Origin of the sequence: Thiorhodococcus fuscus (assembly GCF_042682685.1) — a bacterium.
GTDB classification, from domain to species: Bacteria; Pseudomonadota; Gammaproteobacteria; order Chromatiales; family Chromatiaceae; genus Imhoffiella; species Imhoffiella fuscus.
The window spans coordinates 113,095-227,838 of sequence record NZ_JBHUHX010000052.1 but is presented as its reverse complement, the minus strand read 5'-3'; the positions used below and the strand labels follow the sequence as shown (position 1 = coordinate 227,838).

The window sequence follows — 114,744 nt, the reverse complement described above, 5'->3', positions numbered from 1 at the left end:
TCGAGGCCATCTACCTTTCCGGTTGGCAGGTGGCCGCCGATGGTAACACCTCGGAAACCATGTATCCGGACCAGTCGCTCTACGCCTACGACTCGGTGCCCACCATGGTGCGGCGTATCAACAACAGCTTCAAGCGCGCCGACGAGATCCAGTGGGCCAAGGGGATCGAGCCCGGCGAGGACGGCTTCGTCGACTATTTCCTGCCGATCGTGGCGGATGCCGAGGCCGGTTTCGGCGGTGTGCTCAACGCCTTCGAGCTGATGAAGAACATGATCGCGGCCGGCGCGGCCGGCGTTCATTTCGAAGACCAGCTCGCCGCCGTCAAGAAGTGCGGACACATGGGCGGCAAGGTGCTGGTGCCGACCCGCGAGGCGGTTCAGAAGCTGATCGCGGCGCGTCTGGCGTCCGATGTCATGGGCGTGCCGACCCTGCTGCTGGCGCGGACCGATGCCGAGGCCGCGACCCTGTTGACCAGCGATGTGGACGACAACGACCGTCCCTTCGTGATCGGTACCCGCTCCGATGAGGGCTTCTACCGTGTCAAGAACGGCCTGGAGCAGGCCATCAGTCGTGGTGTCGCCTACGCCCCCTATGCCGATCTGGTCTGGTGCGAGACCGGCACCCCGGACCTCGGTTTCGCCCGCGAGTTCGCCCAGGCGGTGCTCGAAAAGAACCCCAACAAGCTGTTGGCCTACAACTGCTCCCCGTCCTTCAACTGGAAGAAGAATCTGGACGATGCCACCATCGCCCGCTTCCAGGACGAGCTGGCCGACATGGGTTACAAGTATCAGTTCATCACCTTGGCCGGCATCCATAACATGTGGTTCAACATGTTCGATCTCGCCTACGACTACGCCCGTGGCGAGGGCATGCGTCACTATGTCGAGAAGGTGCAGGGTCCAGAGTTCGCCGCGCGCGAGAAAGGCTACACCTTCGTTTCGCACCAGCAAGAGGTGGGCGCCGGCTACTTCGACGACATCACCACCGTGATTCAGGGTGGCGCCTCCTCCGTCACCGCGCTGACCGGCTCGACCGAGGAAGAGCAGTTCTGACCCAGAGTAGGGCGCAATAGCGACAGCGTATTGCGCCGCATGATGGGGAGGGCGGTGAGGTTTCGATCGAACTCACCGCCGTCCCGCATCCGGCGCAATACGGTCGCCTCAAACGTTCGGGCGGCGCAGATCATGAAGCACGTCACCGGTGGTCGAGTGATGCCGCCGTCAATGGACGGCGGCCTATTGCGCCCTACCCGGAGTTGGAATCAGTGAGAGTCAGCGAGGGTGCGATGGACTTCAAGACGGCCGATCTCTACGACAGCCACGGCGAGTCGCTCCGTGTCTGCGAACCCATTTTTCGCGATTTCGGCGGCCGGGTCCGCTTCTGCGGCCCGATCGTCACGGTCAAATGCTTCGAGGACAATTCGTTCGTTAAATCGACCCTGGCCGAGCCCGGCGAGGGTCGGGTTCTGGTCGTGGATGCCGGCGGATCGCTGCGCTGTGCGATGCTCGGCGACCTCATCGCCGCCAGCGCCGTGGAGCAGGGTTGGGCGGGTGTCATCCTCTTCGGCTGCGTGCGCGACAGCGCTGAGATCGCCGGCATGCCGCTCGGCGTCAAGGCGCTCGCCACCAATCCGCGCAAGAGTCAGCGTCGAGGCGAGGGTCAGCGCGACATCCCGGTGACCTTCGCCGGTGTGCGTTTCGCGCCGGGCGATCAGGTCTATTGCGACGAAGACGGTATCCTGGTCGCCGAACAACCGCTGCTCGACTGACGTCACCCCATTCGAGCGTTGAAGGAGAGACATGGCCTGGACCGAAGCCAAGCTCATCGCCGAGGCCATCCTCGAAGGATTTGAGCGTCACTATCGATTGTTTCGAGAAATCAGCGAAGGCGCGCAGGCCCGGTTCGAGGTCGCCGACTGGCCGGCGGTTCAGCGTGCAGCGCGCGAGCGCATCGGCTTCTACGACACGCGGGTCGGCGAGACGGTGGCCCTGCTGCGGCGCGAGTTTCATCTGCGCGATCCGGGCGACATCCTGTGGCGCCGGATCAAGGTCGAGTATCTGCGTCTGCTGCCCCAGCTCAATCAGCCCGAGCTGGCCGAGACCTTCTACAACTCGGTCTTCTGTCGTCTGTTCGACCGGCACTATTACAACAACAGCTATATCTTCGTCTGGCCCCTGATCTCGACCGAGCATCTGGAGGCCCAGGTCCCCATCTTTCGGCCCTATTATCCGGCGCGCGACGGATTCACCCGGGTCATCTTCCGCATCCTGCGCGACATGGGCTTCAAGCGACCCTTCCGCGATCTGAGATGCGACATCCGCTGTCTGCTGCTCGCCATCCGCACGCGCTTCCCGACCAATCGCGCCATCCATCAGAATTTCCAGCTTGCGGTGCTCTGTTCGCCCTTCTACCGCAACAAGGGCGCCTACATCATCGGCAAGGCCATCAATGGCGCCGACCAGCTCCCGTTCGCCATTCCCATCCTCAACGATGAGCGCAACGGGCTCTATATCGACAGCCTACTCACCGGGTCGGATGAGATCTCGGACGTCTTCAGCTTCTCGCGCGCCTATTTCATGGTCGACACCGAGGCGCCGGCGGCCGTCGTGGACTTCCTGCGCCCCCTGATGCCGCGCAAGGGCAAGGCCGAGCTCTATACCGCCATCGGTCTGCAGAAGTTCGGCAAGGCCGAGTTCTATCGCGACTTCCTCAAGCACCTGCGCTATTCGTCCGACGATTTCGTGGTGGCGCCCGGCATCCGCGGCATGGTGATGTGCGTCTTCACCCAGCCTTCGTTTCCCTTCGTCTTCAAGGTGATCAAGGACCGCTTCCCGCCGCCCAAGGACATGACTCCGGAGGGCGTGAAGGAGAAGTATCAGTTGGTGAAGATGCACGACCGCGTCGGGCGCATGGCCGACTCCTGGGAGTACTCGCACGTCGCCTTTCCGCTCGAGCGCTTCTCGCCCGATCTGCGCGACCTGCTGGAGAGCGAGTGTGCCGGAAGTATCGAGCTGATCGGCGATCAGCTCATCATCAAGCATCTTTACATCGAACGGCGCATGTCGCCGCTCAACCTCTATCTGCACGGTGCCGACGACGAGGACGTTCGTCACGCCATCCGCGAATACGGGGATGCCATCAAGCAGCTCGCCGCAGCCAATATCTTCCCGGGCGATTTTCTGTTCAAGAACTTCGGCGTGACCCGTCGCGGTCGTGTCGTCTTCTACGACTACGACGAGCTCTGCTATCTGACCGAGTGCAACTTCCGCGATATCCCGGAGGCGCCCTATCCGGAGATGGAAATGAGCGACGAACCCTGGTACACGCCGGGACCGAACGACGTCTTTCCGGAGGAGTTCGAGACCTTTCTGCTCACGGACCCGCGTATTCGCAAGGTCTTCCTTGAGCTGCACAGCGAACTGCTCGATCCGGCCTGGTGGCGCGAGCGCCAGGAGCACATCCGTGCCGGTCATCTGGAGGATGTCTTTCCCTATCCGGCGGAACTCAGGTTCCGCGAGGAGCGGACGGACTGTCCGAAGTCGATGGAGATGGTTGGTGCGGGGTGAGACGGTGTAGGTGCGAATGAATTCGCACCTACGAAAGTCGGGAATCTGTCGTTGGACGATTCCTTAGGGGGCGATCAGGGTAGCGACACGGGTGTCGGCGCCTGCCAGCCGCTGGCGCGATGCTCGGCGACGACCGTGGTGTAGATGCCGCCACGCACGTTGAAGTCCGCCGTCAGACGCATGAAGCGAGGCTGAGTGGCCTGAACCAGATCGTCCAGGATGCGGTTGGTGACCGCCTCGTGGAAGGCGCCCTCGTCGCGGTAGGACCAGACATAGGTCTTGAGCGATTTGAGCTCGACGCAGTGTTGCTCGGCGATGTACTCCAGGGTCAGCTCGGCGAAATCGGGCTGGCCGGTCTTGGGGCACAGGCAAGTGAACTCGGGCACCCGGATGCGGATGGTGTAGTCGCGCTCCGGTTGCGGATTGGGGAAGATCTCGAGCGATTTGCTCGGGACGCTTGGCATTGGGGTGTCTCCTTGGTGGGTTGATCGCACGCGCGGTGCGAATGGTGGAATGGATTCTCGTGCTGAGCTGCACAGGCATGCAGCTCGGGGTCGGGAGTCCGCCAGCGTTAAGTCATGCGTGCGATACTGAACCGTCTTGATCTGTGCGTCTTCGCGGTCCCGGTCAATCCTGCTTGGCGTCGGTGAACCCGTATTCGACCGGCACACGCAGGTAGAAGAGGTTCAGTCCCTGCTGGCCGATATGGGCGACGAAGCGGTCGGCCTCGTCGTCGGTCAGTACGAAGCCGACCTCGATCGGGGTATCTCCGGCGAGCTCGAAAAAATGTTCTTCGCGCAACCGTCCGTGCCGACCGAATCCGGCTAGGGCGCGGAAGGCGGAGCCTCCGCTCAGGCCGAACGTCTGCGCCTCTTCCAGCAGCCATTCATAGGCCAGCTTGTGCTGGTGGCGCCGGTTTTCGGCCACGTAGAATTTGAGAAAACAGCCAGACATGGTTGAGGCCCTCTCGGTCATTGCGACAATGGCGGTCCTTCGGTTCGTCCAGGTTTCGCGTCATCCCGTCACTGGGGTGAAGCTCTGCGAAACCCGGGGAGGACCGCAGTCTCTCAGGCTCGCATCAGCAGCTGGGCCAGCCCGACGCCCACGGCGGTCATGGCCAGCGATCCGGTAAGATGCGCGGCGATGGCGCCGAATCCCCAAAGATACTCGCCTCGCATCAGCAGGTTGACCACCTCGGCCGAGAAGGTCGAGAAGGTGGTCAGCCCGCCCAGGAATCCGGTGACGACCATCAGGCGCAGTTCCGGGGGTACGGTCGGGTGACGCGTGAACCAGGTGATCGCCAAGCCGATCAGGAAGCCGCCGAGCAGGTTGGCCGTCAGGGTGCCGATCGGCAGGGTCGGGAAAACGGGGTTCAGCCGCGCCCCCAGATACCAGCGCAGCAGCGCGCCCAGTCCGGCGCCTGAAAAGATGGATACGAGGGAAAGCAACTTGGGGTACCTCCGGTCGATCGGTGGCAGCGGAGGCTGTGCGGGAAGAGGGCGCGGATGTCGTCCCAGGCTTTCCGACCGCAGGCCATCGGGCTCCGCCATCGTCAGGCTCAACGATCCTGTTGGGATCGATCAGGCTGCCCTATTTACCTCGAAAGTATCTCATAAGCGAATGAGCTGAAAAACCCGCCGTGCGACTGGGATGCGGCTCCACTTACTGTTCGAAAAGCCAGGAGATACGGATGCTGTACGCCTTGTTGAAGTCGCTTCATCTATTCGGTGTGATTCTGTTGCTCGGCAACGCCATCGTTACGATGATCTGGAAGATGGCCGCCGATCGGACCGACGACCCGAGGCTCGTCGCCTTTGGTCAACGTCTGGTCACGCTCACCGACTGGTGGTTCACCGTCGGTGGCGCTGCGTTCCTCATGATTGGCGGTTACGGGGCCGCTGCGGTCGGTGGGCTCGACCTCTTCGGCAGCACCTGGCTGATCTGGGGGCAGGCGATGCTTTTCCTCTCCGGTGGACTCTGGCTCGGCATACTGGTTCCCGCACAGATTCGGCAGGCGCGTCAGGCCCGTGTCTTCGCGGTCGATGGCGATATCCCCGCAAGCTACAAGCGCGACGCGCTAAGTTGGGTGGTTTGGGGCATCATCGCGAGCATTCCGCTCATCATCGCGATCTGGATGATGAACGCCAAGCCGGTCTGATCGCCGGCTCGACGTGTGTCGCGAGCGAGGTTAGTCGCGCGGCTTCAGCTCCGTGATGCGGTAGACGTTGTCGTCACCCAGAAGGATGCCGAAGTCGACCTTGTCGCCTGGATTCACACCCGTTAGATCGACCTGCTCTGTGACCGGAAGGTCCATGGTCATGGCCGGCCAGCTCAGGGCCGGAATCGGGTCGTGGCTGATGTTGACCTCGCCCTTGGCTGCGTCCACCGAGTTGATCACCCCTTTCCCCATGGTCACGCCATTTTGCTCGGACTGCCCCATGGATCCCATGGCCTCGTGCCCCATCGTCTGATGGTCCATGGTCTGGGCTCCAGCCGGAAAGGCGCTCAGGGTCATTACCGTTGTCAATGCGATCAGCGTTTTCATCCGTTTCCTCGTTTGGTCGTGTCGATGGTGTCGTCGGCCTCGGGCGATCGGCCGTCGGCCGTCTTGCTCAGGTCCCTTCGCCGCCAGACCAGATAGATGGCCGGGATGACGAAGAGGCTGAGTAGGGGGGCGGTCAGCATTCCGCCGACCATGGGGGCGGCGATGCGGCGCATCACCTCCGATCCGGTTCCATGTCCGATCATGATGGGCAGCAGGCCGGCGATGATGACCGCGACCGTCATCGCCTTGGGCCGTACCCTTAGCACCGCGCCTTCCATGATGGCGGCCTTGAGATCGTCCGGGTTGCGCAGTGCATTCCGCTCGCGTCGCTCCTTGATAGCGTTGTCCAGATAGACCAGCATCACCACGCCGAATTCGGTCGCCACGCCGGCCAGCGCGATGAATCCGACCGCCACCGCGACCGAGAGGTGATAGCCCAGCACGGCGATCAGCCAGAAGCCGCCGACCAGGGCGAAGGGCAGCGAGAGCATCACCAGCCACACCTCGCCGAGCCGGCGGAAGATCAGATAGAGCAGGACGAAGATGATGATCAGGGTGAAGGGTACGACCTGTGTCAGTCGTTCCTTCACCCGCAGCATGTACTCGTATTGTCCCGACCAGGTGATGGAATAGCCTGGCGGCAGCTTGACCTGATCGCGGACCCTGATCTGTGCGGCGGCGACATAACTGCCGATATCCACGCCCCGGATGTCTACGAAGGTCCAGCCGTTGAGCCGCCCGTTCTCGCTCTTGAGCATGGGGGGGCCGTCGACGATTTCGACCCGGGCGATCTGGCCGAGCGGGACCTGCGCGCCGGTCGGGGTCACGATGGGCAGCTCGCGGAGCTTGTGCGGGTCGTCGCGCTCCTCGCGCGGAAAGCGCAGATTGACGGGGTAGCGTTCCAGTCCCTCGACGGTCTGGGTGATGTTGACGCCGCCGACGGCGGCGGCCACCACCGCGTTGATGTCCGAGATGTTGAGTCCGACCCGTGCCGCCGCGACCCGATCTGGCTGGATCTCGATATAGCGACCGCCGGCGACCCGCTCCGAAAAGGCCGATGCCGTGCCCGGAACCTCACGCAGCGCACGCTCGATCTCCTCGCCGATGCGCTCGATCTCGTCCAGCTCCGGTCCCGCGACCTTGATTCCGACCGGGGTCTTGATGCCGGTGGCGAGCATGTCGATGCGCGTCTTGATCGGCATCACCCAGGCGTTGGTCACGCCGGGGATATCCAGGGTCGCGTCCAGTTCCTCGATCAGCCTGTCCAGCGTCATGCCGGGGCGCCATTCATCGCGCGGCTTGAGCTGGATCAGGGTCTCGATCATGGTCAGGGGCGCCGGATCTGTGGCCGTGTCGGCGCGGCCAATCTTGCCGAAGACCCGCTTGACCTCGGGCAGCGAGGCGATCATGCGGTCGGTCTGCTGCAGCAGCTGCTGGGCCTTGCCGATGGAGAGCCCCGGTAAGGTGGTCGGCATGTACATGAGATCGCCCTCGTCGAGTTCGGGCATGAACTCGGAGCCGAGCCCCGTCCCCAGCCGCTGGAGCCAAGGCAGACCGGCGGTCAGGCCGCGCCAGCTGTTCGACAGCTCCTTCTGCCAGTCGTCGAGACGTTCCAACGCCGAGGCTCCGGCATCCTGGCGGACCAGTTCGGCCGCTTGGAGCGGCCATTTCAGGGGAGCAAGCAGACCGCCGACGCCATGGAGCGGCACCAGCAGGCTCGCCACGATCAGGATCGAGATCAGGATGGTCGTGCGCGGCGCCGCCAGCACAGCCCGCAGCAGCGGGCGGTAGATCCAGATCAGCGCCCGGTTCAGCGGGTTACCGTCCTCGCTCGGGATGCGTCCCCGGATGAAATAGCCCATGAGCACCGGCACCAGGGTCACAGAGAGTCCGGCCGCTGCCGCCATCGCGTAGGTCTTGGTGAAGGCGAGCGGCGCGAACATGCGTCCTTCCTGAGCCTCCAGGGCGAAGACCGGCAGGAAGCTCAGTGTGATGATCAGCAGCGAGAAGAAGAGCGCCGGCCCCACCTCAGTCGCCGCCGCGCCGATGACCCGCCAGTGCGCCTCGCCGCGCGGCGCCTCGCCATGGGTATGGCGATAGCGTTCCAGGTGCTTGTGGGCGTTCTCGATCATGACGATGGCCGCGTCCACCATGGCCCCGATGGCGATGGCGATCCCGCCGAGCGACATGATGTTGGCGTTGATCCCCTGGTGCTGCATGAGGATGAAGGCGGCCAGGACCCCGAGTGGCAGGCTGACGATGGCGACGAAGGCCGACCTCAGATGGAAGAGGAAGACCAGGCACACCAGTGCCACGACGGCGAATTCCTCCAGCAGCTTGTCCTTGAGGTTGTCCACCGCTCGAAGGATCAGCTCGGAACGGTCGTAGGTCGGGACGATCTCGACGCCCTCGGGCAGGCCCTGTGCGAGCGCGTCCAACTTGCTCTTGACCGCCGCGATGGTGCTGAGCGCGTTCTCGCCGTAGCGCATCACGACGATGCCGCCAGCGATCTCGCCCTCGCCGTCCAAGTCGGCGACCGCGCGGCGCATCTCGGGACCGATCTGCACCCGCGCCAGGTCGCGCAGCAGCAGGGGCGTGCCCTCGGGCGTGACCTCGATCGGGATGGTCTCGATATCGGCGACCGATTGCAGATAGCCGCGACTGCGGATCATGTATTCGGCCTCCGCCAGCTCCACGACCGAGCCGCCGACCTCCTGGTTGGCGTTGCGGATGGCGCTCGACAGCTTGGCGAGCGGAATGCCATAGGCGCGCAGCTTCTCAGGATCGGCGACGACCTGATATTGGCGCACCATGCCGCCGACCGAGGCGACCTCGGCGACGCCGGAGACGGTCTGTAGCTCGAACTTGAGGAACCAGTCCTGGAGACTGCGCAGCTCGGCCAGATCGTGTCGGCCGGTGCGGTCGACCAGTGCATAGCTGAACACCCAGCCGACCCCGGTGGCGTCCGGTCCCAGTCGTGGGCTCACGCCCTCGGGCAGGCGCGAGGCCGCCTGATTCAGATATTCCAGCACCCGCGAGCGCGCCCAGTAGAGGTCGGTGCCGTCCTCGAAGATGACATAGACGTAGGAGTCGCCGAAGAAGGAATAGCCCCGGACCGTCTGCGCCCCCGGCACCGCCAGCATGGTGGTGGTGATGGGATAGGTGACCTGATCCTCGACCACCCGTGGCGATTGGCCCGGGAAGCTGGTGCGGATGATGACCTGCACGTCCGAGAGATCCGGGATGGCGTCCAAAGGGGTCTGTTTGACCGCCAGGATTCCCCACAGCGTCAGGATCAGGGTGGCGAGCAGGACCAGAAAGCGGTTGCGGATCGACCAGTCGATGACCTTATCCATGGGCTCACCGCATCCGCCGGAAGCTGGCCTGGAGACTCGATTCGGAGTCGATCAGGAACTGGCCGGAGACGACGATCTCATCGCCCGCCGCGAGACCCGAAATCACCTCGACCTGGTCCTCGGACTCCATCCCGCTCACCACGTCGACCGGCTGGAAGCGACCCTCGCCGAGCGACTTGATGACAGTCTCGCGCTCGCCGGTGACGATGAGCGCATCGCGCGGGATCTTGAGCGCGTTCGGCTTGGGTTCGCCCGCGATGAGCAGGTCGGCGAACATATTCGGCTTGAGTTCGCGCCCTGGGTTGGCGAAGACCAGCCGTACCCGTAGCGTGCGGGTCTCGGGGTCCAGATCCGGATAGAGATAGTCGACCTTGCCCGTCCAGGTCCGGCCGGGATAGGCCGGTACTCGCATCTCTGCGCTCATGCCTGGCTGGATCCAGGCCAGTTGGTGCTCGAAGACGTCGACCAGGACCCAGACGTCCGACAGGGCGGCGATGGTGAACATCTCGCTCGACGGGGTCACGTACATGCCGTCGCGGGCCGTCATGCGGGTGACGATACCGTCCGATGGGGCCAGAACCGGGATGGTGTTGCGGGTCTGGCGGGTCCGCTCGATGTCGCGGATCACCGGCTCCGGCACCCCCAGCAGACGCAGGATATTGCGTGCCTTGTCCGGTTTGATTTTGGGTGCGTTGCCGCCTTGTCGTTCCAGTGCGATCAGGAAGTCGACCTGTGCCGAGAGGATGTCCGGGGCATAGAGCTCTGCGAGCGTCTGGCCCTGTGTGACCGGCTCGCCCTCGGCGCGCAGGTTCAGCTTCTCGATCCAGCCCGTCGCGCGTGGATGCAGATGCTCCAGACGGGTCTCGTCGTAGGCGACACGGCCGACGGCCCGTATCTGGCGGGCGAGCGTTCCGCGCTCCACCCTGGCGGTGCGCACCGCCAGGCGTTGTTGCATGGCGCCGCTGAGCGCGACTTCGGGATGCGGATCGGCCTTGGGCGTTGCGGCCTTCGGCGTGACGCGCTTCTCGATCAGATCCATGCCGCAGATGGGACAGGTTCCGGGGTGGTCCTGCTGGATCTGCGGATGCATGGGGCAGATGTAGGTGGGGTCCAGATGCTTGGCGGCGTGCTCCAGCGCCGTTTCCTGGGCCGAGTGTTCTCTGTCGGTCGAGCCGACATCGGATGCCGGTCCGTCGCAGCCGGAGAGGGTCGTACAGATGAGCGCCAGGGCAGCAACCCTGGCGAGGCCCGCGCCAATGCGGGTCTTCGAATGGGTGGACATGGGTGTCTCCCGCAGACAAACGTCAAGGGCGGTGGCGGCTCGGAGCCACTACCGCATCGGTTTTTCGCAAGGACGTCAGGCGCGTGGAGGTCGTTCGGGGGGTCTTGGGATGAAGCGATAGAAATGCCGCTCCGCCCCAACGACAGGCGTCGGCGGATCGAAGCGGTCGGGAATCGCAAGTGCGAAGGCCACTGGCACGGCGACCGTGACCAGGCTGTGCAGGGCGCACTTTTGGCAGTCGAAGAGCGAGGAATGCGCCGGCTCCGACGGCATGCTATTCGGGAGATGATGCTGGCAGAGCGTCATCGTCTGCGCGGTCATCTGCCCCTCATGCCGACAGCCCAGCATTGCCGCCGCCCACACCTGCGCCTGCAGCACGAGCAGGGTCAGCATCAGGATGAGCGTGGCTGAGCGGCGGGGGATTCGCATGGGCTCAACTATAGGGGCGGGAGGCGAGGGCGACAAGGTCGGTGCATTCCCGTACCGGGCTTCAGTGCTGGTCCTGGCCCCCAAGGGTAACGATCGGCGAGAACGACGGACAACAAAAAACCCGCATCGGCGGGTTTTTCGATACTTCGAAGGGTATTTGGTGGAGCCGAGGGGGATCGAACCCCTGACCTCCGCATTGCGAACGCGGCGCTCTCCCAGCTGAGCTACGGCCCCTTAGATGGGTCTCCGAACCTTAGGGGTAGGCCATTACTGGCGTCCCGGTCGGGTAGGTGGGCCATTCTGCACCTAGAGAGTCGTTGGAAACAAGGGGCAGGGTGAGAAATAGGGGGGGGGCGGGCGAGGCCCGCGCCTGGGTCGAGGCGCGGGACGAGTGGACGCTTTAGCGCTGCAGGACGAACTGCAGGACGGCCTTGCTTCCGAAGTAGGCGAGGATGAGGATCACGAATCCGCCGAGGGTCCAGGCGATGGCGGTGCGCCCGCGCCAGCCCTTGCGGAAGCGTCCGATCAGCAATCCGCCGAAGACCAGCCAGGCGAGGACCGAGAGCACGGTCTTGTGCACCAGATGCTGGGCGAACATGTTCTCCAAGAAGGCGAATCCGCTGATCAGGGCGAGCGTGAGCAGGACGAATCCGGCGGAGATCATCTCGAACAGCAGGCTTTCCATCGTCTGCAACGGGGGCAGGGTGCGCACGAATCCGCCGGGGTGGCGGTGACGCAGATGGTAGTCCTGGACGGAGAGCAGTATCGCCTGGACGGCGGCCAGGGTCAGCAGGCTGTAGGCCAGCATCGACAGCAGGACGTGGATCTTCAGCGGCCAGGAGGCCGAGGCGCGCATGAAGCCGACTTCCGCGAAGTGGGTTTCGAGCAGGAGGCTCAACGCGGCGGCGGGCAGCAGAATCAGGCCCAGGTTGTCGACCGGTTTGCTCAGGCTAGAGACCAGTAGGAGTGCGATGATGGTCCAGGACGTGAGCGCCAGGGCGTGATAGAAGCCGAGGTTGATGCCTGCGCGGCTGAAGATGCTGTCCCAAAGAACCCAGCTATGGAGCGCTAGGCCGAGGAAGGCGACGGCGATTGCCAGCGAGCGAGGGGGAATCCAACCCTCCTTGCGGAACAGGCGCATGCCGATGAGCACGGCGGCGGCTATGTAGCTGGCGGTGGCGATGTAGGCGAGGAGGGTATGAGTCATGTTCTCGACGTCATCTTAATAAAAACGGTGGAACGGGGAACGTATTGTGGTCGTATCGTCCAACATTGACCCTGCATTATACTCACAAGTCATGTCGTAAGCCGATGGCAATGGTTTTTTCTTGAAATTGCGCCGATTAGGCGCCGATTCGAGGTCGTAGCATGTTCCAAAATCTGCAGGATCGCTTCGAGCGTGTCCTGACCAACCTCCGTGGTCAGGGTCGTTTGACCGACGAAAACATCAAAGAGACCCTGCGTGAGGTCCGCATGGCGTTGCTGGAGGCGGACGTGGCGCTGCCGGTGGTGCGCCAGTTCGTCGAGGACGTCCGCGAGAAGGCGCTCGGCGAGGAGGTGACCAAGAGTCTGACGCCGGGTCAGGTGCTGATCAAGATCGTCAACGACGAGTTGGTCATGCTGATGGGGCAGGCCAACGAGCAGCTCGACCTCATCGCCCAGCCGCCTGCGGTCATCCTCATGGCCGGCCTGCAGGGCTCGGGCAAGACGACCAGCGTCGCCAAGCTCGCCCGCTGGCTGCAGGAGAAGCAGAAGAAATCGGTCATGGTGGTGAGCTGCGACGTCTATCGTCCTGCGGCCATCGAGCAGTTGAAGACGGTTGCGGCCGAGGTCGGCGCGGAGTTCTGTCCCAGCCAGGGCGACGAGGATCCGGTGGCGATCGCCACGCGCGCGCTCGACAGCGCGCGCAAGCATTTCAAGGACGTGCTGATCGTCGATACCGCCGGTCGTCTGCACGTCGACACCGAGATGATGGACGAAATCAAGTCCATCCACGCGTCTCTTAAGCCGGTCGAGACTCTGTTCGTGGTCGATTCCATGACCGGTCAGGACGCGGCCAACACGGCCAAGGCGTTCGACGAGGCGTTGCCGCTGACCGGTGTCATTCTGACCAAGACGGATGGCGATGCCCGTGGCGGTGCGGCGCTCTCGATTCGCCAAATCACCGGCAAGCCGATCAAGTTCCTCGGCACTGGCGAGAAGACCACGGCGCTGGAGCCGTTCCATCCCGACCGTATCGCTTCGCGCATCCTCGGCATGGGCGACGTGGTGTCGCTGGTCGAGGAGGTGCAGTCCAAGGTCGACAGGGATCAGGCCGAGAAGCTGGTCAAGAAGCTCAAAAAGGGCAAGGACTTCGATCTCTCCGACTTCAAGGAGCAATTGGAGCAGATGAACAAGATGGGCGGCATGCTCGGGCTGATGGAGAAGCTGCCCGGTATGAACCAGCTCCCCGAGCACGTCAAGAACAAGGCGAGCGACAAGGAGATGGGCAAGCTGGTCGCCATCATCAACTCCATGACCCTCAAGGAACGTCAGTTTCCGGCCATTATCAAGGGGGCCAGGAAGCGTCGCATCGCCGCCGGTTCCGGCACTCAGGTCCAGGACGTGAATCAGCTGCTGAAGCAGTTCGCCCAGATGCAGAAGATGCTCAAGAAGATGAAGGGTGGCGGTATGGCCAAGATGATGCGTTCGATGCAGGGCCGTCTGCCGCCAGGCTTCATGCCGGGCGGCGGCGGTTTCCCTCCGGGTGGCATGCCGCCTGGCGGTGGCGGTTTCCCCATGTGAGGCGGGTGTGTTGCGTCTTGTCGGGCCGTTTGGGAGAGCCGGCGGCGCCTGTTTGCGATCCTCCCATGGCCGTAGGTGCGAATGCGTTCGCACGACATGCGGTTCGTCCCTCAGTCCGATAGCTCCTTCTCTCCAGCAATCTTAGAAATCGGGATGCACATCGATGGTTACCCACTCACGTTGGCTGAGCGCGCGCCTTCTGTCTGGATTGTTGCTTCTTCTGCTCCCGGCGGCGGGAGCCGTCGCCTCGCCTTGGGGTGACGTGGCTCGGCCCAACTCCGGGCCGGCGCGTGCGATCGGCGGCTATTCCAACGGCTGCATCGGCGGTGCCGATGCGCTGCCCGAGACGGGGGCTGGCTATGTCAGCGTGCGGCGTTATCGCAATCGCTACTATGGCCATCCCGAGCTGCTCGGCTTTATCCGTGATTTAGGCCGCGCCCAGCAGCGTCACGGCGATCGGCTCATGATGGTCGGCGATCTGAGTCAGCCGCGTGGCGGGCTCATGTCCTCGTCGCACCGCAGCCATCAGATCGGCCTGGACGTCGACATCTGGTTCACCCTGGCCGATTCGCCTGCGGATGCGCGGGACCGTATGGACAATCGCAGCGATCCAAACAGCATGGTGACCCCGGATGGTCTTGGCGTCAGTCGCTATTGGACTGACGCGCAGCGATTTCTGATCGAGACCGCCGCGCGCCATCCGTCGGTCGATCGCATCTTCGTCAATCCGCCGATCAAGCGGGCGCTGTGCGAGAGCGCTCACGGCGACCGCAGCTGGCTGCGCAAGATCCGTCCCTGGTGGGGGCATGACGCCCATTTCCACGTGCGTCTCGTCTGCCCGGACGACAGCCCGCTGTGCCAGAATCAGGCACCGGTTCCGCCGGGTGACGGCTGTGGTCGGGATTTGGCTTGGTGGTTCAGTCCAGAGGCCCGCAGCAAGCCGAGCAAGAAGGGCGGGGGGCGACGCGTGGAGCCGACCCCGCCTGCGGCTTGCCGTGCCGTGCTGAAGGCGCCTTGAGGCGGGTTTCGGTAACGGATTGATCCGTGCGGCGGACGGCTATGCCAGGGGGCGCTGCGCTGGCGTCGCCGGATGGCTTCCTGGGTGTCGTTGCGCCGCATCCAGGCTACGGGAGCTACGGGGCATCGCCCGGATGGGTCGCTGATCCATTCGGTTCGGTCGGGGGGCGTGTCGTTTCCTGTTCCTGCGCGCCCAGTAGCCGGCTCAGATTGTCTTCGTAGAGTTCGATGCGCGCTCGGGTGGCGGCGAGCCGGGTTTCCGTCTCGCGCAGCTCGGTGGCATTGGCTTGGCGGCGGCTTTCCTGGGTGCGCCGTTCCTCGCTCAGTTTGGCGAGTCGTTCGCTGTTCGCCCGTTCGGTCTTTTCGAGTGCCTTGATGTCGCGTTTGATGTCGCGCGGGATGCTGTTCTCGCCGCGTGTCCAGAATCCGCGTCTACGTCCGCTTTCGGCGGCCTCGGTTTCGGCGGCCTGATTGAGTGTGCTCAACTGGGTTCGCTCTGTTTCGAGATCCTCTCTCAGGATGAGGGCGGTTTGCTCGATGCTGGCGATCTGGTCGTTCAGTTTGCGCTCGGTCTCGCGTAGCGTCTGGAGTTCGCTGCCCTGCCGTCCCTCCAGTGCACGCAGTCGACCGAGTTCCTCTCGCATGGCCTTGAGACGCGTCTGATCGCGTTCGCGCTCGCGTTTCAGCTCCAGTTCGGCGAGCTTCTCGGCGTGGGCAAGCTGTTTGGCGAGTTCGGACTGCCGCGCTTCGGCCTCTCCGCGCGCATGCAGGTCGGCGATTTCGCGCTCGCGCAGACGCAATGCCTCGCGGGCGGTTTCCTGCTCCAGGGCGAGCGCCTCCTCCTGCTGGCGCAGCTCGGCCTCTTGTTGGGCTCTGCTGCGATTCCAGCTCTCGCGCGCCTCCTGCAGTTGGGTTGCCAGCTCGATCCGGCGATGGTTGTGTAGCGATTTGGTCTCGTCGGCGAGCTGTGCCTGGAGCTGATCGGTTCGGATCGCGAGTTCGCGGTCGAGCGCGGCCAGCTCATGATCGCGGCGGCGTTGCAGATGCGTCCGTTCCCCGCGCAGATTCTCCATGCGCTGGAGCAACGCCTCCTGTTCGAGCGCCTGCTCGGTCAGAAAACGGCGCAGCGGCGCCCGAGCCTCGATGAGCGATTGGCGCTCCTGGTAGAAGGAGGCCGGGTCGCGCTCGAAGGCGTTCCAGAGCCGCACGAATTCGGCGCTGTTGAGCCGCCGGCTGGGGTCCTCGGGCAGCTCGAATCCGGGGATCTCGGCCAGCCCGCCGTCCAGATATTTTCGGTACTGCATCTGGATGGTCTCGCTGAAATAGGCACGCACCGAGGGCGGCTCGAACAGCTTGATGGCGATCAGCGAGAAGAAGAGCACTCCGAGCGCGGCCTGAGCGAAGCCCTCGACCGTCTCGAAATGGGGCACGCCATGCTCCTCGGGACGGTCGCGGAGCGCCTGCAGCGCGAGCGAGCGCGCGGCGAAGGTGAGCTGTGGCGGTGCGGCTTCGGTCTGACGCGCGGCGACCTCGGCGGCGATGCGGTCGAGCCGGCGTTGTTGCTCCTGGCGCAGCCGTTCCAGCTCTTCGGCACGTCCGCGTAGGGTCTGTTCGAGTTGGTCGATGCGTTGTGCGATGGGCGCGCTCTGCTGGTCGAGCTCGGCCTGCTTGGCCTCCAGTTGCTGGGCGAGCCGTTCGGCATTGGCCTCCCATTTGCGCGCCTCCCGGCCGTGACCGGCGGGGCGACCGTCGCGGCCCAGGATCTCGTCTCCGACACGTTTTTGGGTGCCGGCTAGGTCTTGGCGCAGGATCTCCATGACCGGTGCGAATTCCTGCTCGATCTGGGATCGGCGCTCGCGCTCGGCGGCGAGTGAGCGGTTCAGACGCGCGATTTCGGCCTCCAACGGAGCGGTGCGCTCGGTGTAGAGCGTCTTGGTGTCGCGCGTCTCCCGGGCGATCTCGGATTGCAGCCGCGCCTCGCGTTCCGTCTGGTAGCGCTCGACCTGGCGCTGGTGATAGGTCGCGATGTCGTCGGCACGGATCAGCTTGCCCAGGAATGGGGCGGTGACATAGAGCGAGACGGCGACGATGGCGAGCCGCGCCAGGATGCCGAGCCACCAGCGCAGCAGCGCGCCGAGACCGCGCTCGGCGTTCGGATTCCAGCGCCGTGCCCGGATCATGGGGCGCTCCGACATGATGAGCGAGGCGTCGACGATCCAGATGACCGAGAACATGAGCGCGAACATGAAGAGCCCGGCCAAGGGGCGCATCCAGGGCGCGTCGTGCGGCACGATCGAGGCCCCGATCAGTCCCCAGACGACGCCTTCGAGGCTCGCCATCAGCAGGATCAGGACCCAGGCGAAACCGAGCCAGACGGCGACGGCGGGCGTGAGCAGTCGGTCTCCGTAGGGGCGCAGGCGCAGATAGGCGGTGAATGCAATGCTGGGATGAGGATCCGAGCGAGATCTGTTGTCCATCGTGGGATCTCATGGGAAGGGGCGAGACTCGGCCCTATTCTATGCCCTCGGCGCGAGTCGGGCATCCGCTCCAGGGTTGCACCGGGTCCACCTGTCCAAGCATGATGCGCCGTTGACATCCGCCGCCCCGACGGCGGTCATTGTGGACAGTTTTTCGAGGTCTTCGACACATGGATCGCCTGACGCGAAACTCCATCATCATCTCCGCCGGTTTGTTTCTGTTTCTCATCGCGACACTGGCCTGGGATCGCTACGGGGCGGCCCCGCGCGTGTGGCAGCTCAATACGCTGCTGAAAGAGGATCCGGTGTTGGCGCAGTCGCCCTATCGTTTCCGGGCCACCGTCTTTCTCAACGGCATCGTGACGCTCACCAGCCCGCTCGCCGATATGGTCTCGATCGAGACCTATGTGAAGACCGTCGATCCGTCCCTGGCCGACAAGCCGGCGGACGACGGCGCGCTCCAGGCCGCCGAGCATGCCTTCCGCGAAACCGAACTGCGCGCCATCGCCGTCATGCTGGCCGAGCCAGACGTGGATTCGGTCGTCTGGGCGCTCGACCGGGCCTGGTACCACAAGCACGGCGTGCGTCTGGATATGGCTCCCGGCACGGGTACCTGACGATGGGGTACTTCTATTTCCTGCTTGGGGCTGCCGCCATTCTGGTGCTCTCCATGCTGTTGAGCCTGAGGAAGTCCCTGAAACGGCAGTTCGCGTTGCCCTACGTGGCGGATCGGACCTTCTTCACGCCCGAGCAGCGGGCCTTCGTGTCGGTGCTGGAGCGCGCGCTCGGGACGGATTACCGGGTTTACGCCAAGGTGCGGGTGGCCGACGTGGTGGGGCTGCGCGGGCGTCTGTCGCGCGACGATCGGGATCGCGCCTATCTGCGGCTCGGTGACCGGCGGTTCGATTATCTGGTCTGCGCCGCCGATACCTCGTCCATCGTCTGCGCGGTGAATCTGGCCCCGCGTTCGCGTCGCGGCAAGCCGCCGCCAAAGGACGTCTTGGACCGTATCTGCGCGGCGGCCGGTCTGCCCTTCGTGCGTATCCGCGAGAGCGACGACTATGCGCTCGATGAGGTTGCCGCGATCGTTTCGGATGTGATGCATCCGCGCAAGGCGAGCGAGGGCGACGGGGTCCTGCCGCATGCGGAGGCGGAAGAGACGCTGCTGGGGCTGTCGAAATCGATTCTCGGCGAAGAGCGCCCTGCGCGTCCCGCGCGAGCGCCCGCGAGGTCTGTTCGCGAGGCCGGAGCGCCCAGACGTCGAGAGCCGGAGGTCGGTGTCTCCAAGCGCCGGGATCCGCTCATCCTGGGGCGGGAGGATATCGAGGACGGGCCCAGTTTCACGATCCAGGGCGATCTGGACGATGTGGCTCCGAGCCGTGGCCGCCGGCGCTGAACCGGCGGCGTCGACGTTCGGGCTAATCGCGCGGTCGGGCTCGGTTGGCCGGGCTGCTCGGGTCGATCCAGATCTGCCCGTCTTCGACCTCTAGTCGATAGGTCGCGATGGGATCCTCCGCCGGTTCCTCCAGCGGCTCGCCCGAGCCGAGGTCGAAACGGCTTCCGTGCAGTGAACACTTGATTCGATCCCCATCGATACAGCCGAACGAGAGCGGATAGTCCTCGTGGCTGCAGTTGTCCTCGACCGCATAATAGTGTCCGTCGGCGTTGGCGACGATGTAGGGGCGATTCTCGATCAGCACCTTGACGAAGGTGCCGGGTGGAATCGCCTCCGTCCGGGCGACGGCGACATAGGGCGCATCCATTTCAGCCCATCCTCCGCGCGGCCTTGCCCGAATCCAGTAGGGTTCGGATGCGATCGGCCGCCTCGCCGAGCGACGCCGCGCGTCCCAGATGATGGAGGATGATCGCCCCGGTGAAGACCAGGCTGTCATAGGTCGGGCCCTTGGCGCCCTCCAGTGCGGCGACGCCGGCCTTGGCTGCGGCGATGGCGGTGGCCTGGATGTCGACCGCGACGGCAATCTCGTCGCCCGGTCGGGTGGTCTGGGGGAGATCCTCCGGAAGCGGCACGGCCTTCAGCGACTGATCGATGCCCAGTTCGACGGGGTCGATCTCGAAGGGCTGTTCCTCGCCCAGATCGTGATAGCTGACACAGGTTCCCTTTTGGCGCAACGAAGGGATGATGCCGCCCTCGCTGCCCCGGATCATCAGTGCCGAGTCGAAACCGGCGTGACGGGCGAGCAGGGCGTAGATGCGCGGATAGGGCTTGTGGACGTAGCCGGTCACCAAATGGGTGTGCTTGCGCCCGTGGATGGGGCGAGCCATCACCTCGACCGTGGTGATCGCCTGACGCTTGACCATGGCGGCGCGCAGATCGACCAGGTTGTGCAGCGGCGCGCAGAAGGATCGCTGATCGACATAGCTCCAGCCTAGCGCGGGATTGGACAGCCGATCGGCGGCCTCGACTGGACTCAGATCGACAGGTACCCCGGCGGCGTCGAGGATATGGCGATGGGTGACGCCGAATTTGGGGCCGACGGCATGGGCACCATGGCTGATGGCCGGCACGCCGCATGCGGCGAGCAGAGGCAGCAGGAAGGGCGATGCCGGCAGGCAGCGGTTGTAGCCGTCGTAGGGATCGGCGATGTCGACGACGTCGTCGACGTCCGCGACGACATGGCCGGTCGCCTCGCGGATGGCGTCGAGGATGCCCTTGAACTCCTCGTCGCTCTCGCGCTTCATGCGCAGGGCGATGAAGAAGATGCCGGCCTGAACCGGGTCCACCTTGTTGTCGAGGATGGCCCGCATTCCGGCGCAGGCCTCATCGGCTGAGATGTTCTTGGATAGCTCGGGGCCGGTGGCGATGCGCTGAATGATGGATCGCATCTGCAGCTTGGTGTCGTCCGACGTGGTCGTGGTGTTGCTCATCGTGCGTCCTCCAGAAGAAGCCTCGGGGCATGGTTCGCGCGGGCCGTTCGATCGATAGCGCCCGCGTCTTTCGATTCGGGGCTGGCGCTCAGTCGCGGTAACGCAGGGTCAGGTCGTCATAGGCGTCGATTCGGCGGTCGCGCAGGAAGGGCTGGATGCGCCGAGTCTGCTCGGTACGCTTGAGGTCGATCTCGGTCACCAGCAGCTTGGGCGACTGATCGTCGGCCTGGGCCAGGATCTCGCCCTGGGTCCCGCAAACGAACGAGTTGCCCCAGAATCGCGCGCCCGATGTCGCTGCGTCGGGGGCGGGCTCGAAGCCGACCCGGTTGCAGGCGGCGAGGTGGAGGCCATTGGCGATGGCGTGCCCGCGCTGGATCGTCAGCCAGGCGTCGAGCTGACGTGCCTGCTCCTCGGGCGAATCGCTCGGATTCCAGCCGATCGCGCTGGGATAGAGCAGGATCTGCGCCCCGGCGAGCGCCAGGGATCGCGCCGCCTCGGGGAACCACTGGTCCCAGCCGATCAATATGCCGATCCGTCCGACGGCCGTGTCGACCGGATTGAAGTCGAGATCGCCCGGTGTGAAGTAGAACTTCTCGTAATAGCCGGGTGCGTCGGGGACGTGCATCTTGCGATAGATGCCGGCGAGCGATCCGTCGGTGTCGATGACCACGGCCGTGTTGTGGTAGAGACCGGCGGCGCGGCGCTCGAACAGCGAGCCGACGATCACCAGCTCCAGCTCGCGCGCCAGGGCGCTGAGCCGCTCCGTGGTGGGGCCGGGGATGGGCTCGGCCATGTCGAAGAGGTCGTGGTCCTCGGTCTGGCAGAAGTAGGGGTCGTTGTGCAGCTCCTGCAGCAGAACCAGATTGGCTCCGCGAATGGAGGCGGCTCGGATGGCGGCCTCGCAGTCGTCCAGGTTGGCCTCCGGGCTTCCCTGGTCCGACTGCTGGACGAGCGCGAGAGTCAATGATGAGCTGGGCATGCTGAACCTCGGGGTGACGATCGGGCGGCCATTATCCTATGTTACCTTTCCAATTCGAGCCCCATGGCTGGCGATGCGCCCGAATGGCGTGACTGGGCATCGTCATCGAAACCGAATTCTTGCATACATGGCCAACTTTCAGACGCATCTCAATGTAGGCATCCTCGCGAGCGCGGGGGCGACGCTGGGTCTTCATGTGGCCGGTCTGGTACCGGGAAGCGATACCCTGGCGCTGTTCGCCCTGGGTGTGATCGGCAGCCTGCTGCCGGACATCGACTCGGACACCTCCAAGCCGGTCAACGGACTCTTCAGTGTGCTGGGTGCCGGTTTGGCGTTCGCCATGACGCTGCCGCTGACGGATCGCTTCCTGCCGCTTGAGCTGACCCTCATTTGGGTCGGGGTCTTTCTGTGCGTGCGTTACGGATTCTTCGAGATTTTCACCCGCTTCACGGTTCATCGGGGGGTTTGGCATTCCTGGTTGGGCATCGCCGCGACCTCTCTGGCGGCGACCAATATCGCCTATTGGATGTGGGGCCAGCCGCCCGAGTCGGCCTGGACCGCCGGGCTGATGGTCGGCATCGGCTATTTCACCCATCTCTGTCTCGACGAACTCTTCAGCGTCGATCTCTTCAACAGCCGATTGAAGCGTTCCTTCGGAACGGCCCTCAAGCCCTTCAGCTTCGACGATCGCTGGAGCAGCCTCTCCATGCTGGCCGTGTGCGTCGCTTTGGCCTGGGTGGCGCCGGATGCCCATAGCTGGATGGATCGGCTGGATCTCGACGGCGTCCAGTTCGACCGCTTGGCCGAGGGCGTGCGGGAGCAGGTCTCGGCGGCCAAACTCGTGTTCGGCGACTGGTTCTCGCGCCTGCGCGACCTGCTTCCGCTCGGCTGAGTGCATGCGCTGGATTGCGCTTCGTTTTAGCCGGGCTTGGGTGTCGGGATTCGGGTGTGCTGTACTCGCGGGCTCGGCTGCGCTAGATTGGCGCGTCGCCGAATGACAACGACTACGATCTGGGGCTATGGACCTAAATTTTCTCGATTTTGAACAACCCATCGCGGAGCTCGAGGCGAAGATCGAAGAGCTGCGTCTGGTCGGCCATGATAACGAGCTCAACATCCAGGAGGAGATCGAGCGCCTGCAGTCCAAATGCGTGGCGCTGACCGAATCCATCTTCTCCTCGCTGACGCCCTGGCAGATCTCCCAGTTGTCGCGTCATCCGCAGCGTCCCTATCTGCTCGACTACATCCGCCGCATCTTCGACGAATTTCATGAGCTTCACGGCGACCGCGCCTATGCCGACGATCGCGCCATCGTCGGTGGTTTGGCCCGCATCGACGGTCGCCCGGTCATGGTGATCGGTCATCAGAAGGGGCGCGACACCAAGGAGAAGATCCAGCGCAACTTCGGCATGCCTCGGCCCGAGGGCTATCGCAAGGCGCTACGCCTGATGGAGATGGCCGAACGCTTCGGTCTGCCTATCCTGACCTTCATCGACACCCCCGGCGCCTATCCCGGCGTCGGCGCCGAGGAGCGCGGTCAGAGCGAGGCCATCGCCCGCAATCTGCGCGAGATGTCGCGTCTGCGTACCCCCATCCTCTGCACCGTGGTGGGCGAGGGCGGATCGGGCGGCGCGCTGGCCATCGGTGTCGGCGACTGGGTGGGCATGCTGCAGTTCAGCACCTATTCGGTCATCTCGCCGGAGGGCTGTGCCTCCATTCTCTGGAAGAGCGCGGACAAGGCCCAGCTCGCGGCCGAGGCCATGGCCATCACCTCCGACAAACTGCTGGAGCAGGGGCTGGTCGATGAGGTCGTGAAGGAGCCGTCGGGCGGTGCCCACCGCGACCCCGATCTGACCGCCAAGAATCTGAAGACGGCCCTGCTCGCGCAGCTGGACGCGCTCGGCACCGTTTCATTGGACGATTTGATCGCCGCCCGCTACAAGCGTCTGATGGGGAGTGGGCGCTTCAAGGAGGGCTGATCGATCGGTCGGGCGGCTCTTGTGCGCCCGGCTGGCTCGACGCATTCGGTCCGCTACCATCCTCGGGGTCGTGGCAGATGTTCCTGATTTCATCCCGAGATCGGCATGTCCCACCTCGATCCCGCGCGTCTTGCCGTATCGCTCGCTGACCTGGCGCCGGTCTCGCGGTATTGGATCGCCTACAGCGGCGGTCTGGACTCCGAGGTGCTCTTATGCGCCTTGAGCGAGGCGCGCGATCGGCTCGCGGGTGAACTCGCTGTCGTTCATGTCGATCACGGGCTGCATCCGGAGTCCTCGCGTTGGGCCGACCGATGCCGGGCGCGTTGCGCCGAGCTGGGCGTGACCTGCGAGGTTCGGCGATTCCAGCTCGCGCCCATGCGTGGCGAGAGCCTGGAGGCGCTGGCGCGCGACGCGCGCTATGGCGCCTTTGCCGACGTGCTCGACTCCGGCGATCTGTTGCTCACCGCCCACCATCGGGACGATCAGGCCGAAACCCTGCTGCTGGCGCTGTTGCGCGGCAGTGGTGTTCAGGGGTTGGCGGCCATGCCGCGTTGCATGCCGCTCGGCGCCGGTCGACTGGTGCGTCCGTTGCTCGACCTGCCGCGTTCGGTCTTGATCGACTTCGCTGCGTCACGCGGGCTCGATTGGATCGAGGATCCGAGCAACGCGGCTCGGACGTTCGATCGCAACTATCTGCGTCATGAGGTGCTGCCGCTGCTGCGCGCGCGCTGGCCGTCCTGCTCGGCGACTCTGGCGCGCAGCGCCGGCCATTGCGCCGAGGCTGCGGATCTGCTCGATACGCTGGCGGACCGGACGCTCGCCGAACTGGGTGGCCAACGTCCCGGGACGCTCTCCGTGCGGGGGCTGATGGGGCTCGACCGCGCCCAGTCCGCCAATCTGCTGCGCCGCTGGCTGCGGCTGCGCGGATTTCGTCCGCCGGACAGCCGCCATCTCGCGCGCATCCTCGACGAGGTGCTGGTTGCGCGTCCCGATGCGAATCCTTGGGTCGCTTGGTCGGGGTGCGAGGTCAGGCGGTATCGCGACGACCTGTTCGCCCTGAATCCCCTGCCAGAGCGTCCCGCGTCGTGCCAGGTCCTTTCGTGGTCGATTGGTTCGGGGGCGGCTTCGCTCGATCTCCCCACTCCGCTCGGTAGGCTGGAGTGGCATCCAGAGGACGGCGATCGGATGCCTCGCAATCTGGAGGTCAGATTCGGCCGGACCGCGTCGCGCTGTCGTCGAGCCGCCGGGCGGCCGAGTCGGACGCTGAAGGCGCTGTTTCAGGAGACCGGTCTCCCGGCGTGGCTGCGTTCCTATGTGCCGCTGATCTTCGACGGCGAGACGCTGGTCGCGGTCGCCGGACTCTGTGTCTGCCAGACTGTCGAGGGTGCGCCCCTGGGCGGACAGGTGTGTTGGATCGGACATCCCTGGGAGGACTGGCTGCGGGGGGCGTAGGGTATCCCCGATGCCACGTGGAGAGGGGCGGGTGACGGCTGGCGGGGGTGTCGACAGCAGGGATGCTGTCGTCAAGCCTCCAGGGATGGATTGGCGGCGTCCCCCGGCAGTCTTCGCCCGGCCCGGAGCCTCCCGGCGACCGATTTGGGCTGCCACGATCCGACGCTCGGTCAGTAGAGCGCGTTCATCATCTTGGCGCGGTAGTTGGCCACCAGATCGCCATTGCCGCCGAGCAGATCGAAGACAGCCAGCATGCCTTTACGGCCTGCATCCTCGCCGTAGGCGCGGTCGCGCTTCATGAGTTCCAGCAGCAGGTCGAGTGCGCCGGCGTGATCCCCGCGCAGCACGCGATGTGCGGCGAGCAGATAGCGCGCCTCGCTGTCCTTGGCATTGGTTTGGAGTCGGTCCGTCAGCGCATTTTCGGGCGGGGCATCGGTCAAAGCCGAAGCGAAACGCAGTCGGCCGCGCAGTGTGGCAACCTCGGGATCGTTGATGAGTTCGATCGGCAGGGCGTCGATCGATTCCAGTGCGGTCGTGACATCGCCTTCGGCGGCCATCAGCTGGAGTTCGGCCAGCGGAAGTCGGACGTTGTCGGGATCCTCGGTTCTGGTCTGCTCGATCAGCTTGCGTGCGCCATCGAGGTCGCTGGCGGCCAGCAGACGTTGCGCCTGGGCCAGCAATCCATCGGATGCGCGTGGGATGTGGCGGTCGAGGAATTCGCGGATCTGGGGTTCGGGCAGGGCCCCCATGAACTGGTCGACTGCGCGTCCCTCCCTGAAGAGCTGGACCGTTGGCAGACTGCGGATGCCGAATTGGGCCGCCAGCGCCTGTTCCTCCTCGGTGTTGACCTTGGCCAGCAGGAAACGGCCGCCGTATTCGTCAGCCAGCTTGGCGAGCAGGGGCATGAGCATGCGGCAGGGCGCACACCACTCGGCCCAGAAGTCGACCAGCACTGGACGGTCGAAGGAGCCGTCGAGAACGATGGACTGAAAATTTTCAGCAGTAACGATTACAACATTTGGGGAGTGGGTCATAGTTAAAGATGTCGAACTAGCTTGGAAACGAGACATAGCGGCCGAAAATAGCCATGCATCCGGATGGATTCAAGTCTCGGCGCCACCGGTTTGTGGTGTGTGCCGAGCATTCGGGCCGGTGCGACTCATGGACAGCATGGCGCCGCTTATTTAGAATTCGCCCGGGTCAGTGCGCAACCAGTGACCCAACCCTTTATACGTGCTGATGTCGCCGCCCGCGCTTCCCGCCGCCGCCGTCGCACGCCCTCGCTCGGATTCGGAGATACCCTTGAGAAAACCCGCAGTTCTGGTTCTGGAAGACGGCTCGGTCTTCCACGGAACGTCGATTGGCGCCGATGGGACTCGCGTCGGTGAAGTCGTTTTCAATACAGCGATGTCAGGCTATCAGGAGATCCTCACCGATCCCTCTTACCTGCGACAGCTCGTCACGCTCACCTATCCCCATATCGGCAATGTCGGAGTCAACCCCGAGGATGAGGAGTCTGGTGCCATCCAGGCGGCCGGCCTCATCATCCGCGACCTGCCGATCCTGCCGAGCAACTTCCGCATGCAGGAGACGCTGGACGCCTATCTGAGGCGGCAGAATGTCGTCGGGATCGCCGATATCGATACGCGCCGACTGACGCGCATCCTGCGCGAGAAGGGCGCGCAGAGCGGCTGTATTCTGGCGGGCGAGACGATCGACGTGGAGGTGGCGCTCGCCGAGGCGCGCGGCTTCCCCGGACTCAAGGGCATGGATCTGGCGCAGCACGCCTCGACTCAGGAGGCCTATTCCTGGACCCAGGGCGTGTGGCAGCTCTCGACCGGGTTGCCGGAGCCGGTGAAACCGATTGGCGACCAATTGCCCTACCACGTCGTCGCCTACGACTACGGCATCAAGCGCAATATCCTGCGCATGCTGGTCGAGCGCGGCTGTCATGTCACCGTGGTTCCGGCCCATATGCCGGCGGCGACCGTTCTGGCCCTGGAGCCGGACGGCGTCTTCCTGTCCAATGGACCGGGCGACCCCGAGCCCTGCGATTATGCGATCGCGGCCATCCGCGAGCTGTTGGAGACCGACATCCCGCTGTTCGGAATCTGTCTCGGGCACCAGTTGCTGGGTCTGGCCTGCGGCGCGCGCACGCTCAAGATGAAGTTCGGGCATCACGGCGCCAACCACCCGGTCCAGGACCTCAAGACCGGAGTCGTCATGATCAGCAGTCAGAACCATGGTTTCACGGTGGACGAGGAGAGCCTGCCGTCGACGGTCGAGGCGACGCACCGCTCGCTGTTCGATGGGTCGCTCCAGGGCATTCATCACCGCGAGCGTCCGGCCTTCAGTTTTCAGGGGCATCCCGAGGCCAGTCCTGGCCCCCATGATGTGGCACCCGTCTTCGACCATTTCATCGATCTGATGCGGGAACGTAAGGCCAATCTCGCCTGACCCGGCGTTTCCCACTCTTCGATAACCGGCGTGATTCGACAACCGCGTGACACACAATGCCCAAGCGTACTGATATAAAAAGCATTCTCATTATCGGCTCCGGACCCATCGTCATCGGTCAGGCGTGCGAGTTCGACTATTCCGGGGCGCAGGCCTGCAAGGCGCTGCGGGAGGAGGGGTACCGGGTCATTCTGGTCAACTCGAATCCGGCCACCATCATGACCGACCCCGAGATGGCCGATGCGACCTACATCGAGCCGGTCACCTGGCGTGCGCTTGCCGCCATCATCGAGAAGGAGCGCCCGGAGGCTCTGCTGCCCACCATGGGTGGCCAGACTGCCCTCAACTGCGCGCTCGATCTGGTACGCGAGGGCGTGCTCGAACAGTTCGGCGTGGAGCTGATCGGCGCCTCGCGCGAGGCGATCGACAAGGCCGAGGATCGCGATCTCTTCCGTCAGGCGATGCGCAAGATCGGGCTCGACATGCCGCGTTCGGCCGTCGCTCACAGCCTTGAGGAGGCCAATCAGGTTCAGGCCTCGATCGGTTTTCCCTCCATCATCCGCCCCTCCTTCACCATGGGCGGCAGTGGCGGCGGCATCGCCTACAACCAGGAGGAGTTCGAGGAGATCTGTCGGCGCGGCCTGGATCTCTCGCCGACCCGCGAGCTGCTGATCGAGGAATCGGTCCTCGGCTGGAAGGAGTACGAGATGGAGGTGGTCCGCGACAGTGCGGACAACTGCATCATCATCTGCTCGATCGAAAACCTCGATCCCATGGGCGTGCACACGGGCGATTCCATCACGGTCGCGCCGGCCCAGACCCTGACCGACAAGGAATATCAGATCATGCGTAACGCCGCGCTCGCGGTGTTGCGCGAGATCGGCGTCGATACCGGCGGATCGAACGTCCAGTTCGCCATCGATCCCGAAACGGGGCGGATGATCATCATCGAGATGAATCCGCGCGTGTCGCGCTCCTCGGCCCTGGCCTCCAAGGCGACCGGTTTTCCCATCGCCAAGGTCGCGGCCAAGCTGGCCGTGGGCTATACCCTCGACGAGTTGCGCAACGACATCACCGGTGGCTCGACTCCGGCCTCCTTCGAGCCGACCATCGACTATGTGGTCACCAAGATCCCGCGTTTCGCCTTCGAAAAATTCCCCCTGGCGGACGCCCGGCTGACCACCCAGATGAAATCGGTGGGCGAGGTCATGGCCATCGGCCGGACCTTCCAGGAATCGCTGCAGAAGGCCCTGCGCGGTCTGGAGATCGACCGTTACGGTCTGGACGAGATCGTCGATCTCGCCGATCCCGAGGCGCAGGAAAAGATTCGACTGGAGGTGCGCCAGACCGGCGCCGAGCGTCTCTTCTACGTCGCCGATGCATTCCGTGCCGGCATGACGCTCGATGAGATCCACGAACTCAGCCGCATCGATCCCTGGTTCCTGGCTCAGATCGAGGATCTGGTCGCCTCGGAGGGCGCGCTGCGCGCGGGAGGACGCGCCGGGCTGACCGTCGAGAGTCTGCGTGCGCTCAAGCGCAAGGGTTTCTCCGATCGGCGCATCGCCGGTCTGCTCGACGTCAAAGAGGCGGAGGTCCGCGAGCTGCGCCACGAATGGGGTCTGCATCCGGTCTACAAACGGGTCGACACCTGCGCGGCCGAGTTCGCCTCCAGTACCGCCTACATGTACTCTACCTATGAGGAGGAGTGCGAGGCCGAGCCCTCCGACCGGCGCAAGATCATGGTCCTGGGCGGTGGTCCCAACCGTATCGGTCAGGGTATCGAGTTCGACTATTGCTGCGTCCATGCCGCCTTCGCCATGCGCGACGACGGCTTCGAGACCATCATGGTCAACTGCAACCCCGAGACGGTTTCGACCGACTACGACACCTCCGATCGTCTCTATTTCGAACCGCTGACCCTGGAGGACGTGCTGGAGATCGTCGCCAAGGAGAAGCCCTTCGGCGTCATCGTGCAGTACGGCGGTCAGACCCCGCTGAAGCTGGCGCGTGCGCTGGAGGCGGCCGGCGTGCCCATCATCGGCACCACCCCGGACAGCATCGACCTGGCCGAGGACCGCGAGCGCTTCCAGCAGCTGATCCAAGAGCTGGGCCTGCGTCAGCCGCCCAACGCCACAGCGCGCAGCGAGGCCGAGGCGATCGAGCGCGCCGCGCAGATCGGTTATCCGCTGGTGGTGCGGCCCTCCTACGTGCTGGGCGGGCGGGCGATGGAGATCGTCTACGAGGAGGCCGAGCTCAACCGTTATATGCGCGAGGCAGTGCGGGTCTCGAACGAGTCGCCCGTGCTGCTGGACCGCTTCCTCGACGATGCCATCGAGATCGACGTGGACGCCATCTGCGACGGCCACGACGTGCTGATCGGCGGGATCATGGAGCACATCGAGCAGGCTGGCGTGCATTCGGGCGACTCGGCCTGCTCGCTGCCGCCCTACACTCTGCCGCCGCTGATCCAGGATCGGATGCGCGAGCAGATGACCAAGCTCGCCCGTGCGTTGAACGTGGTGGGCCTGATGAACGCCCAGTTCGCGGTCAAGAGCGACGCCGTCTTCATTCTCGAAGTGAATCCGCGCGCCTCGCGGACCGTGCCCTTCGTCTCCAAGGCCATCGGCATTCCCCTGGCCAAGGTCGCTGCGCGTTGCATGGCCGGCAAATCGCTGGAGGAGCAGGGGCTGACGCGCGAGGTTCGGCCCAAGCACTATTTCGTCAAGGAGGCCGTCTTCCCCTTCGTCAAATTCCCGGGCGTCGATTCGGTGCTGGGTCCCGAGATGAAGTCGACCGGCGAGGTCATGGGTGTGGGCGAGAGCTTCGGCGAGGCCTATGCCAAGTCTCAGGAGGGGGCTGGCACGATGCTGCCTCGCAAGGGCGGCAGGGCTCTGCTCAGCGTGCGCGAGGCCGACAAGGTGCGGCTGATCCATGTGGCGCGCGATCTGCTCGATTTCGGCTTCACGCTCTATGCGACCCACGGGACGGCCGCTGCGGTGCGTGCGGCAGGCTTGGAGTGTACCGGTGTCAACAAGGTGGCCGAGGGCCGACCGCACATCGTCGACATGATCAAGAACAACGAGGTCGGCTTCATCGTGAACACGACCGAGGGGGCCAAGGCGATCGCCGATTCGGCCGCGATTCGTCGTGCCGCGCTGCAGAACAAGGTCACCTACACGACCACGATCTCGGGTGCCGAGGCGACCTGTTTGGCGTTGAAGCAACTGGACATCGTCAGCGTCAATCGGTTACAAGATCTGAACTGATTCGAACCATAGCGGGCGCCGACGAGCGCCCGTGCTCTTTTGTATATGGCCTGCAAGGGGCCTGTTTCGCGGCGCATTGCGTGCGCCGCGATAAATTCATACGAGGGAATCACCATGACCAAGGTACCTCTGACCGCCAGGGGCGCTGAGCAGTTGCGCGAAGAGTTGGATCGGTTGAAGCGGGTTGAACGTCCACGCATCATCGAGGCGATCGCCGAGGCGCGTGCCCATGGCGATCTCAAGGAGAACGCCGAGTATCACGCGGCACGCGAGCAGCAGGGCTTCGTCGAGGGACGGATCAAGGATATCGAGGGCAAGCTGTCGAACGCCCAGATCATCGACGTCACCACGCTTGCGGCGAACGGCAAGGTGGTCTTCGGTGCGACCGTCAAGGTGCTGGAGCTCGACAAGGACGAGGAGCTCTGCTACCAGATCGTCGGCGACGACGAGGCCGACCTCAAGAAGGGCATGATCTCGGTCAGCTCGCCCATCGCGCGTTGTCTGATCGGCAAGTCGGAAGGCGATGTCGCCTCGCTCGACGCGCCCGGTGGTGTCAGAGAGTTCGAGATCCTCGAGGTCCTCTACATCTGAGGCCTTCGTCTTTCGTCGCTCGTCCCGGGCAGGCTCGACGGGCCTGATCCGGGGCGGTGCGGCGAGGGTCGTCTCTGCAGTCCAGCCGCCCCTGTCGTCCCGTCCCGTTCGCCTGAATGGCGCGTCCTAGTGTCCGATCAGTTTGCGCAGGAAGCGTCCCAGGCTGCTCTTGAGGTTCTTGTCATGCTTGATCAGGCGCATGGCGGCCTCGTTGATACGCTGTGCGCTGGCCGATCTGGGGTTGAGCATGAGATGCGGCTTCTGCGCCAGGATGCTCTTCTCGATCAGCGGATCGACCGGGACGTAACCGATGCATTCGAGCGAGCCGTGCATGAACTTGTCCGTGACGCCGGTCAGGCGTGATGCGATTCGGCGTGCGTCATTGGCCGAGGTGGCGCAGTTCACGAGCAGTTTGAGCGGCTTGGCCTCCTCGGCCAGCACGGTCTTGATGATGCCGTAGGCGTCGGTCAGGGAGGTTGGGTGCGGCGTGGTGACGATGAGGGCGTCGTCGGCCGCGAGCACGAAGCGGACGACGTTGTCTCCGATTCCCGCTCCCGTGTCGATGATGAGGACGTCGTAGCCGCCCAGTCCTTCCAGGTCGCGCATGACGTTTTGGCGTTCGGTCTCGCCCAGGTTGGCGAGTTCGGCGATACCGCTGGCCCCGGCGATGAGATCGATCCCGTAGTCCGTCTTCATGACGATCTCGGACAGGGTCTTGTGTCCACGGACCACGTCGTGGATCGTGAGCTTGGGAATGATGCCGAGCATCACGTTGAGATTTGCCAGGCCCAGATCGCCATCGAGCATGAGGACTCGGCGCCCGGTGCGGGCGATGGCGATACCCAGATTGATGGAGAGGGTGGTTTTGCCGACTCCGCCTTTTCCTGATGTGACGCAAAGGGTATGCATGGGTTGGGTCGCTATCTCGGCAGCCTGTTTGGTTGGATCATTCCGGCGTCCCGCGCGCGGGCGCGTCGGGGCGCGTCACTCGGGTCACCAGGCACTGATGCCCCTGCGCGCGCAGCTGCGCGCACCAGCGTCTGGCCTCTGCTTCGTCGGTCCATTCCTCCGCGCGCAGTCGATGAAACGCGTCGCGCGCGTCGCCGTAGCTCGATTGGCTGATTGTCAGTGTCAGCCCTTTCAGCATGGCCCCGTAGTGCCGGATGAAGAGCGCGCGGTCGATCTCGACCTTTTCGAGCGAGCGCCCGGCGAGCAATTGTACGTGCCAGCGATAACGTGGTGGAGTTTCGGCGCGCGTTTCCGAACCCGTTTCGACACTGGATTCGGTCTGTTCTGCGAGCGGTTCGGTTTCCGTGGGCACCGTTTGGGTCGCGACTTCGGGTGCCGTCTGGGTGGGCGGCGCCGGTACGCTTTCGATCTCCGCAGCTTCGGGCGGCGAGGTCGTTTTCGCAACGCGGGGCTCTTGTACGCCTGGCTCCGATTCTTCGGCCGGCGCGTTCGGCGTCTCCGTTGCCGTCGACGCCATGTCTTTGGGTTCGGTCTGGTCTTGGGGGCTTGGCTCCGTTGCTGATTGGCTTGCTGGCTCGGCGGGCGTCTCCGTGACGGGTTCGCTCGATGCCAGCTTCCGGGATTCGGTTTGGTCTTGGGAGAGGGGCTCCGACGCAGGTTCGGTTGCGGGCTCGATCGGCGGTTCCTGCGTCGGTGCCGCTGTAGCGATCTCCTGGCTGTTCGGTTCGGCGATTGGGGGCGACTTCGAGCTTGCGGCTGGTTCCTGGGCCTGTGACAGTCGGGTATCGGGGGTTGGCGCGGGGGCGATCTCCTGCAACTTGGGTAGCGGCAGCGACACCGGCGGCAATTGCTCCAGCCAGCGCGGGTCCGGTGAACCATGGGGCTCCAGAGGGAGCGGCTGGAGCGGATCGGCCAATGCGACGGCCACGGGCAAGAGCAGTGCGAGGCCCCAGCAACTCTTGTGTCTCGTCGTTCTGACGAGGGATCGGTTCGTTGCCGTCATTGTTCGTTCCCGCTCGGCAGATCGATGGTGCAGCTGGTGGTGCCGTCGCGACTTGCCTGCTCGCCGCAGAGCATCAGCTGCTCCCGATTCTCCGCGACCAGGCGCGCCGCCAGGAGAAGTTCGCGATAGGCGGTCTCGTCGGACTGTGCCAGGAGCCAACTTCCAGCCTGCCAGTATTGCTCGGAACCGATCAGGCGCGCGCCCATCTCTATGCGGTGCTGCGGGTCTGCTATCCAGGCGCGCAACAGCAGGACGGCCGGTACGGCAAGGACGATCAGTGCCAGGATCGCAAGGGCCTTTGGCGTCGGTCGCAGGAGTCGGGCGAGGACATTCGGTCGCTGCGTGGCCGCGAAGAGCGTTTCGAGTGCCTCGGCGTCCTGGTGGCGCATCGCCTTATCGGGATCGTAGAGACGCGATAGCGGGTCGATCCTCCACCCCTCGATTCCCTTGAGCATCGTCTCCCGGTAATACCCCATGCGCTCCTGGCGCGTTCGGAACAACCAGGTGCCGTCCGGCTGGTCACCCAGCTCGCCCAGCGTGAGCCACTCGGTCGCCAGCTCAAGGTAGGCCTGACTGATTGGGGTCGTCGTGCTCTGCATGAGAACGGGTTGCTCGGGGAGAGGCTCTCCGGCCAGGCTGTCGTCGAACGGGATCTCGGTCATCAGCGTCATGCGACCGAAATCCTGGCGCACATGGGTGAGCAGCTTCTGGTCGGATTCGGTCGAGCTGTGGGCGCCGATCAGCAGATAGAGTCCATAGAGCGGCTGCGGCAGCCCGGCGCGCAGTCGCGTGACGGCCTTGAGCAGATCCGGCAGGTTGTCCAGGAGCTTGCGCTCGCAGGCCAGCGGAAGCAGTACCCGATGCGCCGCGACCAGGGCGTTGCGGGTGAATGGATTGAATGATGGTGGGCAGTCGAGCACCACATGGTCGAAGTCGATCGAGAGGGAGGGCAGGGAGGCGAGGGCCTGAAGGAGCCGGGTGTGGCCGTCCTCCATCGTGGCCAGCGAATCCTCGAGCGCGCCCATTGCCTCGCCGGCCGGGGCTAGGTAGATCTCGGTGATCTTGGTCGCTCCGATCATTTCTCGGGTCAGCTTGGCCTCGGTGATGGCGCTCTCGCTGCCGCCGCGGTCTTGGCCCTCGTACCCCATGGCCCGGCTGGCGCTGCGTTTGGGGTCGAGGTCCACCAGCAACACCGAATGGCCCGCTGCGGCCAGGCCCAGCGAGAGGTTGATCGCTGTCGTGGTGGCGCCGACGCCTTCCCGCTGGCCGAAGACGGCGATGATTTCCGGTGAAAGCCTTGGCTGTTGCTGTGTCTTGCGTGTCATGAGGCCACCGCTTTGGAAGTGAGAGGAGCTGGAATCGATCGGGCGGTGCATGCGCCCCGCGCTTTCCTGTCAGGGCTCGGCGGCGGCGCCGTATCGGCGGCTGGCGTTCCCTGCGATCGATCCTTGGACGTCATCTTCTGGTCCGTTCCCGCGATTCGCTCAGCCTCGTCCACCCCGCGATACCCGAGCGAGAAACCAGTCCATTCCACTGGTCGGAAGCAAGCGTTTGAGCGTACCGAGCAGGTATGTCGGAAAGGTGACATAATAACGCGCCTTCGGTCTCGGGTTCTCCAGCGCGTGGACAAGCCTTTTCAGTACCGCCTCGGGTGGCAGGGTGAAGGGCTGCGCGGCTCCCTGCTTGGTCAGGCGCGCCTCGGCCAGCAGGTAGGCTTCGCGGTGCGGGCTGCGCTCGATGTCGATTCGGTCCCTGAAGGCGCGGTGCGCGTTCTCGCGAAAGCGGCTCAGAATGGGGCCTGGCTCGATCAACGAGACCTGAATCCCGGTTCCGCGCAGCTCAAGGCGCAGGGCGTCGGTCAGACCTTCCAGGGCGAACTTGCTGGCCACATAGGCCCCGCGAAAGGGGAGTGCGGCCAGTCCCAGTACCGAGCTGTTATGGACGATCCGCCCATGTCCCTGGCGACGCATGATGGGAACGACCCGGCAGGTCAGATCGTGCCATCCGAGCAGATTCGTTTCCAGTTGCGCGCGCAAGGTGTCGCGGCTGAGGTCCTCGACCGCGCCGGGTTGTCCGTAGGCGCCGTTGTTGAAGAGCGCGTCCAGACGGCCGCCGGTGAGCGACAATGCCTCATCGAGACCTCGACGGATACTCTCGGGATCGTCCAGGTCCAACTGGACGGCGTTCAAGCCCTCGGAGGCGAGTCGGGCGACGTCCTCGGGGTGGCGCGCCGAGGCGATGACCGTCCAACCGCGTGCGGCCATGCCCTTGGCGCACTGATAGCCGATTCCGCTGGAACAGCCGGTGACGAGCAGCGAGGGCGCATCGGTTTGGTGCATGAGGGTCAGAGTTGATCGATGGCGTCAGAAAGCATGTATCCATTAAGGCGGATCTCGCCGTCGGCTGCAACCGTTTCGACCTCTGTCGGCCAACGGCCGAGAGGCTAGATTTTCGATGCGCGAAACCCGATTGGTTTCGCGTCTTGGTCCACTGATGTTTGATTGAGGAATGACAGATGCCGTTCTACGAGTATCGTTGCGAGAGCTGTGGTCATGAGCTGGAGAAGATGCAGAAGATCAGCGATCCACCGCTGACCGACTGCCCCGCCTGTGGTCAGCCCGCCCTGAAGAAGCTCATCTCGGCCGCCGGGTTCCGTCTCAAAGGCGGCGGCTGGTACGAGACCGACTTCAAGAAGGGCGGAACCAAGAAGAACCTGCATGATGGCGGGGAGAAAACGGCCGCCTCCAAGCCGGAAAGCTCCTCGTCCACAAAATCCTCCAAAAAGGACGCCGCCTGAGGGTTTTCCGGGTTTCGCAAGACCCCGTCCGGATCCTGCAGGCGCGTCCCGAGGTCCGGATGGGGCGATTGCGGAATCCGTGAGGCATCGAACCCCTTCTCCGCAGCGCGTCGATCTTGGGTGCCGTGTTCAGGTGTCCGACGTGGATCCTGGGTCGCCCAGATCGTCGCGTGTCGCTTCGTACTTGCGCTAACCAATTGCGAACAGTACTCTTCCCTGCTTTTTCATGATGGTCCCAGGCCGTTTCCGAGCCGGGCCGTACACCGTTAACAGATGGGGCGATAGACCGATGCGCACGCATTATTGTGGAGACTTGAACAGCAGTCATGATGGCCAGGAGGTCGTGCTCTGCGGCTGGGTTCAACGTCGGCGCGACCATGGCGGCGTCATCTTCATCGATCTGCGTGACCGCGAGGGCTTGGTCCAGGTGGTGTTCGATCCGGACCGCGCCGAGATTTTCTCGCGCGCCGAGCAGGTCCGCAGCGAATTCGTGCTCAGGATCACCGGTCGGGTGCGTCCGCGCCCCGAGGGGACCATCAATCCGGACCTGTCGACCGGCGAGATCGAGGTTTTGGGTCTGGATCTGGAGATCCTGAGCGCCTCCGAGACCCCGCCGATCCAGCTCGACACCCATTCGGCCGACGCCTCGGAAGAACTCCGGCTGCGCTATCGTTACCTCGACCTGCGTCGCCCCGAGATGCAGACGCGTTTGCGTACCCGCAGCCGCGTCACCCAGGTGATGCGCAATTTCCTCGATGCCAATGGCTTCCTGGACATCGAGACGCCCATCCTCACCAAGTCCACCCCCGAGGGCGCGCGCGATTATCTGGTGCCCAGCCGCACCCATCCGGGCGAGTTCTTCGCGCTGCCCCAGTCGCCGCAGCTGTTCAAGCAGCTGCTGATGATGTCGGGCATGGACCGCTACTATCAGGTCGCCCGCTGCTTCCGCGACGAGGACCTGCGCGCCGATCGTCAGCCCGAGTTCACCCAGCTCGACATCGAGGTCTCCTTCATGACCGAGGATGAGCTGATGGGGATGATGGAGGGGATGATCCGCACCCTCTTCCGCGAGGTGAACGGGGTCGAGCTGCCCGATCCCTTCCCGCGTCTGACCTATGCCGAGTCCATGAACCGCTTCGGTTCGGACCGGCCCGACCTGCGCGTGCCGCTGGAGCTGATCGACGTCGCCGACCTCATGGACGGCGTCGATTTCAAGGTCTTCTCCGGTCCGGCCAAGGATCCCGACGGCCGCGTGGTCGCCCTGCGTCTGCCCAAGGGCGGCGAGCTGAGCCGCAAGGAGATCGACGGCTACACCAACTTCGTCGGCATCTACGGCGCCAAGGGTCTGGCCTACATCAAGGTCAACGATTGGGCCGCCAAGGGTCGCGAGGGTCTGCAGTCGCCCATCCTCAAGTTCCTGCCGGACGAGGCGGTCCAGGGCATCATGGAGCGCACGGGTGCCGAGGACGGCGATCTGATCTTCTTCGGCGCCGACAAGGCCAAGGTGGTCAACGAGTCGATCGGCGCGCTGCGCGTCAAGCTCGGCCAGGATCGCGGTCTGATGGCGGACGAGTGGCGTCCGCTGTGGGTGGTCGACTTCCCCATGTTCGAGCACGACGCCAACAACAACCGCTGGGCGGCCCTGCATCACCCCTTCACCGCGCCGAAGGAGGAGCAGCTCGATAGCCTCGAACAGGATCCGGGCGCCTGTCTCTCGCGCGCCTACGACATGGTCCTCAATGGCACCGAGGTTGGCGGCGGCTCCATCCGTATCCATCGCGATAGCGTCCAGCGCCGTGTCTTCAAGCTGCTCAACATCAGCGACGAGCAGGCCGAGGACCGCTTCGGCTTCCTGTTGCGGGCGCTCAAGTTCGGCTGCCCGCCCCACGGCGGTATCGCGTTCGGCCTGGATCGACTGGTGATGCTCATGACCGGCGCCGGCTCCATTCGTGACGTCATGGCCTTCCCCAAGACCCAGACTGCGGCCTGTCTCCTGACCGACGCGCCCTCGGCGGTGGACGAGGCGCAGCTCAAGGAACTCGCTCTACGCCTCAGAGCCAAGGCTTGAACTCTGGAATGCGGCGTTTCGTGATCGGCGGAACGTCGGATCCCGAAGCGGGATCCGACGCGAAGCCGGCGTCGGACGCCGGTCTGGAGGGCGCGGGCGTTGCGGAGACGCTGGAGCGCAAGCGCCCTCAGTCGGTGCTGGTCGTCATCTGTACCCGAGGCGGCGAGTATCTGCTGCTGCGGCGGACCCGCCCGGCGGGATTCTGGCAGTCGGTGACCGGTAGCCTGTCGCCGGGCGAGACTCCCAGACACGCCGCCGCGCGCGAGTTGAGGGAGGAGACCGGGCTGCTCGCGGGTGGCGCGCTCATCGACATGCGCCAGTCCGTGCTCTTTCCCATCATCCGTCCCTGGTGTAAGCGCTATGGCCCGAACATTTGCTTCAACCGCGAGTATTGGTTCGCCATCGTCCTGGATGGGCGTCGGTGCGTGCGTCTGAATCCGCGCGAACATCAGGAATACCGCTGGCTGCCGGCGCGCGAGGCGTCGCGGCTCACAGGCTCCTGGACCAATCGAGACGCCATTTTGGCCCTGGACGGCGCGCTCGGAGCGATCCCGGTCTCGCGCGGGCGCTGAAGGTCTCGCCGAACGGTTAGCCGGTCATGGCAGCAGAATGCGCTCCAGCTGTTCGACGGAAAAGCGGCGGCCCTCATTGAGCGATTTGACGATGTCCCCTATCGAGACGATGCCCAGGATCATCCCGTCGTCGAGCACCGGCAGGTGACGCACGCAGCGCTCGGTCATGACCGCCATTGCCTGGTCGAGTGTCAGGTCTGGGGGCGCGCAGACCACATGCCGGGTCATGATGTCCCGCACTGGGGTCTCCTTGGGCGAGCGTGAGTTGTGCACGGCGTCTCGGGCGTAATCCCGCTCGGAGAGCAGACCGATCGGTCCGGTGTCGTCGATCACCACCACTGCGCCGATCCGACGCTCGGCCATGAGCGAGAGTGCCTCGTGGACGCTGGCGTCGGGGGCGATCGACCAGAGACGACTGCCTTTCTGGTCGAGCAGTTCCAGGACTGTCTTCATGATTGCTCCGGACGGGGGGCTGTCTGGTATTCCGCCGTCGATTGCCGTTGCACGCTGGGCCGCGAAGGTCCTGGGATGCGAACGACCTTGCGCTAAAAGATAGACATGTGATTCCAAACCCCGAGGTTTCAACGGGGTTTCCTGGGTTTCGGTCCTGCTGGTACGCTCGGTGCCTGGCATTTCATCGCCTTTCCCCTTATGTGTGAGGGCTCTGTATCGCACCTCGTCGTCGACGGGGATGTCCGTTCGTATTCGTTCGAGAGACGTTCATGCGCCATCAAGCGACCGCCACTATCAACCGCCCAGGCACCCGTGATCTGGGTGCGCTGAGACATCTGATCCGCTTCACCCGTCCCTATGCCAGACGCATGGCGCTGGCCCTGGTGGCGCTCGTGCTCGCCGCCGGGTCCGTGCTGGCCTTCGGGCAGGTGATCCGCGTCGTGGTCGATTCGGGACTTGGGACGGGCTCGGTCGAGGCGCTGAACAGCTCGCTGGCGCTCTTCCTCGGCGTCGTCGTGCTCACCGCCGGTGCCATGATGGCGCGCAGCTATCTGCTCAACTGGATCGGCGAGCGGGTGGTGGCCGACATCCGCAGGGCCGTTTTCGAGCGGGTGCTGGAGCTCGATGTGGGATTCTTCGAGACCACCCGTGCGGGCGAGGTCATCTCGCGTCTGACCAGCGATACGGCGCTGCTGCAGGTGGTGGTGGGCTCGACGCTCGCCATGTCGCTGCGTACCTCGCTGCTGGTCGTGGGCGGTGTGGTCATGCTGGCCGTGACCAGCCCCGCGTTGACGGGGCTGGTGCTGATCGGTTTGCCGTTGGTGATCGGGCCGGCCTGGTTCCTGGGGCGGCGGGTGCGTCGGCTGTCGCGTACCAGTCAGGACCGCATCGCCGATGTCGGGGCCTATGTCGACGAGGTCATCCACGGCATCCGCACCGTGCAGGCCTGCTGTCACGAGCCGGTCGACCGGCGTCATTACGCCGAGCAGGTGGAGGCGGCATTCGACGTCGCCATGGACCGCTCGGCCAACAGTGCGATCCTGTCCGGAACCGCGACCCTGCTCACCTTCGGCGCCATCGGCGTGGTGCTCTGGGTCGGCGGGCACCGGGTGCTGGATGGCACCCTGAGCGGCGGCGAACTCTCGGCCTTTCTCTTCTATGCCATCGTGGTGGCCGGGGCCGTGGGCTCGCTCAGCGATCTGGTCGGTCAACTGCTGCGCGGCGCCGGCGCCAGCGAGCGTCTGATGGAACTGCTGGCGATACGCCCCGCGATCGAGCCGCCGGCCGAGCCGCTCGCCCTGCCGACGCCGTCGCGTGGGGAGATCGCCTTCGAGTCGGTACGTTTCGTCTATCCGGCGCGTCCAGAGGCGGCGGCACTGGACGATCTGACCCTGACCATCGCGACGGGCGAACGCGTGGCGCTGGTCGGTCCCTCGGGTGCCGGCAAGAGCACGCTCATTCAGCTTCTGCTCCGTTTCTACGATCCGGCACAGGGCACGATCCGCTTCGATGGGGTCGATATCCGTCAGGTGGATCCGAGCGATCTGCGCAGCCGTATCTCGCTGGTGCCGCAGGATCCCGTCATCTTCGGTGCCAACGCCTGGGACAACATCCGTTACGGTCTGGAGGCGAGCGACGCCGCCGTGCTGCGCGCCGCAGAGGCTGCCCATGCGCTCGACTTCATCGAGCGTCTGCCCGATGGATTCGACACCTATCTCGGCGAGCGTGGCGTCCGGCTGTCCGGGGGCGAGCGCCAGCGTATCGCTATCGCCCGCACCATCCTGCGCGATCCGGCCCTGCTGCTGCTCGACGAGGCGACCAGCGCCCTCGATGCCGAGAGCGAGCGTCTGGTCCAAGATGCCTTGGAGCGCCTCATGCACGCACGCACCAGCATCGTGATCGCCCATCGGCTGGCCACCGTGCGCAATGCCGATCGCATCCTGGTCCTGGACCAGGGCCGGATCGTCGCCTCCGGTCGGCACGATGAGCTGATGGCCGAGGGCGGGCTCTACGCCCGACTCGCGACACTCCAGTTCCAGGACGGTTGAGGGCGCGCGCAGGTTCACTAGGACACGAAGTTTCGCCAGCGGTCAGACTGCTCTGGCGGCTGAATCAAGCCGCTTCGTCCGCCGTCTCGTCTCCATCGACCGTCTTGGCCATGCGCTTGGCGAAATAGAAGATGCGCTTGAGCTTTTCGAGGATGTCGATCTCCAGCGTGTAGGCGGGGATGCGGTTTGGCTCCTCGGCGACCAGGCGGCGTGCCTGGTGGGCGGCCGCCGACTCGGCAATTCGGGCGATCTCCTGTTTCATCGAGGTGACGGTGCGTGCGGCGATCTCATTGTTCTGCGCGACCGCCTGTAGCGCAGCGGCCAGCGAGCGACTGACCGCGCGGTGCAGTCCGAGCAAGACCTCGCGGGTTGGTTCGCTGATGGAGACGTCGGCGTCGATCCGCTCGCGTCCGCGGTCCACCAGATCGGTCTCGATCAGGTCGCCGATGTTCTCCAGATCGTTGGCTGCATCCAGCAGGCGCAGCAGTTCGCGGGTCTGTCGCTCGGTCAGGGTGCTGCGGCTGATTTGGCCGAGATAGGCGATGATCTGCGCGTGCAGTGTGTCGACGTCGTTGTCCAACAGCTCGATCTCGCGCAACGCCTGGCGGTCTCCGCTCAGGATGGCCGGCATGATGCGTCTCATCATGGTCTGAACGCTTTCGCCCATGTGCAGGATTTCGAGCCGTACCCGATCGAGCGCGAGCGACGGCGTCGTGAGCAGTTCCTCGTCGAGATACTTGGCCTGGACGATGAAGGTTTGTTCGCCGAGCGGTTTGTCCGGGATCAGCCATTCGGCCAGGCGCGCGAACTGTCCGGTCAGTCCGATGAAGATCAGGGTGTTGGCCAGGTTGAAGATGCTGTGCGCGTTGGCGATCTGGCGTGGAACCTCGGCGGCCAGTCGCGCGCTGCCCGAGAGTTCTGGGTACGCGGGCGAGACCCACTGGACCAAGAGCGCGAGCTGGTCGATCAGCCCGAACCAGATGATCACCCCGGCGACGTTGAAGATGACGTGAACCAGCGCGGCCCGCACGGCCTCGCGCGGCTTGCCGATGGAGGCCAGCATGGCGGTGACGCAGGTGCCGATGTTGGCGCCGAAGGCGAGCGCGATTCCCGCCGGGAGGGTCAGAAAGCCCTGGCTGGCCATGACGATCGCGATGCCGGTGGTGGCGGCCGAGGACTGGATCAGTCCGGTGAAGACGGCGGCGACCAGGATGCCGACCACCGGTCGTTCGAGCGTGGTCATGAAATCCAGGAACGGCTGGTAGGTCCGCAGTGGTGCCATGGCGTCGCTCATGACCGTCATCCCGAAGAAGATGAGCCCCAGTCCCATGATCATGCTGCCGTAGTGCCGGGCCGATTCGCGCTTGCTCGCGAAGGGCATGGCGAAACCGATGCCGATCATCAGCAGGGCCGCCTGATCGATGCGAAAGGCGATGAGTTGGGCGGTGACAGTGGAGCCGATGTTGGCCCCCATGATGACGCCGACCGATTGGGCGAGCGACATGAGCCCGGCGCTGATGAAGCCGACGACCAGCACGGTCGTGACCGATGACGAGTTGATGATGGCGGTCACGAAGGCGCCGGTCAGCGCCCCCATGAAGCGGTTGGTGGTGAGCTTGGCCAGGATGCCCTTCATGCGCTCGCCAGCGACCGCCGTGAGCGCGGTCGCCATCTGGTCCATGCCGGACAGGAACAGGGCCAGACCGCCGAACAGACCCATCCCCATGAATGTCCAGTCGATGCTGTCCGTCCCCGAGAGGCCGTCGGCGGCACTCGCCGCGCCCATGATCGCGACCATCGACAGGCCGAGCACGAGGCGCCATCGACCTAGCGACGCATGGCCTGGGCTGATGCTGACTGTCGCTCGCCTCATGGTGAATCGGTTCTCGTCTGGGTGTGCACGGACTTGACGATGGTGACCGGGATCCGGGCGCGATGCGTGACGCGTTCGGCCACCGAGCCGATAAACAGATGTTTGAGCCCGGTCAGCCCCTTGCTGCCCATGACGATCATGCTGGCCGAGCGCTGGACGGCGATCTCCAGAATGCGGGAGCTGGGAAGGCCCTTGACCAGAAGCGACTCAAGCTCGTTCGGCTTGCCGAGCTCGGGGTGCCGTTTGCCGAGGGTGCGTAGAAAGTCGCTCAGCATGTCCGCTGCACCGTCCTCGATCCGGTGCAGCTGCTTCTTCTTGAGCGCGCGGCTGTAATAGCCCTGCATGGTTCCCGGGTCATGGACCACGTGCAGGATGAGCAGGGGGCTCTTGTGGCACTTGGAGAGCTCGACCGCCCACAACAGGGCCGCCTCGGAATGGCTGGAAAAGTCGACAGGGACCAGGATGGGGCGGATGTCCGTCTCGTTGCTCATGGGTGTTCCGGTGCGGTTCGTCTTGCGTGATGCACACGGCGTGCATCGACCGTCCGTGAGTGTACAATTTGCGCTCCGTATCGAGTGCCCACTCGGTGGACCCCGTCAGCGCGAGGAAATGGAGTGTCAACCGCTAGCGATCGATCACGCCCCATGCGAGGACTCTCCTTCTGGGTCGTCGTCTTCATTCTCGTCTTCAGCCCCCTGCCGTTCGCAAGCGTTCGTCCGGTCTGGTCGCATCTCTATGCGGTGCTGGTCGCGGTCGGGCTGCTCGCCTATGTCTTCGACCGCTGGCGTGCCGGGCGGGCCATGCCTGGCGTTCCCTGGCCGCTCGGCATCGCGGGCACCTTGATGGCCCTGGTGGCCTTCTGGGGCTATCTCCAGGCCGTGCCCGGGCTCTTTCCCGCATGGCAGCATCCAGTTTGGGCAGAGACGGCCGGCGTTCTAGGCGATCCTGATCTGAAAGGCTATCTGTCCCTGACGCCCGAGCGCACGTTGACGGTTGCCACCAATTATCTGAGCTATATCGGCTTCGGTTTGCTGGTGGTCTGGCACGCCCGGCGTCAGCGCAATGTCGAGCTTCTGCTCAAGATCTTCGTCGCCGCCCAGGCAGGTTATGCGCTCTACGGTCTTAGCGTCTATTTCTCCGGGCTGGAGACCATCCTCTGGTTCGACAAGACCGCCTATCAGGGCGTCTTGACCAGCACCTTCGTCAATCGCAACAGCTACGCGACCTATGCGGGGCTTGGCGTCCTGGCCTCATTGGTGCTGGTGCTGCGCTATCTGAGACAGACCCTGGTCGCCGAAAAGAGTCATCGCACCAGGTTGCGCGAGTTCATCGAAACCCTGACCTCGCGGGGCTGGTTGCCGCCGATGGTCATGCTCATGTGCTTCGTTGCGGTTCTTCTGACCGGGTCGCGCATGGGCCTGACGGCCATGCTGGTGGCGTCCAGTCTGCTGCTGGCCGCCTGGACGGCGCGGCTCCAGCACGGTCAGGCGCGCACCCTCGGATCGCTGCTGCTTGGGGTCCTGCTCGGATTGCTCGTCTTCAATTTCGTCTTGAGCGGGGCCTTGACGACCGAGCGCTTCTCGCGTCTGTTCGAGGATGGCGACGGTCGCTTTCTGGTCTATCCACTCATGCTGGACGCCATCTCCGAGCGGCCCTGGACCGGCTATGGCTTGGGGTCGTTCGAGAGTGCCTTCCGGTTGTTCCGCGACGGATCCGTCACCGCCTTTTTCGATCGCGGTCACAACGACTATCTGGAGTTGGTCATGGATGTCGGCTGGCCGGCGGCCCTGATGGTCTTCCTCGCCGTCGCCTTGCTGTTCTTCTTCGCCTGGTATCTGAGCCGACGACGTGCCGACTACGAATACGCCCTGCTGTCCGTCGCCGCGACGACACAGATCGCCATCCACTCTTCGGTCGATTTCAGCATGCAGATGCCGGCCGTGGTTTTCGCCTATCTCTGCATCGCCTTGCTTGGCCTCGCGCACTGGAGTCGAGGGGACGTATCCTCGGTCCGGATCGCCGAAATGGATCGCGCCCCCCGTCGACCCGCATTGGCGTGATGGGGGCGCGAGACCGAGGCTCAGTCCTTGAACAGCAGCGGCGCCACGTCATCGAAGCGCGAGGCGAAGTGGACATGGAGTCCCTTGCTGACGTGCTCGGGCACCTCCTCGAAATCGCCCTGATTGTCGGCGGGCAGGATGAGTTCCTTGATCCCGGCGCGGCGTGCGGCGATCAGCTTCTCGCGGATGCCGCCGACCGGGAAGACCTCGCCGGTCAGCGTGATCTCGCCGGTCATGGCGATTCGGCGCACCGGCTTGTCGCGGGCGAGCGAGAGCAGTGCCGAGGCGATGGTGATGCCCGCCGAGGGGCCATCCTTTGGCGTCGCGCCAGCAGGCACGTGCAGATGGATGAAGGACTTCTCGAAGAAGGCCGAATCGGCGCCGAATTGGGCGGCGTGGCTGACCAGATAGCCGTAGGCGATCTCGGCGGATTCCTTCATGACATCGCCCAGTTGCCCGGTCAGCTTGAAACCGCGATTGAATGAGTGCGTGCGGGCCGCCTCGATCGATAGGGTTGCGCCTCCCATCGAGGTCCAGGCCAGCCCGGTGACCACGCCCGGCCCCGAGAGCTTGCGTTCGTCGCGGAAGACCGGACTGCCGAGATAGTCCTTGAGATCGTCGCGGCTGACCTGAATCGGCGTCTCCTCGCCTTCCAACATGCGCACGGCGACCTTGCGCACGATCTTTCCGAGCTGTTTCTCCAGACGGCGCACTCCTGCGTCGCGCGCATAGCCCTCGATCAGGGCGCGCAGTGTCTTGACGTCCAGCTTGACCGATTTCTTGTCCAGTCCGGCCCGCTCGATCTGGCGTGGCAGCAGGTACTTCTTGGCGATTTCGAGCTTCTCCTCGGCGATGTAACCGGAGAGCTTGATGACCTCCATGCGATCCAGCAGCGGTCCGGGGATGGTGTCGAGCTGGTTGGCGGTGCAGACGAAGAGCACCTTGGAGAGGTCGAAGCGCAGATCGAGATAGTGATCCAGGAAGTCGCTGTTCTGCTCGGGATCCAGCACCTCCAGCAGCGCGGAGGCCGGATCGCCATGGTAGGAGTTGCCGATCTTGTCGATTTCGTCGAGCAGGATCACCGGGTTGGCGGTGTCGGCGTCCTTCATCGCCTGGAGGAACTTGCCCGGCATGGCGCCGACGTAGGTGCGGCGATGGCCCTTGATCTCGGCCTCGTCGCGGATGCCGCCGACCGAGAAGCGATAGAAGCGCCGTCCCAGCGTATCGGCGATTGAGCGGCCGATCGAGGTCTTGCCGACGCCCGGCGGGCCGACCAGCAGGATGATGGACCCGGCGATCTCCCCCTTGTGGATGCCGACCGCCAGGAACTCCAGGATGCGCTTCTTGACGTCCTCAAGACCGTAATGGTCGCGATCGAGCACGCGGCGCGCGCGTTTGAGGTCGAGCTTGTCCTTGGAGTGCTTGCCCCAGGGCAGCAGGGTGATCCAGTCCAGATAGTTGCGGGTGACCGAGTATTCGGGCGAGCCGGTTTCCAGCATGCCCATCTTGGTCAGCTCCTCGTCGACCCGCTTCTGGGCCTGCTCGGTCAGGGTGAGCCCTTCGAGACGCTCCTTGAATTTGTCGATCTCGGCGGTGCGGTCGTCCTTGGCGATGCCCAGCTCCTTCTGGATCGCCTTGAGCTGCTCGCGCAGGAAGAACTCGCGCTGCTGCTTGTGCATCTTCTCCTCGACCGTGCGCCGGATCTTCTGCTGGGCACGGGCGAGTTCGAGTTCGTTGTTGAGCAGCACCAGCACCTTCTCCATGCGCTGGAGCAGCGGCACGATCTCCAACACCTCTTGGAGCTGGTCCTTGGAGGAGGTGGTCAGGCTGGCGGCGAAGTCGGCGAGATGGGACGGATCCTCCGGACCGAAACGGTCCAGAAACATCCGCAGCTCCTCGACATAGAGCGGATTGAGCGGCAGCAACTCCTTGATGGTGTTGATGACCGCCACGGCGTAGGCCTTGGTCTCGCTGCTCGGTGGCCCCTCCGGCTCGGGCAGATAGGCGACGCGGGCGACGAAGGGCGTGGTGCGGTTGGCCCAGTCGGTGAGTCGGAAGCGTTGCAGACACTCGACCAGGACCTGCAGATGACCGTCCTGCTTGTGGATGCGATGGACCCGACAGGCGGTTCCGATACGGCGAAAGTTATGGGGTTCGGCTGTCTCGGAGGTCTCGCTGTCGACCAGCACCACGCCGAGGATCTTGTGATCGGTCTCGGCAACCGCCTTCATGGTCGGCTCCCAGTGCTCGGCGGTCATCATCAAGGGGACGGCCTGGCCTGGGAAGAAGGGACGCGAGGCGACCGGAAGCAGATGGATATCGGTCGGCAGCACGTCGTTGGCGCGCGCAAGCTGAACCGGCGCCTGCGCCACCCCGTTCTCTTCTGGTTCCTGTGGGTCGGTATCCTGGATCTCTTCCGCGTATTCCTCGTCCACCATTACAACACTGTCCTCGTTCAAAAATGTCTTGACGATCGATGGTCGATTATCGATCGGTAAATTTCATGTCTTCGACAGGGAATTGCAAGCGACGTTCGCCAGTCTGGCGAAGCTGGCCACGTCGAGCTTCTCCGCCCGCAGCGTCGGGTCGATGTCTGCCGCCTCGAATGTCGCGGCGTCGATCAGTGCCGAGAGGCTGTTGCGCAGGGTCTTGCGTCGCTGGCCGAAGGCGGCGGCGACGATACGGGCGTGCAGCGCCGGGTCCTCGATCGGATGAGGCCGGGGGTGCAGCGGTCGCAGACGCAGGAAGGCGGAATCGACCTTGGGGGCTGGCGTGAAGGCGCCCGGTCCGATGCGGAACAGACTGCTGGCGCTACAGGTACTCTGAACCATGACCGAGAGTCGGCCGTAGGTCTTGTCCCCGGGATCCGCGACGATGCGGTCCACCACCTCCTTCTGCAGCATCAGGTGGAGGTCCAGGATGCAGTCGCTCTGATCGAGGAAGTGGAACAGGAGCGGGGTCGAGATGTTGTAGGGCAGGTTGCCGATGACCCGCAGCCCGCCGGTCTCTCCGGCGAGGTCGCGGAGCGAGAATTTGAGTGCGTCGACGTTGTGGATGCGCAGATCGCCCAGCGGACCGAGTCGCGCGCGCAGCGGCTCGATGAGGTCGCGATCCAGCTCGACCACGTCGAGCGTGCCGGTTGCGGTCAGGAGTCCCTGGGTGATGGCCCCTTGTCCCGGGCCGATTTCGACCAGCCGATCGCCTGGTTTGGCGCCGATCGCTGTGTGGATGCGTTGGATGACCGATGGGTCATGGAGGAAATTTTGGCCGAAGCGCTTGCGGGGTTGGTGTTCCATCGGCCAAGAGTACCCGAAAGGTCCGTCCGCGCGTAGACCCTGAGGTCGCGGTGCGGGCGGCGCGGTCGACGTGGCGATCGAACGTTCGAGTCCCACGTCCGGTTCGATCGGCGTTCTCAGCAGCTTTGGCAGACCTCGTGGGTGAATTGCTCCAGCTTGCGGGTGTCTGCGGCGAACAGCCGGATGCCTTCGGCGAGCTTCTCGGTCGCCATGGCGTCCTCGTTGAGTTCCCAGCGGAAGCTAGGCTCGTCGTAGTCGACCTTGGGGATGTCCATGGCGAGCGCCTTCTCGGGGTCGAGCTTGCGGGGAACCTCGCCATCGGTGGAGGCGAGTTCGCCCAACAGCGTGGGTGCGATGGTGAGATAATCGCAGCCTGCGAGTTCGAGGATCTCGTCGAGATTGCGGAAGCTCGCACCCATGACCACCGTCTGGTAGCCGTGACGCTTGTAGTAATTGAAGATACGGGTCACGGACTGGACGCCGGGATCCTCGTCGGCCGGATAGCCGGCGACCTTCTCGGCGTTCTTGTACCAGTCGAGGATGCGTCCGACGAAGGGCGAGATGAGGGTCACGCCGGCATCGGCGCAGGCCACCGCCTGGGCGAAGCTGAACAAGAGGGTCATGTTGCAATGAAAACCCTGGCGTTCGAGGATCTCCGCCGCGCGGATGCCCTCCCAGGTCGAGGCGATCTTGAACAGCACCCGTTCGCTCGGGTCGATGCCTGCGTCGCGATAGAGCGTCACCAGTTCCTCGGCGCGGCGCACCGTGGCCTCGGTGTTGAAGGAGAGTCGGGCGTCGATCTCCGTCGAGACGCGTCCCGGAACGATCTTGAGGATCTCGGCGCCGAAATTGACCGCCAGCTTGTCCATGGTGGAGCGCGCCTGGGCGATGCGGTTGTCCTTGCCGCGCTCCTTGCCGAACAGCACCGCGTCCTCGACCAGTTCACGATATTGCGGCATCTGGGCGGCCTTGAAGAGCAGCGACGGATTGGTGGTCGCGTCCTGCGGCTGGTAGTCCGCGATGGCCTCGAAGTCGCCCGTGTCGGCGACCACCGTGGTGATGTTCTTGAGTTGCGCCAGTCGGCTCATGGGTTGGTACCTCCGGTGTGGCTGTGGTTGTCATTCGCTCGCGGGTCTTGTCGAGCACTCTTCCTCGAACATAGTCCATCTCTATGACAGTTACGACAGGTTGAATCGCGATGGGTTTGATCTCCCGAATGACTCGCGTACCCTTCGATCATCTCCGCTCGCTGAGGGAAAGGCCAGAAGATGAGTAATTCCAGTAGGTTCGGGCCGATGTTCGGGTATGGGGAGCGCGCCGATGCCGCCACCAAGCGGATTCTCGCGGGTCAGTTCGAGATCCTGATCGAGCATCTCGATGGGGCGCGTGATAACCAGGATCCAGAATGTCTGCACGATCTGAGAGTGGCGACCCGCCGCACGCGCTCGGCGCTCGGTCAGATCAAAGGGGTCTTTGACGAAGCGACCACGGCGGACTTCAAGTCGCGTTTCGCCTGGTTGCAACAGGTGACCGGGCCGACCCGCGACCTCGACGTCTATCTGCATGGATTCGAGGATTACGAGGCGAGTCTGCCACCTGAAATGCGGGCCGCGTTGGAGCCTCTGCGTCGCTATCTGATGAACCGCTACGAGGCCGAGCGCAGCCGTTTGGTCGCGGCATTCGATTCGGATGCCTTTCAGCGTTTGATGCTTGATTGGCGCGCCTTTCTGGCCGAAGCGAGCCCGGATTCGGTCGAGGCGCCGAACGCCGATCGCGAGATCGGCGCTCTGGCTGGCGAGCGGATCCGGCGCTTGGTCAAGCGTGTGCGCCGCGAGGCGCGCGGCATCCGAGACGACTCGCCGCCCGAACAGCTGCATGAGCTGCGCAAGAGCTGCAAGAAGCTGCGCTATCTGATCGAGTTCTTCGCGCCCCTCTTCCCGGAGAGCGAGACCCGTCGGCTGATCAAGTCGCTCAAACGGCTGCTCGACGGGCTCGGTGTCTACCAGGACCTGTCCGTACAGGTCGGATTCCTGACAGATACGGCCAGGCGTATGCGAGACGAGGGTGCCGCAGACACCGAGACCCTGTTGGCCATGGGCGCCTTGGTCGGGCATCTGTTCACGCGCCGACAGGAGATGCGGACCGCCTGCGAGGCGCTCTTGGCGGAATATCTGGACGCAGGGCATCAGGCTCTGTTCCGTTCGTTGTCAGGCGCCGGGCGCTGACTGGCCGCTCCCTGCATACACAGGAGGATTTATGGACCGAGCCGACTTTAGTCGCGTGGCCGAGGCGCTGAGCTTCGCTGCGCACAAGCATCGCGATCAGAGACGCAAGGATCGGGAGGCCTCACCCTATATCAATCACCCCATCGGGCTCATGCGTCTGCTGTCGGCGGAGGCGGGGGTTCAGGATCCGGTCGTGCTCTGCGCGGCGCTGTTGCATGACACGGTCGAGGATACCCTGACGACCCCGGAGGAGCTGGACGCCTGTTTCGGGGTCGAGATCCGCTCCGTCGTCATGGAGGTCACCGACGATCGATCGCTCCCCAAGGCCGAGCGCAAGCAACGACAGATCGAACACGCCAAGGGACTGAGCGAAGCGGCCCGGTTGGTGAAGTTGGCCGACAAGATCTGCAACCTGTGGGATATGGCCAATAGCCCACCGCACGACTGGGACCTGGAGCGCCGACGTGTCTATTTCGACTGGGCGCGCGACGTGGTGGATCAACTGCGCGGAACCCATGCGGGGCTGGAGGCCATCTTCGACACGGCCTATGCGGCCAAGCCTTGACGGAACCAACCGCTCGCCGATCTTGTCTTTTCCCGCCGATTACCCGAAAGTCGCTTGCCTGGCGCCCAGGGGGCGATCTTTCCCTTATTCAAGCTCAGTCAGGAGCCTCTCATGCAGCACTTCGGGTTTCCCTTGGAAGCCATCGTGATCTTCCTGGCAGCCATCGGGCTGTCCATCTATCTCGACCTTTTCGCCCATAAAAAGGTCAAGGAGATTAGCGTCGCCGACGCCGCCAAGTGGTCGGTCTTCTGGATCTGTCTCGCCCTGAGTTTCTACGGCTATCTGTGGCTGCGCTTCAGCAAGGAATGGGCGGATCTCTATCTTGCCGGTTATGCGCTCGAAAAGAGCCTCTCGGTGGATAATCTGATGGTCTTCATGGCCATCTTCGCCTCGTTCGGCATCAAGTCGGGCCTGCAGCACCGCATCCTCTATTGGGGCATCATTGGTGCACTGGTCTTCCGCGCCATCTTCGTGATGGTCGGGACCAGTCTGTTCATGGCGAGCCCCTGGGTCGGCTTTCTCTTCGCCGCGCTGGTCGCCTGGAGCGCGGTACAGATGCTCAAGGCCCGTGGCGGAGACGAGGAGATCGAGGACTATTCGGACCACTGGAGCGTGCGTCTGACCGGCCGGCTCATGCCCATCTACACCAAGCTTCATTTCGACCGCTTCTTTGTCAAACACCGCGAACTGTCGGTCAACGGCGACGCCAGCGATTCGGTCACCCGCAACGGCCTGGTCTATGCGACGCCGGCCTTCCTCTGCCTGGCCGCCATCGAGACCTCGGACCTGGCCTTCTCGTTCGATTCGGTGCCCGCCGTCATCGCCGTGACCCAGGAGCCCTTGCTGGTCTACGCGGCCATGATCTTCGCCATCCTGGGCCTGCGAAGTCTCTACTTCGTGCTGGCGGCTTTGACGCGCTATCTGGTCCATCTGGAGAAGGCGGTCATCGCGCTGCTCTTCTTCATCGCCGGCAAGATGGTGATCCAGTCTTGGAATCACGCGATCGGCGACACCGGCATCCATATCAGCCCGGCCGTCAGCCTATTGATCGTGCTTGGAACGCTGGGTGTCGGCGTGGCGGCCTCGCTGCTCTTCCCCGGTAAGGAGGAAGAGGCCGCATAGACCGCCCGTGTCCGGGGTTTCGCCGGGGCGGTTCAATGCCCGGCGAAACCCGGCTCGGAGAAAGCCGCCAGCGTCCAGCGGCCAACCCACGGTTGCTCAGCGGGCGGCTGGCCGCCGATTTCAATCCCAAGAGACTCGATTTGACACCATGGCCGATTCAGCCAAGCCCGTGGTCGCCGCCTTCGATTTCGATGGCACCATCACGACCCGGGATACCTTCGTTCCCTTTCTCTCTCTGGCCTTCGGAAGGCGTCGTGTCGCTCTGGCCTTCGCGTCCCTCGCCGTCGAAGGACTTAAAGTCTGGCTGCGGCTCTCGACCCGCGATCGTTTCAAGGAGCTGATCGTCGCCAAGCTGTTTCGGGATGCCTCCGTGCCGAGGCTGAGTGAGGTGGGGCGCGAGCATGCGCGCCGCATCGAGTCGCTGATGCGCCCGCAGGCGCTGGAGCGCATTCGCTGGCATCGCGGGCAGGGGCACCATCTGGTGATGGTCAGCGCCTCGCTCGATCTCTATCTGGATGGGGTCGCCGAGCATCTGGGCTTTCAGGACCTGCTCTGTACCGCCCCCTCGCGCAATCGCTCTTCGTTCGACGGCGGCCTGCAAGGCCCCAACTGTCGCGGCCCGGAGAAGGTGCGCCGACTTGAGGCGCTGCTCGGCGATCTATCCGCCGTCGAGCTCTACGCCTACGGCGACTCGGCCGGCGACCGCGAGATGCTGGCCGCCGCCGATCATCCCTATTACCGGCCCTTCGAGTCGGCCTGATCCACCGCCGGGGCGACCTTCACCGACTCGCGGCACCGGCCAAACCGCCGCTGGTCTTGGGCTCTTCCAGCGACGGCTTGAGGACGAGCAACGCGACGGTGGTGATGAGCGTGCCGGTCAGGATGGCCACCGCGTACCAGCCGAGATGGCTCACGGCATTGGGGATGGCGAGCACGAAGACCCCGCCGTGCGGTGCGTGCAGTTCGACGCCGAAGTACATGGAGATGGCGCCGGTGGCGGCCGAGCCGAGGATCGCGGCGGGGATGACCCGCAGCGGATCCTTGGCCGCGAAGGGGATGGCGCCCTCGGTGATGAAGGAAAGCCCCAGCACCCCGGCGGCCTTTCCTGCCTCCCGCTCCGCCTGCGTGAAGCGGCTGCCGCCGACCAGTGTGGCGATGGCGATGCCGAGCGGCGGGGTCATGCCGGCCGCCATGACGGCGGCCATAGGCATGTAGGTGTCGCTGGTGAGCAGTCCGACCGCGAAGGTATAGGCCGCCTTGTTGACCGGCCCGCCCATGTCGACCGCCATCATGCCGCCCAGGATCAGCCCCAGGATGACCGCGTTGGTCGAGCCCATGCCCTGCAGGAAGGCGGTCATGGTATCCATGATCAACTTCACCGGGCCACCGACCACATAGATCATCAGCAGACCGACCGTGAGGGTTGAGAGCAGCGGGATCACCAGCACCGGCTTGAGACCCTCGAAATTCTTGGGCAGGTTGATCCGGTCGCGGATGACCAGGGCGATATATCCGGCGAGGAAGCCGGAGATGATGCCGCCAAGGAAGCCGGCCTCCAGGTTGACGGCGAGCATGCCGCCGATCAGACCGGGCGTGAGTCCGGGCCGGTCCGCGATCGAGTAGGCGATATAGCCTGAGAGGATCGGGATCATCAGCTTGAAGGCCGCGCCGCCGCCGATCTCCATCAGCGCCGCCGCCAGGGTGCCTTCCTCCTTGAATGCCTCGATGCCGAAGACGAAGGAGAGGGCGATGCAGAGTCCGCCCGCGACCACGATCGGCAGCATGTAGGAGACACCGGTCAGCAGGTGCTTGTAGGGGCCTTCGATCTTGCTCTTGGACGGCTTCTCGCCGCCGCCAGCCGTTGCCTGGCCTGCGGCGACGGTCGCCTCGCTCTTGGCCTTGGCGATGACGTCCGATGCGCCCTTGACCGCCGCGCCGACCGAGGTCGAGTAGAGCGGCTTGCCGGCGAAGCGCGAGGGGTCGACGTGCGTGTCGGCGGCGATGATGACCAGGTCGGCCGCCGCGATGTCCTCGTCCGTCAGTTGGTTCTTGGCGCCGACCGACCCCTGAGTCTCGACGCTGATGGTATCGCCGACGTTCGCGGCGGCCTTCTTGAGCGCGTCGGCGGCCATGAAGGTATGCGCGATGCCGGTCGGACAGGCGGTGATGGCGACGATGCGCCGACCGCCAGCCTCGGCGGCGGGCGAGGGTGCCGCCCGAGCCGGTTTGGCGGGCGCCAGTCCGGGCACCAGGGCGAGCAGCTCTTCGAGCACCGTCTGGGTCTCGCGGATGGCGCGTCCGGTCGAGACCGTGAGCATCGGTTTGCCCTCGAAGGGCTCGGTCTCGACGTGAATGTCCGCCGCCAGGAGCACGGCGTCGGCGGCGGCGATGGTCTCTGGATCCAGACGATTGGTCGTCCCCTCGGCGCCGTGGACCTCCACCTGAATCTCGTGTCCCATGAGATCGGCGGTGCGCTTGATCGCCTCTGCAGCCATGAGGCTGTGGGCGATGCCCGTTGGGCAGGATGTCACTGCAATGAGCTTGGCCATGCTGTTTTCCTCAGTGGGTTTGAGCCGCCAAAACGCAAAGGTTGGTGGGGTCGCTCATTCCCCGTAGGGTGCAATAGCGAAGCGTATTGCACCGAATGGGACGTGGGAGCGGGCATCCATGCGGCGCAATACGCTGTCGCTATTGCGCCCTACCCATGCGTCTGGGGGTCTCAACTCGGTTTCTTGATCTGGACTCGGCTCGCGAAGTCGTCGATGACGCTCATGGGTGGCAGGTGCGGACCGAGCTCGCCGAGCGCGCCGAGCGAGAAGGCCGTCGCCAGCCGGGCGCGGTCCGCGAGGCTCAAGCCGCGTGCGGTGCCGGTCAGGATGCCGGCGACCATGGCATCTCCCGCGCCGACGGTGCTCTTGACCTGGATCGACGGCGGAATGGCATGAACCGCCTGATCGCCTTCGACGAAGACCGCGCCATCTGGCCCCATCGACACCACCACCAGCCGGATACCCGAGTCGATCAGTGACATCGCCGCGTCCAACACCTCAGCCGGACCCGCCAGCGGCCGCCCGACCAGCTCGGCCAACTCGTCAATGTTGGGCTTGATGATGTCCGGTCCGTGCGTGACGGCCTCGGCGAAGGGGGCGCCGCTTGCATCCAGCAGCACCTGTTTTCCGCGCGCCTGGAGCTGATCGATCAGCTCGCCATAGATGCCGTTCGGCACCCCCGCCGGAACGCTGCCGCAGAGCACCAGCCAGTCGATCTTGGCGAGTAGCTGGTCGAGCGTCTCGGTCAGACGGGCGAGGTCGGCCGCCGTCGGCGTAAGCCCTGGGAAGTTGATGTCCGTGACCTGATCGAGCGCAGGGTCGGTGATCTTGACGTTGACTCGCGTTCGACCCTCCAGACGGACGCAGCGGTCGTCGATGCCTTTACGGGCGAACAGCTCGATAAAGGGCTCGATGTTGCCGCTGCCGAAGAGTCCGGTGGCGGCGACCTGGATGCCGGCGTCGGCCAGGAAGGAGGCGACATTGACCCCCTTTCCGCCGGCATCGGACTGCTCCCATTCGACTCGATTGACCCGTCCGGCGGCGAAGTTGGCGATGCGGGCGGTCTGGTCGATGGCCGGATTGAGGCTCAGCGTGGCGATACGGATCGGATGGCTCATGATCCTCACCTCCTCAGCGCAGCCGCCGCACGGCGGCGGCACTGGGACAGGCGAGCGCCCGCTTGGCCAGGTCGCGCGCCTGTTCCATCGAGAGTCCGCGAATCTGTGCCTTGACCGCCGCGATGCTGGGGATGCTGACCGACAGCTCCTTGACCCCGAGCCCGGTGAGGATGACGACGCCGCGCGGGTCGCCCGCGATGCCGCCGCAGACCCCGACCCACTTCCCGGCCTTCTCGGCGGCCTTCACGGTCTGGTCGATCATGCGCAGCACCGCCGGGTGTAGCCCGTCCGCCTGGCGCGAGAGCATGGGGTGCATGCGGTCGATGGCGAGACAGTATTGGGTCAGGTCGTTCGAGCCGACCGAGAAGAAGTCCGCCTCGGCCGCCAGCTCCTCGGCCATCATGACTGCGGAGGGCACCTCGATCATGATGCCGATCTCGACCGGATCGGCGCCGACCTCCTGGCGCACCTCCTCGGTCAGCGCCTTGGCGCGCTTGAGCTCCTTCAGGGTCGAGATCATGGGGAACATGATGCGGATCGGCCCCTTCCCGGAGGCACGGAAGATGGCGCGCAGCTGGGTGCGGAACAGTTCGGGTCGATTGAGACAGAGCCGGATGCCACGCTCGCCGAGGAAGGGGTTCTCCTCGACCGGCATCGACAGATAGGGCACCGATTTGTCGCCGCCGATGTCCAGGGTGCGGATGATGATCGGCAGGCCGTTCAGGGCCTCGACCATAGTCGTGTAGGCGTCCGTCTGCTCCTCCTCGGTCGGCGCCTGATCGCGGCCGAGGAAGAGGAATTCGGTGCGCAGCAGGCCCACGCCCTCGCCACCGGCCTCGACCGCCCTGGCCGCCTCCTCGGGCGCGGCGATGTTGGCGACGACCTCGACCCGCGCCCCATCGGTCATGATGGCGGGCTGATAGCAGGCGCGGCGCTCTTCCTCGCGCTGGTCGGCCATGTCGGCCTGGACGCGCTCGGCAGTGGCCCGATCGGCATCCGTTGGCGTGAGCACCAGCGTCCCGCTGTTGCCGTCGAGCACGATGTCGGTGCCGTCGGCGATGTCGAGCACCGAGTCGCCCGCGCCGACCAGGGCCGGGATGCCGAGCGAGCGGGCGATGATGGCGGTGTGCGAGGTCGGTCCGCCCGAGGCGGTGCAGATGCCGAGCGCCAGAGCCGGATCCAGCTTTGCCGTATCCGAGGGACTGAGGTCGTCCGCGACCAGGATCACCGGGGTGTCGGGCAGCTTGGGATCGTCCTCGATCCGCTCGGCCAGCAGACGCAGAACGCGGCGTCCGACGTCGCGCAGATCGACCGCGCGGGCGGCGAGCAGGGCGTCCTTCTGGGCGGCCAGTTCCTTGGCCTGCTGGCCATAGCTCTGTTCCCAGGCATACCCGGCGCTGCGTGACTCGTCCCGAATGCGCGTCCTGGCGGCCTCGATGACCCCTTGATCCTCCAGGAACTCGGCATGCGCCCGGAAGATGGCGGCCTTGCCCGCGCCGTAGCGTGACTTGACCTCTTCGTACAGCTCGGCCAGCTCCCGCTTGGCGCCTTCGATGGCGCGCTCCAATCGCGTCAGCTCGGCGGACGGATCGCGTGCCGTCGCCGCGACCACGATCTTGCCGCGCTGGTACTGCCAGACGGGACCGGCAGCGAGGCCGGGCGAGGCCGCGACACCGGCGATGCTCCGACCCTCCCAGTCGATCTGTTGCCTCTCGCTGTCTGCGGCCGGTGCGTCTTCCTCATCCTCCAGTCCGGCCTCGATGGCCTCGCGCAGCGCCGCCAGTGCCGCGTCGGCATCCGGACCCTCGGCCATGACACGGATGGTCGCGCCCGACCCGATCCCGAGATTCAGCAGCGCGATCAGGCTTTTGGCATCGCCCGCCCGATCGCCGTGACGCACCCGGATGGTGGCGTCGAAGCCCTTGGCGATGTCGACCAAAGCGGTCGCCGGACGCGCATGCAGACCGTGCGGGCTGTCGATGCGGATGTCGAAGTGGTTGGGCAGATCGTCGGGGAGTGGCTTCGGGGCCGTCGGCGACGCCGGCTCGGCGCCCGAGGAGAGTCGGCGCTCGATGTCGGCCGGATCGTGCGTATGGGCCAGACGTTCGGCCTCGGCCGGATCGCCGAGCACGTCGGTGAGGTTGGTCAGGATCTGCAGGTGCTCGTCCGACTTGGCGGCGATACCGACCACCAGATAGACCCGATCGCCGGGGTTCCAGTCCACACCGTCCGGCACCTGGAGCACCGCGACGCCGGTGCGCCTGATCAGCCCTCGGTCCTTGGGCACCCCGTGCGGGATGGCGATGCCATTGCCGAGGAAGGTGTTGGCGACCTTCTCTCGCGCGAGCAGGCTGTCGACATAGCCGGGTTCGATATAGCCGGAATCGATCAGGATCTGGCCGACCTGACGGATGGCGTCCGTCTTGTTCGCGGCACTCGCCCCGAGGCGAACGGCCGATGCGTCCAATGAGAGCATGTTGAGCCTCCTCTAGTTATTGAGCGGCCAGCTTCCAGCCGCCAGCCTCCAGCACTTCTGTCTGGTCGCTGGAAGCTGGCGGCTGGTGGCTTTCTAAAGCGACACGCCGAACTGCATGCCGATCACGGTCGCGTCCGGGATGTCGCCGGTGCCGCCGGGCTGGACGACGTATTGGATATCCGGCTGGACGTAGGCGAACTTGGTGAGCTGGATGCGATAGCCGAGCTCGAACATCCACTCGTAATCCGGCCGCCCCTTGCCGAGCGCCTCCTGCGCGTCGGCGTAGTCGTCGCTCAGCGTGCCGTAGGTGGTGCCGAAGATGAGACGGTCCTGATTGCGCCTTTCGAAGGGGCCGAGGTACTGAGCGCCGAAGCTGGTTTGGAAGGGCACCAGCGCGGGCTCCTGCTGGTTGGTGTAGGCGAGTGTGCCGAAGAGGTAGAGCCCCTGGTCGGAGCCCTCGCGCTCCTGGGTCACCTGCTGGTCGATCTGAGCGTAGTAGCGGATGAAGGTGTCGGTGGTGTCGTCGGCGTTGAAGTTGGGCATGTCGAAGGAGACGTTGTTGAGCCCGAGGCCGAAGTGGCCGGGCTTGGCGCCCATCCGCCAGTCCCATTCCAGCTGAACCATGACGGAGATGCCGTCGCTGTCGCGGAAGGTGAAGTCGGTGCCGTGCAGATCCGGGTCCCACATGCGCTCGGTGAGCTGATAGGCGCCGATCTTGAGGCGGAAGTCGTCGGTCGGCGCGTATTTGTAGCGCGCGCCCCAGACGCCGTAGGGGTAGGAGGTCATGACCCCGTCGAAGAGCACGGCGCGGATCTGGCCGTCGATGCTGTTGGACAGGTAGTAGCCGTAGAAGGGCGATCCGGCGAAGTCGTCGGTCGCGGTGATGCGACCGAACTTGAGCGCATGGCGACCCGCGTCCCAGGTCTTCTCCAGGCTGAGGTTGTAGAGGAACCAGGTCTGGCCGCCGACCAGCTGCATGACGCTGTAGATGCCCCCGACCTCGGGGTCGATGCTCTCGCCGTGACGGTCGATGCCGCTCAGGTTGAAGGTCCAGCCGTCCGCACCGAACAGCTTGCCCAGATCCAGCGTCACGCCGGCGAAGAGGTCTCCCGCGTAGGCGTTCGCGTCCTCGTTGCCGCCGCTGACGTTGGCGGAGACGATGGCGTTGTAGTAGGCGAAGACGTCGATGCCCTCGGCCTTGAGCTGGGTGCGCGTGCCGCCCCAGTCGCCGGTCAGCGTGTCGCCAGAGCGCCAATCGCTCGCGAGGGCGGTGGTGGAGAGGGGCAGCATCGCCGCCGCGAGGGCGGTGAGTCCGATCCTAATGTGATTCATCGTGATCCTCGTTCGTTATCGTTGTCGTCAAGGACGTCATGCGGCGGCCCTGTGCGCGCTCTGCGGCGCGATCTTTCCGGGCGCCTCGCCACCGTGGACAGGCCGCTCACTGGCCCGCTAGGCTGGGTGCCAACTCCAGACGCCAACTCCAGACGGGGTTGGCGCCGCGCTTGCTTGGGGGTATCTGAAACCCGCCAGATGAATGGACGATGAACAGATTCACGACTCTGTGTGTAACAATTGTCATATTAGGCGCTGTGGTGCCGGCCGCAGGCGCCCCCTTGACGGTGCTCACGCGGGATACCAGCGCCATCGGCGGTCCGGCGGCCCGTCATGCCGCGAGCTTTCAGGCGTCGACCGGCGTTTCGGTCCGGCTCTCGCGCATTCCCTTCTCCGAGCTCTACGAGCGCATCATGCTGGGCTTCGTCACGGCCCAGATGCCTTACGACGTGCTGCTCATCCCCTCGGCCTGGCTGCCGGACTTCGCGCCCTATCTGGCTCCGGTGCCCGACCGCATCCTCGAAGGTTCGGTCGTCCAGGACATCTATCCGGTCTACCGCGATGCCCTGATGCGCTGGCGTAGTCGCGTCATGGCGCTGACCATCGACGGCGACCTGCACCTGGGCGCCTATCGGCGCGATCTCTTCGCGGATCCCGAGACCCGCGTCGCCTTTGCGGCCGCCTACGGTCGCGATCTGGCGCCGCCGAGCACCTGGTCCCAGTACCGGGAGATCGCCGCCTTCTTCAGCGGCCGTCCCGGCCCGAACGGCCAGCCGCTGGCCGGAACGCTGGAGGCCTACGCCCGAGGCGGACAGCGCATCTGGTACCTTTTCAGCCACGCCGCCGCCTACACCAATCACCCCGACCATCCGGGCGCCATGTTCTTCGATCCCGAGACCATGACGCCGGCCATCGACAACCCCGGCTGGGTCAGGGCACTGACCGAATTCATCGCGCTACGTCACGCCGGACCGGCGGATGCTGGGTTGCTTGACAGCGAGGCCGTGCGCACCCGCTTCGCGGCTGGGCGGGCGGCGATGGACATCGACTGGGCGGACACCGGTGTTCTGGCGGGGGCGCTGCAGGGTGTCGCGGCATCTCCGGTCGCCGGCCAGGTCGATTTCTTTGCGCTTCCAGGCAGCGACGAGGTCTGGAATCCGGCGACGCAAACCTGGGACGACCTGCCGACGCTGCGCTCCGTCACCTTTCTCGCCTTCGGCGGTTGGATCGGCGTCGTCCCGGCCTCCAGCACAAACATAGACCAAGCCTGGGACTACCTCGCCTGGCTCGCCAGCCCCGAGCACAGCGCCGAGGACGTACTCGACGGCACCTCCGGAATCAACCCCTACCGTCCCTCGCAGCTCGCCGACCCGCAACCTTGGCGCACACTGCTGGGCCAGCAGCAGGCGGACGATTATCTGCGGGTACTGCGAATGAGCCTGACCGCCGATACCATCGCCAGGGATCTGCGTCTGCCCGGCTATCGCGCCTACATCGCCGCGCTCGAAGACCAGCTCGACCGGGTGATGGCCGGAGCGATCTCGCCGGAGGCTGGTCTGCGGGCGGCGGCGGAAGACTGGGAGTCGCTCACCGACCGGCTCGGACGCCAGGCGCAACGCAGGTATTACCGTCAGGCGATGGGACTGGAGGACGCCCTCGCGACTGGATCGCCCCCATGAGGCCGGATACCGCCCCGAGTCATCGCCGCTCCGGCATCAAGGCGCGCCTGCTGCTCATCCTCGGTTTGGCGATGCTGGCCATCGCGATCGCGAGCGCCGTCGCGTTGGTTGCCCTGACGCAGATCCGCAGCCAGGTCGCCACCGTTGCCGAGCGGGAGCTGCCGGCCTCCGAGGCCGCCCTGCTGCTCGCGCGCATCGGCGAACGGCTGCAGGACCGCACGCCCGCACTCATGGTGCTCAAGGATGCGGACGCGCGGCGACGCCAGATGGACCTGATCGAGCAGGATCTGCAATCCCTCGCCAGCGAGGCCGAGCATCTGAACCGGCTCCATCCGGGTAAGGATTCGGATGCGGCGAATTTCTCCCGGCTGACCCAGGCGCTGGCCGACAACTTGCGCCAGATCGCGGCCCTGATCGAACGTCAGGCGGATCTGGGGCGCGCGGCGATCGGTCAGCGCGACCGTCTGATCCAGTTGCGCGAGCGTGTGCAGCAGATCCTCGGTCCCTCGATCCTGGCGGTCACGGATGTCGTCGACCGCGAGCCGAGCGCGCCGGAGCCGCTGTTTCGGCGCGCTGCGCTCGCCCAAGGCGTCTTGCTGGATGCGGAGCGTTTGGCCGGCTTCGCCTTCGGCGAACTGCTGATCGCGACCGAGGCGTCGAGTCTGGATCAGGTTCGCCAGTCCCGGCACACCTTCGAGCGTATTCGCGACCGGCTCGCTGGCCTGGTGCCCAGGATTCCCTCCGGCCTTCGCGACGAGCTGAGTGCCGCGATCGCCGATCTCGCGGGACAGTTGGAGCCGACGGGCGTCTTTGCGCTGCGCTCGGGCGAATTGGCGGCGATCGCCGAGGCCGAGCGGTTGGAGGTCGTGAATCGACGGATCGCCAGCCAGCTCAAATCGCGGGTGGATGCCTTGGTCCGTTCGGCCAACGCGAACATCGCACAGGTCGCGGCGGTGATGGGCGAGACCGTGCTCGCCAACACCCTGCTGTTCGTCGCGGTCAGCGTCGCCGCCATTCTGATCGCGACCCTGCTCTCTTATCGTCTGGTGGTGCGCGATATCAGCCTCAACCTGCGCGCGGTGACCCAGGCCATGCAGCGGCTGGCCCAGGGGGAGCGTCAGGCCCGTGTCCCGGCGATGGATCGGGACGACGAGATCGGCGACCTGGCGCGCGTCTTCAACGTCTTCAAGGAACAGTCTTTCCGCATGGAGACGCTGGATCGCCAGCTCACCGAGAAGTCGAACCTGCTGCTCGCGACCTTCGACAACATGAACGACGGTTTCACCGTCTTCGATGCCCAGGAGCACCTGATCGCCTGGAATCCGCGTTATCTCGAACTCTATGGGCTGTCGGATGCCGCGCTGGAGTATGGTGTCTCGCTCGCGCACATCCACGTGCGGTTGGCCGAGCGTGGCACGCGCGCCTTCACCCCGCTGGGCGAGGAGGTCGCGTTGGCCGAGCTCGTCAGCGAGCGCCGCTCGCTCACCCGCGAATACGAGGTTCGCTGTCCGGACGGACGTCTGGTCGAGCTGCGCAGCAATCCGGTGCCGACCGGCGGTTTCGTCACCATCCATCTCGATGTCAGCGAGCGGCGCGCCATGGAGCGCCAGTTGCGCCAGGCTCAGAAGATGGAGGCGGTCGGCCAGCTCACCGGCGGTATCGCGCACGACTTCAATAACATTCTCGCCGCGCTTCAGGGCAACCTGACCTACCTCGAAGAGGGCCTCAAGGATCGCCCGGACCTGTATGCGCGCTGGAAAAAGGCGATGGGCGCGTCGGATCGCGCAGCCCGGCAGGTCGAGCGACTGCTCGCCTTTTCGCGCCGCCAGCGTCTGGATCCGCAGTTGGTCGACGTCAACGCGCTGGTGACCGGCATGCTGGACCTGCTCGAATACAGCCTCGGCGACGGGGTCGTGCTGCAAAGCGAACTGGCGGTCGCGCTGCCGCTGGTTCGCATCGACCCCGGCCAGCTTGAAAACGCCCTGATGAACCTGGCGATCAACGCCCGTGACGCGATGGACGGGCAGGGCCGCATCCGCATCGAGACGGTGCGGCTCAGTGATGCCGAGGTCGAGATCCGTGTCGAAGACACCGGTTGCGGCATCCCGCAAGCGCTCATCGACCGGGTCTTCGAGCCCTTCTTCACCACCAAATCCGGCGGCAAGGGCAGCGGTCTGGGGCTCAGCATGGTCTATGGATTCGTCAGTCAGTCGGGCGGTGGCGTCACGATCGAGAGCGAGCCGGGGCAGGGCGCTCGCGTGGGTATCCGGCTGCCGGTTTGCGCCGAATCGGCAGTAGCGGACTCGGGCGAGTTGCAGGAAGATGGCGCAGTTGCGCTCTGCCCCCAGGGCAACGGCGAGACACTGCTCGTCGTCGATGACGACCCCGCATTGCTCGACCTGACCGCCACTCAGCTCGAATCGCTGGGCTACCCTGTGCGGATTGCACGGGATGGCACCGAGGCGTTGGACGTGCTGGAGGGCGATTCATCCATCCGTCTGCTCTACACGGATATCGGTCTGCCGGCGCCGTGGGACGGTTTCGCGCTTGCGGACAAGGCGCGGGAACGGAGGCCGGGGCTGAGGGTGCTCTATACCTCGGGTCAGGATCATGGGCGCCTGCAGATCGCCGAGGTGCTGCTGAAAAAGCCAGTGCCGCTCGATCTGCTGGCGAGAACGGTTGCGCGTCTGCTCTCCGCTTGAGGGTGGCCAGGCGTTTCGAAGCCTCCGCTTTTGGGGCTGCGGAGGGTACGCCGAAAGGGCATTGCGCTGCGTTTTTGTGTCATGTCCACGCCCGATGTCCCATGTTTCGCCCTGTTTGGCTGTGTTTCTCCGGCCCAGGATGGTTGGATCAGTATGGTGATATGACTTCCGTCGTGGGACCATAGTGTGCATAAGCCGTCCATGTCGTTCACGTGCTGTATCGCGTCCGCCGTGATCCGCGTTGGATGATTCCCGGTCCGGCGACCCGCGCGCCCTCCTTCCAAATAAGGTAGCCATGAAAGTCCCCAAACGTCTCGAGCCCTTGATCCAGGAAGGCCTGGTCGACGAAGTCCTCTATGCGCTCAAGAGCGGCAAGGAGGCGGCGGTTTATGTGGTGCGATCCGAAGGGGTCGTGCGTTGCGCCAAGGTCTATAAAGAAGCGAAACAGCGCGGTTTTCACAAGCAGGCGTTGTATCGGGAAGGGCGTCAGGTGCGCAATAGCCGCCAGGCGCGGGCGATGGCAAAGGGCTCAAGGTACGGACGCCAGGAGCAGGAAGACGTGTGGCAGAACACCGAGGTCGACGCGCTCTATCGTCTGGCTGCGGCCGAGGTGCGCGTGCCTCAGCCTTACCACTTCGTCGACGGCGTATTGCTGATGCAGCTGATCACCGATGACGAGGGCGACGCGGCGCCCCGTCTGGACGACGTGGATTTGAGCCCCGATCAGGCCCGCGTCTATCACGCCTCGCTGATCGCCGACGTGGTGAGGATGCTCTGTATTGGACTGGTGCATGGCGACCTGTCCGAATTCAATGTGCTCGTCGATCCGCAAGGTCCGGTGATCATCGACCTTCCTCAGGCGGTGGACGCGGCGGCGAACAACCATGCCTCCTGGATGTTGGCGCGCGATGTCAACAATCTGGCCGCCTATTTCGGACAGTTTGCGCCCGAGCTGCTCACGACCAGCTACGCCCAGGAAATTTGGCACCTGTATGAACATGGCCATCTGACGCCGGATGTGACGCTCACGGGGCATTTCAAAGGCCAGCATCGGACGGTCGATCTCGACGCGATCCTGAACGAAATCCACGAGGCCGAGGTGGAGGCGATGCGGCGCAAGCTGGCCTTCGCCCAGGGTGAAAAAGGCGACGTCTCGTAAAATCGAGGCGACGGGGCATCGCCGCCCCGTCACCGGTCGCTCGGTCGGGGTTTCCTGTCGTCTTGAGTCCAGTCTCGCTGTTTTCAGCGTTTTTCGACGACGGCGTCGAAGACATATCCGGCGCCGCGTTCGGTGCGGATGAGTCTGGGGGTGTGGGGGTTGGGTTCGATCTTGCGTCGGAGTCTGAGGATGAGCACGTCGATCGTTCGGTCGAAGACATCCGCATCGTCGTTGTGGGTGCGCTCCAGCAGTTGCTCTCGGCTGAGCACGCGCTTGGGAGATTCGACCAGTGCTTCGAGCAGGAGGTATTCGGCGTTGGTCAGCGAGACGGGATTGCCGCTGGCATCGGTGAGGATTCGCGCGGAGAGGTCCAGTGTCCAGCCGGCGAAGCGGCGGTAGTCGTGGTTTGGGGCGGGGCTGTGAGGCGTACTGGCCAGCGCGCCGGAGGTGCGCCGCAGGACGGCCTTGATGCGGGCGGTGAGTTCGCGCGGGTTGAAGGGTTTCACGACATAGTCGTCGGCGCCCATTTCGAGGCCGAGAATGCGGTCGACGTCCGAGCCCATTCCAGTGAGCATGATGATGGGAATCGCCGAGGTTGCGCGGAGCTGGCGGGCGATGGTGAGGCCGTCCTGGTCCGGGAGGCGGATGTCGAGCAGGATGATGTCGGGCGTGACCGATTCCAGGCTGGAGCGTAACTCGGCCTCGCTGCCCGCCTCGATCAGGCTCCAGCCTTGCTGTCGCGCTTCTTCTGAGACGATCTCCCGGATGTCTGGGTCGTCATCGACGATCAGCACCTGGATCATGGGAGGCTGCTGTCGGCCGCTCAGGAGTCGATCGAGGTGCGTGCCACGATGTGCTGGGCCCAGGAGCTGTGGGTCGCCACCTCGCACATGGATCCGCCGAATTTGAAGACGGCGCGATCTCCCGTCAGGATGCGCTGGGCGGCCTCCAGGTCGTTGGGCGAGATGCGGAAGGCGGCCTCGATCACCGGGATCTGGACCGGATGGATGGCCGTCTTGCCGCACAGACCGTGGGCGATGTCCTCGCTCAACTCCTCGCTCAACAGCTCGGGGTGATCGATATGCTCGAAGACCGGCGCGGTGAGCTGGAATCCATAGGGTTTGAAGATGGTCACCAACTGGGCGATGGTGTGGCCGAGCGGGGTGCGGTAGATGGTGCGGTCGCGCGGACGGCGGATGCCGAGAATGGACAGCAGGTCGTTGCCACCGATGCGTAGCGCCAAGATGCGGCTCTGATAGTCCTGCTCCAGCATGTGATCGCGCAACGCGGTCATGCGTCCGGCATCGAAGACGTCGCGCGTTTCCAGGGTCGGCATGCAGCGATGCCGGGTATCGGCGAGCAGACCCATGTAGTCGTCGATGTTCCCGAGTTCGACCTTGGGAAAGACGAAGCCGTCCAGCTTCTCCACGCCCGGCAGTGCCAGTAGCCTGGCGAGAATCTCGGGGTTGCGGGCGCGCACGAAGCGCAGTGCCTTGGAGTCGGCCGACATTTGGTCCAGACAGGTCTGCAGATTGTTGAGGCCAAGCTCCAGATCCTCTTCGGAGACGGCATCCTCGGTGCAGAAGATGACCGAGCGCAGTTCGGACCAGCGCGCTCCGCTCGCGATATTCAGCAGGTCCTTGTGGGTAACCGGGACGTAGAGCGATCCGCGCAGACGGTATGCCTCAAGCATGTGAAAGACCTCGTATGAGCGAGACGGTCTGATCGGGGGGCGACGGATCCAGCTTGCCTGGGATGCTGAGCTCGCGTCCGGGGTGCGGATCGAGTGCGGGCGGGCGTGGAGCATCGTCCTGCGCAGGTCGTTTCTCGATCGGTGGGCGGCTAGTCTGGGTCAGGCCCGAGATGGTTGCATTCAGGCGCGTCATGGGAAGGTCATGTGAAGCGGATCAGCGGGCGAAGCGGCCGAGCGTTGCGTCGAAGATCTGCGAGCCGCGCGGGGTGATGGCGTAGTCGCACGCGGCCATGAAGGCCCCGTCGATCAGACTGTCTCCGACACCGATGCTCATGATCGCCTCTCCCGACTCGCGCAGACGCTCGATCAGATAGCGGACCGCGTGCTCCTTGCCGAGCCTGGCGGGCAGCACGGCCAGATTGTTGGCGTTGCGGTGCAGATGATAGCGGTCCTGGCGCGCGCTCACCCAGGGCTGTATGACCTCATGCTGAAGCCGGTCCAGGTCGGCGCTCCGGCCAGATCGGTATTTGGCCACCAGATAGAAGGGTAGCCCGTAATCCTCGATGATGCGGATGCGGACCGACAGGTCCAGACGGGCGACTAAGGACTCTGCCGTATCGAGCAGTCCGCTCAGCGCGTCGATGGCCTCCCCCGAGACCGAGTGCATCCGCTCCATCCAGCGGGCATCCGGGTCGCCCTGGGGATCCAGGATGACCCCGCCATAGTCGATGATGCTCCAGCTTCTGAACGGTAGATCCACGCGGCGCAACGCGCCCTGATCCCGCGCGGTGGTTGGGATCAGGGTCGCGTTGCCGTCCAGCAGCCGCCAGAACGCCCGCTGCCCCTCGGTCATGAAGGAATGGGCCGAGCCGTCCTTCAGATAGGCGACCGGGTAGGGGTCTTCGTCAGGAGGGCATTTCGGGCGGCTCTGGAACAGTGTGTCGTCCAGGTCGAGGAAGACCAGTGTCCGCACGCTCAGGCCAGTTCGAACTCGGCCGGATCGAGGCTCAGCTCCATGGCGATCTTGCGTGCGACGCGCTTCTCGTCGTCGTCGAAATTGCCGTCGGCGCCGGCGATCGAGATGATCAGACGCAGGATGAGACGCGAGGCGGCATCGTTGCTTTTCATCTTGCGGATGGCGTCGTAGGCCTTGGCCTCGCCCAGATCCTTGTCGAACTCGATCTGCGTGACCGCGTTCTGGAACGCCTCGATCAGCTCCTTGCCGGAGAAGACCGACAGCGGCTCGTAGTTCTCGATGAAGCGCATCATCTTCTGCTTCTCTTCCGAGGAGATGTTGCCGTCGGCCATCGAGATGAGCACGGATCCGCTCACGGCGGCGTTGAGGAAATCCTTGTTCTTGAACTTCATCGCCTCGTTCTTGAGGTCGTTCGCTTTCTGTTTCAGGTTGTTCAGGAAGTCTTGAAAGGCCATGGTGGCACCTGTGTGATGATTCTCAGTGGATTGAAAGCGGCGTTTGGGCCGGTTCGTGCATCGGACGTGGATCGTCCGCACCCAACTTGGTCCAGCCGCGCTCGAATTCGTTCGTTTTGGCGTGTCGGAGTTCCCTATCCGGTATCTTTTGATCCGCTTCCCTGTCTCTAAGGGGCGGGCGCCCCGTGGGTCTCGCTCGGTGCCTGGATTCTAGCAGAGTCCCCCGGCCACACGGGCCTGATGCGCCCCGTTGTTCAGTCCTTGCGCCCGCGTGCCCATTCGAGGTCCCAGCGGTGGGCCAGGTCCATGTCGACATGGCCGCGATAATAGTCGACCAGCTTGGTGACCTTGACAGCGCCGCCCTGATTCTCCAGTAGCGCGATGGCGCACATGGGGCGGTCGTTGCGGTGCGAGTCGAGTTGGATCTCGATCTCGGGCTGTCCTGGGGTCTTGAGCGTGATGCGCGCGTCCGACTCGGCCCAGTTGGGCGCGCCCTCGTAGATGAAGGCATAGACCAGGACCCGGCGGATCCGGTCCCATTGCTGCCCGTTGATGCGGAGGTTCTCACCCTCCGATCGGGTGCCGGTGCGGTCGTCGGCGTCCAGAGCGATGTAGGGCGGGGTGTTGTAGCTGCCGAAGGTGTTGCCCAATGCCTGAACGGCACTCTTGTCGCCGTCGGCCAGTTCGTAGAGGCAGCCGATATCCAGGTCGGTCCGCTTGGGGCCGAATCCGCCGAACAGGCCCTTCTTCTTGGGCTGTGGCAGGCTGCGCCATTTGAGATTGATGAGGATCTCGCCATGGCTCGCATTGGCGGCCTTCTCCAGCGCCACCGAGTTGCCGCGCTTTTCGAGTGTGATCTTGCTCAAATCCACTGGCGGTGCCTGCGGTTTGGGCGGCTCCGGTGGAGGCGGTGGCGGGGTCTCGGCGACGGTGCCGCCGAAGTGGGTGACCAGCGCATCCAGACCGCCGTTGAAGCCTTGGCCGAGCGCGCAGGTGCGCCAGACGCCGTCCTTGCGATAGATCTCCAGCAGCATGAGTGCGCGCTCCTGGGCGAAGTCGCTGCCGCTGAAGGCGAAGCGTCCGGCCTCGCTGCCCCCGTCGATGAAACGCACCTGTCCGCTGGCGATTTGCGACATGGTACCAGCGCCGTCGATGGCGGCGGTGAGGGTCAGGCGCTCGATGCTCGGCGGCAATCGGCCGAGGTCGATCGAGAATCCGGCTGCGTCTCCGGGTGGCGTGGCGAGCGAGACGCCCCCGCAGGGCGTGGTCGGTTGATTGAAGAAGGTCATGTAACGCTCGTCGGCCAGCTTGCCGTTGGCGTCCAGACCGAAACAGGCGATGTCGACGCTCATGCCTGGTGCGTTCACCGTGACCCCGAGCGTGAAGCGTTGGCCGTTCGGTACCAGATCGGCGACCTTCGCCCGTTGTCCGTGTGTCAAGTTCATCCGCTCATTACCTCGGTGGATGATTTCAATGGGGAGTCGAACCGCAAAGACGCAAAGGGCGCAAAGGGTTGAATCTTGTAGGGTGCAATAGCGAAGCGTATTGCGCCCTACCCACGAATCGAGTCCTTTGCGTTCTTCGCGCCTTTGCGGTTTATCTGAGGGCAGGGATCAGCCGACGTTGACGCCGTGCTGGAGCGCCAGCGCGCGCAGACCGCCGGCATAGCCCTGGCCGACGGCGCGGAATTTCCAGTCGCCGCTGTGGCGATAGAGTTCGCCGAAGATCATGGCGGTTTCGGTGGAGTAGTCCTCGGAGAGGTCGAAGCGGACCACCTCCTGGTTGGTGTCGTCGTTGACGACCCGCACGAAGGCGTTGCTGACCTGCCCGAAGTTTTGGTGGCGGGCCTCGGCCTCGTGGATGGTGACCACGATCACCAGACGCTGGATCTCGGGCGGGACCTTGGGCAGATTGACCTTGATGGATTCGTCATCGCCCTCACCGGCGCCGGTCAGGTTGTCGCCCGTATGGTTGACCGAGCCGTCCGGGGAGGTCTTCTGGTTGTAGAAGATGAAATGGGCGTCGCTCGGGACCTTGCCGTCTTCCTTCACCATGAAGAGGCTGGCGTCCAGGTCGAACGGCTGTCCGTCGGTCGCGCGCGCGTCCCAGCCCAGGCCCACCAGGGCGTTTACCAGGTTGGGCGCCTCCTTGCTCAGATTGACGTTGCCGCCTTTGTTCAAGCTGATGGCCATTGAGAGTCTCCGTTCGCTATCGAAAAATACAGTGCTGTCTATTCTGCCCGTGCCCGGTGACCGCTGGGTGAAGCGTCACGCCAAGCGGGCGGGGAGGGCGACCATCCCGGATGTCCTGCGTCAGCCGAGGGCGTCCGGGTAACGGTAGGTCATGCAGTTGGACCGCATTCGTCCGTCTGGATTCAGGGCCTCCATAAGTCCATCGAGTCCCGCTCGCGGCGTCTCGTGACAGACGAGGATGCGCGCATAGTCGGCGGGATCGACGTTGTAGAGATAGTTGGCGATGCCCTCGTCGTAATTGTCCCCGAAGATCAGGCTGCGGTGCACGTCGGCCCCGACGAGGATGGGCGAGCGGGTGGTCGCCTGTACCGAAACGGCGAAACCGCGCGCCTCCAATTCCAGTCCGATGCGAAAGGCCGCATGCATGAACTCTCCGGTTCCAAGGACCAGAATGGGGGCGCTCGGTTCCAGTCCCTCGGTCGCGTGTGACAGGACCTCGGCCGGAACCTGGATGGCTCGGTCGATACCGAAGCGTCCCAGTGTCTCGGCGATCTGTCCCGGCTCGCGCCGATTGGCGCCGACTGCTGTTGGCGGGATGTCGGCGGCCAGCTGCGGTCCGTGCTGGAAGTCGAAGTCGGCGTGCAGCGCGGCGAGACAGGACACCGGCAAGCCGAGACGCTCGCTGAAACGCTCGGCGCTGTCCGCTCCGCTGAAATCGGTGATGCAGACGAACTGAACCCGCTCGATCGCCGGATTGAAGGAACGATAGGCCTCGACCAGATTGCACAGGGTGGTCCCGGTGCTGATCTCGTCGTCGATCAGGATCAGTTCGCGTGCCTGAGCGAAGGTGTCGAGATGCTCGGGGCGCAGGGGCAGATAGAGCGTCTGGTCCGGCGCGTGGCAGTGGGGTTCCTGGAATTCCAGGAAGCGGCGTCCCTCGACCCGGTAGCGGGTGGAGTGGACGAAGAGGCCGGGCGTGTGCGGATCATGCTCCAGGGCGGCCTCGAACACGCCCTGGCCGAGCCCGGTCGCGGTTTCTGCCATGGCGATGAAGGCCCTGGGACCGGTAGCGGGCGCGAGTTGGGCGGCCAGATGTCGGTGGATGCGGCGCATCTGGCTCGGGCGGGCCGGCCAGTGTTTGCCGAGCACCTTGCTCAGAAAGAGGAAGCCGCGCTTGCGATTGTTGCGTGCGGCGAAACCGCAGAGTTCGTCGAGCGCAAAGGCGGATTCGCGGATCTGGACGGAGAGCCGTCCGGTGTCCAGTTGGATATGGCGTGTCGTCACGAATGAACCTCGACGCGGTGGTGGCCGGGTGTTTTCAGGATGCGTCCCTCGGCCGTGACCATCGGCGCCTTGCACCGTTGAAAACGATGCGTCTGGCCGTGCAGTGCCAGATAATGTGGATTGCATTCGGCGGTGGCGCCCTGTCGAGTCGGATCGAGCAGGGCGCGCACATTGGAGACCGTTCAGTTGAAACCGTCTCGGGTCATGCGAGGTGTGTCGCCGCCCTTTAGAGATGCGGCTTGATCTGGGGCAGCATCTGCTCGAAGGTGCGACCCTGGCCGACCTCGCCGATGGCGTGCATCTTCCACTCGCCGTTATGGCGATAGACCTTGGCCATGATCATGGCGTTGTGGGTGCCTTGGCAGCTGAGGTCGTAGCGGGCGACCTCGGCGTTGTTGGTGCCGTTGACGATGCGGCAGAAGGCGTTGGCGACCTGCGAGAAATCCTGCCCGGTATAGTTGTTGACGGTGAAGACCAGGCTCTTGACCCCGGCCGGAACCTTGGACAGATCGACGATGATCTGCTCGTCGTCGCCCTCGCCCTCGCCGGTGCGGTTGTCGCCCGTGTGGGTGATGCTGCCGTCCTTGCTGTGCAACTGACGGAACCAGACGGCGTCGAGCAGGTTGCCCTGCTCGTCGAACATGAGGCAGGAGGCGTCGAGATCGATGCTGTCATCGCCACCGCCGCCGAACATGCCGCCGAGGAAGCCCGACTTCTTGGCCTGGGCGGCATCCCAGCCGAGTCCCATGACGATGCGGGTCAGACCGCCGCCGGCCTCCTTGTCGAGCGAGATCTTTTGACCCTTCTGAAGACTGATGCCCATCGCTGAAATACCTCGTGTCGTCGAAATGTGGTGTCGTCGGCGTCGTGTTTCTGTTGTACGCCGTCAGTGTGTCTGGGGATTGAAAATGGACCGGTTGCGCGAGCAGACCACGACCTTTCCCTGGCCGCGAAAACGGATGACCAGCCCTTCGCCCGAGGTCACCGAATTGACCACGTTGCCGAAGAAGCCGCCTCCGGTGCGGGGCATACCGACCTCGAACTGGAGGTTGGACGACCAGGCGACCGCGTGGCTGTTGTCGATCACGGTGTCGCGATCGGGCGAGATGTCGAGCGTGAAGAGTGCGCCGAATCCGGATACGGCCAGGGTGCCCTGTCCGACCGCTTCCATGATGACGAAGCCGCCGGTGCCGCCGAACAGACCGCCGCCGAGGCTGTTCATCCGCGAGCGCACGTCCACGCCATGGTCGGCGGCGAGGAAGCTGCCGTCGGATAGGGTGAAGGGTGAGCCTGGAGTGATCTGAATCAGCTCGATTCCCCCCGGCAGGGTGGGCGAGAGCAGACAGTCGCCGTTACCGCCGACGGCCTCGATTTCTTGCTGGAACAGCGATTCGTCGGTGGCGAGCCGGCGCATCAGCGCGCGTCCCAGGCCGCCGCGCATCTGGCCCTTGACCTGAAGCGCCTCTTCCATCATGACCATGGCGCCGGATTCGCAATAGATCTTCTCGCCTTTCTGCATGCTTACGTGCAGAAAGGGATCGATTTCTCCCGTGATCGTGAAGTTCGGCATGGCATTCACCTCTCGGCTAAATGGGGGCGATCAGCGACCAGCTACCAGCCTCTTGCTGGAGGCCGGAAGCTGACGGCTGGACGCTAAAATTAGCCGATGTTGACCCCGTGATCCTTTGCCAGTGCGCCGAGACCGCCGGCGAAGCCTTGGCCCACGGCCTTGAACTTCCATTCGCTGCCGTGACGGTAGATCTCGCCGAACACCATGGCGGTCTCGGTGGAGTAATCCTCCGAGAGGTCGAAGCGGGCCAGCTCGGTGTTGGAGTCCTTGTTCAGGACGCGCATGAAGGCATTGCGGACCATGCCGAAGTTCTGTTTGCGGGACTCGGCTTCATGGATGGTGACGGCGAAGACGACGCGCTGCACGCCGGCTTCGACGCCCGGCAGGTTGATGCTCACGGTCTCGTCGTCGCCCTCGCCCTCGCCGGTGGTGTTGTCGCCGGCATGGACCACGGCGCCGTCGGGCGAGGTCTTCTGGTTGTAGAAGACGAAGTGCCCGTCCGACAGCACCTTGCCGTCTTCGCCGACTAGGAAGACGCTTGCATCCAGGTCGAATGCGGCGCCGTCGGTGGAGCGTGCGTCCCAACCCAGTCCGACGAGGACGTTGGTCAAACCGGGATCGGTCTTGGTCAGGCTGACGTTGCCGCCTTTCTGCAGGCTGATGGCCATGTGCTTCTCCTCATTAGAGTGATGAATTCAAATCAAGCGGTTGAGCTTGATGGGTGGCTGAACGCTCGGGAATTTTGAATCGACCGTCCGGCGCTCGCCGCCGCTCGGTGGGTGCTGTCGCATCTGCTCAATGTGCGCGTTCGCTGGATCGCCCGTTCTCGCTCTGTTGCTCTTGTGTTTTTGGCGTGGGACCCGACTAGTTTAGTCGAGTCGTACCCGGCGCGGTACAGCCTTCGCGCTCTCGCTCGGTCCCCGTCGGTCGTCCCGGTTCGGGGGTGAGGCGAGCAGGTTGTCGCCCACCAGGAGACAGCACATCTGGGCTGATGTTCCGGCGGCGGAGTGTGCTCAGTGCAGGCGTATTGCGATGGATCCGAACACGCCTGCACAATAGGTGTAGAGACGCCTCGTTGCGGCATGTGCCTCGGGCGCCTCCTGTTCGCCGTGTGAGGATGTCTCGATGGCCTTTTCGACGGCTTGCGCGACTCGTGGTCACAAGCGCAAGGTCTGGGTTTCCGCTCTCTCCTGTAACGGTTTACGGCCGTTGACGACGGCGATGCATCCCAGCGTTGCGCGGGGTATTTCGGTGGCAAGGACGGGGTGGTCAATGGGGGATCCCAATCGAATCGGTGGTGTCGCGGTCGCTCTCGATGAGGTCGGCGACGATCTACGCTCGACCCGGTTGCCACCTGCTGATGGAGGGCAGAGCTGCCCTCGTGCCCCCGGATCCAGTGCGGCTGCCGCCGAGCAGTTGCATTCGGCGTTGATCGACGAGGCCTTTCGTCAGGGGTGGGCTGGCATCCCCATGACGGCCGTCTCCATGCTCGGGATGGCTGGCATTCACTGGCTTCACACCCATGCATTGATCGAACCGTTCTGGCTCGTCTCGGGATTCGTCGTCTTCGTGCTGCGCATGCTGCTGCTTTTCGTCCATGACGCATACCGGGAGACTTTGAGCACCCTTACCCGCGCTCGCATGTTCGAGTGGCCGTTGGTGCTGAACTGCTTGGTTTGGGCGGCGCTGCCGATCCTGGTCTTTCCGTCTGCCGAGCCGGTCGAGCGGCTCGCCATGATCGCCATCATCGCCGGTCTCGCGGGTGGCGGTGCGGCGGTGCTCGCGCCCGTGCTCTGGTCGGCGCGTCTCTACATCCTCTGTCTGATGCTGCCGGCCTCCATCATGATCCTGGATACGCCGGGCTCGGGTCCGGTCGTCTTCGTGCTCGGCATCGGTTTCATGGCCCTGTCGTTTTTCAGCCATGCACGCACGCGTGACGTTCTGGTCATGGCGCAGCAGCGTCTGATCGAGAATCAGGCGTTGCTCGCCGAGATGCGGGAGCAACGCTCGGTCGTCGATCGACTCAATCAGGAGCTGCTCTCCGCCCAGCAGCGGCTTCTGGAGCACAGCTTGGCGTTGGAGGTCGAGGTCGAGGAGCGGACGGCGCGCATGCGGCTCGCCTTTTCTGTGATCGAGAATACCGCCGAGGGCATCATGGTCATGTCGATCGATGGCCGCATTCTCGAAGTCAATCCAGGCTTCACGCGCATCACCGGTTACGCGTCCGAGGAGGTCATCGGGCGATCCTTCAAGCTGCTGCGCTCGGATCGGCACGGCGAGGATTTCTTCGACCAGCTCTGGCGATGCTTGCACGCGACCGGGCGCTGGGATGGCGAGATGTGGAGCCGTCGCAAGGATGGCGAGGTCTTCCTGGAGCGGCGTGTCGTCGATGTCGTGTGCGACCCCGAGGGGCAGCCGACGCACTACGTCTCCGTCTTCAGCGATGTCACCTCGGATTATCACAAGGACCAGCAGCTGCTGCATCAGGCGCTACATGATCCGCTCACCGGATTGGGCAACCGTAAGCTGTTGCTGGATCGGCTTGAGCACGGCATCGCGCAGTCGCGCCGTAATGGCTGCCGATTCGGCGTGCTCATCTTTGATCTGGATCAATTCAAGGCCGTCAACGATAGTCTCGGGCACCACGTTGGCGATCAGCTATTGTGCGAGGTCGCCGGTCGTCTAAAGGCCCGTCTGCGTGCCAGCGATACCCTGGTTCGTCTCGGCGGCGACGAATTCGTGGCGCTGATGTCCGACCTTCGTCAGCCGGACGATGCCGTGGTGTTGGCGCACGAACTGCTGGACGCCTTTGCGCGGCCCTTCGAGCTTCCGAATAACCGTATGCATGTACGCTCCTCGCTCGGCATCGCCATCTACCCGGACGACGGTACGGATCCCGATGTTCTCATGAAGAACGCCGATATGGCGCTCTATGCCGCCAAGGCGGCCGGCCGCAACACCTATCATTTTTTCAAGCCGATCTTCGCCGATCAGGCCAGTGAACGTTTGGAGCTGGAGTTGGCGTTGCGCGAGGCGATGGAGCGCCAGGAGCTGTCGCTCTATTACCAGCCCAAGGTTGCCGCCTCGGATCATGGCTTTTTGGGGTTCGAGGCATTGCTGCGCTGGAATCGTGGCGAACTGGGCTTTGTGCCGCCGGATCGTTTTGTGCCGGTCGCCGAGGACTGCGGACTCATCGGTCAGATCGGGAGCTGGGTGCTGGCCGAGGCCTGTGGTCAGATCGCGCGCTGGTATCGCGCCGGCTATGGCTGGAGGAAGGTGGCCATCAATGTCTCGGCGCGTCAGCTTGTGCATGACGATCTGGTCGGCATGATCGGGCGCGAGTGCGAGCGGCAGGGCATTTCGCCGACTCTCTTGGAGGTGGAGGTCACCGAGAGCTGCGTGATGTCGAATCCAAGCCAGACTTCGCCCATCCTGGCGGCGCTCCGGGCGATGGGTGTCTCGGTGGCCATCGACGATTTCGGGACCGGCCATTCGAGCTTGTCCTATCTGCGGCGCCTGCCAGTGGACGTCATCAAGATCGATCGATCGTTCGTTCACGAGGCGGCCAGGGACACGGGTGCCGAGGCTATCGTCAAGACCATCGTGAATCTGAGCAAGACGCTCGGGATGGACGTGGTGGCCGAGGGGGTCGAGACGCTGGAGCAGGCCGAAATGCTGGCGCGGATGGAGTGCGATGTCCTCCAGGGGTATTGCTTTGCCCAACCGATGCCGGTCGATGAGATCGAGCGCCGGTGGCGGGAGAGCGATGCCACGCCTTCGGCGCTCGGTTTGGCCGAGATTTAGAGGATCGGTACGGTGGCCCCCTGCACCGGTTCGTCCGGTGGGCTGAACCAGTTGAGCTTGTCGCGCAGCTTCACCACCTCGCCCACGATCACCAGGGTCGGTGGTTGCGGCTGCGCGGCGGTGACGATGTCGCCGATGGTCGCGAGCGTCCCCGTGTAAACCCGCTGCATGTGGGTGGTGCCTTGTTCGACCAGCGCGATCGGCATCTCGGCGGGGACGCCGTGGGCCATGAGCCGCTCGACGATGATGGGCAATCCGACCAGTCCCATGTAGAAGACCACCGTCTGGTTCGGCTGGGCGAGCGCCGGCCAGTTGAGGTCGATGCTGCCGTCCTTGAGGTGGCCGGTGACGAAGGTGACCGACTGGGCATGATCGCGGTGAGTCAGCGGGATACCGGCGTAGGCGGCGCAGCCCGAGGCGGCGGTGATGCCGGGGATGACCTGGAAGGGGATGCCCTCGGCGGCCAGGGTGTCGATCTCCTCGCCGCCGCGCCCGAAGATGAAGGGGTCGCCGCCCTTGAGCCGCAGCACGCGGAACCCGTCCTTGGCTAGGTCGGCGAGCAGCCGGTTGATCTCCTCCTGACGCATCGCATGATGGTTGCGCTGCTTGCCGACATAGATGCGGCGGGCGTCGCGGCGGGTCATCTCCAGAATTGGCGCGGCGACCAGACGGTCGTAGACCACGACGTCGGCCTGCTGCATCAGGCGCAGGGCGCGGAAGGTCAGCAGGTCCGGATCGCCTGGGCCGGCGCCGACCAGATAGACCTCGCCCATGTCCTGGTCCAGGGCGTCCGGCGCCAGCTCCTGCTCGATGATGGCCTCGGCCTCCTCGAACTGGCCGGCGAAGACGCGTTCGGCGACCGCCCCCTGCAACACGCGATCCCAGAAGCGGCGACGGTCGCGTTGGTCGGTGAAGCGCGTCTTCACGCGGTGGCGATAGCGTCCGCTGAACTCGGCGAGTCGGCCATAGCCGGCGGGGATCAGCGACTCCAGCCGGGTGCGCAGCAGGCGGGCCAGGACGGGAGAGGCCTTGCCGGTCGAGATGGCGACCGTGACCGGCGAGCGGTCGACGATGGATGGCAGCAGAAAGGTGCAGGCCTCCGGGTCGTCGACCACATTGACGGGGATGTCGAGCGCGTTGGCGAGTTGGGCGATGTGGCGGTTGGTTTCGCCCTCGTCGGTTGCGGCGATGATGAGTCGGTTGCCCGGCAGATCCTGCGGCTCGAAGCAGCGCGCGACATAGCGGAACTCGCCCACCTCGGCCTTGCGCTCAAGCGTTTCGCAGAGCGTCGGGGAGACCAGGGTGACGGCCGCCCCCGAGCGTAGCAGGCTGCCCACCTTGCGGGCTGCGGTGGTGCCGCCACCGATCACCAGACAGGGCTTGCCATTGAGGTCGAGAAAGATCGGGAGGAGTTCCATGGTCATCTCAGTGGTCTCGGTGGTGTTGCGCCCACAGGGTCGTTGAGTTGGTATTCAAAAGTCCTTAATATACTTAATTGCTTAGTTTTATGGTAGGACGGCAGCGTGGTCAACGAAATCGAATCAGAGCCGCTGCGCCAGCGGCTTCTGGAGGGTGAGGATGTGCTCCTGGTGGACATCCGCACTCCGGCGGAGATGGCGCAGGGCGTCATACCCGACGCCCTACAGGTGCCGATGCATCTGATTCCAGTACGGATGAACGAATTGCCGAAGGATCGGGATGTGGTGCTCTATTGCCGCAGTGGTGCCCGCTCATATCAGGCGTGCTCCTTCATGATGCAACAGGGCTACGATCGGGTTCTGAACCTGCGTGGCGGCATCATTGCCTGGGCGCGTCATGGATATCCGATCGTGGATGCCTCCTGATGCGGAGCTGTGCGAGATCGCTTTAGGATTGCCCGGGGTATAGCTTGTTTTTTTCTATGGTTTTACCCTATATATCAATTATTGTGTCTACTGATATTCTAAAACAACAGACCTAGACCGGAGGTATTTCATGGCAGATTTCGACCAAGAACTCGACGCGAGCGGCCTCAACTGTCCGCTGCCGATCCTGCGCGCCAAGAAGACCCTGAACGCCATGGCGAGCAGTCAGGTGCTGCATGTGATCGCGACCGATCCAGGTTCGGTCAAGGATTTCGACGCCTTCGCCAAGCAGACCGGCAACGAACTCGTCGAGTCCAAAGAGGAAGGCGGCAAGTTCCACTTCCTCATCAAAAAGTCCTGATCGTCCAGAGTCCTCGCGCAATCGATCTTTCTCTTTCCGATCACACATGACTTCGCGAGCTCGGCAGGCCCGCGAGGAGGACTCGATGGAACAGAAAAAACTGGCGATCATCGCCACCAAGGGCTCTTTGGACTGGGCCTACCCCCCGTTCATTCTGGCTTCGACCGCAGCCGCGTTGGGTTACGAGGTGCAGATTTTCTTCACCTTCTACGGTCTGCAACTGCTTAAGAAGAAGCTGGCCCTGGAGGTGACCCCGCTTGGCAACCCGGGCATGCCCATGCCGATGGGGATGGATAAGTGGTTCCCCGTGCTGGGGCTGACCCTGCCAGGCATGCAGGGCATGATGACCTCCATGATGAAGAAGAAGATGCAGAGCAAGGGCGTGGCCAGTGTCGATGAGCTGCGCGATCTGTGTCAGGAAGCGGAGGTCAAGCTCATCGCTTGCCAGATGACGGTCGATCTGTTCGACCTGAATACGGCCGAGTTCATCGATGGTGTGGAGTACGCGGGGGCTGCGGCCTTCTTCGAGTTCGCCGGCGAGAGCGATATCTGCCTCTATATCTAACCCTCTGGCCCGATCAGGCGTGATCGGACTGAAATCCGCGCCGCCGTTTCGGCGGCGTTTTCGTTTAAGGGAACTGGATCTTCAAACGATCGATCGAGCACGCAAAGCGTGCCAAAAGCACTGGTGATTTCAAGGTCTTGCCCCAATGCAGAGTCCCGTCGTCTGGGTGAGGCAGTCGTTGTTTTCCGCGTGCTCGTTGCGGTTTTACGTGCCGAATCCAGGTCGGTCGATTGCGGCTTCCGCTCGGGCATGGAGGGTTCGTCTCCTTAGCCCCCCTGTCTGCGCGCTATGATGGGGTCCGATTCAACATGACAGTTCGCCGTTCATCATCACTACTATGACAAGCCCGACCCTAACCGGGGCTGCCCTCTTTCTCGATGTGCTCACCGACCTCGGCGTCGACTACCTGTTTGGGCACACCGGTGGGGCTGTGATCCCCATCCACGTCGAAATCAACAAGCGTCTGCGTCGCGGCGAACGCGTTCCTACCTTCGTGTTCTGTCGGCAGGAAGGCGGCGCGGGGCACGCGGCCGAAGGCTATGCCAGGGTGAGCGGTCGGGTTGGTGTCGTTCTGGTCACCTCCGGCCCGGGCGCGACCAACCTGGCGACGCCCATCGCTGACGCCCACAAGGATTCGCTGCCAACCCTCTTCATTACCGGCCAGGTTCCGAGCGCGGCCATCGGCTCCGATGCCTTCCAGGAGGTGGATACGGTCGGAATGACGCGGCCCATCTCCAAGCACAATTATCTGGTCAAGGACGTGGGCGACCTGGAATGGGTGTTGCGCGAGGCCTATGCGCTGGCGAGCCACGGACGTCCGGGACCCGTGGTGGTGGACATCTGCAAAGACGTCCAATTGGCGCTCGCCGGGCACAGGAACGCGCCGCGCACCCGTCATTGCGAGGAGGTGCCGTTCGATTCGGAGCGCGCCAACGCCATCTTGGAGGCGATCGCACGCGCCGAGCGTCCGGTCGTCAAGGCGGGTGGCGGCGTGATCCATGCCAATGCGACCGAGGCTCTGCGGCGTTTCGCGGAGCGTTTAGACGTTCCCGTCACCACGACTTTCAACGCGCTCGGCGCCATGGCGTTCGAGGCGCCGCATAACCTTGGGATGCCGGGCATGCACGGCACCATCCCGGCCAACTATGCACTGCGCGATGCGGATCTCATCCTCTCGCTCGGCGGTCGCTTCGACGACCGGGTGGCGGTGCGCGGGTTCGCCGACGGCAAGCGTATCGCGCACGTCGATATCGATCCGTCCGAGATCGACAAGACCATCTCGACCGATCTCTATCTGGTGGCGGGGCTCGATGCCTTCCTGGCGCATGCCCTGGCCTCGCAACGTACCGCGACCCATTCGGACTGGATGGCCCGTATCGCGGCCTGGCGCCAGCAGATGCCCAAGCCCTACGTTCGCTCGGAGTTCATCAAGCCGCAGGAGGCGATCGAGGTCATCTCCGAGTTGACGCAGGGTGACGCCGTCGTGGCCACGGGGGTCGGACAGCATCAGATGTGGTCCGCCCAGTATTACCGCTTTCGGCGTCCCCGCCAGTGGGTCAGTTCGGGTGGACTCGGCACCATGGGGTTCGGGCTGCCGGCCGCCGTTGGTGCTTGGTACGCCGATCCGACCCGTCCGGTGGTGTTGATCGACGGCGACGGCAGCTTCCAGATGAATATCCAGGAGCTGGGCACGGTCGTTGCCAATCGCATCCCGCTCAAGATGTTCGTCCTCAACAACAGCTTCCTCGGCATGGTGCGTCAGTGGGAGGACATGATGGACGGCGGCCATCATTACGAGACCTGTCTGGCCCGCAACATCGACTGCGATCCGGACTGCATCGATCTGGATCAGGGCTGTAGGCGTCAAATCCCCAATCTCACTGGGCTCAAATACGTTTATCCTCGTCTCAAAACCCTGCGCATCAAGGATCCGGCCGAACTGCGCGAGGGGATCGCCAGGGCGCTTGCCGAGCCAGGTCCCGTGCTGGTCGATATCTGGATCGACAAGGCCGAGAACGTCGTTCCCATGGTGCGCCCCGGTCACGGCCTGGATCAGATGGTCGAGTCCTGATCCAACTCGGGACATCGCCCCGCTCAGGTCTTTGAGACACCTCGCCCCGCACCTTTTCCGCCTCCATCAATGGATGCGGGAGTGCTGAAGGGCGGGATCCTACCGATCTGGTTGTCGAGTCGAGTCGCTATGCGGATCAAGACCAAGCTGATACTGATCGGATTGTTGCCCTGGGGGATGGCGGTTGCCTTCGGCTTGGTGTTCTCCCAGGGCCATACGCAGCTTGGCGCGTTGCGCGATCGGGTGGGGCAGACCGACGAATGGCTGTCTCGGCTCGAAGGTTTCGAGCGTGCCGCGTCATTCTCGACGTTTGGTCATCGCATATAGCGATGATCTTTGGCGCATCGCCCTTACGTTCATCGCCATCACCGCGATTCTCGTGATGGCCCTCATGTATCCGGCTCTCTTCCGTATCGTCGCGTCGGTGCAGGCACTCACCTGTGGCGTGCGTGCGATCGGCGAGGGCTCGGGTTCGCCAGGGCTCATCCTCACGGGCGATGACGAGTTTGGGTGGTTGGCGCGCGAGTTCGACATCATGTCTCGCCGACGCCGAAGCGGCGCACGAGGCGCGCACTCGCGAGCTGGAACTGGCTGTCGCGGATCTGGAGAATTTCAGTTATTCCGTCTCTCACGATCTGCGTGCCCCCTTCAGTTTTACCCTACCTGCCCGGCCAGAGGCCGGATCGGGAGATCCTCATGGTTGCGAATGACTCGGTCGTTGACGTCCTCCTGTTGGAGGACAACCCAAACGATGCGGAACTGGCCATCCGTGCCCTGAAAAAGAACAATCTGGCCAATCATCTGGAGTGGGTGAAGTACGGCGCCGCCGCGTTGGATTTCCTGTTCCAGCGCGGCGATTATGCCGATCGCCCGGACTGCTCGCCCAAGATGGACGGGATCGAGGTGCTGGGGCTGCGGCGCGCCAATCCGCAGACCAGAGAGCTTCCCGTGGTGATTCTGACCTCCTCGAAGGAGGAGCGGGATCTGGTCGCGACCTATCGGCTTGGCGCCAATCGCTTTGTCGCCAAGCCGGTCGCCTTTGACGCGTTCGCCAAGACAGTGGCCGATCTGGGAATGTATTGGGTTCTGGTCAATCGGCTCCCGCCGGAGATCCGCTCCACTTGATCGCGAGTCAGATACGCCTCCTCCTGTTGGAGGACAGCAGCACGGATGCCGAGCTGACCGAGCGCGCACTGCGCCGTGCTGGGTTGATCTTCGAGGCGAGACGGGTTCAGGACCGCTCGGGCTTCGTCTCGGCGCTCGAAACCTTTCGTCCAGATGCTGTGCTTGCCGATTGCAGCCTTCCTCGGTTCGACGGGGCCGACGCCCTGCATCTGGTCCGCGCGGCGTATGCGGATCTGCCGTTCATCTTCGTCACCCGGGCCATCGGCGAGGAAAAGGCGGTCGAGCTGCTGCGCAGCGGGGCCAGCGACTATGTCCTCAAGGATCGTCTGACCCGCTTGCCGGCGGCTCTCGACAGGGCCTTGGACGCGGTACGCCAGAGGCAGGCATTGAGCGCCGCGCAGCAGGCTCTTCGGGAGAGCGAAGCGCGCTTTCGTGCCATCGTCGAAACCACGCAGGATTGGATCTGGGAGGTCGACGCCCAGTGCGTCTACACCTATGTGAGCCCGGCATCGCGGCCCCTGCTCGGTTATGACCCCGAAGAGGTGTTGGGGCGTCGTCCGTTCGACCTGATGGACCCGGAGGAAGGCGAGCGTGCCGCCGCGCGCTTCGCCGAGTTTTCCGAGGCCCGCCGGCCCTTCTTGCTGCTGGAGAGCCGCTGTCTGAGCAAGGACGGTCGCGAGGTCGTGCTCGAAACCAGCGGGACACCCTTCTTCAATTCCGATGGCGCCTTCCTCGGCTATCGCGGTGTCGATCGCGACATCACCGAGCGCAGACGCCTGGGAAGCCTGTCCAGGTTTCGGGCCGAACGCGCGGCGTTGCTGCTCGAATTGCCGCGCGAGGCCCAACGGCTGAAGCGCAATGAGCTGGAGTTGGCGCTGGAGGAGAGCCGCGAGCGTCTGGCGCTGGCCCTGGATGGTTCGGATCTGGCCCTCTGGGACTGGATGGTTCAGACCGGCGAGATCCGTTTCAACGAACGTTGGGCGCAGATGCTCGGTTACTCGTTGGGTGAGCTTCTGCCCACCAGTGTCGAGACCATCGGTGCTCTCTGTCACCCGGAGGATCTGGAGAAGGTCCGGGTGGCTCTGGGGCGGCACTTCGCGGGTGCCGATTCCCATTTCGAGTGCGAGGTTCGTTTCCGTCACCGGGACGGGGACTGGGTGTGGGGGTTGGATTGCGGCAAGGTGGTGGATTGGGATGCGAAGGGGCGGCCGCTGCGGATGGCGGGGACCCGTCTCGATATCACGGCCCGCAAGTCGGCCGAGGAGGCGCTGCTGAAGTTGTCTCTCGCCGTCGAGCAGAGCCCGAGCAGCATTGTCATCACGGATCTGAATGCGCGTATCGAGTACGTGAACCCGGCCTTTACCCAAGTGTCGGGATACAGCTTCGAGGAGGTGCGCGAACAGAATCCACGCATTCTCGCCTCCGGGCAGACCCCGAAGACGGTCCATGCCGAACTTTGGCAGACGCTCGCTCGTGGCGAGGTGTGGCGCGGCGAGTTCCTCAACAGGCGCAAGGACGGGGTCGAGTATGTGGAACGCGCGTCCATCTCGCCGGTGCGCCAGCCGGATGGACGCATCACCCACTATCTGGCGGTCAAGGAAGACATCACCGAGCGCAAGCGGTTCGAGGAGGAGCGGGCGCACTACCGTCAGCATCTCGAAGAGCTGGTCGAGACCCGCACGCTGGAGCTGAGACTGGCCGAGGAGCGCAGCCGGCTCATTCTCGAATCGAGCGCCGACGGCATCTATGGCGAGGACACGGAGGGACGGGTCACCTTCATCAATCCAGCCGCCTGCGCCATGTTGGGCTATGCGCCCGATCAGGTGTTGGGACGCTGCATGCACGATTTGGTACACCATCATTATCCGGACGGCCGGGTCTTTCCTCGCGCTGAATGTCCCATGAGCGGCTCGCTCGGCGATGTGCGGGTGGTGCACCAGGAGCCCCTGGTGTTCTGGCGCGCGGACGGCTCGTCCTTGCCCGTCGCCTATTCGGCCCACCCCATGCTTAGGGACGGTGTCGTTGTGGGGCGTGTCGTCAGCTTCTTCGACACCTCGGCCCATCAGCAGACCGAAAGGGCGCGCGAGGCGGCGCTCGCCGAGGCCGAGCGCCTGGCCCGCCTGAAAAGCGAGTTCCTCGCCAATATGAGCCATGAAATCCGCACCCCGCTGAATGCGGTGCTCGGGTTCGCTCAGGTCGGGATACGCGAGAACGATCCGCACAAGGCGAGGGATTTTTTCCGGCGCATCATGGACTCGGGGCAATTGTTGCTCGGCATCGTCAACGGCATTCTGGATTTCTCCAAGATCGAGGCCGGGAAGCTGGTCATCGCGCGGGAACCGGTCGATCTGCGTCGTTTGATACGACGGGCGGAGGAACAGATACGCGAGCGCGCCCTCGACAAGGGGCTGAGGTTCCATGTCGAGCTGGCACCCGATCTGCCCGCGATCTGCCAGGGCGACGATCTGCGGCTCGCCCAGATTCTGGCCAATCTGCTGTCGAACGCCGTCAAGTTCACAGAGCGGGGCCAGGTTTCGCTCGCGCTCTCCAGGGTCGGGGGACGTTTGCTGTTGAGGGTCTCGGACACGGGTATCGGGATGAGCGAGCGGCAGGTCGGCACTCTCTTTCAGCCGTTCACTCAGGCGGACGGATCCATCACCCGCCGTTTCGGCGGCACCGGTCTCGGGTTGGCGATCACGAAGCGGCTGGTCGACATGATGGGCGGCGAGATCGGTGTCCATAGCGACCTGGACAAGGGGACCTGTTTCGAGGTGGGCCTGCCATTGATCGATCCGGTCGGTTCAATCCGCAACACGCGTGATGGCCTGCCCGAGGTTGCGGCGGCGTTCGCTCGCGAGCGTCTCAGGGGACTCATCATCCTGGTCGCCGAGGACAATGAGACGAATCGTCTGGTGCTGGAGGAGATGTTGAACTTCGAGGGTTGCTGGATGGTTGCCGTGAGCAACGGCCAGCAGGCCGTCGAGCGGGTACGTCAGGATGGCGCCATGGCCTTCGATCTGGTGCTCATGGACATCCAGATGCCGGTGATGGACGGCTACGAGGCGACGCGTCGAATCGTCGCGCTCGCCCCCGAACTGCCGGTCGTCGGGCTGACGGCCCATGCGATGGCGAGCGAGCGGAATCAGTGTCTCGCGGCCGGTATGGCGGATCATCTGGCCAAGCCGGTCGAGTTGGATGTCTTGGTCGAGGTCGTGCTCCGGCACACGCATGCGCGGCGCTCCGGGGCGGGTCAGGATTCCTCTCATCGTCTCGCGAGGGCGCGGCTGTCCTCGTCCCCGGAGGTCGATACCGCCCGCCCGGGAGCGGGGTGGGTCGACTGGGAGGCCCTTGAGAAACGCTACCGGCAGTATCCTGGGTTCACCCCTAAACTGCTGGGTACGGCGCTTCAGGCGAACGGCGAGCACGCTCAGGTCCTGCGTAAGGCGGCCCAGTCCGGCGATTTGGCTCGGGTCGCCTTCGTCGCCCACAGTCTGAAGGGCACCGCCCGCAATCTCTTCGCCAGCGGGTTTTCCGAGCTGGCCGGTGCTGCCGAGCGCAGTGCGCGCGACGGCCGGCCGGATGCCGCGAGCCGGGCGCGTCAGCTCGCGGACGCGCTGGATGGGCTGCTACTGGAGATCCGTGCTCGCCAGCCGTGTCTCGGCGGCGGAGTCGAGACGATTGAATCTTCAGCCTCCGACTCCATCGATCTGGATGCCTTGACGCAGGTGGTCGCCCGTCTAGAATCCCTGCTGTCGATGGACGATACCGCCGTCAATCAGTCCTTCGAGCGTGACGAGCCGCTGCTGATTCGCGCCTTCGGCGAGGAGGCCCGCCGGCTCGGCCGAGATATTCGTGCGTTCGAGTATTCGCGGGCATTGGCCTCGCTCCGTTCGATCTGGCAACGCTGGCGGTTGGCCTGAGTCGAGCCGCGCTCCGGCGCCTCCTAGGAGTCGCGCCTCCATCGAATCTCCCCAGCCTGGGCGTCTGGGGACCGGGATGTGGCGCGCTCGACCGGCGTTTTCCTCTATTATTTCCTTTTTTCGATGCTTTGCCTTGAGGTAATCAATCAGGCTAATGTTGCGCCCGTGCCGACACGACCTGACATTGCTTCGGTTCCGCACGATCAATCCTGCCATACCTCACTGAGACAAGTCCCTCGCTGTCAGGGGGAAACGGAGGTCGAGACGATGACTGAACGCTTGGATGTGGGCGGCCTGAAGGTCGCAAAAACCCTCTACGATCTGGTCAAGGATGAGATCGCACCCGGGACCGGATTGGAGCCCGATACCTTCTGGTCTTCCTTCGGGGACATGGTTCGCGAACTCGCGCCGCGCAACCGGGCGCTGCTGGAGCGACGCAACGCGATTCAGGCCCAGATCGATGCCTGGCATCGCGAACATCCGGAACGCCCGATCTCGCTCGACGCCTATCGCGCCTTCCTGATCGAGATCGGCTATCTGGTTCCCGAGGGTCCGGACTTTTCGGTTTCCACGAGCAACGTGGATCCCGAGATCGCCCAGATCGCCGGTCCCCAGCTGGTGGTGCCGGTCAGCAACGCCCGCTATGCGCTGAACGCGGCCAATGCCCGCTGGGGCAGCCTCTACGACGCGCTCTACGGCACCGATGCCATTGCGGAGGATGAGGGGCTGGAGCGGACTGCCGAGTTTAATCCACGTCGAGCGGCGGCCGTGGTGGCGCGCGCGGCGGCCTTCTTGGACGAGGTGGTGCCGCTGAATCGAGGCTCTCATGCCGATGCCTGCGGTTACGGTTTGGGCAACGGCAAGCTGGTGGTGCAGCTTCCGGACAACAGCGAGACCATGCTCAAGGCGCCGGAGCAGTTCGTCGGCTATCGCGGCAACCCGGACCGGCTCGACGCCGTTCTGCTGGTCAACAACGGATTGCATATCGAGCTTCGCATCGACCGCGAGCATCCGATCGGCAAAGACAGCGCGGCCGGCATCGCCGACATCCAGGTCGAGTCCGCGATCACCAGCATCCAGGACTGCGAGGATTCGGTCGCCGCCGTCGACACCGAGGACAAGGTCGGGGTCTATCGCAACTGGCTGGGCCTGATGAAGGGCGATCTCACGGCGGCCTTCAGCAAGGGCGGGCGCATGATGGAGCGCGCGCTGGAGCCCGATCGAGTTTATTCGCGTATCGGTGTCGGCAGCCTCACCCTGCCGGGCCGCTCGCTGATGCTGGTGCGCAACGTGGGTCATCTCATGACTACGGACGCGGTGCTCGACGCCGAAGGCCGCGAGATCCCCGAGGGGATGCTCGACGGCATGGTGACCGCCTTCTGCGCATTGCATGACGTTCACCCCGAGTTCGGCGCGCGGCGCAACTCGCGTTCGGGCAGCGTCTATATCGTCAAGCCCAAGATGCATGGTCCGGAGGAGGTCCAGTTCGCGGTCGATCTGTTCGGACGCATCGAAGACGCCCTCGGTCTGGCGCGCAACACGCTCAAGATCGGCATCATGGACGAGGAGCGCCGCACCACGGTCAATCTCAAGGAATGCATCCGCATCGCCCGCGATCGGATCATCTTCATCAACACCGGTTTCCTCGACCGCACCGGTGACGAGATTCACACCGACATGGAGGCCGGCACGGTGCTGCGTAAAGGGGCGATGAAGAACGCCACCTGGCTGCGGGCCTACGAGGACTGGAACGTGGACACAGGCTTGGCCTGCGGGCTTCCGGGGCACGCCCAGATCGGCAAGGGCATGTGGACCATGCCGGACGAGATGGCCGCCATGCTGGAGGCCAAGATCGGTCATCCTCAGTCCGGGGCCAACTGCGCCTGGGTGCCTTCGCCGACGGCTGCGACCCTGCACGCGTTGCATTATCACCAGGTCGATGTGGCGGCGGTTCAGGCCGAATTGGCCAAGGGTGGGCGTCGGGCCACCTTGGACGACATCCTCCAGATCCCGCTGGATCCTGAGTGCGCCTGGACGCCGGAGGAGATCCAAGAGGAGTTGGACAACAACTGCCAGGGCATCCTCGGCTACGTGGTGCGCTGGATCGACCAGGGTGTCGGTTGCTCCAAGGTGCCCGACGTCTCCAACGTGGGCCTGATGGAGGACCGCGCCACGCTGCGTATCTCCAGCCAGCACATCGCCAACTGGCTGCGTCACGGGGTGGTAGGGCAGGATCAGGTGATGGATTCGCTGCGCCGCATGGCGGCGATCGTCGACGCGCAGAACGCCGACGACCCGCTCTACCGGTCGATGGCGCCGGGCTTCGACGGCATCGCGTTTCAGGCCGCCCGCGACCTGATCTTCAAGGGTTGCGAGGTTCCGAACGGCTATACCGAGCCGACGTTGCACGCCATGCGCAGACGCTTCAAGGCCGAGGTGGGCTGACGGGCGTAAGGGTCGATCGTTTCCGTCGCTCAGCGGGCGTGTCCGGTGGGCGGCGGCACGATAAAACCATGCGAGTTTCTAGGCTTTGCGCGCCGAATCGGTTTGCCTATAATCGCGCGCATTATTAGAAATCATCGATATAGCTGGAGACTGAGCATGCCCACGTACGATTATCGCTGCGACAGCAACGACCGCGTGATCGAGGTCAGCCATCGGATGAGCGAGAGCCTTTCCACCTGGGGCGAGCTCTGCGCTCGCGTCGGCATGGAGACGGGCGAGACGCCTGCGGACGCCCCGATCCATCGTCTGGCGACCGGCGGCAATGTCATTTCGAGCGCGAGCCTCGGTAGTGGCATGGCTCCGGCCTGTCCCTCCGGTTCCTGCTGCTCCGGGGGAATGTGTGGATTGAACTGAGTCCGACTCGGACCCTTTAGAACGGCGGCGCATCCTGGTGGTGCGCCGCCGTTTTGCGTTTTAAGGCCAGCCGCCAGCCGCCAGCCGCCAGCCGCCAGCCGCCAGCCGCTAGCTTTCAGCCTTTGGTGTCCTCTCCATTGCCCGCGCTCGCGAAGATCCGGTAGGCCGGATTGTCCGTCTCTTCCCAGTAGGGGTAGCCGAGGTCGTCGAGCGAGCGGAGAAAATCGCTCCGCTCGGCGGGCGGGATCTGGGCGCCCATGAGCACCCGGCCGTAGGCCGCGCCGTGGTTGCGGTAGTGGAAGAGGCTGATGTTCCAGCGTTTGCCGAGCGCGGTCAGGAAATTCAGCAGGGCGCCGGGGCGTTCGGGGAATTCGAAGCGCACCAGCGTTTCCTGGTCGATGCCGGGGGCGTGTCCGCCGACCATGAAGCGGATGTGCTGCTTGGCGGTTTCGTTGTCGGTCATATCGACCACCTTGAAGTCCTTTTCCAGGAAGCGGGCGATCAGCTCGGTACGCTCCTCGCTCCCTCGGCTCAGCTCGACCCCCACGAACACCTGCGCCCTGCGTGCGTCGGCATAGCGATAGTTGAATTCGGTGATCTGGCGTTTGCCCAGCGTGCGGCAGAAGGCGAGGAAGCTCCCGGGGCGTTCCGGGATCTCGACGGCCAGCAGCGCCTCGCGGTGCTCGCCGAGTTCGGCGCGCTCGGCGACGTGACGCAGCCGATCGAAGTTGATGTTGGCGCCGCTTTCGATGGCGACCAGATGCGCGCCTTGGGTGCCGTTGGTCTCGACCCAGCGTTTCAGGCCGGCGACCGCCAGTGCACCGGCAGGCTCGGCGATGCCTCGGGTGTCGTCGAAGATGTCCTTGATGGCGGCGCAGATCTCGTCCGTGCTCACCAGTACCACCTCGTCGACCCGCTCGCGGGCGACGCGGAAGCATTCTTCTCCGATCAGTCGCACCGCGACCCCGTCGGCGAACAGCCCGACCTGTGGTAGCTCGACGCGTTTGCCGGCCGCCAAGGCGTCATGCAGCGTCGGCGCCTCGGCCGGCTCGACCCCAATGATCTTGACCTGCGGATACATCCATTTGACGTAGGCCGCGATACCGGCGATCAGTCCTCCGCCGCCCACCGGGACGAAGATGGCGTGCGGTGGCTCTGGATGCTGGCGCAGGATCTCCATGCCGATGGTGCCCTGACCGGCGATCACGTCCGGGTCGTCGAAGGGATGCAGGAAGGTCAGACCTTTTTCTTCGACCAGGGTCATGGCGTGGGCGTAGGCCTCGTCGTAGGAGTCCCCGTGCAGCACGGCCTTGCCGCCGAAGGCGCGTACCGAGCGCACCTTGATCGCCGGCGTGGTGCGCGGCATGACGATGGTGGCCTGAACGCCCAGTCGGCTGGCGCCGAGCGCGACACCCTGCGCGTGGTTGCCGGCACTGGCGGCGATCACGCCCTTGGCGCGCACCTCTGGGTCCAGATGAATGAGCTTGTTGTAGGCCCCGCGCAGTTTGAACGAAAAGACCGGTTGCAGGTCCTCCCGTTTGAGAAAGACCGCGTTGCCGAGACGGCTGGAGAGCTGGGGGGCGCGGGTCAGGGGCGTTTCGTGGGCGACGTCGTAGACACGGGCCTTGAGGATGCGTTCGATATAGGAGTCGGGCATGGGGAATCTCGGTACTGCCGGGGATGGCCGAATGTTACAGGATTGGACGCTGGGGGAAGGTTCACGCGTGTTTTTCGGTGCTCGCGGTTCTCGCTTTAACCCTTCGATGTCTTCACCTCTTGTGTTGGTTAACCGCATTCGTCCTTGGACCTGGGGCTGTCGGTCACCATGTCATTGAATGAGTGATTCGCTCTGGTTTTGTCGTCGCTCCATTGCGGGGCGCCGTAGAACCAGTGTCGAGAAAAAGGATCCTAATGGAATCGGCGCGGCGATGCCGGTTCGACAGGCGCCAGGAATTGTTCTGGTGCGGCTTTCGACGCTGGATGCACCGCAAGGGTGCGGGCGAGGTCTTGCGCCAACATGAGGTTTCTTCATCCGTGGGAGCCGTCATGGGTGGCGAGGATGCGACATCCGGGCGCGCTTAAATGGCGCGATTTTTGCGGAAATCAGCATGCCAGATCCTCTCTCACAGTCGCCCCGTATGTGGAGGGCGCGCGAGGTGATCGATTCTGGATCGGGCACGCATCATCAGCTTCCGAGTGAGGTAACGTCTATGTCGATCTTCGAACGCTATCAGGCACGTTTTGAGGCCTCCCGCGAGGAGGTGATGAGCCTGCACGAGTACCTGGAACTCTGCAAGGCGGACCCGAGCGTCTACGCGGGTCCCGCCGAGCGTCTGCTGATGGCGATCGGCGAGCCGGTATCGATCGATACGCGCGACGACCCCCGTCTGAGTCGTATTTTCCAAAATAAGGTACTGCGCCGTTATCCCGCCTTCTCCGAGTTCTACGGCATGGAGGATTCGATCGAACACCTTGTGTCTTATCTGCGACATGCCGCGCAGGGACTGGAGGAGAAAAAGCAGATTCTCTATCTGCTCGGTCCGGTGGGGGGCGGCAAGTCCTCCCTGGCGGAGAAGCTCAAGGAGTTGATGCAGGAAAAGCCCTTTTACGCCATTCACGGGTCGCCGGTCTTCGAGTCGCCCTTGAGTCTCTTCTCGCCCGAGGAGGATGGCGCCATCCTCGAAGAGGATTATGGGATTCCGCGCCGCTCTCTGCGAACCATCATGTCGCCCTGGGCCGTGAAGCGGCTTCAGGAGTTCAATGGCGATATCACCCGTTTCAAGGTGGTGAAGCTCTATCCCTCGATTTTGGAGCAGATCGCCATTGCCAAGACCGAGCCGGGAGACGAGAACAATCAGGATATCTCAGCGCTGGTCGGCAAGGTCGATATCCGCCAGCTCGAACGCTTCGCCCAGAATGACGCGGACGCCTACAGCTACTCGGGCGCGCTCTGCCGAGCCAATCAGGGTCTGATGGAATTCGTCGAGATGTTCAAGGCACCGATCAAGGTGCTGCACCCCTTGCTGACGGCGACTCAGGAGGGGAACTACAACGGAACCGAGGGTCTCTCGGCCCTGCCGTTCCAGGGCATCATTCTGGCCCATTCCAACGAGTCGGAGTGGCAGAGCTTCCGCAACAACAAGAACAACGAGGCGTTTCTCGACCGTGTCTTCATCGTCAAGGTGCCCTATTGTCTGCGTGTCAGCGAGGAGGTGCAGATCTACGAAAAGCTGTTGCGAAACAGCTCACTCGCCGAGGCGCCCTGCGCACCGGGGACCCTCGAAATGATGGCCCAGTTCTCGACCCTGACACGCATCAAGGAACCCGAGAACTCCAGCATCTTCTCCAAGATGCGGGTCTACAACGGAGAGAACCTCAAGGACACGGACCCCAAGGCCAAGTCGGTTCAGGAGTACCACGACTACGCAGGCGTCGACGAGGGCATGTCGGGCATCTCGACCCGCTTCGCCTTCAAGATCCTGTCACAGGTGTTCAATTTCGATCACAGCGAGGTCGCCGCCAATCCGGTGCATCTGCTCTACGTGCTGGAACGCCAGATCGCCCGCGAGCAGCTACCGCCCGAGACCCAGGAGCGTTATCTGGGATTCCTCAAGCAGTATCTCTCTCCGCGTTATGCCGAATTCATCGGCAAGGAGCTGCAGACGGCCTATCTGGAGTCCTACGCCGAGTACGGTCAGAACATCTTCGACCGCTATGTGACCTACGCCGATTACTGGATTCAGGATCAGGAATATCGGGATCCGGACACCGGCGAGATGATGAACCGCTCCACCCTCAACGAAGAGCTGGAGAAGATCGAGAAGCCCGCCGGCATCTCCAACCCCAAGGACTTCCGCAACGAGATCGTCAACTTCGTGCTGCGCGCCCGCGCCAACAACGGCGGTGCGAATCCGAAGTGGACCAGCTACGAGAAGCTGCGCGTGGTGATCGAGAAGAAGATGTTCTCCAACACGGAGGATTTGCTGCCGGTCATTTCCTTCAACGCCAAGGCGTCGGTGGACGAGCAGAAGAAGCACGACCAGTTCGTCGACCGCATGACCGACAAGGGTTACACGCCCAAGCAGGTTCGGCTCCTGTCCGAATGGTATCTGCGGGTCAGAAAGTCGCAGTGATTCGTCACGGGCGCACGGGCTGGATACGTGAACGTCCGGTTCGGGTTTTCCAGAGACAGCGAATCGATCCGAGTGCCGCTGGCTGATCGCCAGCGGCCCCTCCTCGGGCGATCGAACCGCCTAGACGCAGAGAACGCATCCTCATATGTCACATTTCATCGATCGGCGTCTGAACGGCAGGAACAAGAGTACGGTCAACCGTCAGCGTTTCCTGAAGCGCTACAAGACCCAGCTCAAGCGGGCCGTTGCCGATGCGGTCAACAAACGGAGCATCACCGACATCGATTCGGGGGAGAAGGTTGGCATTCCCTCCCGTGACATCTCCGAGCCGGTCTTTCACCACGGCAAGGGTGGCGTGCGCGATATGGTCCACCCCGGAAACCGGGAGTTCATGCGCGGCGACAAGATCCGCCGTCCCGAGGGCGGAAACGGCGAGGGTTCCGGTCAGGGCAAGGCGGGGAAGGGAGGTACAGGCGAGGACGACTTCGTCTTCGAGTTGTCGCGCGAAGAATTCCTCGACCTGCTCTTCGACGACCTGCAATTGCCCAATCTGGTGCGCAACCAGCTGGTCGGTACCACCGAGTTCAAGACGATCCGCGCCGGCTACGCGACTCAGGGGGCGCCGACCAACATCGACGTGGTGCGCTCGCTCAAGGGCGCCATCGCGCGTCGCACGGCGCTTGGCGCGCCGTCACGGGCACGGATCCGCGAATTGGAGGAGGAGATCGTGGGCCTGCTGTCCTCCGGCGTCGCCGAGGACGACATCAGGATTCGCGACCGTCGTGAGGAGATCGACCGGCTCAAGACCCGGATCGCCGCGCTGCCCTTCATCGATACCTTCGATCTGCGCTATCAGAGCTTCGTCAAGCAGCCGGAACCCACCAGCAAGGCGGTGATGCTCTGCATCATGGACGTCTCGGGGTCCATGGATCAGGTCCGCAAGAACCTGGCCAAGCGCTTCTTCATCCTGCTCTATCTGTTTCTGCAGCGCAATTACGACAAGATCGAGGTCGTCTTCATCCGCCATCACACCATTGCCCAGGAGGTGGACGAGCAGGAGTTCTTCTATTCGCGCGAGACGGGGGGGACCGTGGTGTCGAGCGCCCTCAATCTGGCTTACGAGGTCGTGCGCGAACGCTACGATCCGAGCGTCTGGAACATCTACGCCGCGCAGGCATCGGACGGCGACAACTGGGATTCGGATTCCGGGGTCTGCCGCGACATCCTGATGCAGCAGATCATGCCGCTGATGCGCTACTACGCCTATGTCGAGATCACGCCGCGCCAGCATCAGAGTCTCTGGTATGCCTATCAGGAGGTGATGGCGGCCCATGCCCACTTCGCCATGCAGCAGATCGACGGCACAGACGATATCTATCCCGTGTTCCGGGAGCTGTTCAAGAGGCAGGAAGCATGACCAAGCGACTCATCACCGATTCCTCCGAGTGGTCGTTCCCGCTGCTTGAGCGTTTCGACCGCGAGATCGCTGAACGGGCCCATAACGTCTATGGCCTGGATACCTACGCCAATCAGGTCGAGGTCATCAGCTCGGAGCAGATGATCGATGCCTATTCCTCGGTCGGGCTGCCCATTTATTACCATCACTGGTCCTTCGGCAAGCAGTTCGTCTCCACCGAGCAGACCTATCGGCGCGGTCAGATGGGGCTCGCCTACGAGATCGTCATCAACTCCGACCCCTGTATCGCCTATCTGATGGAGGAGAACAGCCTGCCGATGCAGGCGCTGGTGATCGCCCACGCCAGTTACGGTCACAACAGCTTCTTCAAGGGCAACTATCTGTTTCGGACCTGGACCAGCGCCGATGCCATCATCGATTATCTGGTGTTCGCACGGAAATATATCGCCCAGTGCGAGGAGCGCCACGGGCATGAGGAGGTCGAGCTGTTGCTCGATTCCTGCCACGCGCTCATGAACCACGGCGTCGATCGCTACAAGCGCCCGGCGCCGCTCAGCATGGCCGAGGAGCAGCGTCGGCAGCGCGAGCGCGAGACCTATCTCCAGTATCAGGTCAACGATCTCTGGCGGACCCTGCCGCTTCAGGAGGGCGCCGCCGAGGAGAGCGGCGAGACGCGCTGGCCCGAGGAGCCGCAGGAGAACTTGCTCTACTTCATCGAGAAGAACGCCCCGCTGCTCGAACCCTGGCAGCGCGAGGTGGTGCGGATCGTGCGCAAGATCGGCCAGTATTTCTATCCGCAACGCCAGACTCAGGTGATGAATGAAGGGTGGGCTACGTTCTGGCACTACACGCTTCTGAACCATCTCTACGATGACGGTCTCGTCAGCGACGGGTTCATGATGGAGTTCCTGCAGTCCCACACCAGCGTGGTATTCCAGCCGCCGTTCGATGCATCCTATTACAGCGGCATCAATCCCTATGCGCTCGGCTTCGCCATGATGCGCGACATCCGTCGTATCTGCGAGAACCCGACCGATGAGGATCGTTACTGGTTTCCGGACATCGCCGGCGGCGACTGGAAGAAGGTGCTGGACTTCGCCATGCGCAATTTCAAGGACGAGAGTTTCATCGCTCAATTCCTTTCGCCGACACTGATGCGCGATTTTCACCTCTTCGCCATCTGCGACGATGATCGCGAGGAGCATCTGAATGTAACGGCGATCCATGAAGAGCAGGGCTACCGAGCACTGCGCCAGGCGTTGGCCGAGCAGTACAACCTCGGTACCCGGGAGCCCAACATCCAGGTCTTCAACGTCGACCGGCGCGGCGACCGTTCCATGACGTTGCGTCATTTCATTCACAACCGGCGCCCGTTGGGCGATTCGGTCGAGGAGATGCTGCGTCATATCCGTCGACTTTGGGGGTTCGCGGTCCGGCTGGAAAGCGTCGACGACCAGGGGCGGGTTCAGTTGATCGGGGAGGCAGTCTGATCGGGCACTGTCCGAGCGCCGATGCCGGTTATGTTTCGAGGGCCATTCTGTTGCGCACACATCTCGGATAATATCCACAGTCTGACGATCGTTGTGACTCCCCTATCAGAGGGCGGCCGATGAAATTGCGTGTCTATCTGCGGTTCGTCTGCCTTTGTCTGGCGCTTGCGCCGGCCTGGGCCTATTCGAATGATCTTCTTACCAACACTCTGGGCGCCCTGAAAGACAGTCGCACGGTCGCGCTCGCGGGTGTGCCTCTCCTCTCCGGTCGTCTTCTGGCCGATTTCTACGCTCAGCGCGGGGGCGCCCTCGTCTGGACCGATCCGGCTCGCGTTCGCGCACTCCTGGCGTTGGTCGAGGCATCCGAGTCCGACGGCTTCTCGCCGAGCGATTTCCACGCCGAGACGCTGAAGGCCATGAGCGCGAAGGGTGCGCTGACCGCATTGGGCGATTCCGAGCGGATCGCTATGGATATCCTGCTCAGCGACGCACTGCTGCGCTACGTCCATCACACCCGCTATGGCAAGGTCGATCCGGTGATCCTTGATCCCAAGTGGAATGACCGGGCTCCTGTCCCCGCCGAGACGCTCATCTCCGAGATGTCCGGTGCCCTGGACGCCGAATCGATGGGTGACTTCCTGACATCCCGCCTCCAAGAGCCATTCTGGTATCGCGATCTCAAACAGTCGCTCGCCAGCTATCTGGCCAAGGCGCATCTGAAGGATCTTCCACCGCTACCTGCCGGAAGACTCCTGGCCCAGGGCGACCGCGATCCCCGGGTCGGCATGGTGCGCGAGCGTTTGCGTCTGCTCGGTGTCGATAGCCTGGCCGAGCCCCTCGATCCCACTCAGTTCGACTCGGACCTACGTCAGGCCGTGATGGATTTTCAGCGTCGTCAGAGGCTGTCGCACGACGGAGTTGTGGGGCCGGCCACGATCGCGGCGCTGAATAGCCCATTTGATGAGAAGAAACTGGATCAGATTCGCATCAACTTGGAACGCATGCGCTGGCTCTATGCGGATCTGCCGGCGGATTATCTCTTCGTCGACGTCGCCGATTATCAGGTGCGGTTGATTCGCGCGGGTGAGATCCGTTGGACGACCCGGGTCGTCGTCGGAACGGCTGACGCCCAGACGCCCATGTTCCGGGACTCCATGGAACACCTCGTCTTCAACCCGACCTGGACGGTGCCTGTTTCCATTCAGAAGGCCATGGGGAGGGTCTCGGCCCGCTATACGCTGGTCGATCGTCGCACCGGACGCAAGATCTCTGGAGGGGATGCGAGCAACTACAAACGCTATCGCGTCGTGCAGCAGCCGGGGCCAAAGAACGCGCTGGGCCGGGTCAAGTTCATGTTCCCCAACCGTCATGCGGTCTATCTCCATGACACGCCGAGCAAGTCGCTATTCGGACGCTCGCGGCGTGCGCTCAGCCATGGCTGCGTGCGAGTCCAGAATCCGGAGCAGCTGGCCGAACTCTTGCTGCAGGGCTCGTCTTGGGATCGTGCCGCGATCGACCGCGTCATCGGGACCAATCGCACCCGTTACGTCAACCTCGACCAGAAACTGCCCGTCCTTCTCTACTACCTCACGGCCTACGCGGATGTGTCGGGCGTGCATTTCCGCCCGGATGTCTACGGGCGCGATCAGGCCTTGCGTGACGCCTTCCTCGGCGGACCCTCGCTCAATGTCCGCATCGCCTTTCCCGAGCCAGACGACGCCACCAACACCAAGGTATCTCCGGTGAATCCTTCCGATGGTGAGGATGAGGTGTCGCCAAATGGTGTTCGGTTGACCCGCTCGGAGGGTTGAGCCAGTAGGGCGGCTTGGTCCGAGCTTGTCCAGGGTATAGATCGCGTGTCGTAAACAGGAATGATCGATATTCCAGTGGACTAGACGCGATATTTATGAACGAATCTTAATCGCCGCGACGGCGAGTTTTGGCTGGTTCAGGTCCAAATTGCCGGTTAGAATGCCGCTCCTAGTCAAATAGCCGAGGGGGCCTGCTGAGGCGCCCAAACACCAAATGACACGCGGAGGAAGCGTTTTGCTCAAACGAGGCATCTGGATTACCCCCTTTTTGCTGTTCTGCTCGCTTCTGCCGTTCGTACCGGCCAACGCGATGGTGACTCAGGGCGTGGCCTCCTACTACGGAGAACGCTTTGACGGACGTCGAACCGCCAGTGGTGAGCGGTTCAACATGAACGCACTGACGGCGGCCCACAAGACCCTCAAATTCGGAACCCGCCTCATGGTCACCAACAAGGCCAATGGGCGCTCCGTCGAGGTGACCGTCAACGATCGTGGTCCCTACGTTCGCGGTCGAACCATCGACCTCTCCAAGGGCGCCGCACGTGAGCTTGGCATGCTGGGCCGTGGCGTCGCTCCGGTCGAACTGAAAATCCTCAATGACGACACCATCACGGCTCCCTCCAGCTCCGGCCTCACGGTCGCGGCCGCACAGCAGATCCTGATCGATCTCTTCTGATCGGATTGCGGATGGGCGGGAGCCGATCCGCCCATCCGCAATCCGATAGCCTCGCCAGACCTGTCTGTGATTGAGCGGCGTCGCGCCGAAAGGGCTTTCTCAATCCCCGCGAATCAGGAAGCTTGCGAACCGCTTTCGATCAATCAATCCAATCCGCTCGTCCATCCCCACCAAAGACCCCTGCAGCGTCCCATCCAGCGCCCGATCCGTATCGCATTCCTGAATGCAGTAGTGCGTCACCCCGGCATCAGCGAGTGCATGCGCGAGCTCGGCGATTTGCTCGGGTGTCCAGTTTGGCATCAGGGTGGTGCGGACCTCCATCGGCACGCGGGCGGTGAGCAGAACGTCCAGGCTCTCCCAGGCACGCTGGCCGGAGTGGGCGACACCTGTGATGGCTGGATAGTCGTGGGGGAGGGCCTTGATGTCGAGGCCGATCCAGTCGATGAGCGGAAGCAGGTCGCGGAGACGATCCGGGTAGACGCCGCCGGTATGGAGTCCGACCTTGAATCCGAGTGCGCGGGTTGCTTGCATGGCTGCGGCGAGAGCGCTCTGGGCGGTGGGCTCGCCACCGCTGAAGACGACGCCGTCGAGCAGACCGATGCGCTGTTCGAGGAACCCCTGGATGTCGGTCCAGTGGATGAGTCCGGGTGCGCTGGCGTCGAGCAGGTCGGTGTTGTGGCAGTAGCGGCAGCGCCATGCGCAGCCTTGGCAGAAGACGACGGCGGCCAGTTCGCCGGGGTAGTCGATGGTGGTGAGTCGGGTGAATCCGCCGATGCGCAAACGGTCGGCGCTGGGGATGGGCGCGGCTGTCGACTCTGCTTCGAGGTTGGGTGCGGGCGTCTGCGTTGGGGGGCGGACGGGGTGGCTCATGTGATTTGGTGCTGCCTGCCTCGTGGAGGCTGGTTGTGGATGAGCGCAGGGTCTGTCTCTGTTCGGGAGTCAGGCCGCCCTTTCGGTTCGGCCCTCACCCCAACCCCTCTCGCCTCTGGAGTGCGTCGTACTAGCACGGTGGAGAGGGGTTTCGTGCTCCTTAGGCGGCCAGCGGCTCGCGGCACTGCTCCGAGCCCTTGGGCTGTTCGTTGAAGTAGCAGCGTTCGGCGTGCTCGGCGCGCTTGCCGTTGTTGAAGGCGGAGACCGGGCGGTGATAGCCCATGACGCGGGTCCAGACCTCGCAGGGGGTACGCTCTTCGTTGCTGAGTTGGGTGCGTGCGTCGTTCATGTCGGTGATTTCCTTGTGGGTGCGTTCTGTTTGGCGACTCGATGGTCGGTCAGGCTTGTGCTTCGTTGGCCGTGGTCGTGGTGTCGGCCTGCTTGCGCGCGATCAGCTCCTTGTCGCAGATCGGGCAGAAATGGTGCTCGCCGGCGATGTAGCCGTGTTTGGGGCAGATGGAGAACACCGGCGTGATGGTGATGTAGGGCTGGCGGAAGTTCTCCAGCGCACGGCGCACCAGGCGACGGCAGGCATCCGTGGATGAGATCTGCTCGCTCATGTAGAGATGCAGCACGGTGCCGCCGGTGTACTTGGTCTGCAGGGCCTCCTGCATCGACAGCGCCTCGAAGGGGTCGTCGGTGTAGCCGACCGGTAGCTGCGAGCTGTTGGTGTAGTAGGGGGTCTCCCGGGTGCCGGCCTGGATGATGTCCGGATAGCGCTTCTGGTCCTCGCGGGCGAAGCGGTAGGTCGTTCCCTCGGCCGGGGTGGCCTCCAGGTTGTACATGTTGCCGGTCGCTTCCTGGAATTCGAGCATGCGTTCGCGGACGTGGTCGAGCAACCGGCAGGCCAGCGCATGACCGTTCGGGGTGGTGATGTCGTCTGCGTCGCCGCTGAAGTTGCGGATCATCTCGTTGACACCGTTGATGCCGATGGTCGAGAAGTGATTGCGCAGTGTGCCCAGATAGCGCTTGGTATAGGGGAAGAGCCCCGCGTCCATGTGGCGCTTGATGACCTTGCGCTTCATCTCCAGGCTGTTGCGGGCGATGTCGAGCAGTTCGTCGAGCCGCGCCATCAGCCCGGCCTCGTCGCCCTTGTGGGTATAGCCGAGACGCGCGCAGTTGATGGTGACCACGCCGAGCGATCCGGTCTGCTCGGCCGAGCCGAAGAGCCCGTTGCCGCGCTTGAGCAGCTCGCGCAGATCGAGCTGCAGCCGGCAGCACATGGAGCGCACCATGTTGGGCGTGAGCTCGGAGTTGATGAAGTTCTGGAAGTAGGGCAGGCCGTACTTCGCGGTCATCTCGAACAGCAGCTCGGCGTTCTCGCTCTCCCAGGGGAAGTCCGGGGTGATGTTGTAGGTCGGGATCGGGAAGGTGAAGATCCGGCCCTTGGCGTCGCCCTCGGTCATGACCTCGATATAGGCACGATTGATCATGTCCATCTCGGCCTGGAGATCGCCGTAGGTGAAGGGCTGTTCCTGGCCGCCGATCACGGGCACCTGCTCCTTGAGGTCGTCCGGGCAGACCCAGTCGAAGGTCAGGTTGGTGAAGGGCGTCTGGGTGCCCCAACGCGATGGCACGTTGAGGTTATAAATCAGCTCCTGGATGTACTGCTTGACCTGCTTGTAGGGCAGTTCATCGACGCGCACGAAGGGCGCCATGTAGGTATCGAAGCTGGAGAAGGCCTGGGCGCCGGCCCATTCGTTCTGCAAGGTGCCGAGGAAATTGACGATCTGGCCGATCGCCGAGGACATGTGCTTGGGTGCGCTGGCCTCGACCTTTCCGGGCACGCCGTTCAGCCCCTCGTTGAGCAGGTTGCGCAGCGACCAGCCGGCGCAATAGCCGGAAAGCATGTCCAGATCGTGTATGTGGAGATCGCCTTCGCGATGGGCCTGACCGATCTCGGGCGGGTAGACATGGCTCAACCAATAGTTGGCGATCATCTTGCCCGAGGTGTTGAGGATGAGCCCGCCGAGCGAGTAGCCCTGGTTGGCGTTGGCGGCGACGCGCCAGTCCGAGCGGTCCAGATATTCGCTGATGGAGGCGGTGACATCGACCATGACGCGGGTGTCGGCGCGCAGCTTCTTGCGCTGCTCGCGATAGACGATGTAGGCGCGCGCGGTTTCGAAATGATTGGCCGAGATCAGGGTCTGCTCGACGACGTCCTGGATGTCCTCGATCTCGGGAAGGCGTCCGTCGCCGAAACGATGCGCCAGTACCTTGACGATCTGAGCGGTCAGCAGACCGGTCTCCATCTGTCCAAATTCTCCCGTTGCCTGTCCGGCGCGCAGGATCGCGGATTCGATCTTGGAGGCGTCGAAACGGACCTCGGAGCCGTCGCGCTTACTGACGCGTGTCGGCAATGTGGGAAAGTTTGGTTGACCGGTGCCCATGGAGACTCTCTAAAAAAGGACGCTATATCTAGTTGGCGCGAAGTTTAGCGTCAACTAGATGGTGTGTCGACCAGGTATTGCATTCATTGATCGAGATCAACCCGGAGGCATCCGCATCTTGCGCTCGGGCGGGCCTGGTCTTCGGTGACTGCTCTGCCGGTGGGGCGGAGCGGTCACCGACATTCGGCTGGCGGATAGGGCTTCGAGTCCGTCAACGTCTTGCGGATCCGTTATTTGCGACTAGCCTTGAGAGTGCTTCTTTCCGATGGCCGCCCGCTATGGCGCGCCGCCTTCCACGCCGATCCCATCATCATTGAACGACGCACCTTAGGGGCATCATCATGAAAAAACCTAGTTTAAAGATAGGGTTTGGCTCCGTTGCAGCTATTGGCGCGACGGGGCTTGTGGTTTTGAGCGGCACCGCGCCCCAACTGGGTCATGCGGATGCGATGCTGTTTCCAGTGATGACGCGCAGCCCGACGGTGGCGACCATCGTGTCGGTCGTCAACAAGGATCCCCAGGGGGTGGTGAATCTCAACTATTTCACCAAGTCGGCGGACCTGGCTTCGCCCTGTATCGACGAGGGTATCAAGCAGGTGTCCGCATCCGGCCGTGCCAACGATATGTTGACGTTCGATGCGTCCGGCGTGTTCCTGTCCAGCGAGGGTGGCGGCCCTCTGTTCAATGATCCGCAGACGTTGGCTCCCTATGGAGGCGTTCAGTTCAGCACCACCAACACGGGTCTGGCGCGCGGATTTCTGATCGTCGACGACGGCGACGATACGAGCGAGGGAGGAACTGGGGCGGACCTCTACGGCGAGGCGATCATGCTCGAACTCTCCGGAGGGGCGGCCTTCGGTTACCAAGCCCTCAATCCAGGGCAGGATGCGGCTTATACGCCAGGTGCGATGCTGGGTAATTGGGGCGGGCTGACGGCATTCCTCGGGGAGATTTTGGATTTCGGTCTGGGGATGGGCAGCGCAGGTGTCACCTTGATGCCTCCGAGCGAATGGACGACACGCTTTTTCGTCACGCCGGTTGCGGATGGTGCGGGTACGGCGACCAGCCAGCGCGACTGCGAAACCTGCAGCGTCAGCATTTATCTTTCTCCTGACCAGGCGGGCACACTCGCCGGAGTTTTCGACAGGGATACGGTGATGCGCTCCGAACCCTTCGCTCCGGCGGCCCTGCCGACCTCCGCCAAGAACGTCGTCTGCACCGGGGCGGTCGACATGACGGATATCCTTCCTCAATCGGTCGTCAATCAGATCTCGTCTCAGGGCGGATGGGGCTATGTGCAGATTCGCCCGGGAACGTCCGGGCACGTGGAGGACTCGGCCACCGTCATGAAGTTGGAGTTCAATCTCGTGAATGGCTCGGCGACGTCCACCATCTCGCCGGATGGATTCACGAGCTTCACCGGAACGGTGAACAATGGCGTTTGGTTACGCAACAACGGTACGCAAGGCATGAGCAGCTTCTAAGGTGAGCATGCGGTCTCTGATGTGGGCGGCGGGAGTTCTGATCTCGCCGCTTCTTTTCGCCGCCCCGTCCGAGTGGCGCGTCAATCCCGACAGCTTCAATCCTAGGTTGACGCCAAGGCTGGCGGTAACCCATTCGGGCAAGCCCTTCGTCGCCTATGGCGATCATCAGGGCAGGCTCCTGGTGCGCCAGCCGGATTCGAGCGTCCAGACATTGACCTCGCCGCGCGCGAAGGCGGCCGGCTTCGTGCTGGAGTCATTCGGCGAGCGGCTTTATGCGGCATGGTTGGAAGGCCAGGCCGGCTCGGCTCCCACCGTCAAGCTGCGCAGCCTTGAGGCCGGTAGCGCTTGGTCCGAGCCCGTTGCCCTCGACTCGGCGTCGCGGCCCTTGCCGCGTATCCGGGTCTCGGGCGATTCGGCCGGCCAGGTCGCCGTCGTTTGGTTGGGCGATGCGCCCGATGGTCCGCGCTCTGGTACGGAGGAGTCCAGTGCGCAAGCAACCCCCAACTACCATCTCTACGGTCGGCGCTCCGCTGATGGCGGGCGGACCTGGGGTGAGGTGAGCCGTCTGACGGCCGGCTACGACATCGGTTTCTGGCCGGCACTGACGATGGCCGCCGGGCGCGCCCATCTCTTTGCCGATGCGCGACTGGATGGAGAGACTCGGCTCGTCCATGTGGAGGCCGACGGTGCATTGGGCTGGACCGAGCCCGAGCCTGTCAAAACGATCGGCAGCGTTTTGCTGATCGAGGCGGCCGAGGCGCGGGGACAGCCAGTGGTCGTTTGGTTCGGTGCCTATGGCAACGAATATCGTCTCGAATCCGCCGTGCGCGAGGACGGGCATTGGAAGACCTACGCCTTTCCTGGCAGTGATGCCTACGACATCGGCTCGCTGAGCCTGGTCGCGCGCGACGCGCATGTCTATCTGGCGTTCAGCGCCCGCAGCGCCCAGCAGACGCGCCAGCCGCGCAAGAACCACGTCTATTTCACCCGCTCATCGGACGGTGGCGTGAGCTGGGAGCCGATTCGACCCTTCCGCCATTATCCCTTCGATGTCACTCAGGACACCTTTCCGCAAATGGCGCTGGGGCAGGATGGTCAGGTCGTCGTGGCCTGGAACGATTACCGCAATCTACGCGGGGATCTCTACTACAATCGCTCGGCCGACGCGGGTTCGACCTGGCTGGAGCAGGACGTTCCAGCGGACGCTCCGGGCCGATTCGAGGATGTGCTCTTTCCCTTCGTCGACAACCTGCGTGCCTCGGGCCATCATTTCTGGTTGATTGGCTCGCGCTACCGCACCGACGATCTGGCCATACCAGACCTCTATCTCTATGCCCTGCCTGCCGAGTCGACCTTTAGTGCGTCGTCCGGCCAGAACCCCGCAGCGGAAAAGGCTCGCCTCGAAGCGCGTGTTGCCGATTTCTGGGGCGCCTTGGTCAAGGGCGACTACGAGGCGGCCTATGCCTTGTTCGATCCCTACTTCCGCCGTCGGATGCCTGTGACCGATTATGTCGGACAGTCGGGGCGGGTCAAGCAGCGGGATTTCAAGATCTTGGATGCCCAGATCGAAGGGAAGGTGGCGCGTGTTGCGGTGGAGTTCACCTATGAGATTCCCGCGTTGAAGCTTCCCCGGGGGGGAACCTATTCCAAGCCACCGACTCTGACCCGGAGCGAGGAAACCTGGATCTTCATCGACGGCGACTGGTACAAGGAATATCGAAACGAGGTTGGCGATTTCTCCTTCACTCGCTATTGACGAGGCAGGCGGGCAGTACGCTGTCCCAGTGCGGAGGGTTGACACTAAACCGCTGTTTTAGCAGGATACGCGCCCTTGCGATCCTAATCTCGATCCTGATCCGGGATTGACGACCCATTGCCTAGCCCTATCCAAGCCTTGATCAAGGCCCTCGATCCACTGCCTCCGATGGCGGATTTCCATGCCCCCTAAGCTCTATATTCAAACCTTTGGCTGCCAGATGAACGAATACGACTCGGCCCGCATTGCGGATGCCTTGCGCGAGTCGATGGGACTGGAGCTGACCGAGACGCCCGAAGAGGCCGACGTGCTGCTGCTCAACACCTGCTCGGTACGCGAAAAGGCGCAGGAGAAGGTCTTCTCGCAGCTCGGACGTTGGCGTCCCTGGAAGGTCGCGCGACCCGATCTGGTCATCGGTGTCGGCGGTTGCGTGGCGAGCCAGGAGGGCGAGGCGATCCGCGATCGGGCGCCCTACGTGGATCTGGTGTTCGGCCCTCAGACCCTGCACCGTCTGCCTCAGATGCTCAAGGATTTGCGGGCCGAGCGGCGTGCTCAGGTCGACGTCTCTTTCCCCGAGATCGAGAAGTTCGACTGTCTCCCAGCGCACAAGGCCGAAGGACCGACTGCGTTCGTTTCTGTGATGGAGGGCTGCTCCAAATACTGTACCTACTGCATCGTGCCCTTCACGCGTGGCGAGGAGATCAGCCGTCCGCTCGACGCTGTGATCGCCGAGGTGGCCGGTCTGGCCGAGCAGGGAGTGCGCGAGGTCAATCTCCTTGGACAAAATGTCAATGCCTATCGTGGCGAGATGGGGGATGCTGAGGGCGAAACGGGCGATCTTTCCCTGCTGATCCGTTATGTCGCTGCCATCGAAGGCATCGAACGCATCCGCTTCACCACCAGTCATCCGGTCGAATTCTCTGATGACCTGATCGAGGTTTTCGCCGAGGTGCCCGAGCTGGTGAGCTTCCTGCATCTGCCTGTGCAGTCCGGCTCGGACCGCATTCTGGCGGCCATGAAGCGTGGTCACACGGCCGCTGAGTATGCCGATAAGATCCGCCGTCTGCGTCGGGTGCGTCCGGACATCAGCATCTCTTCGGATTTCATCGTCGGCTTTCCGGGCGAGACCGAGGAGGATTTCGCCGATACGCTCGCCCTGGTCGACGAGATCGGCTTCGACCACAGCTTCAGCTTCGTCTATAGCCGGCGCCCCGGCACTCCGGCGGCCGACTATCCGGACGACGTGTCGCTGGCGGTCAAAAAGGCGCGACTTGAGCGTCTGCAGCAGCGGATCAATACCAATGCGCAGCGCATCAGCCGACAGATGGTCGGCACGGTGCAGCGCGTGCTGGTCGAGGGGCCTTCGCGGAAGGATCCCGCCCAGCTTTCCGGCCGAACGGAGAACAACCGGGTGGTCAACTTCGATGGCCCTTCGGACTTGATCGGCACCTTCGTGGACCTCAGCATCAGCGAGGCCCTTCCCAATTCACTTCGCGGACATCTGACGTCCTGAGTCCCCTTGTCTACTCAACCTGAAACGCTGGACCTACAGCTTGCGCCCGAGGACAACGCGCGTCTCGCCAACCTCTGCGGCCAACTCGATCAACACCTGCGCCAGCTCGAACGCCGGCTGGGCATCGAAATCAACAATCGCGGTCTCTCCTTCCGTCTCGTCGGCGAGCGCCCCTCGGTCATGCTCGGCGAGCGTCTGTTGCGCGACCTCTACGCCGATACGGCGAACGAGGTGCTGACGCCGGAGAAGATCCACCTCGCGCTCCAGGAGTCTGGGGCCGATGGGCTGGTGGAGGAGGTCGGGGCGCGTCTTCCCGAGGTGGTCATCAAGACCAAACGCGGGCTCATTCGTGCGCGCGGAGCGAACCAGCAGGAATATCTCCACGCCATCGTACGCAATGACATCAACTTCGGGGTGGGGCCTGCCGGTACCGGCAAGACCTATCTCGCCGTCGCCTGTGCGGTCGAGGCACTGGAGTCGGACCGGGTGCGGCGTCTGCTGCTGGTGCGTCCGGCGGTCGAGGCCGGCGAGCGGCTCGGCTTCCTGCCCGGCGATCTGGCGCAGAAGATCGATCCCTATCTGCGCCCGCTTTACGATGCACTGTTCGAGATGCTGGGCTTCGAGAAGGTTACCAAGCTGATCGAGCGCAACGTCATCGAGGTCGCCCCGCTGGCCTATATGCGTGGGCGCACACTCAACGACTCCTTCATCATCCTCGACGAGGCCCAGAACACCACGCCCGAGCAGATGAAGATGTTCCTGACCCGCATCGGTTTCGGCTCGACCGCCGTCATCACCGGCGATATCACCCAGGTCGATCTGCCGCGAGGCCAGCTATCGGGGCTGCGTCAGGCGATCGATATCCTTCAGAACGTGAATGGCATCAGCTTCACCTTCTTCAGTGCGCGCGACGTGGTGCGTCATGCACTGGTTCAGCGCATCGTCAATGCCTATGACGACTTCGAGAATCCAACGCCGCCACGCGGAGTCCGGCAGGAGGAGCAGGCATGAGCGTCTTTGTGGACGTGTCGTTGGATCTGGATCTACAGGTTGCGACCGACTGCGCGGATTTGCCCTTGCCGCCCCGGTTCGAACGCTGGGCCAAGGCCGCATTGGCCGGGCGTCGGGAGCGTGCGGCCATGACGATTCGAGTGGTGGATCCGGACGAGGCCGCCGCGCTGAATCTGCAGTACCGGGGGCGCGATTATGCGACCAACGTGCTGTCCTTTCCGTTCGAGCTACCTCCCGGCGTGGCCTCCGAGGATCCCATCTCCGACCTCATCGGCGATCTGGTGATCTGCGCCGATGTGGTGCGTCGCGAGGCGCTGGAACAGGGCAAGGAACCGCTCGCCCATTGGGCGCACATGGTGGTGCATGGGGTCTTGCATCTTCTTGATTACGATCATATTACCGACGAACAGGCGGACGAGATGGAGACGCTGGAAATCGGCATCATGCGCGGGTTAGGATTCGCGCCTCCCTACGAAAACCAGGTTGACCTGGAGGATCATTGACACCTCATGACGAGCGATCGATCTAGCGAGGGTTCGCGTTCACGCAATTGGCTCGAACGACTTGGCCATTTGCTTGGAGGCGAACCACAGGACAAGGAGCAACTCGTGGAGTTGCTGAAGGACGCCCGGGAACGGGAGCTTCTGGACACGGATGCCTTGAGCATGATTGAGGGCGTCCTGCAGGTTTCCGATCTGCGCGTTCGTGACATCATGATCCCGCGCGCGGAAATGGTGTCTCTGAAGAGGGACGACTCTCTGGAGCGGATTCTCCAGATCGCGGTCAAATCCGCCCATTCACGTTTTCCGGTTACCGGCGACGACAAGGGTGAGGTGGTCGGGATCCTTCTGGCCAAGGACCTGCTCTCATTCTGTCTCAACTCGGGGCATCGCGCCTTCAACATCCGCGACCTGCTCCGCTCCGCCGTCTTCGTTCCCGAGAGCAAGCGTCTCAACGTCCTGCTCAAGGAATTCCGCTCCAGCCGCAACCACATGGCGATCGTCGTCGACGAATACGGCAGCGCAGCCGGGCTCGTGACCATCGAGGACGTGCTGGAGCAGATCGTCGGCGAGATCGACGACGAGCACGACTACGACGAGGGGTCGGGTATCTTTCAGCGCGGCGAGAACGAATACAGCGCCAAGGCCCGTACCGCCATCGAGGATTTCAACGAGTATTTCGGCAGCGACTTCTCGGACGAGGGCTTCGACACCATCGGTGGTCTGGTGGTCAACGCCTTGGGGCACCTGCCGAAACGCGGCGAATCGGTCGAGCTCGGTCGATTCCGCTTCACCGTGATGCGCGCCGACAGCCGTCGTGTGCATCTTCTGAGTATCGAGCGCCTGGATGCGCCCGACTCCGAGCAGGTTTCGGAGGACGAGGGCTAAGTAGGTGCGAATTCATTCGCACCTACGAAAATCGTAAATCTGTTGCCGGACGGTTCTTGACCGAGATATTTCGGTCGCGTCCCGTCGCTCCGCTCTTCAGGCCGTCGCCTCTCTCCAGGCGACGCGCCACCCGCTCGCACCCGTTCCGTCGAGCGTCAGTGCCGCCGCGAGTTGTGGCAGCAGCGTCTTGAGGCGCTCGTCGAACTGCCAGGGTGGGTTCACCAGGGCCATTCCCGACCCATGCATACCGAAGTCCCGCGTCTGGGCGCGAACCGAGAGTTCCGCGACCAGCACGCGAGGGACGCTGTCGAGGAGTCCCTGTAGCAATGTCTCCGACTGATCGCGATCGAGCCCCAGCCTGGGGTACCAGATGGCGTAGACGCCCGTCGGCCAGCGTGCATGGGCTGCGGCGAGGCAGCGGGCGACCTCTGCATAGTCCGTCTTGACCTCGTAGGGCGGATCGATCAGGGCCAGGCCCCGCGCCGGCTTTGGCGGTAGCAGTGCCGGCAGTCCCTCGAATCCATTGCGATGATGGATGTGGACCCTTGGATCCCCATCCAGCGCGGCGCGCAGTCCTTGCACCTCGGTCTTATGCAGTTCCATCAGGATCAGCCGGTCGTTCGGGCGCAGCAGTCGACGTGCTAGCTCGGGCGAGCCCGGATAGCGAGCGTGACCGCCGTTCGGATTGAGCGTGGCGATACTGTCGAAATAGCCGGCGAGTTCTGGAAGGTCGTGGCGCATGGGCCAGAGACGTCCGATGCCGTCAACGAATTCGCCCGTCTTGGCGGCCTGCTCGCCGTTGAGATCGTAGAGACCGGCTCCGGCGTGCGAATCCAGATAGACCAGGGGTTTGGGTTTGGCGGTGAGTGTCTCGATCAGAAGCGTGAGGACGCCGTGCTTGAGGACGTCCGCATGATTGCCGGCGTGAAAGCCGTGCAGATAGCTCAGCATGTGGATCTGCTCCGCGTGCGATGGGATGAGGCGTTCGAGGCGCGTCCTGTCAGCCGTACCGGTGGAATTCGAGTCCGCCGATGGCGATGAAGACCTCGCGGAGGAAGAACAGCAGCGCCACGATGAAGGCGAGCATGGCCGCCACGAAGCAGAGTGCGACGAATAGGGAGACGTCGAACGAGAGAAAGGATCCGATGAACAGCATGGCGATGATGGCCGAAACCAGCAGCGCGGTGAGGGTGCAGAGGCCGATCGAGACGCTGATCAGACGCCCGCGACGCGAGAGACGCTCCAGCTCGTCCTTGGCGCATATGGCATCCATGGAGCCGTCGGCGGCGGAGGCTTCGACGACGCGCCCTCGGTCGACGATGCGCCCGAGCCGGCTCGTCATGACGGACAGCATGCCGCTGATGCCCGTGATGAGGAAGACCGGTGCGACCGCGAGCTGTATGACATGTGCGGCCGTGATGATGTGGGTTTCTTGCAGCATGGAATGGTTCGTCGGGAATGAATGAGATGCCTCCCGGGGCTGCCGATCATCCGACGGCCTCGGGACGGCGCATCATACCCGGAACCGGCTGATGACCTGAGACAGACCTTCGGACTGGCTTGCGACCATGTTGGCGCTCTCGGCGTTGGCGTGGGCGGCCTCCGCCGAGCGCTCGGCGACGTCCCGAATGGCGACCACGTTGCGGTTCACCTCCGAGGCGACATGGCTCTGCTCCTCGATCGCGGCGGCGATCTGGGTGTTCATGTCGAGTACCGAGGACACGTCCTCGGCAATCTCGGCCAGGAAGGTTCCAGCCTGGGTGGCTTGGGTCGCGCTTTCCTGTCCTTCCGTGTGGCAATGGTCGATGAGCTGGACGATGTTGTTCGTGGTCTGGTTCAGATTGGCGATGATGCCCGCGATTTCCTCGGTGGCCGTCTGGGTGCGCATCGCCAGCGTCCGGACCTCGCCGGCGACGACGGCGAAGCCGCGTCCCTGCTCGCCGGCGCGGGCGGCCTCGATGGCGGCGTTGAGCGCCAGCAAGTTGGTCTGCTCGGCGATGCCCCGGATGACGTCGAGCACCGAGCCGATGGTCGTTGCGCTCTGTACCAGTTCCGAGGCTGCCGCGTTGGATTCCTCCAGCCGTTGCGACAGCAATTGGATGCGCCCGATGGTCTCCTCCACCTGGCGATGGCTCTGCCGGGTGTTCTCGCTGGTGCGGCGCGTGCGTTCGGCGGCCATCTCGGTATTGCGCGCGATCTCCTCGATGGTGGCGCCCATCTCGGTGATGGCGGTCGCCAGCTGGTCGGCCTCCGCGAGCTGCTGGCGTCCTCCCGCAGAGGTCTCGTCGGCGTTGGCCGAGAGCTCGGTGGTGATTTGGGTGAGATGATCGACCGCATCCTGGCATTGTCGGATGACCTGACGCATGCTGGCGAGCATGGAATCGAATCCGCGACCCATCTGGGCCAGCTCGTCCTTGCCTTCTAGGCCGAGTTTCAGCGTCAGGTCGCGGTGCTCCGCGATGTCGCTGATGACGCCGATCACCCGTCCCAGTCCGTGATCGAGGCTGCGCGTGATCCACCAGGTGAGTGCGGCGACGCCTAGCGTGACTAGCAGCGAGAGCACCAGCAATCTCCAGACGATGGCGGTTCCTTCCGCCTTCAGCGTCTCTTGGAGATGGTCCGCGAGCCCGTCGAGCAGGGCGGATGCCTGCTGCATTCCGGCGGCGAGTTCGGCTCGGATGCCCTGGTCGGGGGTCAGGCCGACGCGCTCCTGCGCCTCGACCAGCGCGAGGAAATCCTGCCGATAGCCTGTCAGCGTCGAGATCAGTTCCTGGTCGTTCCCGGCCAGATCGACCAGCGTGCCGTAGTCCTTTTCGAATTTGTCGACGTACTTGGTGTTGGATCGCAGCATGAAGTCCTTCTCGTGCCGTCTCAGCTGGAGGATCCCGGCCAGCAGATCGTCGCGCTGCCTGGCGTCGACGCTACTCTCCGCCCGGTGAACGGCCTCGCGAAGGCTGCCGTAGAGGCCCGACTCGGGATCGAAACCGATCGTTCGATATTCTTCGACCAGCTGCTCGAATATCTTCAGGTATCCGTCGAAGGCGTCCTTCAGGGCATCGAGCTCGCTGGCGTCCAGGCCCTTTCCTGCGATCCCGTCGCGCAGCTCTGCGAGATGCTCGTCGAACTGCGTGGCCTCCTGGCGCAGCTTCTGGGGATGCGATTCGTCGGGCTGCATCAGGAACGCCTGCTGATCGAGTCGTGTGTGCAGCAGGTGCTGGTGCAGCTCGTACGCGAGTTCCTTGGCCGTGTCGAGCCTCTTCAGCTCGGTCCAGGACCACCAGACGCCGACCATCAGGATCAGCAGCGCACCGACCGACAATGCGGACAGGCTGTAGAGTTTATGGCGAATGAGCATGGAATCTCCTTACGTATCTCGATCCGGAACATGGCTTTGAATCCTGATCGGCGGACACCCAGCGTCTCATCCGGGAGGGCTGTCCACGGGGCAGGATGGGGCGACCGGGATCGTTGATGCCGCCGGGGAAGCGCTTGCTGGGGCACGCACACGCACCGCCTTCCTCGACGGACCTGGAGGCTGGGGTGGCTATATGGGGGCGGCTGCATGTGCGTCTCGTGTCCGATGCGTGTCTAGGGAAAGGCTGCGGCTCAGATGAGCCGAGCGAAGGATTCCTGCTGCCGGACATGCAGCAACTATAGCGGATTCATTATGAATTCAAGTTGCTGCCGGCGACTGCGAGGACGCTGTGTGATTGCCGTTCCAGTTTCTCTGTCCCATCGACGCCATTCCACCGTCCGTAAACCGCCGGGGCCGGAAAGCCCGAGATCCCCGCCCGTGGCCCTCCGGCCCTCGCTCAACGCAGCAGCAGTGTCGGAATCTTGGCCGAGCGCAGGAGGTCGGAGGTTTTGCTGCCGAACAGTAGGGCGCGGATCGGGGAGTGACCATAGGCGCCCATGACGAGCAGGTCGATCTCGCGCTCGCGCACCGAGCGGGCGATGACGTTCTCGGCGTCGCCTGGGATCAGGTCCACCTCGGTTTCGAGGCCCGCCGTCTCCAGCGTCGTTTTGGCCCATTCGAGCTGCTTGGCGCCATCCCTGGTCGTCTTGCCCGACATCAGCACGTGGATCGGCAGGTCGGTGAACAGCGGGCTCTTGGCGACCAGCTCCACGCCGCGCCGCGCCATGCCGCCGCCGTCGAAGGCGAGCATCACGCGCCGTGGTGTCTGGAACTGTTCGGTGACCGCCAGGATGGGCCTCTTGAGCGCACGCACCACGCGTTCGACATTGCGCCCGAGATCGCGTTGGGTGGCCTCGGCCGATTCGCCTCGGCGTCCGAGCACGAACAGCCCCACCCCTGGCTGCTGCTCGACCAGCACCTCTTCGAGCTCGCCATGGCGTTGGCGCACGTCGGGCGCCGTGGCCCCGGCGGCGATGGCGCGCTCGCGCAATCGATTGAGAAAGAGCCGTCCCTGCTCGCGCGCGGCCTTGCTGCGCGCCGCATCCTCCTCGGACAGTGCCTCGAGCAAGTGCTGTTGGGCGTTGAAGCCGATCGTGCCGCTATGGTCCTTGCCGCTGGCGCTTTCGGGATGGCGGTCGAGGATGTGCAGCAGCTCCATCGGAGCCTCCAGGCGGCGTGCCGCCCAGGTCGCCGCGTCCGTTACGGTGTCGGCATAGTCTGAGCGGTCGACGCAGGCCAGGACCTTGTTTTCCTCTTGCATGGCGAATTTCCTCTCAATGTCCCATCAATTGCTCGACCGCGTCGGGCTTGTCGTGGACCGCGAACTTGTCGATCAGGGTCGCACTAGCCTCGTCGAGACCCACGACCTCGACCTCGGTACCCTCGCGGCGGAATTTGATGACCACCTGGTCGAGCGCGCTAACGGCGGTGATGTCCCAGAAGTGGGCGCGGCTGACGTCGATGCGCACGCGCTCGATG

At 64.0% G+C, this 114,744-nt stretch carries 94 protein-coding genes and 1 tRNA gene (2 of these 95 cut by a window edge); 47 read left to right on the top strand and 48 right to left on the bottom strand.

Translation table 11 applies throughout. The features are described 5' to 3' along the window. The 3 genes from aceA to aceK all read left to right on the top strand — a co-directional run. A protein-coding gene (gene aceA, locus ACFSJC_RS17900) for an isocitrate lyase (protein WP_386028552.1) crosses the window boundary here: on the top strand, positions 1 to 1,052 show its 3' portion. The gene continues 253 nt to the left of window position 1, outside the view; 1,052 of the gene's 1,305 nt are visible here — the last part of the coding sequence; its start codon lies off the left edge, out of view; it ends in the stop codon at positions 1,050 to 1,052. 233 nt (positions 1,053 to 1,285) lie between these two features. Beyond that, positions 1,286 to 1,768, top strand: a complete 483-nt coding sequence (rraA, locus tag ACFSJC_RS17895) for a ribonuclease E activity regulator RraA (protein WP_386028587.1) — start codon at positions 1,286 to 1,288, stop codon at positions 1,766 to 1,768. A 31-nt stretch (positions 1,769 to 1,799) separates the two neighbouring features. After that, positions 1,800 to 3,566, top strand: a complete 1,767-nt coding sequence (gene aceK / locus ACFSJC_RS17890) for a bifunctional isocitrate dehydrogenase kinase/phosphatase (protein ID WP_386028551.1) — start codon at positions 1,800 to 1,802, stop codon at positions 3,564 to 3,566. 74 nt (positions 3,567 to 3,640) lie between these two features. On the opposite strand, the gene queF is transcribed toward aceK, so the two are convergent. The 3 genes from queF to crcB form a co-directional block, all read right to left on the bottom strand. Then, complete coding sequence (queF, locus tag ACFSJC_RS17885) at positions 3,641 to 4,030, bottom strand: preQ(1) synthase (protein ID WP_386028550.1); 390 nt, start codon at positions 4,028 to 4,030, stop codon at positions 3,641 to 3,643. Between the two features lie 163 nt (positions 4,031 to 4,193). Continuing rightward, complete coding sequence (locus tag ACFSJC_RS17880; protein ID WP_386028549.1) at positions 4,194 to 4,520, bottom strand: DUF190 domain-containing protein; 327 nt, start codon at positions 4,518 to 4,520, stop codon at positions 4,194 to 4,196. 113 nt (positions 4,521 to 4,633) lie between these two features. Then, a complete protein-coding gene (gene crcB / locus ACFSJC_RS17875) occupies positions 4,634 to 5,014 on the bottom strand; it encodes a fluoride efflux transporter CrcB (RefSeq protein ID WP_386028548.1) in 381 nt (126 codons plus the stop codon). A gap of 242 nt (positions 5,015 to 5,256) precedes the next feature. On the opposite strand from crcB, the gene ACFSJC_RS17870 reads away from it, so the two are divergent. Then, entirely contained in the window at positions 5,257 to 5,724 is a 468-nt protein-coding gene (locus ACFSJC_RS17870) for a DUF2269 family protein (RefSeq protein ID WP_386028547.1), read from the top strand. A 30-nt stretch (positions 5,725 to 5,754) separates the two neighbouring features. Here ACFSJC_RS17870 and ACFSJC_RS17865 read toward each other — a convergent pair whose 3' ends face one another. The 6 genes from ACFSJC_RS17865 to ACFSJC_RS17840 form a co-directional block, all read right to left on the bottom strand. Further along, on the bottom strand, positions 5,755 to 6,111 hold the full coding sequence (locus tag ACFSJC_RS17865; protein ID WP_386028546.1) for a copper-binding protein: 357 nt from the start codon (positions 6,109 to 6,111) through the stop codon (positions 5,755 to 5,757). After that, positions 6,108 to 9,467, bottom strand: coding sequence for an efflux RND transporter permease subunit (locus ACFSJC_RS17860; protein ID WP_386028545.1), 3,360 nt, complete (start codon positions 9,465 to 9,467; stop codon positions 6,108 to 6,110). Before ACFSJC_RS17860 ends, ACFSJC_RS17865 begins: the two co-directional genes overlap by 4 nt. A gap of 4 nt (positions 9,468 to 9,471) precedes the next feature. Next, positions 9,472 to 10,749, bottom strand: coding sequence for an efflux RND transporter periplasmic adaptor subunit (locus tag ACFSJC_RS17855; protein WP_386028544.1), 1,278 nt, complete (start codon positions 10,747 to 10,749; stop codon positions 9,472 to 9,474). 75 nt (positions 10,750 to 10,824) lie between these two features. After that, positions 10,825 to 11,178, bottom strand: a complete 354-nt coding sequence (locus ACFSJC_RS17850) for a hypothetical protein (protein ID WP_386028543.1) — start codon at positions 11,176 to 11,178, stop codon at positions 10,825 to 10,827. A 158-nt stretch (positions 11,179 to 11,336) separates the two neighbouring features. Continuing rightward, positions 11,337 to 11,412, bottom strand: a tRNA-Ala gene (locus ACFSJC_RS17845). 166 nt (positions 11,413 to 11,578) lie between these two features. Further along, positions 11,579 to 12,385 (bottom strand): cytochrome C assembly family protein, encoded by an 807-nt coding sequence (locus tag ACFSJC_RS17840; RefSeq protein ID WP_386028542.1) that lies wholly within the window; start codon positions 12,383 to 12,385, stop codon positions 11,579 to 11,581. 161 nt (positions 12,386 to 12,546) lie between these two features. Between ACFSJC_RS17840 and ffh the strand changes: the two genes are divergently transcribed. Both ffh and mepA read left to right on the top strand, forming a co-directional pair. Beyond that, positions 12,547 to 13,962: a signal recognition particle protein gene (ffh, locus tag ACFSJC_RS17835; RefSeq protein ID WP_386028541.1), complete on the top strand. Its 1,416-nt coding sequence runs from the start codon at positions 12,547 to 12,549 to the stop codon at positions 13,960 to 13,962. Between the two features lie 163 nt (positions 13,963 to 14,125). Further along, on the top strand, positions 14,126 to 14,980 hold the full coding sequence (mepA, locus tag ACFSJC_RS17830) for a penicillin-insensitive murein endopeptidase (RefSeq protein WP_386028540.1): 855 nt from the start codon (positions 14,126 to 14,128) through the stop codon (positions 14,978 to 14,980). A 115-nt stretch (positions 14,981 to 15,095) separates the two neighbouring features. Here the strand turns inward: mepA and ACFSJC_RS17825 are convergent, their stop codons facing one another. After that, positions 15,096 to 17,456 (bottom strand): hypothetical protein, encoded by a 2,361-nt coding sequence (locus tag ACFSJC_RS17825; protein ID WP_386028539.1) that lies wholly within the window; start codon positions 17,454 to 17,456, stop codon positions 15,096 to 15,098. A 170-nt stretch (positions 17,457 to 17,626) separates the two neighbouring features. Between ACFSJC_RS17825 and ACFSJC_RS17820 the strand changes: the two genes are divergently transcribed. Both ACFSJC_RS17820 and ACFSJC_RS17815 read left to right on the top strand, forming a co-directional pair. After that, on the top strand, positions 17,627 to 18,073 hold the full coding sequence (locus ACFSJC_RS17820) for a hypothetical protein (protein WP_386028538.1): 447 nt from the start codon (positions 17,627 to 17,629) through the stop codon (positions 18,071 to 18,073). Between the two features lie 2 nt (positions 18,074 to 18,075). Then, positions 18,076 to 18,852 carry a DUF2726 domain-containing protein gene (locus ACFSJC_RS17815; protein WP_386028537.1) on the top strand — a complete coding sequence of 259 codons (777 nt, stop codon included), beginning with the start codon at positions 18,076 to 18,078 and terminating at the stop codon, positions 18,850 to 18,852. A 22-nt stretch (positions 18,853 to 18,874) separates the two neighbouring features. Here the strand turns inward: ACFSJC_RS17815 and ACFSJC_RS17810 are convergent, their stop codons facing one another. The 3 genes from ACFSJC_RS17810 to ACFSJC_RS17800 form a co-directional block, all read right to left on the bottom strand. Continuing rightward, positions 18,875 to 19,219, bottom strand: coding sequence for a Rieske (2Fe-2S) protein (locus tag ACFSJC_RS17810; RefSeq protein WP_386028536.1), 345 nt, complete (start codon positions 19,217 to 19,219; stop codon positions 18,875 to 18,877). A 1-nt stretch (position 19,220) separates the two neighbouring features. After that, positions 19,221 to 20,342: an anthranilate phosphoribosyltransferase gene (locus tag ACFSJC_RS17805; RefSeq protein ID WP_386028535.1), complete on the bottom strand. Its 1,122-nt coding sequence runs from the start codon at positions 20,340 to 20,342 to the stop codon at positions 19,221 to 19,223. A gap of 88 nt (positions 20,343 to 20,430) precedes the next feature. After that, entirely contained in the window at positions 20,431 to 21,321 is an 891-nt protein-coding gene (locus tag ACFSJC_RS17800; RefSeq protein WP_386028534.1) for a carbon-nitrogen hydrolase, read from the bottom strand. Between the two features lie 127 nt (positions 21,322 to 21,448). Between ACFSJC_RS17800 and ACFSJC_RS17795 the strand changes: the two genes are divergently transcribed. The 3 genes from ACFSJC_RS17795 (at position 21,449) to tilS (ending at position 24,752) form a co-directional block, all read left to right on the top strand. Then, positions 21,449 to 22,213: a metal-dependent hydrolase gene (locus tag ACFSJC_RS17795; protein ID WP_386028533.1), complete on the top strand. Its 765-nt coding sequence runs from the start codon at positions 21,449 to 21,451 to the stop codon at positions 22,211 to 22,213. Between the two features lie 127 nt (positions 22,214 to 22,340). Beyond that, positions 22,341 to 23,300 (top strand): acetyl-CoA carboxylase carboxyl transferase subunit alpha, encoded by a 960-nt coding sequence (accA, locus tag ACFSJC_RS17790; RefSeq protein ID WP_386028532.1) that lies wholly within the window; start codon positions 22,341 to 22,343, stop codon positions 23,298 to 23,300. Between the two features lie 105 nt (positions 23,301 to 23,405). Then, on the top strand, positions 23,406 to 24,752 hold the full coding sequence (gene tilS / locus ACFSJC_RS17785) for a tRNA lysidine(34) synthetase TilS (protein WP_386028531.1): 1,347 nt from the start codon (positions 23,406 to 23,408) through the stop codon (positions 24,750 to 24,752). Between the two features lie 170 nt (positions 24,753 to 24,922). Here tilS and trxA read toward each other — a convergent pair whose 3' ends face one another. Further along, on the bottom strand, positions 24,923 to 25,786 hold the full coding sequence (trxA, locus tag ACFSJC_RS17780) for a thioredoxin (RefSeq protein WP_386028530.1): 864 nt from the start codon (positions 25,784 to 25,786) through the stop codon (positions 24,923 to 24,925). Positions 25,787 to 26,054: 268 nt separating this feature from the next. On the opposite strand from trxA, the gene carA reads away from it, so the two are divergent. The 3 genes from carA (at position 26,055) to greA (ending at position 31,066) form a co-directional block, all read left to right on the top strand. Then, the gene (carA, locus tag ACFSJC_RS17775; protein WP_386028529.1) at positions 26,055 to 27,209 is read left to right on the top strand and encodes a glutamine-hydrolyzing carbamoyl-phosphate synthase small subunit; all 1,155 of its coding nucleotides are present in this window, start codon (positions 26,055 to 26,057) and stop codon (positions 27,207 to 27,209) included. A gap of 56 nt (positions 27,210 to 27,265) precedes the next feature. Further along, positions 27,266 to 30,475: a carbamoyl-phosphate synthase large subunit gene (gene carB, locus ACFSJC_RS17770; RefSeq protein ID WP_386028528.1), complete on the top strand. Its 3,210-nt coding sequence runs from the start codon at positions 27,266 to 27,268 to the stop codon at positions 30,473 to 30,475. A 114-nt stretch (positions 30,476 to 30,589) separates the two neighbouring features. Next, positions 30,590 to 31,066 carry a transcription elongation factor GreA gene (gene greA / locus ACFSJC_RS17765; RefSeq protein WP_386028527.1) on the top strand — a complete coding sequence of 159 codons (477 nt, stop codon included), beginning with the start codon at positions 30,590 to 30,592 and terminating at the stop codon, positions 31,064 to 31,066. Positions 31,067 to 31,192: 126 nt separating this feature from the next. Here the strand turns inward: greA and ACFSJC_RS17760 are convergent, their stop codons facing one another. From ACFSJC_RS17760 to ACFSJC_RS17745, 4 genes are all read right to left on the bottom strand, one after another. Further along, positions 31,193 to 31,975, bottom strand: coding sequence for a MinD/ParA family protein (locus ACFSJC_RS17760; protein ID WP_386028526.1), 783 nt, complete (start codon positions 31,973 to 31,975; stop codon positions 31,193 to 31,195). Between the two features lie 37 nt (positions 31,976 to 32,012). After that, a complete protein-coding gene (locus ACFSJC_RS17755) occupies positions 32,013 to 32,552 on the bottom strand; it encodes an SPOR domain-containing protein (RefSeq protein WP_386028525.1) in 540 nt (179 codons plus the stop codon). 482 nt (positions 32,553 to 33,034) lie between these two features. Next, positions 33,035 to 34,363, bottom strand: a complete 1,329-nt coding sequence (locus ACFSJC_RS17750; protein ID WP_386028524.1) for an AAA family ATPase — start codon at positions 34,361 to 34,363, stop codon at positions 33,035 to 33,037. A 159-nt stretch (positions 34,364 to 34,522) separates the two neighbouring features. Then, positions 34,523 to 35,377: an SDR family oxidoreductase gene (locus ACFSJC_RS17745; RefSeq protein WP_386028523.1), complete on the bottom strand. Its 855-nt coding sequence runs from the start codon at positions 35,375 to 35,377 to the stop codon at positions 34,523 to 34,525. Between the two features lie 176 nt (positions 35,378 to 35,553). On the opposite strand from ACFSJC_RS17745, the gene ACFSJC_RS17740 reads away from it, so the two are divergent. From ACFSJC_RS17740 to nudB, 3 genes are all read left to right on the top strand, one after another. Further along, a complete protein-coding gene (locus ACFSJC_RS17740; protein ID WP_386028522.1) occupies positions 35,554 to 35,835 on the top strand; it encodes an FmdB family zinc ribbon protein in 282 nt (93 codons plus the stop codon). Between the two features lie 289 nt (positions 35,836 to 36,124). After that, positions 36,125 to 37,903: an aspartate--tRNA ligase gene (gene aspS / locus ACFSJC_RS17735; protein WP_386028521.1), complete on the top strand. Its 1,779-nt coding sequence runs from the start codon at positions 36,125 to 36,127 to the stop codon at positions 37,901 to 37,903. 8 nt (positions 37,904 to 37,911) lie between these two features. Continuing rightward, complete coding sequence (nudB, locus tag ACFSJC_RS17730; protein WP_386028586.1) at positions 37,912 to 38,475, top strand: dihydroneopterin triphosphate diphosphatase; 564 nt, start codon at positions 37,912 to 37,914, stop codon at positions 38,473 to 38,475. Positions 38,476 to 38,499: 24 nt separating this feature from the next. Here nudB and ACFSJC_RS17725 read toward each other — a convergent pair whose 3' ends face one another. Beyond that, the gene (locus tag ACFSJC_RS17725) at positions 38,500 to 38,928 is read right to left on the bottom strand and encodes a CBS domain-containing protein (RefSeq protein ID WP_386028520.1); all 429 of its coding nucleotides are present in this window, start codon (positions 38,926 to 38,928) and stop codon (positions 38,500 to 38,502) included. A gap of 269 nt (positions 38,929 to 39,197) precedes the next feature. On the opposite strand from ACFSJC_RS17725, the gene ACFSJC_RS17720 reads away from it, so the two are divergent. Further along, the gene (locus ACFSJC_RS17720; RefSeq protein WP_386028519.1) at positions 39,198 to 40,976 is read left to right on the top strand and encodes an ABC transporter transmembrane domain-containing protein; all 1,779 of its coding nucleotides are present in this window, start codon (positions 39,198 to 39,200) and stop codon (positions 40,974 to 40,976) included. 64 nt (positions 40,977 to 41,040) lie between these two features. On the opposite strand, the gene ACFSJC_RS17715 is transcribed toward ACFSJC_RS17720, so the two are convergent. Beyond that, positions 41,041 to 42,789, bottom strand: a complete 1,749-nt coding sequence (locus tag ACFSJC_RS17715) for a Na/Pi cotransporter family protein (RefSeq protein ID WP_386028518.1) — start codon at positions 42,787 to 42,789, stop codon at positions 41,041 to 41,043. Positions 42,790 to 42,845: 56 nt separating this feature from the next. Beyond that, complete coding sequence (locus tag ACFSJC_RS17710) at positions 42,846 to 43,340, bottom strand: universal stress protein (RefSeq protein WP_386028517.1); 495 nt, start codon at positions 43,338 to 43,340, stop codon at positions 42,846 to 42,848. A 153-nt stretch (positions 43,341 to 43,493) separates the two neighbouring features. Between ACFSJC_RS17710 and ACFSJC_RS17705 the strand changes: the two genes are divergently transcribed. After that, positions 43,494 to 44,909 (top strand): O-antigen ligase family protein, encoded by a 1,416-nt coding sequence (locus ACFSJC_RS17705; protein ID WP_386028516.1) that lies wholly within the window; start codon positions 43,494 to 43,496, stop codon positions 44,907 to 44,909. 20 nt (positions 44,910 to 44,929) lie between these two features. Here ACFSJC_RS17705 and lon read toward each other — a convergent pair whose 3' ends face one another. The 3 genes from lon to tal form a co-directional block, all read right to left on the bottom strand. Next, entirely contained in the window at positions 44,930 to 47,347 is a 2,418-nt protein-coding gene (gene lon, locus ACFSJC_RS17700; protein WP_386028515.1) for an endopeptidase La, read from the bottom strand. Positions 47,348 to 47,410: 63 nt separating this feature from the next. Next, a complete protein-coding gene (rsmA, locus tag ACFSJC_RS17695; RefSeq protein WP_386028514.1) occupies positions 47,411 to 48,205 on the bottom strand; it encodes a 16S rRNA (adenine(1518)-N(6)/adenine(1519)-N(6))-dimethyltransferase RsmA in 795 nt (264 codons plus the stop codon). A 116-nt stretch (positions 48,206 to 48,321) separates the two neighbouring features. Further along, the gene (gene tal, locus ACFSJC_RS17690; protein ID WP_386028513.1) at positions 48,322 to 49,293 is read right to left on the bottom strand and encodes a transaldolase; all 972 of its coding nucleotides are present in this window, start codon (positions 49,291 to 49,293) and stop codon (positions 48,322 to 48,324) included. A 180-nt stretch (positions 49,294 to 49,473) separates the two neighbouring features. Here tal and ACFSJC_RS17685 point away from each other — a divergent pair, with 180 nt between their 5' ends. From ACFSJC_RS17685 to ACFSJC_RS17670, 4 genes are all read left to right on the top strand, one after another. After that, positions 49,474 to 50,430, top strand: a complete 957-nt coding sequence (locus ACFSJC_RS17685; RefSeq protein ID WP_386028512.1) for a CHAD domain-containing protein — start codon at positions 49,474 to 49,476, stop codon at positions 50,428 to 50,430. Positions 50,431 to 50,461: 31 nt separating this feature from the next. Further along, entirely contained in the window at positions 50,462 to 50,995 is a 534-nt protein-coding gene (locus ACFSJC_RS17680) for an HD domain-containing protein (protein WP_386028511.1), read from the top strand. A gap of 111 nt (positions 50,996 to 51,106) precedes the next feature. Then, entirely contained in the window at positions 51,107 to 52,117 is a 1,011-nt protein-coding gene (locus ACFSJC_RS17675) for a TerC/Alx family metal homeostasis membrane protein (RefSeq protein WP_386028510.1), read from the top strand. A 148-nt stretch (positions 52,118 to 52,265) separates the two neighbouring features. Then, entirely contained in the window at positions 52,266 to 52,877 is a 612-nt protein-coding gene (locus tag ACFSJC_RS17670; protein WP_386028509.1) for an HAD-IB family hydrolase, read from the top strand. Between the two features lie 19 nt (positions 52,878 to 52,896). Here ACFSJC_RS17670 and ACFSJC_RS17665 read toward each other — a convergent pair whose 3' ends face one another. The 4 genes from ACFSJC_RS17665 to ACFSJC_RS17650 all read right to left on the bottom strand — a co-directional run bounded on the left by ACFSJC_RS17665 (position 52,897) and on the right by ACFSJC_RS17650 (position 59,592). Further along, on the bottom strand, positions 52,897 to 54,666 hold the full coding sequence (locus ACFSJC_RS17665) for a PTS fructose-like transporter subunit IIB (RefSeq protein WP_386028508.1): 1,770 nt from the start codon (positions 54,664 to 54,666) through the stop codon (positions 52,897 to 52,899). A gap of 170 nt (positions 54,667 to 54,836) precedes the next feature. After that, a complete protein-coding gene (gene pfkB, locus ACFSJC_RS17660; RefSeq protein ID WP_386028507.1) occupies positions 54,837 to 55,784 on the bottom strand; it encodes a 1-phosphofructokinase in 948 nt (315 codons plus the stop codon). A gap of 13 nt (positions 55,785 to 55,797) precedes the next feature. Further along, positions 55,798 to 58,260, bottom strand: coding sequence for a phosphoenolpyruvate--protein phosphotransferase (ptsP, locus tag ACFSJC_RS17655; RefSeq protein ID WP_386028506.1), 2,463 nt, complete (start codon positions 58,258 to 58,260; stop codon positions 55,798 to 55,800). 93 nt (positions 58,261 to 58,353) lie between these two features. Beyond that, entirely contained in the window at positions 58,354 to 59,592 is a 1,239-nt protein-coding gene (locus ACFSJC_RS17650) for a carbohydrate porin (RefSeq protein WP_386028505.1), read from the bottom strand. Positions 59,593 to 59,879: 287 nt separating this feature from the next. Here ACFSJC_RS17650 and ACFSJC_RS17645 point away from each other — a divergent pair, with 287 nt between their 5' ends. The 3 genes from ACFSJC_RS17645 to ACFSJC_RS17635 all read left to right on the top strand — a co-directional run bounded on the left by ACFSJC_RS17645 (position 59,880) and on the right by ACFSJC_RS17635 (position 65,132). Next, positions 59,880 to 61,271, top strand: a complete 1,392-nt coding sequence (locus ACFSJC_RS17645; protein ID WP_386028585.1) for an extracellular solute-binding protein — start codon at positions 59,880 to 59,882, stop codon at positions 61,269 to 61,271. Further along, positions 61,268 to 63,973, top strand: coding sequence for a PAS-domain containing protein (locus ACFSJC_RS17640; RefSeq protein WP_386028504.1), 2,706 nt, complete (start codon positions 61,268 to 61,270; stop codon positions 63,971 to 63,973). The genes ACFSJC_RS17645 and ACFSJC_RS17640 overlap by 4 nt, the downstream gene beginning before the upstream one ends. 295 nt (positions 63,974 to 64,268) lie before the next feature. Beyond that, on the top strand, positions 64,269 to 65,132 hold the full coding sequence (locus ACFSJC_RS17635; protein ID WP_386028503.1) for a PA4780 family RIO1-like protein kinase: 864 nt from the start codon (positions 64,269 to 64,271) through the stop codon (positions 65,130 to 65,132). An 83-nt stretch (positions 65,133 to 65,215) separates the two neighbouring features. On the opposite strand, the gene ACFSJC_RS17630 is transcribed toward ACFSJC_RS17635, so the two are convergent. The 10 genes from ACFSJC_RS17630 to ACFSJC_RS17585 form a co-directional block, all read right to left on the bottom strand. Continuing rightward, on the bottom strand, positions 65,216 to 65,935 hold the full coding sequence (locus ACFSJC_RS17630; protein WP_386028502.1) for a response regulator: 720 nt from the start codon (positions 65,933 to 65,935) through the stop codon (positions 65,216 to 65,218). A 20-nt stretch (positions 65,936 to 65,955) separates the two neighbouring features. Beyond that, positions 65,956 to 66,825, bottom strand: a complete 870-nt coding sequence (locus ACFSJC_RS17625; protein WP_386028501.1) for an HpcH/HpaI aldolase/citrate lyase family protein — start codon at positions 66,823 to 66,825, stop codon at positions 65,956 to 65,958. A gap of 214 nt (positions 66,826 to 67,039) precedes the next feature. Then, on the bottom strand, positions 67,040 to 67,798 hold the full coding sequence (locus ACFSJC_RS17620; protein ID WP_386028500.1) for an HAD family hydrolase: 759 nt from the start codon (positions 67,796 to 67,798) through the stop codon (positions 67,040 to 67,042). A 2-nt stretch (positions 67,799 to 67,800) separates the two neighbouring features. Further along, the gene (locus tag ACFSJC_RS17615; RefSeq protein ID WP_386028499.1) at positions 67,801 to 68,256 is read right to left on the bottom strand and encodes a tellurite resistance TerB family protein; all 456 of its coding nucleotides are present in this window, start codon (positions 68,254 to 68,256) and stop codon (positions 67,801 to 67,803) included. 254 nt (positions 68,257 to 68,510) lie between these two features. Beyond that, entirely contained in the window at positions 68,511 to 69,701 is a 1,191-nt protein-coding gene (locus ACFSJC_RS17610; RefSeq protein ID WP_386028498.1) for a TerD family protein, read from the bottom strand. Between the two features lie 168 nt (positions 69,702 to 69,869). Next, positions 69,870 to 70,448 carry a TerD family protein gene (locus tag ACFSJC_RS17605; protein ID WP_386028497.1) on the bottom strand — a complete coding sequence of 193 codons (579 nt, stop codon included), beginning with the start codon at positions 70,446 to 70,448 and terminating at the stop codon, positions 69,870 to 69,872. Between the two features lie 120 nt (positions 70,449 to 70,568). Next, complete coding sequence (locus ACFSJC_RS17600; protein ID WP_386028496.1) at positions 70,569 to 71,732, bottom strand: phosphoribosyltransferase domain-containing protein; 1,164 nt, start codon at positions 71,730 to 71,732, stop codon at positions 70,569 to 70,571. Between the two features lie 226 nt (positions 71,733 to 71,958). Next, positions 71,959 to 72,555, bottom strand: coding sequence for a TerD family protein (locus ACFSJC_RS17595; RefSeq protein ID WP_386028495.1), 597 nt, complete (start codon positions 72,553 to 72,555; stop codon positions 71,959 to 71,961). Between the two features lie 63 nt (positions 72,556 to 72,618). Beyond that, entirely contained in the window at positions 72,619 to 73,302 is a 684-nt protein-coding gene (locus tag ACFSJC_RS17590; protein ID WP_386028494.1) for a TIGR00266 family protein, read from the bottom strand. A gap of 89 nt (positions 73,303 to 73,391) precedes the next feature. Further along, positions 73,392 to 73,970, bottom strand: coding sequence for a TerD family protein (locus tag ACFSJC_RS17585; protein ID WP_007039538.1), 579 nt, complete (start codon positions 73,968 to 73,970; stop codon positions 73,392 to 73,394). A gap of 604 nt (positions 73,971 to 74,574) precedes the next feature. Here ACFSJC_RS17585 and ACFSJC_RS17580 point away from each other — a divergent pair. Then, positions 74,575 to 77,106 carry a putative bifunctional diguanylate cyclase/phosphodiesterase gene (locus ACFSJC_RS17580; protein WP_386028493.1) on the top strand — a complete coding sequence of 844 codons (2,532 nt, stop codon included), beginning with the start codon at positions 74,575 to 74,577 and terminating at the stop codon, positions 77,104 to 77,106. Here ACFSJC_RS17580 and cysG read toward each other — a convergent pair. Continuing rightward, positions 77,103 to 78,524, bottom strand: a complete 1,422-nt coding sequence (cysG, locus tag ACFSJC_RS17575) for a siroheme synthase CysG (RefSeq protein WP_386028584.1) — start codon at positions 78,522 to 78,524, stop codon at positions 77,103 to 77,105. The two genes, ACFSJC_RS17580 and cysG, sit on opposite strands and share 4 nt — an antisense overlap. A 105-nt stretch (positions 78,525 to 78,629) precedes the next feature. On the opposite strand from cysG, the gene ACFSJC_RS17570 reads away from it, so the two are divergent. From ACFSJC_RS17570 to ACFSJC_RS17530, 9 genes are all read left to right on the top strand, one after another. Then, positions 78,630 to 78,950: a rhd_2599 family sulfurtransferase gene (locus ACFSJC_RS17570; RefSeq protein WP_386028492.1), complete on the top strand. Its 321-nt coding sequence runs from the start codon at positions 78,630 to 78,632 to the stop codon at positions 78,948 to 78,950. 130 nt (positions 78,951 to 79,080) lie between these two features. After that, positions 79,081 to 79,311, top strand: coding sequence for a sulfurtransferase TusA family protein (locus ACFSJC_RS17565; RefSeq protein ID WP_386028491.1), 231 nt, complete (start codon positions 79,081 to 79,083; stop codon positions 79,309 to 79,311). Between the two features lie 85 nt (positions 79,312 to 79,396). Further along, positions 79,397 to 79,876 (top strand): sulfur carrier protein DsrE2, encoded by a 480-nt coding sequence (dsrE2, locus tag ACFSJC_RS17560; protein WP_386028490.1) that lies wholly within the window; start codon positions 79,397 to 79,399, stop codon positions 79,874 to 79,876. Between the two features lie 337 nt (positions 79,877 to 80,213). Beyond that, complete coding sequence (gene ilvB, locus ACFSJC_RS17555) at positions 80,214 to 81,947, top strand: biosynthetic-type acetolactate synthase large subunit (protein WP_386028489.1); 1,734 nt, start codon at positions 80,214 to 80,216, stop codon at positions 81,945 to 81,947. A gap of 129 nt (positions 81,948 to 82,076) precedes the next feature. After that, positions 82,077 to 82,274, top strand: a complete 198-nt coding sequence (locus ACFSJC_RS17550) for a hypothetical protein (RefSeq protein ID WP_386028488.1) — start codon at positions 82,077 to 82,079, stop codon at positions 82,272 to 82,274. 369 nt (positions 82,275 to 82,643) lie between these two features. Then, positions 82,644 to 83,072, top strand: coding sequence for a response regulator (locus tag ACFSJC_RS17545; RefSeq protein ID WP_386028487.1), 429 nt, complete (start codon positions 82,644 to 82,646; stop codon positions 83,070 to 83,072). Then, entirely contained in the window at positions 83,069 to 86,992 is a 3,924-nt protein-coding gene (locus ACFSJC_RS17540; protein ID WP_386028486.1) for a PAS domain S-box protein, read from the top strand. The genes ACFSJC_RS17545 and ACFSJC_RS17540 overlap by 4 nt, the downstream gene beginning before the upstream one ends. A 267-nt stretch (positions 86,993 to 87,259) precedes the next feature. Beyond that, on the top strand, positions 87,260 to 89,437 hold the full coding sequence (locus ACFSJC_RS17535; RefSeq protein WP_386028485.1) for a malate synthase G: 2,178 nt from the start codon (positions 87,260 to 87,262) through the stop codon (positions 89,435 to 89,437). Positions 89,438 to 89,593: 156 nt separating this feature from the next. Further along, positions 89,594 to 89,851, top strand: coding sequence for an FmdB family zinc ribbon protein (locus tag ACFSJC_RS17530; RefSeq protein WP_386028484.1), 258 nt, complete (start codon positions 89,594 to 89,596; stop codon positions 89,849 to 89,851). Positions 89,852 to 89,966: 115 nt separating this feature from the next. Here ACFSJC_RS17530 and ilvA read toward each other — a convergent pair whose 3' ends face one another. Beyond that, complete coding sequence (gene ilvA, locus ACFSJC_RS17525) at positions 89,967 to 91,508, bottom strand: threonine ammonia-lyase, biosynthetic (protein WP_386028483.1); 1,542 nt, start codon at positions 91,506 to 91,508, stop codon at positions 89,967 to 89,969. 553 nt (positions 91,509 to 92,061) lie between these two features. Here ilvA and ACFSJC_RS17520 point away from each other — a divergent pair. The 5 genes from ACFSJC_RS17520 to ACFSJC_RS17500 all read left to right on the top strand — a co-directional run bounded on the left by ACFSJC_RS17520 (position 92,062) and on the right by ACFSJC_RS17500 (position 99,378). After that, positions 92,062 to 93,984 (top strand): PrkA family serine protein kinase, encoded by a 1,923-nt coding sequence (locus ACFSJC_RS17520; RefSeq protein ID WP_386028482.1) that lies wholly within the window; start codon positions 92,062 to 92,064, stop codon positions 93,982 to 93,984. A gap of 145 nt (positions 93,985 to 94,129) precedes the next feature. Then, positions 94,130 to 95,401, top strand: a complete 1,272-nt coding sequence (locus ACFSJC_RS17515) for a YeaH/YhbH family protein (protein WP_386028481.1) — start codon at positions 94,130 to 94,132, stop codon at positions 95,399 to 95,401. Beyond that, positions 95,398 to 96,891: a SpoVR family protein gene (locus ACFSJC_RS17510; RefSeq protein ID WP_386028480.1), complete on the top strand. Its 1,494-nt coding sequence runs from the start codon at positions 95,398 to 95,400 to the stop codon at positions 96,889 to 96,891. Before ACFSJC_RS17515 ends, ACFSJC_RS17510 begins: the two co-directional genes overlap by 4 nt. A 119-nt stretch (positions 96,892 to 97,010) precedes the next feature. After that, positions 97,011 to 98,702: a L,D-transpeptidase family protein gene (locus ACFSJC_RS17505; protein WP_386028479.1), complete on the top strand. Its 1,692-nt coding sequence runs from the start codon at positions 97,011 to 97,013 to the stop codon at positions 98,700 to 98,702. Positions 98,703 to 98,937: 235 nt separating this feature from the next. After that, complete coding sequence (locus ACFSJC_RS17500; RefSeq protein WP_386028478.1) at positions 98,938 to 99,378, top strand: septal ring lytic transglycosylase RlpA family protein; 441 nt, start codon at positions 98,938 to 98,940, stop codon at positions 99,376 to 99,378. A 99-nt stretch (positions 99,379 to 99,477) separates the two neighbouring features. Here the strand turns inward: ACFSJC_RS17500 and ACFSJC_RS17495 are convergent, their stop codons facing one another. From ACFSJC_RS17495 to ACFSJC_RS17485, 3 genes are all read right to left on the bottom strand, one after another. Next, positions 99,478 to 100,248 (bottom strand): anaerobic ribonucleoside-triphosphate reductase activating protein, encoded by a 771-nt coding sequence (locus ACFSJC_RS17495; RefSeq protein WP_386028477.1) that lies wholly within the window; start codon positions 100,246 to 100,248, stop codon positions 99,478 to 99,480. A gap of 160 nt (positions 100,249 to 100,408) precedes the next feature. Continuing rightward, positions 100,409 to 100,597, bottom strand: a complete 189-nt coding sequence (gene nrdD / locus ACFSJC_RS17490) for an anaerobic ribonucleoside-triphosphate reductase (protein WP_386028476.1) — start codon at positions 100,595 to 100,597, stop codon at positions 100,409 to 100,411. A gap of 49 nt (positions 100,598 to 100,646) precedes the next feature. Next, positions 100,647 to 102,698, bottom strand: a complete 2,052-nt coding sequence (locus ACFSJC_RS17485; RefSeq protein ID WP_386028475.1) for a ribonucleoside triphosphate reductase — start codon at positions 102,696 to 102,698, stop codon at positions 100,647 to 100,649. A gap of 449 nt (positions 102,699 to 103,147) precedes the next feature. On the opposite strand from ACFSJC_RS17485, the gene ACFSJC_RS17480 reads away from it, so the two are divergent. The 6 genes from ACFSJC_RS17480 to ACFSJC_RS17455 all read left to right on the top strand — a co-directional run bounded on the left by ACFSJC_RS17480 (position 103,148) and on the right by ACFSJC_RS17455 (position 109,850). After that, the gene (locus ACFSJC_RS17480) at positions 103,148 to 104,182 is read left to right on the top strand and encodes a hypothetical protein (RefSeq protein WP_386028474.1); all 1,035 of its coding nucleotides are present in this window, start codon (positions 103,148 to 103,150) and stop codon (positions 104,180 to 104,182) included. A 7-nt stretch (positions 104,183 to 104,189) separates the two neighbouring features. Next, positions 104,190 to 105,938, top strand: coding sequence for an exo-alpha-sialidase (locus ACFSJC_RS17475; protein WP_386028583.1), 1,749 nt, complete (start codon positions 104,190 to 104,192; stop codon positions 105,936 to 105,938). A 181-nt stretch (positions 105,939 to 106,119) separates the two neighbouring features. Then, the gene (miaB, locus tag ACFSJC_RS17470; protein WP_386028473.1) at positions 106,120 to 107,451 is read left to right on the top strand and encodes a tRNA (N6-isopentenyl adenosine(37)-C2)-methylthiotransferase MiaB; all 1,332 of its coding nucleotides are present in this window, start codon (positions 106,120 to 106,122) and stop codon (positions 107,449 to 107,451) included. A 6-nt stretch (positions 107,452 to 107,457) separates the two neighbouring features. Next, on the top strand, positions 107,458 to 108,462 hold the full coding sequence (locus tag ACFSJC_RS17465) for a PhoH family protein (RefSeq protein ID WP_386028472.1): 1,005 nt from the start codon (positions 107,458 to 107,460) through the stop codon (positions 108,460 to 108,462). Then, the gene (gene ybeY, locus ACFSJC_RS17460; protein WP_386028471.1) at positions 108,459 to 108,965 is read left to right on the top strand and encodes an rRNA maturation RNase YbeY; all 507 of its coding nucleotides are present in this window, start codon (positions 108,459 to 108,461) and stop codon (positions 108,963 to 108,965) included. The genes ACFSJC_RS17465 and ybeY overlap by 4 nt, the downstream gene beginning before the upstream one ends. Before the next feature lie 6 nt (positions 108,966 to 108,971). Next, on the top strand, positions 108,972 to 109,850 hold the full coding sequence (locus ACFSJC_RS17455; RefSeq protein WP_386028470.1) for an HlyC/CorC family transporter: 879 nt from the start codon (positions 108,972 to 108,974) through the stop codon (positions 109,848 to 109,850). A 96-nt stretch (positions 109,851 to 109,946) separates the two neighbouring features. On the opposite strand, the gene ACFSJC_RS17450 is transcribed toward ACFSJC_RS17455, so the two are convergent. The 5 genes from ACFSJC_RS17450 to ACFSJC_RS17430 form a co-directional block, all read right to left on the bottom strand. Beyond that, entirely contained in the window at positions 109,947 to 110,801 is an 855-nt protein-coding gene (locus ACFSJC_RS17450; protein WP_386028469.1) for a 23S rRNA (adenine(2030)-N(6))-methyltransferase RlmJ, read from the bottom strand. A 49-nt stretch (positions 110,802 to 110,850) separates the two neighbouring features. After that, on the bottom strand, positions 110,851 to 111,291 hold the full coding sequence (locus ACFSJC_RS17445; protein WP_386028468.1) for a DUF2721 domain-containing protein: 441 nt from the start codon (positions 111,289 to 111,291) through the stop codon (positions 110,851 to 110,853). Positions 111,292 to 111,363: 72 nt separating this feature from the next. Beyond that, positions 111,364 to 113,205 (bottom strand): methyl-accepting chemotaxis protein, encoded by a 1,842-nt coding sequence (locus ACFSJC_RS17440; protein WP_386028467.1) that lies wholly within the window; start codon positions 113,203 to 113,205, stop codon positions 111,364 to 111,366. Between the two features lie 457 nt (positions 113,206 to 113,662). Further along, complete coding sequence (locus ACFSJC_RS17435; RefSeq protein ID WP_386028466.1) at positions 113,663 to 114,526, bottom strand: universal stress protein; 864 nt, start codon at positions 114,524 to 114,526, stop codon at positions 113,663 to 113,665. A gap of 13 nt (positions 114,527 to 114,539) precedes the next feature. Continuing rightward, a protein-coding gene (locus tag ACFSJC_RS17430; protein ID WP_386028465.1) for a SulP family inorganic anion transporter crosses the window boundary here: on the bottom strand, positions 114,540 to 114,744 show its 3' portion. The gene runs 1,271 nt beyond the window's last position; only the last 205 of its 1,476 coding nucleotides appear in the window; its start codon lies off the right edge, out of view; the stop codon is at positions 114,540 to 114,542.

Excerpts from the sequence above, each read along its gene's own strand:
- rraA (WP_386028587.1), top strand. The coding sequence starts at position 1,286 with ATGGACTTCAAGACGGCCGATCTCTACGACAGCCACGGCGAGTCGCTC.
- aceK (WP_386028551.1), top strand. The coding sequence starts at position 1,800 with ATGGCCTGGACCGAAGCCAAGCTCATCGCCGAGGCCATCCTCGAAGGA.
- queF (WP_386028550.1), bottom strand. The coding sequence starts at position 4,030 with ATGCCAAGCGTCCCGAGCAAATCGCTCGAGATCTTCCCCAATCCGCAA.
- ACFSJC_RS17880 (WP_386028549.1), bottom strand. The coding sequence starts at position 4,520 with ATGTCTGGCTGTTTTCTCAAATTCTACGTGGCCGAAAACCGGCGCCAC.
- ACFSJC_RS17870 (WP_386028547.1), top strand. The coding sequence starts at position 5,257 with ATGCTGTACGCCTTGTTGAAGTCGCTTCATCTATTCGGTGTGATTCTG.
- ACFSJC_RS17865 (WP_386028546.1), bottom strand. The coding sequence starts at position 6,111 with ATGAAAACGCTGATCGCATTGACAACGGTAATGACCCTGAGCGCCTTT.
- ACFSJC_RS17860 (WP_386028545.1), bottom strand. The coding sequence starts at position 9,467 with ATGGATAAGGTCATCGACTGGTCGATCCGCAACCGCTTTCTGGTCCTG.
- ACFSJC_RS17855 (WP_386028544.1), bottom strand. The coding sequence starts at position 10,749 with ATGTCCACCCATTCGAAGACCCGCATTGGCGCGGGCCTCGCCAGGGTT.
- ACFSJC_RS17850 (WP_386028543.1), bottom strand. The coding sequence starts at position 11,178 with ATGCGAATCCCCCGCCGCTCAGCCACGCTCATCCTGATGCTGACCCTG.
- ACFSJC_RS17840 (WP_386028542.1), bottom strand. The coding sequence starts at position 12,385 with ATGACTCATACCCTCCTCGCCTACATCGCCACCGCCAGCTACATAGCC.
- ffh (WP_386028541.1), top strand. The coding sequence starts at position 12,547 with ATGTTCCAAAATCTGCAGGATCGCTTCGAGCGTGTCCTGACCAACCTC.
- mepA (WP_386028540.1), top strand. The coding sequence starts at position 14,126 with ATGGTTACCCACTCACGTTGGCTGAGCGCGCGCCTTCTGTCTGGATTG.
- ACFSJC_RS17825 (WP_386028539.1), bottom strand. The coding sequence starts at position 17,456 with ATGGACAACAGATCTCGCTCGGATCCTCATCCCAGCATTGCATTCACC.
- ACFSJC_RS17820 (WP_386028538.1), top strand. The coding sequence starts at position 17,627 with ATGGATCGCCTGACGCGAAACTCCATCATCATCTCCGCCGGTTTGTTT.
- ACFSJC_RS17815 (WP_386028537.1), top strand. The coding sequence starts at position 18,076 with ATGGGGTACTTCTATTTCCTGCTTGGGGCTGCCGCCATTCTGGTGCTC.
- ACFSJC_RS17810 (WP_386028536.1), bottom strand. The coding sequence starts at position 19,219 with ATGGATGCGCCCTATGTCGCCGTCGCCCGGACGGAGGCGATTCCACCC.
- ACFSJC_RS17805 (WP_386028535.1), bottom strand. The coding sequence starts at position 20,342 with ATGAGCAACACCACGACCACGTCGGACGACACCAAGCTGCAGATGCGA.
- ACFSJC_RS17800 (WP_386028534.1), bottom strand. The coding sequence starts at position 21,321 with ATGCCCAGCTCATCATTGACTCTCGCGCTCGTCCAGCAGTCGGACCAG.
- ACFSJC_RS17795 (WP_386028533.1), top strand. The coding sequence starts at position 21,449 with ATGGCCAACTTTCAGACGCATCTCAATGTAGGCATCCTCGCGAGCGCG.
- accA (WP_386028532.1), top strand. The coding sequence starts at position 22,341 with ATGGACCTAAATTTTCTCGATTTTGAACAACCCATCGCGGAGCTCGAG.
- tilS (WP_386028531.1), top strand. The coding sequence starts at position 23,406 with ATGTCCCACCTCGATCCCGCGCGTCTTGCCGTATCGCTCGCTGACCTG.
- trxA (WP_386028530.1), bottom strand. The coding sequence starts at position 25,786 with ATGACCCACTCCCCAAATGTTGTAATCGTTACTGCTGAAAATTTTCAG.
- carB (WP_386028528.1), top strand. The coding sequence starts at position 27,266 with ATGCCCAAGCGTACTGATATAAAAAGCATTCTCATTATCGGCTCCGGA.
- greA (WP_386028527.1), top strand. The coding sequence starts at position 30,590 with ATGACCAAGGTACCTCTGACCGCCAGGGGCGCTGAGCAGTTGCGCGAA.
- ACFSJC_RS17760 (WP_386028526.1), bottom strand. The coding sequence starts at position 31,975 with ATGCATACCCTTTGCGTCACATCAGGAAAAGGCGGAGTCGGCAAAACC.
- ACFSJC_RS17755 (WP_386028525.1), bottom strand. The coding sequence starts at position 32,552 with ATGGCGTCGACGGCAACGGAGACGCCGAACGCGCCGGCCGAAGAATCG.
- ACFSJC_RS17750 (WP_386028524.1), bottom strand. The coding sequence starts at position 34,363 with ATGACACGCAAGACACAGCAACAGCCAAGGCTTTCACCGGAAATCATC.
- ACFSJC_RS17745 (WP_386028523.1), bottom strand. The coding sequence starts at position 35,377 with ATGCACCAAACCGATGCGCCCTCGCTGCTCGTCACCGGCTGTTCCAGC.
- ACFSJC_RS17740 (WP_386028522.1), top strand. The coding sequence starts at position 35,554 with ATGCCGTTCTACGAGTATCGTTGCGAGAGCTGTGGTCATGAGCTGGAG.
- aspS (WP_386028521.1), top strand. The coding sequence starts at position 36,125 with ATGCGCACGCATTATTGTGGAGACTTGAACAGCAGTCATGATGGCCAG.
- nudB (WP_386028586.1), top strand. The coding sequence starts at position 37,912 with ATGCGGCGTTTCGTGATCGGCGGAACGTCGGATCCCGAAGCGGGATCC.
- ACFSJC_RS17725 (WP_386028520.1), bottom strand. The coding sequence starts at position 38,928 with ATGAAGACAGTCCTGGAACTGCTCGACCAGAAAGGCAGTCGTCTCTGG.
- ACFSJC_RS17720 (WP_386028519.1), top strand. The coding sequence starts at position 39,198 with ATGCGCCATCAAGCGACCGCCACTATCAACCGCCCAGGCACCCGTGAT.
- ACFSJC_RS17710 (WP_386028517.1), bottom strand. The coding sequence starts at position 43,340 with ATGAGCAACGAGACGGACATCCGCCCCATCCTGGTCCCTGTCGACTTT.
- ACFSJC_RS17705 (WP_386028516.1), top strand. The coding sequence starts at position 43,494 with ATGCGAGGACTCTCCTTCTGGGTCGTCGTCTTCATTCTCGTCTTCAGC.
- lon (WP_386028515.1), bottom strand. The coding sequence starts at position 47,347 with ATGGTGGACGAGGAATACGCGGAAGAGATCCAGGATACCGACCCACAG.
- rsmA (WP_386028514.1), bottom strand. The coding sequence starts at position 48,205 with ATGGAACACCAACCCCGCAAGCGCTTCGGCCAAAATTTCCTCCATGAC.
- tal (WP_386028513.1), bottom strand. The coding sequence starts at position 49,293 with ATGAGCCGACTGGCGCAACTCAAGAACATCACCACGGTGGTCGCCGAC.
- ACFSJC_RS17685 (WP_386028512.1), top strand. The coding sequence starts at position 49,474 with ATGAGTAATTCCAGTAGGTTCGGGCCGATGTTCGGGTATGGGGAGCGC.
- ACFSJC_RS17680 (WP_386028511.1), top strand. The coding sequence starts at position 50,462 with ATGGACCGAGCCGACTTTAGTCGCGTGGCCGAGGCGCTGAGCTTCGCT.
- ACFSJC_RS17675 (WP_386028510.1), top strand. The coding sequence starts at position 51,107 with ATGCAGCACTTCGGGTTTCCCTTGGAAGCCATCGTGATCTTCCTGGCA.
- ACFSJC_RS17670 (WP_386028509.1), top strand. The coding sequence starts at position 52,266 with ATGGCCGATTCAGCCAAGCCCGTGGTCGCCGCCTTCGATTTCGATGGC.
- ACFSJC_RS17665 (WP_386028508.1), bottom strand. The coding sequence starts at position 54,666 with ATGGCCAAGCTCATTGCAGTGACATCCTGCCCAACGGGCATCGCCCAC.
- pfkB (WP_386028507.1), bottom strand. The coding sequence starts at position 55,784 with ATGAGCCATCCGATCCGTATCGCCACGCTGAGCCTCAATCCGGCCATC.
- ptsP (WP_386028506.1), bottom strand. The coding sequence starts at position 58,260 with ATGCTCTCATTGGACGCATCGGCCGTTCGCCTCGGGGCGAGTGCCGCG.
- ACFSJC_RS17650 (WP_386028505.1), bottom strand. The coding sequence starts at position 59,592 with ATGAATCACATTAGGATCGGACTCACCGCCCTCGCGGCGGCGATGCTG.
- ACFSJC_RS17640 (WP_386028504.1), top strand. The coding sequence starts at position 61,268 with ATGAGGCCGGATACCGCCCCGAGTCATCGCCGCTCCGGCATCAAGGCG.
- ACFSJC_RS17635 (WP_386028503.1), top strand. The coding sequence starts at position 64,269 with ATGAAAGTCCCCAAACGTCTCGAGCCCTTGATCCAGGAAGGCCTGGTC.
- ACFSJC_RS17630 (WP_386028502.1), bottom strand. The coding sequence starts at position 65,935 with ATGATCCAGGTGCTGATCGTCGATGACGACCCAGACATCCGGGAGATC.
- ACFSJC_RS17625 (WP_386028501.1), bottom strand. The coding sequence starts at position 66,825 with ATGCTTGAGGCATACCGTCTGCGCGGATCGCTCTACGTCCCGGTTACC.
- ACFSJC_RS17615 (WP_386028499.1), bottom strand. The coding sequence starts at position 68,256 with ATGGCCTTTCAAGACTTCCTGAACAACCTGAAACAGAAAGCGAACGAC.
- ACFSJC_RS17610 (WP_386028498.1), bottom strand. The coding sequence starts at position 69,701 with ATGAACTTGACACACGGACAACGGGCGAAGGTCGCCGATCTGGTACCG.
- ACFSJC_RS17605 (WP_386028497.1), bottom strand. The coding sequence starts at position 70,448 with ATGGCCATCAGCTTGAACAAAGGCGGCAACGTCAATCTGAGCAAGGAG.
- ACFSJC_RS17595 (WP_386028495.1), bottom strand. The coding sequence starts at position 72,555 with ATGGGCATCAGTCTTCAGAAGGGTCAAAAGATCTCGCTCGACAAGGAG.
- ACFSJC_RS17590 (WP_386028494.1), bottom strand. The coding sequence starts at position 73,302 with ATGCCGAACTTCACGATCACGGGAGAAATCGATCCCTTTCTGCACGTA.
- ACFSJC_RS17585 (WP_007039538.1), bottom strand. The coding sequence starts at position 73,970 with ATGGCCATCAGCCTGCAGAAAGGCGGCAACGTCAGCCTGACCAAGACC.
- ACFSJC_RS17580 (WP_386028493.1), top strand. The coding sequence starts at position 74,575 with ATGGGGGATCCCAATCGAATCGGTGGTGTCGCGGTCGCTCTCGATGAG.
- cysG (WP_386028584.1), bottom strand. The coding sequence starts at position 78,524 with ATGGAACTCCTCCCGATCTTTCTCGACCTCAATGGCAAGCCCTGTCTG.
- ACFSJC_RS17565 (WP_386028491.1), top strand. The coding sequence starts at position 79,081 with ATGGCAGATTTCGACCAAGAACTCGACGCGAGCGGCCTCAACTGTCCG.
- dsrE2 (WP_386028490.1), top strand. The coding sequence starts at position 79,397 with ATGGAACAGAAAAAACTGGCGATCATCGCCACCAAGGGCTCTTTGGAC.
- ilvB (WP_386028489.1), top strand. The coding sequence starts at position 80,214 with ATGACAAGCCCGACCCTAACCGGGGCTGCCCTCTTTCTCGATGTGCTC.
- ACFSJC_RS17550 (WP_386028488.1), top strand. The coding sequence starts at position 82,077 with ATGCGGATCAAGACCAAGCTGATACTGATCGGATTGTTGCCCTGGGGG.
- ACFSJC_RS17545 (WP_386028487.1), top strand. The coding sequence starts at position 82,644 with ATGGTTGCGAATGACTCGGTCGTTGACGTCCTCCTGTTGGAGGACAAC.
- ACFSJC_RS17535 (WP_386028485.1), top strand. The coding sequence starts at position 87,260 with ATGACTGAACGCTTGGATGTGGGCGGCCTGAAGGTCGCAAAAACCCTC.
- ACFSJC_RS17530 (WP_386028484.1), top strand. The coding sequence starts at position 89,594 with ATGCCCACGTACGATTATCGCTGCGACAGCAACGACCGCGTGATCGAG.
- ilvA (WP_386028483.1), bottom strand. The coding sequence starts at position 91,508 with ATGCCCGACTCCTATATCGAACGCATCCTCAAGGCCCGTGTCTACGAC.
- ACFSJC_RS17520 (WP_386028482.1), top strand. The coding sequence starts at position 92,062 with ATGTCGATCTTCGAACGCTATCAGGCACGTTTTGAGGCCTCCCGCGAG.
- ACFSJC_RS17515 (WP_386028481.1), top strand. The coding sequence starts at position 94,130 with ATGTCACATTTCATCGATCGGCGTCTGAACGGCAGGAACAAGAGTACG.
- ACFSJC_RS17510 (WP_386028480.1), top strand. The coding sequence starts at position 95,398 with ATGACCAAGCGACTCATCACCGATTCCTCCGAGTGGTCGTTCCCGCTG.
- ACFSJC_RS17505 (WP_386028479.1), top strand. The coding sequence starts at position 97,011 with ATGAAATTGCGTGTCTATCTGCGGTTCGTCTGCCTTTGTCTGGCGCTT.
- ACFSJC_RS17495 (WP_386028477.1), bottom strand. The coding sequence starts at position 100,248 with ATGAGCCACCCCGTCCGCCCCCCAACGCAGACGCCCGCACCCAACCTC.
- nrdD (WP_386028476.1), bottom strand. The coding sequence starts at position 100,597 with ATGAACGACGCACGCACCCAACTCAGCAACGAAGAGCGTACCCCCTGC.
- ACFSJC_RS17485 (WP_386028475.1), bottom strand. The coding sequence starts at position 102,698 with ATGGGCACCGGTCAACCAAACTTTCCCACATTGCCGACACGCGTCAGT.
- ACFSJC_RS17480 (WP_386028474.1), top strand. The coding sequence starts at position 103,148 with ATGCTGTTTCCAGTGATGACGCGCAGCCCGACGGTGGCGACCATCGTG.
- ACFSJC_RS17475 (WP_386028583.1), top strand. The coding sequence starts at position 104,190 with ATGCGGTCTCTGATGTGGGCGGCGGGAGTTCTGATCTCGCCGCTTCTT.
- miaB (WP_386028473.1), top strand. The coding sequence starts at position 106,120 with ATGCCCCCTAAGCTCTATATTCAAACCTTTGGCTGCCAGATGAACGAA.
- ybeY (WP_386028471.1), top strand. The coding sequence starts at position 108,459 with ATGAGCGTCTTTGTGGACGTGTCGTTGGATCTGGATCTACAGGTTGCG.
- ACFSJC_RS17455 (WP_386028470.1), top strand. The coding sequence starts at position 108,972 with ATGACGAGCGATCGATCTAGCGAGGGTTCGCGTTCACGCAATTGGCTC.
- ACFSJC_RS17450 (WP_386028469.1), bottom strand. The coding sequence starts at position 110,801 with ATGCTGAGCTATCTGCACGGCTTTCACGCCGGCAATCATGCGGACGTC.
- ACFSJC_RS17445 (WP_386028468.1), bottom strand. The coding sequence starts at position 111,291 with ATGCTGCAAGAAACCCACATCATCACGGCCGCACATGTCATACAGCTC.
- ACFSJC_RS17440 (WP_386028467.1), bottom strand. The coding sequence starts at position 113,205 with ATGCTCATTCGCCATAAACTCTACAGCCTGTCCGCATTGTCGGTCGGT.
- ACFSJC_RS17435 (WP_386028466.1), bottom strand. The coding sequence starts at position 114,526 with ATGCAAGAGGAAAACAAGGTCCTGGCCTGCGTCGACCGCTCAGACTAT.